99 protein-coding genes and 3 tRNA genes are annotated in these 115,343 nt (G+C 70.7%); 63 read left to right on the forward strand and 39 right to left on the reverse strand.

Features of this window, described 5'->3' with window-relative positions:
- Nucleotides 1-76: 76 nt before the first annotated feature.
- Nucleotides 77-3,292, forward strand: a complete 3,216-nt coding sequence (locus tag KSO97_RS06135) for an immune inhibitor A domain-containing protein (RefSeq protein ID WP_232677202.1) — start codon at nucleotides 77-79, stop codon at nucleotides 3,290-3,292.
- Between the two features lie 110 nt (nucleotides 3,293-3,402).
- On the opposite strand, the gene KSO97_RS06140 is transcribed toward KSO97_RS06135, so the two are convergent.
- The 3 genes from KSO97_RS06140 to KSO97_RS06150 all read right to left on the reverse strand — a co-directional run bounded on the left by KSO97_RS06140 (nucleotide 3,403) and on the right by KSO97_RS06150 (nucleotide 6,388).
- Nucleotides 3,403-3,870 (reverse strand): SRPBCC family protein, encoded by a 468-nt coding sequence (locus KSO97_RS06140; RefSeq protein WP_232677204.1) that lies wholly within the window; start codon nucleotides 3,868-3,870, stop codon nucleotides 3,403-3,405.
- Between the two features lie 119 nt (nucleotides 3,871-3,989).
- Nucleotides 3,990-4,961, reverse strand: a complete 972-nt coding sequence (locus tag KSO97_RS06145) for a 1-aminocyclopropane-1-carboxylate deaminase/D-cysteine desulfhydrase (RefSeq protein WP_232677205.1) — start codon at nucleotides 4,959-4,961, stop codon at nucleotides 3,990-3,992.
- Complete coding sequence (locus KSO97_RS06150) at nucleotides 4,958-6,388, reverse strand: CCA tRNA nucleotidyltransferase (RefSeq protein ID WP_232677374.1); 1,431 nt, start codon at nucleotides 6,386-6,388, stop codon at nucleotides 4,958-4,960. The genes KSO97_RS06145 and KSO97_RS06150 overlap by 4 nt, the downstream gene beginning before the upstream one ends.
- Nucleotides 6,389-6,539: 151 nt before the next feature.
- Between KSO97_RS06150 and KSO97_RS06155 the strand changes: the two genes are divergently transcribed.
- The 9 genes from KSO97_RS06155 to KSO97_RS06195 all read left to right on the forward strand — a co-directional run bounded on the left by KSO97_RS06155 (nucleotide 6,540) and on the right by KSO97_RS06195 (nucleotide 18,177).
- Entirely contained in the window at nucleotides 6,540-8,750 is a 2,211-nt protein-coding gene (locus KSO97_RS06155) for a DUF6049 family protein (RefSeq protein ID WP_232677206.1), read from the forward strand.
- A complete protein-coding gene (murJ, locus tag KSO97_RS06160; protein WP_232677207.1) occupies nucleotides 8,747-10,522 on the forward strand; it encodes a murein biosynthesis integral membrane protein MurJ in 1,776 nt (591 codons plus the stop codon). The genes KSO97_RS06155 and murJ overlap by 4 nt, the downstream gene beginning before the upstream one ends.
- Before the next feature lie 39 nt (nucleotides 10,523-10,561).
- The gene (locus tag KSO97_RS06165) at nucleotides 10,562-12,460 is read left to right on the forward strand and encodes a protein kinase family protein (protein WP_232677208.1); all 1,899 of its coding nucleotides are present in this window, start codon (nucleotides 10,562-10,564) and stop codon (nucleotides 12,458-12,460) included.
- The gene (sigM, locus tag KSO97_RS06170; protein WP_232677209.1) at nucleotides 12,450-13,319 is read left to right on the forward strand and encodes an RNA polymerase sigma factor SigM; all 870 of its coding nucleotides are present in this window, start codon (nucleotides 12,450-12,452) and stop codon (nucleotides 13,317-13,319) included. The genes KSO97_RS06165 and sigM overlap by 11 nt, the downstream gene beginning before the upstream one ends.
- Before the next feature lie 94 nt (nucleotides 13,320-13,413).
- The gene (locus KSO97_RS06175) at nucleotides 13,414-14,244 is read left to right on the forward strand and encodes a hypothetical protein (protein WP_232677210.1); all 831 of its coding nucleotides are present in this window, start codon (nucleotides 13,414-13,416) and stop codon (nucleotides 14,242-14,244) included.
- A gap of 248 nt (nucleotides 14,245-14,492) precedes the next feature.
- Nucleotides 14,493-15,458 (forward strand): thioredoxin-disulfide reductase, encoded by a 966-nt coding sequence (gene trxB, locus KSO97_RS06180; RefSeq protein ID WP_232677211.1) that lies wholly within the window; start codon nucleotides 14,493-14,495, stop codon nucleotides 15,456-15,458.
- A gap of 94 nt (nucleotides 15,459-15,552) precedes the next feature.
- A complete protein-coding gene (gene trxA / locus KSO97_RS06185; RefSeq protein ID WP_308188262.1) occupies nucleotides 15,553-15,879 on the forward strand; it encodes a thioredoxin in 327 nt (108 codons plus the stop codon).
- Between the two features lie 169 nt (nucleotides 15,880-16,048).
- A complete protein-coding gene (locus KSO97_RS06190) occupies nucleotides 16,049-17,263 on the forward strand; it encodes a pyridoxal phosphate-dependent aminotransferase (RefSeq protein WP_232677212.1) in 1,215 nt (404 codons plus the stop codon).
- A 140-nt stretch (nucleotides 17,264-17,403) separates the two neighbouring features.
- Complete coding sequence (locus KSO97_RS06195; RefSeq protein WP_232677213.1) at nucleotides 17,404-18,177, forward strand: 1-acyl-sn-glycerol-3-phosphate acyltransferase; 774 nt, start codon at nucleotides 17,404-17,406, stop codon at nucleotides 18,175-18,177.
- A gap of 98 nt (nucleotides 18,178-18,275) precedes the next feature.
- Here KSO97_RS06195 and KSO97_RS06200 read toward each other — a convergent pair whose 3' ends face one another.
- The 8 genes from KSO97_RS06200 to rpmH form a co-directional block, all read right to left on the reverse strand.
- Nucleotides 18,276-19,307: a ParB/RepB/Spo0J family partition protein gene (locus KSO97_RS06200; protein WP_232677214.1), complete on the reverse strand. Its 1,032-nt coding sequence runs from the start codon at nucleotides 19,305-19,307 to the stop codon at nucleotides 18,276-18,278.
- Nucleotides 19,304-20,095: a ParA family protein gene (locus tag KSO97_RS06205; RefSeq protein ID WP_232677215.1), complete on the reverse strand. Its 792-nt coding sequence runs from the start codon at nucleotides 20,093-20,095 to the stop codon at nucleotides 19,304-19,306. The genes KSO97_RS06200 and KSO97_RS06205 overlap by 4 nt, the downstream gene beginning before the upstream one ends.
- 325 nt (nucleotides 20,096-20,420) lie before the next feature.
- Nucleotides 20,421-21,206: a 16S rRNA (guanine(527)-N(7))-methyltransferase RsmG gene (gene rsmG / locus KSO97_RS06210; RefSeq protein WP_308188263.1), complete on the reverse strand. Its 786-nt coding sequence runs from the start codon at nucleotides 21,204-21,206 to the stop codon at nucleotides 20,421-20,423.
- Nucleotides 21,207-21,214: 8 nt separating this feature from the next.
- Nucleotides 21,215-21,724, reverse strand: a complete 510-nt coding sequence (locus KSO97_RS06215) for a R3H domain-containing nucleic acid-binding protein (RefSeq protein ID WP_232677217.1) — start codon at nucleotides 21,722-21,724, stop codon at nucleotides 21,215-21,217.
- A complete protein-coding gene (yidC, locus tag KSO97_RS06220) occupies nucleotides 21,721-22,725 on the reverse strand; it encodes a membrane protein insertase YidC (protein WP_232677218.1) in 1,005 nt (334 codons plus the stop codon). Before yidC ends, KSO97_RS06215 begins: the two co-directional genes overlap by 4 nt.
- A gap of 18 nt (nucleotides 22,726-22,743) precedes the next feature.
- Entirely contained in the window at nucleotides 22,744-23,070 is a 327-nt protein-coding gene (gene yidD / locus KSO97_RS06225; protein WP_269782087.1) for a membrane protein insertion efficiency factor YidD, read from the reverse strand.
- Nucleotides 23,067-23,417: a ribonuclease P protein component gene (gene rnpA, locus KSO97_RS06230; protein WP_232677219.1), complete on the reverse strand. Its 351-nt coding sequence runs from the start codon at nucleotides 23,415-23,417 to the stop codon at nucleotides 23,067-23,069. The genes yidD and rnpA overlap by 4 nt, the downstream gene beginning before the upstream one ends.
- A 32-nt stretch (nucleotides 23,418-23,449) precedes the next feature.
- The gene (gene rpmH, locus KSO97_RS06235) at nucleotides 23,450-23,587 is read right to left on the reverse strand and encodes a 50S ribosomal protein L34 (RefSeq protein WP_232677220.1); all 138 of its coding nucleotides are present in this window, start codon (nucleotides 23,585-23,587) and stop codon (nucleotides 23,450-23,452) included.
- A 569-nt stretch (nucleotides 23,588-24,156) separates the two neighbouring features.
- Here rpmH and dnaA point away from each other — a divergent pair.
- From dnaA to gnd, 3 genes are all read left to right on the forward strand, one after another.
- Entirely contained in the window at nucleotides 24,157-25,665 is a 1,509-nt protein-coding gene (gene dnaA, locus KSO97_RS06240) for a chromosomal replication initiator protein DnaA (protein ID WP_232677221.1), read from the forward strand.
- A gap of 411 nt (nucleotides 25,666-26,076) precedes the next feature.
- Nucleotides 26,077-27,216 (forward strand): DNA polymerase III subunit beta, encoded by a 1,140-nt coding sequence (gene dnaN / locus KSO97_RS06245; RefSeq protein WP_232677222.1) that lies wholly within the window; start codon nucleotides 26,077-26,079, stop codon nucleotides 27,214-27,216.
- Nucleotides 27,217-27,293: 77 nt separating this feature from the next.
- Nucleotides 27,294-28,196, forward strand: coding sequence for a phosphogluconate dehydrogenase (NAD(+)-dependent, decarboxylating) (gnd, locus tag KSO97_RS06250; RefSeq protein WP_232677224.1), 903 nt, complete (start codon nucleotides 27,294-27,296; stop codon nucleotides 28,194-28,196).
- A gap of 15 nt (nucleotides 28,197-28,211) precedes the next feature.
- On the opposite strand, the gene KSO97_RS06255 is transcribed toward gnd, so the two are convergent.
- Both KSO97_RS06255 and KSO97_RS06260 read right to left on the reverse strand, forming a co-directional pair.
- Entirely contained in the window at nucleotides 28,212-28,601 is a 390-nt protein-coding gene (locus KSO97_RS06255; protein WP_232677226.1) for a DUF2752 domain-containing protein, read from the reverse strand.
- Nucleotides 28,602-28,618: 17 nt separating this feature from the next.
- Nucleotides 28,619-29,062: an NINE protein gene (locus KSO97_RS06260; protein WP_232677227.1), complete on the reverse strand. Its 444-nt coding sequence runs from the start codon at nucleotides 29,060-29,062 to the stop codon at nucleotides 28,619-28,621.
- A gap of 122 nt (nucleotides 29,063-29,184) precedes the next feature.
- On the opposite strand from KSO97_RS06260, the gene recF reads away from it, so the two are divergent.
- The 7 genes from recF (at nucleotide 29,185) to KSO97_RS06295 (ending at nucleotide 40,857) form a co-directional block, all read left to right on the forward strand.
- Nucleotides 29,185-30,339, forward strand: coding sequence for a DNA replication/repair protein RecF (recF, locus tag KSO97_RS06265; protein ID WP_232677228.1), 1,155 nt, complete (start codon nucleotides 29,185-29,187; stop codon nucleotides 30,337-30,339).
- Entirely contained in the window at nucleotides 30,332-30,970 is a 639-nt protein-coding gene (locus KSO97_RS06270) for a DUF721 domain-containing protein (RefSeq protein WP_232677229.1), read from the forward strand. The genes recF and KSO97_RS06270 overlap by 8 nt, the downstream gene beginning before the upstream one ends.
- Before the next feature lie 283 nt (nucleotides 30,971-31,253).
- On the forward strand, nucleotides 31,254-33,401 hold the full coding sequence (gene gyrB, locus KSO97_RS06275) for a DNA topoisomerase (ATP-hydrolyzing) subunit B (protein WP_374198466.1): 2,148 nt from the start codon (nucleotides 31,254-31,256) through the stop codon (nucleotides 33,399-33,401).
- A 20-nt stretch (nucleotides 33,402-33,421) separates the two neighbouring features.
- Nucleotides 33,422-36,145 carry a DNA gyrase subunit A gene (gene gyrA / locus KSO97_RS06280; RefSeq protein WP_232677230.1) on the forward strand — a complete coding sequence of 908 codons (2,724 nt, stop codon included), beginning with the start codon at nucleotides 33,422-33,424 and terminating at the stop codon, nucleotides 36,143-36,145.
- Nucleotides 36,145-36,678 (forward strand): DUF3566 domain-containing protein, encoded by a 534-nt coding sequence (locus KSO97_RS06285; protein ID WP_232677231.1) that lies wholly within the window; start codon nucleotides 36,145-36,147, stop codon nucleotides 36,676-36,678. The genes gyrA and KSO97_RS06285 overlap by 1 nt, the downstream gene beginning before the upstream one ends.
- 299 nt (nucleotides 36,679-36,977) lie before the next feature.
- On the forward strand, nucleotides 36,978-38,177 hold the full coding sequence (locus KSO97_RS06290) for a zinc-dependent metalloprotease family protein (protein ID WP_232677232.1): 1,200 nt from the start codon (nucleotides 36,978-36,980) through the stop codon (nucleotides 38,175-38,177).
- Nucleotides 38,178-38,301: 124 nt separating this feature from the next.
- Nucleotides 38,302-40,857, forward strand: coding sequence for a thrombospondin type 3 repeat-containing protein (locus tag KSO97_RS06295; protein WP_232677233.1), 2,556 nt, complete (start codon nucleotides 38,302-38,304; stop codon nucleotides 40,855-40,857).
- A gap of 74 nt (nucleotides 40,858-40,931) precedes the next feature.
- On the opposite strand, the gene KSO97_RS06300 is transcribed toward KSO97_RS06295, so the two are convergent.
- The 4 genes from KSO97_RS06300 to KSO97_RS06315 all read right to left on the reverse strand — a co-directional run bounded on the left by KSO97_RS06300 (nucleotide 40,932) and on the right by KSO97_RS06315 (nucleotide 41,907).
- The gene (locus tag KSO97_RS06300) at nucleotides 40,932-41,465 is read right to left on the reverse strand and encodes a hypothetical protein (protein ID WP_232677234.1); all 534 of its coding nucleotides are present in this window, start codon (nucleotides 41,463-41,465) and stop codon (nucleotides 40,932-40,934) included.
- 95 nt (nucleotides 41,466-41,560) lie between these two features.
- Nucleotides 41,561-41,636, reverse strand: a tRNA-Ala gene (locus KSO97_RS06305).
- A 27-nt stretch (nucleotides 41,637-41,663) separates the two neighbouring features.
- Complete coding sequence (locus KSO97_RS06310; RefSeq protein ID WP_232677235.1) at nucleotides 41,664-41,792, reverse strand: DLW-39 family protein; 129 nt, start codon at nucleotides 41,790-41,792, stop codon at nucleotides 41,664-41,666.
- A 41-nt stretch (nucleotides 41,793-41,833) separates the two neighbouring features.
- Nucleotides 41,834-41,907, reverse strand: a tRNA-Ile gene (locus KSO97_RS06315).
- 244 nt (nucleotides 41,908-42,151) lie between these two features.
- On the opposite strand from KSO97_RS06315, the gene KSO97_RS06320 reads away from it, so the two are divergent.
- Nucleotides 42,152-43,126, forward strand: a complete 975-nt coding sequence (locus KSO97_RS06320) for an indoleamine 2,3-dioxygenase (protein WP_232677237.1) — start codon at nucleotides 42,152-42,154, stop codon at nucleotides 43,124-43,126.
- A gap of 276 nt (nucleotides 43,127-43,402) precedes the next feature.
- Here KSO97_RS06320 and KSO97_RS06325 read toward each other — a convergent pair whose 3' ends face one another.
- Nucleotides 43,403-44,179 (reverse strand): MBL fold metallo-hydrolase, encoded by a 777-nt coding sequence (locus KSO97_RS06325; protein WP_232677238.1) that lies wholly within the window; start codon nucleotides 44,177-44,179, stop codon nucleotides 43,403-43,405.
- A gap of 91 nt (nucleotides 44,180-44,270) precedes the next feature.
- On the opposite strand from KSO97_RS06325, the gene KSO97_RS06330 reads away from it, so the two are divergent.
- Together KSO97_RS06330 and KSO97_RS18235 are read left to right on the forward strand one after the other, a co-directional pair.
- Complete coding sequence (locus KSO97_RS06330; RefSeq protein ID WP_232677239.1) at nucleotides 44,271-45,026, forward strand: SURF1 family protein; 756 nt, start codon at nucleotides 44,271-44,273, stop codon at nucleotides 45,024-45,026.
- A 188-nt stretch (nucleotides 45,027-45,214) separates the two neighbouring features.
- Entirely contained in the window at nucleotides 45,215-45,574 is a 360-nt protein-coding gene (locus tag KSO97_RS18235; RefSeq protein WP_232677240.1) for a DUF3817 domain-containing protein, read from the forward strand.
- A gap of 34 nt (nucleotides 45,575-45,608) precedes the next feature.
- Here KSO97_RS18235 and KSO97_RS06340 read toward each other — a convergent pair whose 3' ends face one another.
- Complete coding sequence (locus KSO97_RS06340; protein WP_232677241.1) at nucleotides 45,609-46,226, reverse strand: hypothetical protein; 618 nt, start codon at nucleotides 46,224-46,226, stop codon at nucleotides 45,609-45,611.
- 321 nt (nucleotides 46,227-46,547) lie between these two features.
- Between KSO97_RS06340 and KSO97_RS06345 the strand changes: the two genes are divergently transcribed.
- Entirely contained in the window at nucleotides 46,548-47,060 is a 513-nt protein-coding gene (locus KSO97_RS06345) for a peptidylprolyl isomerase (RefSeq protein WP_232677242.1), read from the forward strand.
- Between the two features lie 136 nt (nucleotides 47,061-47,196).
- Entirely contained in the window at nucleotides 47,197-48,018 is an 822-nt protein-coding gene (locus tag KSO97_RS06350; protein WP_232677243.1) for a rhomboid family intramembrane serine protease, read from the forward strand.
- 170 nt (nucleotides 48,019-48,188) lie between these two features.
- On the opposite strand, the gene KSO97_RS06355 is transcribed toward KSO97_RS06350, so the two are convergent.
- A complete protein-coding gene (locus tag KSO97_RS06355) occupies nucleotides 48,189-48,686 on the reverse strand; it encodes a cell division protein CrgA (protein ID WP_232677245.1) in 498 nt (165 codons plus the stop codon).
- Nucleotides 48,687-48,711: 25 nt separating this feature from the next.
- Between KSO97_RS06355 and KSO97_RS06360 the strand changes: the two genes are divergently transcribed.
- Nucleotides 48,712-49,494, forward strand: a complete 783-nt coding sequence (locus KSO97_RS06360) for a DUF881 domain-containing protein (protein ID WP_232677246.1) — start codon at nucleotides 48,712-48,714, stop codon at nucleotides 49,492-49,494.
- A 72-nt stretch (nucleotides 49,495-49,566) separates the two neighbouring features.
- On the opposite strand, the gene pknB is transcribed toward KSO97_RS06360, so the two are convergent.
- The 7 genes from pknB to KSO97_RS06395 all read right to left on the reverse strand — a co-directional run bounded on the left by pknB (nucleotide 49,567) and on the right by KSO97_RS06395 (nucleotide 58,491).
- Nucleotides 49,567-51,402, reverse strand: coding sequence for a Stk1 family PASTA domain-containing Ser/Thr kinase (pknB, locus tag KSO97_RS06365; protein ID WP_269782089.1), 1,836 nt, complete (start codon nucleotides 51,400-51,402; stop codon nucleotides 49,567-49,569).
- Nucleotides 51,402-52,865 (reverse strand): serine/threonine-protein kinase, encoded by a 1,464-nt coding sequence (locus tag KSO97_RS06370; RefSeq protein ID WP_232677247.1) that lies wholly within the window; start codon nucleotides 52,863-52,865, stop codon nucleotides 51,402-51,404. The genes pknB and KSO97_RS06370 overlap by 1 nt, the downstream gene beginning before the upstream one ends.
- Before the next feature lie 67 nt (nucleotides 52,866-52,932).
- Entirely contained in the window at nucleotides 52,933-54,393 is a 1,461-nt protein-coding gene (locus KSO97_RS06375) for a penicillin-binding protein 2 (RefSeq protein WP_232677248.1), read from the reverse strand.
- Nucleotides 54,390-55,844 (reverse strand): FtsW/RodA/SpoVE family cell cycle protein, encoded by a 1,455-nt coding sequence (locus KSO97_RS06380; protein ID WP_232677249.1) that lies wholly within the window; start codon nucleotides 55,842-55,844, stop codon nucleotides 54,390-54,392. The genes KSO97_RS06375 and KSO97_RS06380 overlap by 4 nt, the downstream gene beginning before the upstream one ends.
- Before the next feature lies 1 nt (nucleotide 55,845).
- Nucleotides 55,846-57,291, reverse strand: a complete 1,446-nt coding sequence (locus KSO97_RS06385) for a PP2C family serine/threonine-protein phosphatase (protein ID WP_232677250.1) — start codon at nucleotides 57,289-57,291, stop codon at nucleotides 55,846-55,848.
- Entirely contained in the window at nucleotides 57,288-57,767 is a 480-nt protein-coding gene (locus KSO97_RS06390) for an FHA domain-containing protein (RefSeq protein WP_232677251.1), read from the reverse strand. Before KSO97_RS06390 ends, KSO97_RS06385 begins: the two co-directional genes overlap by 4 nt.
- Nucleotides 57,760-58,491: a DUF3662 and FHA domain-containing protein gene (locus KSO97_RS06395; protein ID WP_232677252.1), complete on the reverse strand. Its 732-nt coding sequence runs from the start codon at nucleotides 58,489-58,491 to the stop codon at nucleotides 57,760-57,762. Before KSO97_RS06395 ends, KSO97_RS06390 begins: the two co-directional genes overlap by 8 nt.
- Nucleotides 58,492-58,703: 212 nt before the next feature.
- Here KSO97_RS06395 and KSO97_RS06400 point away from each other — a divergent pair.
- The 10 genes from KSO97_RS06400 (at nucleotide 58,704) to KSO97_RS06445 (ending at nucleotide 69,244) form a co-directional block, all read left to right on the forward strand.
- Nucleotides 58,704-58,789, forward strand: a tRNA-Leu gene (locus KSO97_RS06400).
- A gap of 221 nt (nucleotides 58,790-59,010) precedes the next feature.
- The gene (locus KSO97_RS06405; protein ID WP_232677253.1) at nucleotides 59,011-60,927 is read left to right on the forward strand and encodes a DUF3556 domain-containing protein; all 1,917 of its coding nucleotides are present in this window, start codon (nucleotides 59,011-59,013) and stop codon (nucleotides 60,925-60,927) included.
- 58 nt (nucleotides 60,928-60,985) lie between these two features.
- Nucleotides 60,986-61,798 carry an SDR family NAD(P)-dependent oxidoreductase gene (locus KSO97_RS06410; protein WP_232677254.1) on the forward strand — a complete coding sequence of 271 codons (813 nt, stop codon included), beginning with the start codon at nucleotides 60,986-60,988 and terminating at the stop codon, nucleotides 61,796-61,798.
- Nucleotides 61,799-61,817: 19 nt separating this feature from the next.
- Nucleotides 61,818-62,447, forward strand: coding sequence for an NTP transferase domain-containing protein (locus KSO97_RS06415; RefSeq protein ID WP_232677256.1), 630 nt, complete (start codon nucleotides 61,818-61,820; stop codon nucleotides 62,445-62,447).
- A gap of 57 nt (nucleotides 62,448-62,504) precedes the next feature.
- On the forward strand, nucleotides 62,505-63,689 hold the full coding sequence (locus KSO97_RS06420) for an XdhC/CoxI family protein (protein WP_232677257.1): 1,185 nt from the start codon (nucleotides 62,505-62,507) through the stop codon (nucleotides 63,687-63,689).
- Nucleotides 63,686-66,046, forward strand: a complete 2,361-nt coding sequence (locus KSO97_RS06425) for a molybdopterin cofactor-binding domain-containing protein (RefSeq protein WP_232677258.1) — start codon at nucleotides 63,686-63,688, stop codon at nucleotides 66,044-66,046. Before KSO97_RS06420 ends, KSO97_RS06425 begins: the two co-directional genes overlap by 4 nt.
- A 21-nt stretch (nucleotides 66,047-66,067) precedes the next feature.
- Nucleotides 66,068-66,550: a (2Fe-2S)-binding protein gene (locus KSO97_RS06430; protein ID WP_232677259.1), complete on the forward strand. Its 483-nt coding sequence runs from the start codon at nucleotides 66,068-66,070 to the stop codon at nucleotides 66,548-66,550.
- 43 nt (nucleotides 66,551-66,593) lie between these two features.
- Nucleotides 66,594-67,256, forward strand: a complete 663-nt coding sequence (locus KSO97_RS06435) for a nitroreductase family protein (RefSeq protein ID WP_232677381.1) — start codon at nucleotides 66,594-66,596, stop codon at nucleotides 67,254-67,256.
- Between the two features lie 42 nt (nucleotides 67,257-67,298).
- The gene (locus tag KSO97_RS06440; RefSeq protein WP_232677260.1) at nucleotides 67,299-67,781 is read left to right on the forward strand and encodes a glutathione peroxidase; all 483 of its coding nucleotides are present in this window, start codon (nucleotides 67,299-67,301) and stop codon (nucleotides 67,779-67,781) included.
- 122 nt (nucleotides 67,782-67,903) lie between these two features.
- Nucleotides 67,904-69,244 carry an NAD-dependent malic enzyme gene (locus tag KSO97_RS06445; RefSeq protein ID WP_232677383.1) on the forward strand — a complete coding sequence of 447 codons (1,341 nt, stop codon included), beginning with the start codon at nucleotides 67,904-67,906 and terminating at the stop codon, nucleotides 69,242-69,244.
- 197 nt (nucleotides 69,245-69,441) lie between these two features.
- Here the strand turns inward: KSO97_RS06445 and KSO97_RS06450 are convergent, their stop codons facing one another.
- Nucleotides 69,442-70,122, reverse strand: coding sequence for a hypothetical protein (locus KSO97_RS06450; RefSeq protein WP_232677261.1), 681 nt, complete (start codon nucleotides 70,120-70,122; stop codon nucleotides 69,442-69,444).
- A 181-nt stretch (nucleotides 70,123-70,303) separates the two neighbouring features.
- On the opposite strand from KSO97_RS06450, the gene KSO97_RS06455 reads away from it, so the two are divergent.
- From KSO97_RS06455 to KSO97_RS06470, 3 genes are all read left to right on the forward strand, one after another.
- Nucleotides 70,304-71,827, forward strand: a complete 1,524-nt coding sequence (locus KSO97_RS06455) for a fatty acid desaturase (RefSeq protein WP_269782091.1) — start codon at nucleotides 70,304-70,306, stop codon at nucleotides 71,825-71,827.
- Complete coding sequence (locus KSO97_RS06465; RefSeq protein WP_232677262.1) at nucleotides 71,827-72,021, forward strand: ferredoxin; 195 nt, start codon at nucleotides 71,827-71,829, stop codon at nucleotides 72,019-72,021. The genes KSO97_RS06455 and KSO97_RS06465 overlap by 1 nt, the downstream gene beginning before the upstream one ends.
- Nucleotides 72,022-72,115: 94 nt before the next feature.
- The gene (locus KSO97_RS06470; RefSeq protein WP_232677263.1) at nucleotides 72,116-72,685 is read left to right on the forward strand and encodes a TetR/AcrR family transcriptional regulator; all 570 of its coding nucleotides are present in this window, start codon (nucleotides 72,116-72,118) and stop codon (nucleotides 72,683-72,685) included.
- Between the two features lie 43 nt (nucleotides 72,686-72,728).
- On the opposite strand, the gene KSO97_RS06475 is transcribed toward KSO97_RS06470, so the two are convergent.
- Nucleotides 72,729-73,601 (reverse strand): GTP-binding protein LepA, encoded by an 873-nt coding sequence (locus KSO97_RS06475; RefSeq protein WP_232677264.1) that lies wholly within the window; start codon nucleotides 73,599-73,601, stop codon nucleotides 72,729-72,731.
- Between the two features lie 146 nt (nucleotides 73,602-73,747).
- Here KSO97_RS06475 and KSO97_RS06480 point away from each other — a divergent pair, with 146 nt between their 5' ends.
- The 7 genes from KSO97_RS06480 (at nucleotide 73,748) to KSO97_RS06510 (ending at nucleotide 82,929) form a co-directional block, all read left to right on the forward strand.
- The gene (locus tag KSO97_RS06480) at nucleotides 73,748-74,962 is read left to right on the forward strand and encodes a M15 family metallopeptidase (protein WP_232677265.1); all 1,215 of its coding nucleotides are present in this window, start codon (nucleotides 73,748-73,750) and stop codon (nucleotides 74,960-74,962) included.
- A gap of 89 nt (nucleotides 74,963-75,051) precedes the next feature.
- On the forward strand, nucleotides 75,052-76,017 hold the full coding sequence (locus KSO97_RS06485; RefSeq protein WP_232677266.1) for an NADPH:quinone oxidoreductase family protein: 966 nt from the start codon (nucleotides 75,052-75,054) through the stop codon (nucleotides 76,015-76,017).
- Between the two features lie 343 nt (nucleotides 76,018-76,360).
- Nucleotides 76,361-77,578 carry a hypothetical protein gene (locus KSO97_RS06490; protein WP_232677267.1) on the forward strand — a complete coding sequence of 406 codons (1,218 nt, stop codon included), beginning with the start codon at nucleotides 76,361-76,363 and terminating at the stop codon, nucleotides 77,576-77,578.
- 127 nt (nucleotides 77,579-77,705) lie between these two features.
- Nucleotides 77,706-78,365, forward strand: a complete 660-nt coding sequence (locus KSO97_RS06495) for a class F sortase (RefSeq protein ID WP_232677268.1) — start codon at nucleotides 77,706-77,708, stop codon at nucleotides 78,363-78,365.
- 102 nt (nucleotides 78,366-78,467) lie between these two features.
- Complete coding sequence (locus tag KSO97_RS06500) at nucleotides 78,468-80,423, forward strand: M13-type metalloendopeptidase (protein WP_308188264.1); 1,956 nt, start codon at nucleotides 78,468-78,470, stop codon at nucleotides 80,421-80,423.
- 34 nt (nucleotides 80,424-80,457) lie between these two features.
- Nucleotides 80,458-80,745, forward strand: a complete 288-nt coding sequence (locus tag KSO97_RS06505; protein WP_232677269.1) for a DUF2470 domain-containing protein — start codon at nucleotides 80,458-80,460, stop codon at nucleotides 80,743-80,745.
- A gap of 90 nt (nucleotides 80,746-80,835) precedes the next feature.
- Complete coding sequence (locus tag KSO97_RS06510; protein WP_232677270.1) at nucleotides 80,836-82,929, forward strand: RecQ family ATP-dependent DNA helicase; 2,094 nt, start codon at nucleotides 80,836-80,838, stop codon at nucleotides 82,927-82,929.
- Between the two features lie 62 nt (nucleotides 82,930-82,991).
- Here the strand turns inward: KSO97_RS06510 and KSO97_RS06515 are convergent, their stop codons facing one another.
- The 3 genes from KSO97_RS06515 to KSO97_RS06525 all read right to left on the reverse strand — a co-directional run bounded on the left by KSO97_RS06515 (nucleotide 82,992) and on the right by KSO97_RS06525 (nucleotide 87,232).
- Nucleotides 82,992-83,741 (reverse strand): collagen-like protein, encoded by a 750-nt coding sequence (locus KSO97_RS06515; protein ID WP_232677271.1) that lies wholly within the window; start codon nucleotides 83,739-83,741, stop codon nucleotides 82,992-82,994.
- A 100-nt stretch (nucleotides 83,742-83,841) separates the two neighbouring features.
- Complete coding sequence (locus KSO97_RS17835) at nucleotides 83,842-86,406, reverse strand: LuxR C-terminal-related transcriptional regulator (protein ID WP_269782092.1); 2,565 nt, start codon at nucleotides 86,404-86,406, stop codon at nucleotides 83,842-83,844.
- A gap of 154 nt (nucleotides 86,407-86,560) precedes the next feature.
- Complete coding sequence (locus KSO97_RS06525; RefSeq protein ID WP_232677272.1) at nucleotides 86,561-87,232, reverse strand: pirin family protein; 672 nt, start codon at nucleotides 87,230-87,232, stop codon at nucleotides 86,561-86,563.
- A 16-nt stretch (nucleotides 87,233-87,248) separates the two neighbouring features.
- On the opposite strand from KSO97_RS06525, the gene KSO97_RS06530 reads away from it, so the two are divergent.
- The gene (locus tag KSO97_RS06530) at nucleotides 87,249-88,583 is read left to right on the forward strand and encodes a glycoside hydrolase family 1 protein (RefSeq protein WP_232677273.1); all 1,335 of its coding nucleotides are present in this window, start codon (nucleotides 87,249-87,251) and stop codon (nucleotides 88,581-88,583) included.
- A gap of 60 nt (nucleotides 88,584-88,643) precedes the next feature.
- Here KSO97_RS06530 and KSO97_RS06535 read toward each other — a convergent pair whose 3' ends face one another.
- Both KSO97_RS06535 and KSO97_RS06540 read right to left on the reverse strand, forming a co-directional pair.
- Nucleotides 88,644-89,408 (reverse strand): sulfotransferase, encoded by a 765-nt coding sequence (locus tag KSO97_RS06535; RefSeq protein WP_232677274.1) that lies wholly within the window; start codon nucleotides 89,406-89,408, stop codon nucleotides 88,644-88,646.
- 58 nt (nucleotides 89,409-89,466) lie between these two features.
- Nucleotides 89,467-91,383: a glycosyltransferase gene (locus KSO97_RS06540; protein WP_232677275.1), complete on the reverse strand. Its 1,917-nt coding sequence runs from the start codon at nucleotides 91,381-91,383 to the stop codon at nucleotides 89,467-89,469.
- Between the two features lie 19 nt (nucleotides 91,384-91,402).
- Between KSO97_RS06540 and KSO97_RS06545 the strand changes: the two genes are divergently transcribed.
- Genes KSO97_RS06545 through KSO97_RS06565 form a run of 5 tightly spaced genes read left to right on the forward strand, consistent with a single transcriptional unit; the run spans nucleotide 91,403 to nucleotide 98,125 of the window.
- Nucleotides 91,403-93,055, forward strand: coding sequence for a hypothetical protein (locus KSO97_RS06545; RefSeq protein ID WP_232677276.1), 1,653 nt, complete (start codon nucleotides 91,403-91,405; stop codon nucleotides 93,053-93,055).
- On the forward strand, nucleotides 93,052-94,539 hold the full coding sequence (locus tag KSO97_RS06550; protein ID WP_232677277.1) for a glycosyltransferase family 2 protein: 1,488 nt from the start codon (nucleotides 93,052-93,054) through the stop codon (nucleotides 94,537-94,539). Before KSO97_RS06545 ends, KSO97_RS06550 begins: the two co-directional genes overlap by 4 nt.
- A gap of 58 nt (nucleotides 94,540-94,597) precedes the next feature.
- Entirely contained in the window at nucleotides 94,598-95,707 is a 1,110-nt protein-coding gene (locus tag KSO97_RS06555) for a sulfotransferase family protein (protein WP_232677278.1), read from the forward strand.
- Complete coding sequence (locus KSO97_RS06560) at nucleotides 95,707-96,645, forward strand: glycosyltransferase (RefSeq protein ID WP_232677279.1); 939 nt, start codon at nucleotides 95,707-95,709, stop codon at nucleotides 96,643-96,645. Before KSO97_RS06555 ends, KSO97_RS06560 begins: the two co-directional genes overlap by 1 nt.
- Before the next feature lie 7 nt (nucleotides 96,646-96,652).
- Entirely contained in the window at nucleotides 96,653-98,125 is a 1,473-nt protein-coding gene (locus KSO97_RS06565) for a glycosyltransferase family 2 protein (RefSeq protein WP_232677281.1), read from the forward strand.
- Nucleotides 98,126-98,218: 93 nt separating this feature from the next.
- Here KSO97_RS06565 and KSO97_RS06570 read toward each other — a convergent pair whose 3' ends face one another.
- Nucleotides 98,219-99,358 (reverse strand): MalY/PatB family protein, encoded by a 1,140-nt coding sequence (locus KSO97_RS06570; protein WP_232677284.1) that lies wholly within the window; start codon nucleotides 99,356-99,358, stop codon nucleotides 98,219-98,221.
- A 23-nt stretch (nucleotides 99,359-99,381) separates the two neighbouring features.
- Between KSO97_RS06570 and KSO97_RS06575 the strand changes: the two genes are divergently transcribed.
- Nucleotides 99,382-100,233 carry a hypothetical protein gene (locus KSO97_RS06575; protein ID WP_232677285.1) on the forward strand — a complete coding sequence of 284 codons (852 nt, stop codon included), beginning with the start codon at nucleotides 99,382-99,384 and terminating at the stop codon, nucleotides 100,231-100,233.
- 46 nt (nucleotides 100,234-100,279) lie between these two features.
- On the forward strand, nucleotides 100,280-101,374 hold the full coding sequence (locus KSO97_RS06580) for an NAD(P)-dependent alcohol dehydrogenase (protein WP_232677286.1): 1,095 nt from the start codon (nucleotides 100,280-100,282) through the stop codon (nucleotides 101,372-101,374).
- Here KSO97_RS06580 and KSO97_RS06585 read toward each other — a convergent pair.
- Together KSO97_RS06585 and KSO97_RS06590 are read right to left on the reverse strand one after the other, a co-directional pair.
- The gene (locus tag KSO97_RS06585; RefSeq protein ID WP_232677287.1) at nucleotides 101,352-103,346 is read right to left on the reverse strand and encodes an NADPH-dependent 2,4-dienoyl-CoA reductase; all 1,995 of its coding nucleotides are present in this window, start codon (nucleotides 103,344-103,346) and stop codon (nucleotides 101,352-101,354) included. The genes KSO97_RS06580 and KSO97_RS06585 overlap by 23 nt on opposite strands.
- Nucleotides 103,343-103,873 carry a PadR family transcriptional regulator gene (locus tag KSO97_RS06590; RefSeq protein ID WP_232677288.1) on the reverse strand — a complete coding sequence of 177 codons (531 nt, stop codon included), beginning with the start codon at nucleotides 103,871-103,873 and terminating at the stop codon, nucleotides 103,343-103,345. Before KSO97_RS06590 ends, KSO97_RS06585 begins: the two co-directional genes overlap by 4 nt.
- Nucleotides 103,874-104,084: 211 nt before the next feature.
- Between KSO97_RS06590 and KSO97_RS06595 the strand changes: the two genes are divergently transcribed.
- The 7 genes from KSO97_RS06595 (at nucleotide 104,085) to KSO97_RS18240 (ending at nucleotide 110,368) form a co-directional block, all read left to right on the forward strand.
- Nucleotides 104,085-104,957: an ABC transporter substrate-binding protein gene (locus tag KSO97_RS06595; protein ID WP_232677289.1), complete on the forward strand. Its 873-nt coding sequence runs from the start codon at nucleotides 104,085-104,087 to the stop codon at nucleotides 104,955-104,957.
- A 13-nt stretch (nucleotides 104,958-104,970) separates the two neighbouring features.
- Entirely contained in the window at nucleotides 104,971-105,819 is an 849-nt protein-coding gene (locus KSO97_RS06600; RefSeq protein ID WP_232677290.1) for an amino acid ABC transporter permease, read from the forward strand.
- A complete protein-coding gene (locus KSO97_RS06605) occupies nucleotides 105,816-106,550 on the forward strand; it encodes an amino acid ABC transporter ATP-binding protein (protein WP_232677291.1) in 735 nt (244 codons plus the stop codon). The genes KSO97_RS06600 and KSO97_RS06605 overlap by 4 nt, the downstream gene beginning before the upstream one ends.
- A gap of 105 nt (nucleotides 106,551-106,655) precedes the next feature.
- The gene (locus KSO97_RS06610) at nucleotides 106,656-107,810 is read left to right on the forward strand and encodes a CaiB/BaiF CoA-transferase family protein (protein WP_232677292.1); all 1,155 of its coding nucleotides are present in this window, start codon (nucleotides 106,656-106,658) and stop codon (nucleotides 107,808-107,810) included.
- 139 nt (nucleotides 107,811-107,949) lie between these two features.
- On the forward strand, nucleotides 107,950-109,395 hold the full coding sequence (locus tag KSO97_RS06615) for an NAD(P)/FAD-dependent oxidoreductase (protein ID WP_232677293.1): 1,446 nt from the start codon (nucleotides 107,950-107,952) through the stop codon (nucleotides 109,393-109,395).
- 75 nt (nucleotides 109,396-109,470) lie between these two features.
- Entirely contained in the window at nucleotides 109,471-109,665 is a 195-nt protein-coding gene (locus tag KSO97_RS06620; RefSeq protein WP_232677295.1) for a CsbD family protein, read from the forward strand.
- Between the two features lie 97 nt (nucleotides 109,666-109,762).
- The gene (locus KSO97_RS18240) at nucleotides 109,763-110,368 is read left to right on the forward strand and encodes a CPBP family intramembrane glutamic endopeptidase (RefSeq protein ID WP_232677296.1); all 606 of its coding nucleotides are present in this window, start codon (nucleotides 109,763-109,765) and stop codon (nucleotides 110,366-110,368) included.
- Between the two features lie 3 nt (nucleotides 110,369-110,371).
- Here the strand turns inward: KSO97_RS18240 and KSO97_RS06630 are convergent, their stop codons facing one another.
- The gene (locus KSO97_RS06630; RefSeq protein WP_232677297.1) at nucleotides 110,372-111,247 is read right to left on the reverse strand and encodes an NAD(P)H-binding protein; all 876 of its coding nucleotides are present in this window, start codon (nucleotides 111,245-111,247) and stop codon (nucleotides 110,372-110,374) included.
- Nucleotides 111,248-111,483: 236 nt separating this feature from the next.
- On the opposite strand from KSO97_RS06630, the gene KSO97_RS06635 reads away from it, so the two are divergent.
- Nucleotides 111,484-113,076: a DEAD/DEAH box helicase gene (locus KSO97_RS06635; RefSeq protein WP_232677298.1), complete on the forward strand. Its 1,593-nt coding sequence runs from the start codon at nucleotides 111,484-111,486 to the stop codon at nucleotides 113,074-113,076.
- A 156-nt stretch (nucleotides 113,077-113,232) separates the two neighbouring features.
- Here the strand turns inward: KSO97_RS06635 and KSO97_RS06640 are convergent, their stop codons facing one another.
- Nucleotides 113,233-113,952 carry a MerR family transcriptional regulator gene (locus KSO97_RS06640; RefSeq protein WP_232677299.1) on the reverse strand — a complete coding sequence of 240 codons (720 nt, stop codon included), beginning with the start codon at nucleotides 113,950-113,952 and terminating at the stop codon, nucleotides 113,233-113,235.
- Between the two features lie 153 nt (nucleotides 113,953-114,105).
- Between KSO97_RS06640 and KSO97_RS06645 the strand changes: the two genes are divergently transcribed.
- On the forward strand, nucleotides 114,106-115,317 hold the full coding sequence (locus KSO97_RS06645) for an acetyl-CoA C-acetyltransferase (protein WP_232677300.1): 1,212 nt from the start codon (nucleotides 114,106-114,108) through the stop codon (nucleotides 115,315-115,317).
- Nucleotides 115,318-115,343: the final 26 nt, after the last annotated feature.

Genomic DNA, 115,343 nt, shown 5'->3' on the forward strand with positions numbered 1-115,343 from the left:
CCCCCCCCCCCCCCCGCGGCGCCCCCCCCGCCCCCCCGCCGGGGCGCCCCCGGCGACCCTGCTCGCCGTCGGCCTGATGCCGGCCCTGGCACCGTCGTCGTCCGCCGCCGACGATCCGGCGCCGCGGCTCGATCCGCTCCCGACGCTGTCGCTCGGCAAGCGGCTGCTCTCGGTCGAATTCGACCCCGTCACGGCCACGCCGGCTCCGGGCGCGCCCTTCACCGTGCGCGGGTCGGTGCACCGACTCACCCAGGACACCCTCGCGCTGCTCGGCGCGACCAGCGCCGCCACCTTCACCCTCGCGGTCGACGACGCCCGGGGCGCGACCCTGGCGACTCGCCGGGTCACCACAGCACCCGACGGCAGCTTCACCGTCACGATCCCGGCCTCGGCCACCGAGGCGGTCGCCACCGACGACGGCGCCGTGTCGCTCGCGCTGCGCGCCCTGGACGTGCGGTCCGGCGACGGGTTCCAGAGCACGCCGGGCGACGAGGCCGGCTCGACGTCGGTGGCGCTGCGCTCGCGGGCACGTGGGCTGCGCGTGGTGAATCGGTTCGTCTCCTCCCGCGGATGGGTCAAGCCCGGGGAGAAGTACCCCTCGAGCATCGTGGTGACCAACCCGACCAGTAAGGCCGTCAGCGGTGCTCGGGTCGAGCTCACCGCGCCCGTCGGCACCCGGTTCCTCACGGCGAGCGGCCCGGGCTCGACGTCGGTCACCGAGTCCGACCTGACGTGGCGGGTGCCCCGCGTGGCGGCAGGCCGTTCGGTGACGCTCGTCGTCGATCAACGGGCGGCCTCGCTCCGACAACTGCCCACGTTGGTGTGGCGCGACCTCTCCACGACAGCCGTGCTCACCACCGGTGGCCGCACCGCGGGCCGGTCGACGAGCCACGGGCCGAAGGTGATCCCGCCGGGCGGCGCCTACGACTCCGCGCGCTACGGCGATCGGCCGTTCCCCGTCGTCCCGGTGCAGTACACCGACCGGCGCTACGTCGACGGACACTCCGGCGCGGGCTTGGAGCGTGTGATCAATTCGCCGGCGAACCCCGGATCGACCTTCAACCTCTTCCAGGAGATGTCGTTGGGCCAGCTCTACCCCCACGGCACGGTGCCCTCGGCGGGCATCGCCTCGGCGGACTTCGACTACGCGCCCGGCTTCCCGACCTACCGCACCGATCTGACCAAGGTGAACACCTGCACCGGGGTCACCTTGAGCGACCTGGGCGCGACGGCGTTCGGCAGCCCGCTCTACTCCGAGCGGATCACCGACGGCGTCTACAACCTGCCCGGCACCACCGGCTACTACGGCGCGGACGGCAACGGTTCGGCCGTGATCGGCAGCCTGACCGGCATCGCGGCGCTGCAGAACATCGACAGCGGATGCGGTGACACCTCGAAGATCGTGCAGGACGCCGCGGCGCTCGCCGACCCCGAGATCGATTACAACGACTACGACACCGACAAGGACGGCCTGGTCGACTTCTTCATGGTCGTCTACGCCGGCTGCGGTGGCCACGGCGAGTCGCAGGGCCTGGGCGGCGACCTCGCCTGCGGCCTGCCCTACGACAACATCTGGCCGCACTCCAGCTCCCTGGAGTACTCGGTGACCGACCCGGTGACCGGCCTCGACGGATTCGCCACCGACGACCAGCTCCGCGACCTCGAGGGGCGCCCGCTCTACTGGACCGACGGCTCCTTCACCAAGCAGACCACGCGGAAGACCGCTCACAAGGTCTTCGTGCGCGTGGGGCCGTACAACCTCAACCCGGAGACCGCGATCGAACGCGCCTCGGTGATCTCCCACGAGTACGGCCACTCCCTCGGCCTGCCCGACTTCTACACGACCGGCTCGGCGACCTACTACGACGACTGGACGCTGATGTCGAGCGACAAGTCGCAGAACATCGACGCCTACGGTCGCCAGGAGCTCGGGTGGGTCGTGCCCGAGGTGCTCGGCAAGGGTTCGCGCACCGTCAGGTCCTGGCCGGACTCCAAGCAGGACACCGGCGTGATCCGCTGGCGCACGGCGTCGGGCGAGCCCTACGTGCTGCGCCGCGGACGCGACGGCATCGTGCACAACTCGCGGATGTACGTCGCGAAGCTCCCGGGGCGGGTGTTGATGAAGCCCTCCGCGTTCGACACCGGCGTCAAGGCCAGCAAGTCCCACGCCTGGTTCTCGGGGTCCGGCAACGACTTCGGCTGCAACGCGACCGGCGGCGGGCACAACCTCGACCTCTCGCTGCCGGCGCTGGCGAAGCTGCCCTCGGGCTCGAGGGTCAGCCTCAGCATGAAGTCGTACTTCTCCATCGAGTGGGACTTCGACTACGGCTTCGTGCTGACGTCGAAGAACGGCGGTGGTGACTGGCGATCGAACGCCTCGACCCGGCAGGTGCCGACGACCACGGCGTCGTCCAACCCGAACAGCAACGCCTGTCAGGGCACGTACGGCAACGGGATCACCGGCTCCAGCTCGTCCTACTCCGACCCGTTGACCGCCCAGCTCGACCGCACGCTCGGCAACCAGCCGGCACCGTCGTTCATCGCCGACACCTTCGACGTCAGCGACCTGGCCGGAGCGACGTCGCCGGTCATCCGGTTCAGCTACGCCACCGACCCCGGCCTGGCCCTGCCCGGCTGGTTCATCGACGACGTCAAGGTCACCGCCACGCTCCCCTCAGGGACGACGAAGGTGATCTACCGCTCCGACTTCGAGAAGTCCGGCGGTCCGCGCGACCCCTTCGTCTTCAACGGCGGCTGCAAGCCCGGCGTCCCAGGGGGCAAGTGCACCGACGGCTGGCAGTACGTGCGGGCCGGAGCGCGCTCGTCCGACTTCGATCACGCCTACTACCTGGAGATGCGCGACCGCTCGGGCTTCGACCTCGACGGCCGCGGCCAGATCGACCGCGACCCGATCAGCTGGCAGCCCGGCCTCTTCCTGGCCTATGCCGACGAGTCACGCGGCTACGGCAACAACGGCGTCGACAAGGCGCCGGCGCAGACGCCGCTGGACGCCGTCCCGCAGCCGGGCGAGATGAACCCGAACCTGGCCGACGCGGCCTTCACCGCCACCAAGGCCCGGTCGACGTACTCCGACTTCGGGGCCGGTCATGTCGACAACTACACCAACCCGACCGGTGCAGGTCGATGGGTGCTGCGGTTCGACTGCCTGGCGTTCCGGGTGCTCGGCCTGCGAGGGGCCGGCGTCGGACCGCGTCGCTCCGACGGCGACCTGAGCGGGACCGTGCGGATCCGCACCGGCCCGGGCTGCGCTGGCTTCGACTACGACTACTGATCACCACACGGCGTCTCGACAGGCTCGACACCGTTCGGTGGTCGAGCCTGTCGAGGCCGTGGCAGCCCGGTGAGGCCGGGCGCGCTCCTCGACCGCCGGGGTGGCCCGAATCAGGCGGAGGCCTCGGCCTCGGCCTTGATCTTGGCCAGGGTCTCCTGCATCCCGTCCTTGAGGTGCTGGGTGAAGCCGTCGACGCCCCCGAGGATCGTCTTGGTCAGCACGATCGACACGGCCGAGACGCCCTGCGGGAGCTCACGGCGCTGGGTCAGCGTCGTGCCGCCGGCGGCGTTCTCCTCCAACTGGAAGCTCCAGATGGTGCGGTTCTCCTTGATCCGCAGCGCGAAGTCGCGGTGCGGCTCGAACCGGACGACCTTGGAGCTGGTGGGCCAGAACAGCGGGCCCTTGCGGTTGAGGTTCTTGATCGTGGCGCCCTGCTTCACCACACCGCCCTTGACCGTGCTGCGCACGACCTGGGGGCTCCACCGCGCCATCGCGGGGACGTCGCTCACCAGCGCCCACACCTGGGCGGGGGTCGCGGCGATGTCGATGCTCTGCTCAAGCTCTTCGTACTCGGCCATGGCCGCAACCTACGCGCCGGTAACGATGGCGTCACGGTGGCCCGCATCGTGATCGTCACCACACCGGGCATCGATCCGCGTCCTCCGGCGCCACCCTGCGACGCGTTCGGGATGCTGGGTCAGCCGCGCGGTCCGTGGGTGGCCAGCCAGAGAACCGGTCCGGCGAGGGCTCCGGCGCGGTCCAACTCGCGGATCGCCGCCAACGCCTTGCCGGTGTAGACGGGCTCGACCTCCACCCCGGACGCTGCGGCGCGCTCCACCTCGGCCACCGACGCAGGCGTCGGGTCGCCGTAGGTGCTGCCAAGCCAGTCGGCACGCAGGTCCAGCTCGACGTCGGGCACGTGCGGCACGCCCTCGGCACCGCGGTCGAGCAGCAGTTGGCGGGTGCGACCGATCAGCCTGCCGATCGCGACGGCGTCCAGGCGCACCATGTCGTTGACGACGACGCCGAGCACCCGCGTGCCCTCGTCCCCGCGGCGGAGTCCGGCCCACCTCAGTCCCAGCTCGAGTCCGGCCACTGTGCCGCCGGATCCGACCGGCACCACCAGCACCGATGGCTCGGGGAGTTCGCCGGCTGCGACCTGGGCGGCGAGCTCGAACGCGACGTCGACGTAGGCCAGCGACCCGACGGCGTTGGAGCCGCCGGCAGGCAGATACCAGGGCCGGTAGCGGGCGAGCAGCCACGGTGCGGCCATCTTCAGGCGCGTGGGCGTCGCGTAGCGATGCAGCCGCGCACCGGACGCCGTCAGCCGTCGGAGCTGGTCGCGTACGTGGTCGTCGACGGGCTGGTCGACGAGCCCGAGCACCGTGCGCAGGCCGTGCTCGGCTCCGTACAGCGCGCACGCCAGACCCCAGTGCGTGCCGATGCCGCCGACGGTGAAGAGCGTCGAGACGCCGCGACGCTGCGCCTCGGGGATGATCCACTCGAGCTTGCGCACCTTGTTGCCGCCCCAGCGGCCCTCGCCGAAGGCGCCCTCGTCCTTGACCCAGACCTCGGCGTCGAACCCGAGATCCAGTCGGCGTACCGGCGTGGGCGTCGCACCCAGCGGCAGGTGGGTCAGGCCCGGCGCACGAAGCGCGAGCTCGCTCACGCGCGGTCGCCCCGGGCGGCCCACCAGGCGAGCAGCCGCTCGCGGGCGGCGTCCTCGCCGATCACGCCGTCGTCGAGTCGGACGTCGAGCAGGAACCGGTAGGCCTCGCCCACGTCGCGGCCAGGCCCGATACCGAGCAGCTCCATGATCTGGTTGCCGTCGAGCTCGGGCCGCATCGCGGCGAGCTCCTCCTCGGCCGAGAGCCGCTCGATGCGCGCCTCGAGGTCGTCGTAGGTCCGGCGGAGCCGCTCGGCCTTGCGGCGGTTGCGCGTGGTGCAGTCGGCGCGGGTCAGGATGTGCAGGCGATCGAGCTGGTCGCCGGCGTCGCGCACGTAGCGACGCACCGCCGAGTCGGTCCACTCACCCGTCCCGTAGCCGTGGAAGCGCAGGTGCAGCTCGACGAGCTGGGCCACCGACTCGGTCTCGTCGGTGGAGAAGCGCAGCGCCCGCATCCGCTTGGTGGTGATCTTGGCGCCCACGACGTCGTGGTGGTGGAAGGTCACCGTGCCGTCGTCGAGGAAGCGCCGCGTCTTCGGCTTGCCCACGTCGTGCATGAGGGCGGCGAAGCGGCTGACGAAGTCGGGGCCATCTCCGGGAAGACGCGACTCGAGCTCGATCGCCTGCTCGAGCACCGTCAGGGTGTGCTCGTAGACGTCCTTGTGGCGGTGGTGCTCGTCGCGCTCCAGACGCAGCGCCGGCAGCTCGGGGAGCACGTGCTCGGCCAGGCCGGTGTCGACCAGCAGAGCCAGGCCCAGCCGCGGGTAGGGCGCGCAGATCAGCTTCACCAGCTCATCGCGCACGCGCTCGGCCGAGACGATCGTGATCCGGTCGGCCATGTCGCGCATCGCGTCGACGACCTCGGGCGCGACGGTGAAGCCGAGCTGGGCGGCGAACCGCGCCGCGCGCATCATCCGCAGCGGGTCGTCGTCGAAGGAGGACTCGGGCGTACCGGGCGTGCGCAGCACCCGGTGGGCGAGATCGACGATGCCGCCGAAGGGGTCCTCGAAGACGCTGCCGGGCACCGAGACCGCCATCGCGTTCACGGTGAAGTCGCGGCGTCCGAGATCGCCGGCGAGGTTGTCTCCGTAGACGACCTCGGGCTTGCGGCTGTCGGGGTCGTAGGTCTCCGAGCGGTACGTCGTCACCTCCACGATCCATTCGCCCTTGCGGGCGCCGATCGTGCCGAAGTCGCGCCCCATGTCCCACCAGGCGTCGCCCCAGGCGCGGAGCACCTTCTCCGACACCTCCGGCCGGGCGGACGTCGTGAAGTCCAGGTCGGTGTGAGATCGGCCGAGCATCGCGTCGCGGACGGGGCCGCCGACGAGGTGCAACTGGTGGCCGGTGCGGGCGAACCGCTCGCCGAGATCGTCGAGCAGGGGCGCCAACCGCGCCAGCTCGGCACTCACCCGCTGCTGCACCTCGACCATCGAGAGCGGCTCGGCCGGAACCGCAGCGGCCGCGGACGGCGTGGCGCGGGCAGGGTGGGAGGACGGCGCGGACACGGCCCGATCCTATTTGAGTCCGACGGGGCTGGCGCGCGCGGCCGGACCGACCCGGGGCGGGGCTACCCTCATGCCCGTGGTCTCCCCGCCGTCGATCCTGCGCGACCTCAGCCTGGGTCCGCCGATCGTCGGCGTGGCGAGCGGCACCAGGCGCGGGGGTCGTGCCGATCGGATCGCGGCGATCGTGCTCCTCGCGCCACTCATCGCCACCCTGCTGCTGCTCGCACCCGCGACGCAGGCGCCGGCGAGCGCGGCCCCGGCTGCGCCGAACGACGACGCCCCGCTGCGCGTCGTCATCGACGCGATGGCCCCGGCCTACGTCCCCGAGCGCGGCAACGTCATCGTCGCCGGCACCGTGACCAATCGCAGCGAGGAGACCTGGACGACGATCAACCTCTACGCCGTCTGGGGTGGATCGCTGGGACCGCTGCGCAGTCCGGGCGAGTTGGCGGCGGCCGCGGCCTCGCCGAGCGACGCCCCGTTCGGGGATCGGATCGTCTACGAGGGCAAGCCGGGCAAGATCGATTCCCTGGAGCCCGGCGCGAGCGCGACCTTCACCGTCACCGTGCCGGCCTCGGCACTCCCCACCGACGGCGGCGGCGCCTACCTGTTCGGTATCCACGCCTCCGGTCAGAGCGACAGCACCCCGCGCGACTTGGTGACCGACGGTCGCGCCCGCACCTTCCTGCCCTACCTCCCGTCGCGGGTGACCACACCGGTCGACGTGGCGATCGTCCTCCCCCTGACGCGGGCGATCACCTACGCGGGCGACGGATCGGTCGACGGCACCGGCGAGTGGCAGCGCACGCTCAGCTCCGGCGGGCGGCTCGCCGACCTCCTCGACTTCGCCGGGTCCGCCGGCGGCCGCCCGGTGTCGTGGCTGGTCGACCCGGCGCTGATCGACGCCGTCGACCGACTCCGTCAGGGCAACCCGGGTCGCTCGCTCGCCCCGACCGTCACCGAGCCCACTCCCGGGGACGGCGAGACCGGCACGGCCGCGCCGCTCGCCGAGACCGATCCCGACGCCGAGGCCGACCCGGTCATCGCCACCGCGCAGAGCTGGATGGCCGAGGCGACCGATCGCCTGGGCTCCGCGGCCGACGTGCTCGCGCTGCCCTACGGCAATCTCGACGTTCCGGCGACCCTCGCCCACGCTCCCGCACTGCTCGCGGAGGCGCGGACGCTCGGTGCCGACGCCCTCGGCGAGGCCGGTATCGAGACCACGCCGGCCCTGGCCTCGCCCGGCGGCTACCTCGACGCCGCGTCGATCACGACCGCGGGCGACGACACCACGGTGCTCGCGACCGACCTGATGTTCCCCGGCTACGCGCCGGCGGTCGCCGCGGTCGACGGCGTCGACGTCGTCGTCACCTCCTCCGGCGCGAGCGCCGGCTCACCCGGGCCCCGGCCGACGCAGAGCGCCGTCGGCCTGCGCCAACGGATCCTCGCGGAGGCCGCCGTCCGGGCGCTGCGCTCCACGCAGCCGCCGCTGACCGTGCTGCTGCCGACCGAGTGGGGGCTGAGCTCGGCCTCGGCGTTCTGGTCGGGCCTGGACGCACCGTGGCTGAACCTGGTCGGCGTCTCCGACATCGCCGCGAACACGGCCTCCACGTCGGTCGATCCGGCGGCGCTGACCTACCCCGAGCTCCAGAGCCGTCGCGAGCTCGATCCCGAGTTCTTCGAGCGGATCGCCGCGCTGGTCACCGAAGGCGGAACCCTGCAACGCGTCCTGGTCGGCAACGAGACCCTGGCCGACGTCGTCACGCGGCAGGCGCTGACCGGCGCGGCCTACAGCGTGCGCAACTCACCCAGCGCCGGTCGGCTCGCGCTGGCCCGCATGCAGGGCTGGTTCTCCGACGTCTTCGACTCGCTGCAACTGCGCGCCACCGAGGGCGTCACGCTCTCGAGCCAGTCGGGCACGTTCCTCGTCACCGTCGCCAACGACCTCGACCAGACCGTGCGCGTCGGCATCCGCGCCGAGGCCGACGGCGGCATCACCGTGCGCGCGGCCGACCCGGTGCAGATCGGTCCGCGCAGCCGCGCCAACGTGCTGGTCACCGCGACCACCCGCACCAACAAGGTGCACAACGTGGAGCTGTTCCTCACCGACGAGGACGGCGTCCGGTTGGGCAGTGCCGACCAGGTGCCGATCCGGTCGGTCCAGGTCAGCGACGTGATCTGGGTGATCATGGGCACCGGGATCGGCGTGCTCTTCATCGCCATCGCGATCCGGCTCGCGCGCCGCATCCGGGCCGCCCGCAGGGGCGCACCGGCGGAGACGGCGTGACCTCACCCGAGGAGCCCGGAGCCGGCGTCCCTGCGGACTCGCCCGATCCCGTCGAGCCCATCGACCCCGGCGACCCGGCGGAGACCGTGGGAGCGGACAGCCCGAGCCTGCTCGGCTCGAGCGCGGTGATGGCGGCGGGCACGCTGATCTCACGGCTCAGCGGGTTCCTGCGCTCGGCCCTGCTCATGGTGGCGCTCGGCAACGTGCTGCACGCGGACCTGTTCAACATCGCCAACACCGTCCCGAACATGCTCTACATCCTGCTGGCGGGCGGCGTCTTCAACGCGGTGCTCGTGCCGCAGCTGGTGCGCGCGATGCGCGAGGACGCCGACGGCGGCGAGGCCTACACCCAGCGGGTCGTCACCGCTGCCGGGCTCTTCCTCCTCGTGGTCACCGTCGCGCTGGTGGTCTTCGCACCCCAGGTGATGTCGCTCTACCTCGACGAGCGGTTCGACGCCCCCGACCGCGCAGCACACGTCGAGTCGGTCGTCCGGTTCGCCCAGTACTGCCTCCCGCAGGTGTTCTTCTACGGGATGTTCGTGCTGGTCGGTCAGATCCTCAACGCCCGAGGACGGTTCGGACCGATGATGTGGGCCCCGATCGCGAACAACGTGATCGCGGTCGGAGTGCTGCTGGTCTACCTGATGGCGTTCGGCCCCGCCCAGGGCGCGGAGTTGCGCGGGCCGTACAGCCCCGGGCAGGAGGCGGTGCTCGGTCTGGGGTCCACGCTGGGGATCGTCGTCCAGCTCGCCATCCTGGTTCCGTATCTGCGTCGGGCGGGCTTCCGCTTCCGACCCCGCTTCGACCTGCGCGGGTCCGGTCTGGGGCGCACGGCGCGCCTTGGCGTGTGGACGATCCTCTTCGTCGTCGTCAACCAGATCGCCTACACCGTCGTGGTGCGTCTGGCCTCCAGCGGTACCGCGGACGGCGGCGACGGCACCGGCTACACGGTCTACTCCTTCGTCTTCCTGATCGTGATGGTGCCGCACTCGGTGATCACGGTCTCGCTCGCGACGGCGGCCCTGCCACGACTCTCGGCGCTCGCGGCGGGTGACGACCGCAGCGGTCTGGCGCACACGCTGGCCGACACGCTGCGCACGACCCTCGTCGTGATCGTCTGGTTCGCCGGACTGCTGCCGTTCGTGGCCGACGACGTCGCCAACGTGATCTGGAACCACGGGCCGGAGTCGGCGGGCTACACCCAGTACGTGCCGACCCTGATGCTGTTCGGCCCAGGCCTGGTGATGTTCACCGTGCACTACCTGGTGCTGCGCGGCTTCTACGCCCTCGAGCAGACCCGCACGGTGTTCTGGATCCAGTGCATCGTCGCCTCGACCAACATCGCCGCGGCGATCGTGCTGGTCTCGGTGACCTCCGACCGCTGGACGGCCCCCGCCCTCGCGCTGGCCTACGGCGTCTCCTACGCCGTCGGCTCGGCCGTCTCCTATCGCGTGCTGGCGGGCCGTCTCGGTGGGCTGGAGAGTCGGCGCACGCTCCGCTTCGCCGTGCGGCTGGCCGTGGCGGTCGCGGTGTCCTCGGCCCTGGCCGCGCTCATCGCCGGTGTCCTCGCCGAGTGGGGCAGCGCCCCGTGGTGGGTGCTGGCGGGCCTGCGCGGCGGCCTCGTCGCGCTGGTCGCGCTCGGCGGTCTGCTGCTGGCCGCGCGCACGTTGCACCTGCGCGAGGTGACCGATGTGGTCGACGTCGTGGCGCGGCGCCTCGCTCGCGGGCGAGGAGGAAACACCGGGCGCGGTGGGCGCCGCGCTCTACGATGACCTGACTGCCCGATTCGCGGTCTCGATCCAGGAGTCCAGGTGCCCACCAGCAACAGGCCCGGCGACGTGCTCGCCGACCGCTACCGCTTGGTGGACCTGCTCAGCGAAAGCGGCGGCGGCCGCTTCTGGCGTGCGCACGACCGGATGCTCGAGCGCTACGTCGCGATCCACGTCATCGCCGAGGACGACGCGCGCGCCCCGCAGTTCATGGATGCTGCGCGCCGCTCGGCCACCGTGCTCGACCGGCGCATCCTGCGGGTGCTCGACGCCGACCACGCCGACGGCATGTGCTTCGTCGTCAACGAGTGGGGGTGGGGCACCAGCCTCGACGTCGTGGCGAACAACTCCGGTCCGCTCGGACCGCGGCGGGCCGCCTGGGTGGTGAGCGAGGTCGCCGACTCGCTGACCACCGCCCACGCGGCCGGAGTCGGCCACGGTCGCCTCAATCCGGAGAACGTCCTGATCGACGCAGGCGGCGGTCTGCACATCATCGGCTTCTGCATCGACGCCGCCCTGCACGGTGTGGACGCCGACGGCGCGCTCGAGCGCGACATCCACGACGTCGCTGGCCTCCTCTACTGCGCGCTCACCGCCAAGTGGCCCGGCAGGTCGGGCTCCCTGGTCGCCCAAGCGCCGTCGGTGCACGGCCAGGTGCTGCGACCACGGCAGGTCCGCGCGGGCGTGCCCCGCCAGCTCGACGCGCTGTGCGAGGCCGTGCTCACCGCGCAGCCGCACGAGCGGATCCCGTCGATGCGCGCGATCCGCGACGAGCTGCGCGACTTCGTCGGCGACGCCACCGGCGTCGCCCAGGCCCTGGCGGCCAGCGTCCCGCGGATGCAGGCCGACGAGGGCGAGCAGATCGTGCTCCCCCCGGTGCCAGAGGTGCTGCCCCACGACTCACCCGAGGCCGCCGGCATGCGCGACGTCCTCGACACCGACCAGCCCCCCCTCGACCGCGGCACCGCCTCGTTCACCGACACCGGCACCGGGGCACTCTCCGTGTCGGACGCCGCGCCGGCCTCGGCCGAGGTCGACGTCCCGACCGAGGCGGGCCTGCCGATCTTCGGTGACGAGGACGACGTCAGCTGGCTGGAGCGGCGCACCTCCCCGGTGCCCCCGCCGCCGCCGTTCGAGGAGCCGCCCGAGCGTCCCCTCTTCGCCCCCACCCCGACCGACGGCGGTCCCGCGCGCAAGCCGCGCGAGGGTGCGACGCCCCCCACCGGCATCCGTCCCGACGACGAGCACTGGCCCTTCGGGCCCGAGGCCCAGCGAGGGCGTCCGGCCACCCGACCACGCCCGCCCGCGCCGGTTGCCCTGCCCGGCGGCGTCCCCGGGCGCTCCTGGCAACGTCTCGCCGGCGTCCTGCTCGTCGTCCTCCTGCTGGCTGTGGCACTGGTCGTCGCGCTCACCCTGCGCGGCGGCGAGTCGCCCGAGGAACCTTCCGCCACGCCGTCGGGCAGCTCGTCGCAGGCGCCGGCTCCGGTGCTGGAGGGCCTCAGCGTCACTGTCCTGGATCCGCTCGGCACCGACGGGGGTGTCGAGAACGACGACCAGGCACCCAACGCCGTCGACGGCGACCCCGCCACCACGTGGTCGACGCAGGGCTACAACGACCAGCTCGGGCCGCCGCCCGGGCTGAAGACCGGCGTCGGTCTCGTCGTCGACCTCGGCGGCAGCCACGACGTCACCTCAGTCGAGCTCGCGTTCGCGACGTCACCGACGTCGGCCACCGTGTTCGCCGCCGACGTGCCGCCCGCCCAGGTCGACGACATCACCGCCATCGGCAGCGGCACCGCCGAGAACGGATCGCTCACCGTCACCCCCGGCGAGGGCGTCTCGGCGTCCTACCTCGTCATCTGGCTGACGGCGCTTCCGCTGGACCCGAGCGACAACCGCTACCGCGGTCAGCTCGCCGAGGTGGTCGTCCGTGGTCGCTGAGACGCCCGGTGTGGAGGGTGAGGTGGCCGAGGAGGGCACCGGTGCCGGCGACGCCCACGCGCCCCCGACGTCGTCGGGCGCGCGCCCCGGGGGTGCGGGCGCCGGCCCGACCAGCGAGACTTCGCCGGTGCCCGTGTCCGCCGAGTCTCCGAGGGCCTCGGATGGGTCCCGGGTCGCTACCGAGCCCGGACAGCGCAGCGACGCCGAGCTGATCGCCTGTCACGTCGCGGGCGACGCCGACGCGTTCGGTGAGCTCTTCGCTCGGCATCGTGACCGATTGTGGGCCGTCGCTCTGCGCACGATGGGGCACCCGGAGGACGCCGCCGACGGACTCCAGGACGCGATGGTGGCCGCCTACCGCCGCGCCGGCTCCTTCCGCGGCGACGCCGCGGTCACCACCTGGCTGCACCGCATCGTCGTGAACTCCTGCCTCGACCGGCTCCGAGCAGCACGCGTCCGTCGAGCCGAGCCGCTGCCGGACGACCTCGAGGAGTACGGCGAGCGCGGTGGGCTCGTCACCGGTGCCGCCGAGAGTCGCGGAGGCGACCCCGTTCGCGCCGCGGAGAGCTCCGAGCAGCGCACCCGTGTACTCACCGCGCTGAGCACACTGCCCGCCGACCAGCGTGCGGCGATCGTGCTCGTCGACATGGAGGGCTACTCCGTCGCCGAGGTCGCCGAGATCCTCGAGTGCGCGGTCGGTACCGTGAAGTCGCGATGCTCTCGCGGTCGGGCGCGGCTGGCGTCGCTCCTGGCCGACCTCGTCGGCCCGGAGCGGGTGGACGGCGATCCGGAGCGGAACCAACCAGCCCGGCGAGACGTCCCATCCGCACAGGCTCCGCGCGGGCCACCCGTGGTCTGAGAGCGGCGTCACGCCGCGGTGATCCGGGTCGCCTCGCGCTACCCCGCCGTCCTACCCGAAGCACGTCACCCCACCCCGTCTGGAGAGCAGCCCCGTGTCCGAGAGCCCGTCCCGCGAGCAGCGCGAAGAGCGCCTGCGCCGGTTGCTGGCTCAGGCACGCCATGACGACCCGATGCCCGACGACGTCGCCTCGCGGCTCGACCGCGTCCTGGAACGCCTGGCCGCCGAGGAGCCGCCCCGCGACGAGCACGACGTCGTCGAGCTCGCCGCACGACGTCGTCAGCGGGTGACGGCGCTGCTCGTGGCCGCGGCCGCCGTGGTGGTCGTCGGGGTCGGCGTCGGCAGCGCCGTCCGCCCGGACTCGGACTCCGCCGACGTCGCCTCGGCGACCGGTGGGGCGCCTGAGGAGGAGGTCGCGAACGCGGAGAGCTTCGCGAGCGACTCCACCGCCCGGTCCGATCTCGGCGACACGACGCCGAAGACCGACGAGGACGGAGCAGGCGACAGCGGTGGCGGGTCTTCGTCCTACAGCGCGGAGGACCCCAGTGCGCTGTCGGCGCCGCAGACTGCGCCGGACGGCTCGTCGTCGCTCCAGGGTGGTCCGACTGCCGGGACCACCTCCAGCGGGAGCTCGGGCCGGGTGGTGCGCCTGACCCGTGCCACGTTCACCCTCAAGGTGCGCCGGCTCGCGGGCCGCGTGCCGAGCGACGTCGCGCGGAGCCGGGGCACGACTCCGTCCTCGCCCGATTTCGTGTGCGCCGGTGCCCCGTGGGGCCCGGGTGTGCTCGTCGCCGCCCTCTACGGCGACATCCCGACTGTCCTGGCGCTGCGCCCCACGACGGGCCGGACCAGGACGGTCGAGCTGCTCCAGTGCGGGAGCGGAGCGGTCCTCCGCTCACTCGTGGTGCCCGTCGACGGTGGTTGAGGCGGAAGTCTCGACAAGCTCGACCACCGGGTCGGTCATCGAGCCTGTCGAGATCGGGTGAGGGTCCCGACGAGCTCGACCACCGGGTCGGTCATCGAGCCTGTCGAGATCGGGTGAGGGTTTCGACGAGCTCGACCGCCGGTGGTGGGGAATCGCGCTCGCCTACGATCGGTTGAACCGGACGCGACGACGCCTCCCGTCGCGCGTCACGATCCCACCGAATCATCGTCCACGTCTGGAAGGGCTCCATGTCCGAGATCCGCAACGTCATCATCGTCGGCTCCGGCCCGTCTGGTTACACCGCAGCGGTGTACGCCGCGCGTGCCAGCCTGGCCCCCCTGGTGTTCGAAGGGTCGGTCACCGCCGGCGGTGCGCTGATGAACACCACCGAGGTGGAGAACTTCCCGGGCTTCCGCGACGGCATCATGGGTCCGGCGCTGATGGACGAGATGCGCGCGCAGGCCGAGCGATTCGGTGCCGAGCTGGTCTCCGACGACATCGTCGAGATGGACCTCACCGGCGCTGTGAAGATCGTCAAGACGGCCACGGACACCTTCAGCGCCCACACCGTGATCCTCGCGACCGGCTCGGGCTACCGGAAGCTGGGTCTGCCCGACGAGGAGCGGCTCTCCGGTCGCGGTGTCTCCTGGTGTGCCACCTGCGACGGCTTCTTCTTCCGCGAGCAGCACATCGCCGTCGTGGGCGGTGGCGACTCGGCCGTCGAGGAGGCCACCTTCCTGACCCGGTTCGGGTCGAAGGTCTCCATGATTGTGCGGCGTGACGAGCTGCGTGCCTCCAAGATCATGCAGGAGCGCGCGTTCGCCGACCCCAAGCTCGACATCATCTGGAACTCCGAGGTCGCCACGATCAACGGTGCCGACAACCTCGAGTCGGTGACTCTGCGTGACACCGTCACCGGGGAGACCCGCGATCTCGACGCGACCGGTCTGTTCATCGCGATCGGCCATGACCCGCGCTCGGAGCTGCTCACCGGTCAGGTCGATCTCGACGAGAACGGCTACGTGCTCGTGCAGCACCCGAGCACGGCGACCAACATCGCCGGCGTGTTCGCCTGCGGTGACCTGGTCGACCACCACTATCGCCAGGCGATCACCGCCGCCGGTACCGGCTGTGCGGCGGCGCTGGACGCCGAGCGGTTCCTCGCCGACCTCGAGCACGCGGCGCACGCCGTCTCGGGTTCGGCTACCGCCTGACCGATCGGGAACACCGGCCGCCGGCGTGGTGTTCACTTCATACAGACCTCCGCGTTCCGCATCGGCGGCACGCACGACCGAAGGGAATGGTCCCGTGGGCAACATCGCAGCCGTCACCGATGCCGAGTTCGACGCACAGGTGCTGAAGTCCGACAAGCCGGTCCTGGTGGACTTCTGGGCCGAGTGGTGCGGGCCGTGCCGCCAGGTCGCACCGATCCTCGACGAGATCGCCGGCGAGCACGGCGAGAAGATCACGTTCTTCAAGATGAACGTCGACGAGAACCCGGTGACGCCGTCCTCCTACCGCGTGACCGGCATCCCGACGATCAACGTCTACTCCGGTGGCGAGGTCGTCCGCACGATCGTCGGTGCCCGCCCGAAGGCAGCCCTGCTCAAGGAGCTCGAGGAGTTCACCGCCTGAGTCGACCTCGCGTCGCGCAGGGTCGCTGCCTCGCAGCGCATCGAGAGGGCCGGGGGTCACCCCCGGCCCTCTCTGCGTTCATCTACCTGTAGATAAAGCGTTCAATCGCTTTATCGACATGAGGTCCGCGCCGACAAACCGTTCGACCTGACCTGCGAGGATGGCTCTCGTGCGTCAGATCCGCCAGAGCCGCAAGCTGCTCGACGTCCGCTACGACGTGCGAGGCCCCATTCTCGTCGAGGCCCAGAAGCTCGAGGCGGAGGGCCACCGCATCCTGAAGCTCAACATCGGCAACCCACAGCCCTTCGGCTTCGAGGCACCGGAGGCGATCCTCGCCGACGTGACCCGGCACCTCCCCGAGTCGCAGGGCTACAGCGACTCCCGTGGGATCTTCTCCGCTCGTACTGCCGTCGCCCAGTACTACCAGTCGCGCGGTCTGCGCGACACGCACGTCGACGACGTCTTCATCGGCAACGGCGTCTCCGAGTTGATCTCGTTGGTGCTGCAGGCGTTCCTCGATGACGGCAACGAGATCCTCGTGCCCGCCCCGGACTATCCGCTCTGGACCGGGGCGGTGACACTGTGCGGCGGTGTGCCGGTGCACTACCTCTGCGACGAGGCGAACGACTGGAACCCCGACCTCGCCGACATCGAGTCGAAGATCACCGAGAACACCCAGGCGATCGTCATCATCAACCCGAACAACCCCACCGGCGCGGTCTACAGCAAGGAGATCGTCGCGGGCCTGGTCGACATCGCCCGGCGCCACGAGCTCGTCGTCCTGGCCGATGAGATCTACGAGAAGATCATCTTCGAGGACGCCGTCCATCACCACGCAGCGACGGCCGCCGGCAGCGACGTGCTGTGCCTGACCTTCTCCGGCCTGTCCAAGGCGTACCGGGTCTGCGGCTACCGCGCCGGCTGGGTGATGATCTCGGGCCCCAAGGAGGTCGCCGAGGACTTCCTCGAGGGCCTCACCCTGCTCGCGAACATGCGGATGTGCGCGAACGTGCCGGCCCAGCACGCGATCCAGACGGCGCTCGGCGGCTACCAGTCGATCGAGGAGTTCATCGGACCAGGTGGTCGCTTCTACGAGCAGAGCATGCTGGCCCACCGGCTCCTCAACGAGATCCCGGGCGTCTCCTCGGTCAAGCCGATGGGTGCTCTGTACTGCTTCCCGCGGCTCGACCCGGACGTCTACGCCATCGACGACGACGAGGCGTTCGTGATCGACCTGCTGCGCGCGAAGAAGATCCTGATCACTCATGGCACGGGCTTCAACTGGCCGCGTCCCGACCACTTCCGGCTGGTGACGCTCCCCGACGTCACCATGCTCGAGGAGGCCATCGGGCGCATCGCGGACTTCCTCGCCACACGACGCTGACGCGACGCCGACGGCCGGTCCTCCGCCGTACGCTGGCCCGGGCGGCGACGAGTTGCGACGTCGTGTCATCGTCGTCTTCACGTGGACACCGGGTCTCACGTGCGTTGTCGGATCCGCCGCTGCTCTGAGGAGTCCCCCTGATGCTCGACATCACCTACCCGCCGGTCATCGTGGCGGCCAAGGCTGCGTTCCGAGTGCTCGGGCAGCGCTTCGATCTCACGGGGACCGAGCACGTCCCGAAGTCGGGCGGGGTACTGCTGGCGGTCAACCACATCGGGTACGTCGACTTCATCTACGGCGGGCTCGCCGCCAACCCGTCTGGTCGCAAGGTGCGCTTCATGGCGAAGCGCGAGATCTTCGACCACCCCCTGGGCGGTCCGTTCATGCGGTCCCTGCACCACATCGAGGTCGACCGCGGAGCCGGGACGGCGTCCTTCACCCAAGCCGTGGACTTCCTCCGCCGCGGTGAGGCCGTAGGGATCTTCCCCGAAGCCACGATCTCCCGCTCGTTCGAGCTGAAGGAGTTCAAGTCCGGCGCGATCCGCATCGCGGCGGAGGCCGGCGTGCCCGTCGTGCCGGTGATCCTGTGGGGCACGCATCGGATGCTGACCAAGGACCACCCCAAGGACTTCTCACGCGGCAAGACCATCGCGATCCGCTGTGGCGAGCAGATGCGCTTCACCGGTGAGGACCCCGTCGCGGAGACGGCGGCGCTCCGCTCCGTGATGGCGGATCTCCTGGACGCGACGATCCGGTCCTACCCGGCGGCGGAGCAGCCGCCCGGCTCGTGGTGGCTCCCCGCCTCCTACGGTGGATCGGCACCGACTCCGGACGAGGCCGAGCAGCTCGACGTCGAGGAGCGCAAGGCCCGCGCCGCCCGTCGGGCCGCCAAGCGGGCGCAGGCCTCCGACTAGGGCCGGCCGATCGCTATATCTTTTTGTCGATATAGCGATCTATCAATTCCGGTTGCCTGGGTCGTGAGCAGCGCTCGCTTCTCGAGCACGGTCCGAGGTCAGACCGGCCGATCGCTGCGGTTGCGCGGGTCCATGATGTCGACGATGCGACGTAGATCGTCCAGTGAGGCGAACTCGACCGTGATCTTGCCCTTGCGCTGACCCAGATCGACCTTGACCCGGGTCTCCAGGCGATCGGAGAGGCGTTCGGCGAGGTCGGCGAGGCCCGGCGCCACCGGACGACGGCGGACGCTGCGAGCGGCGCCTCCACGTCCGTGCTCGCCCACAGCGACGATCTCCTCGAGGGCGCGGACACTGATCCCCTCGGCGACCACACGCTGGGCGAGTCGATCCTGGATCTCGGCGTCGTCGATCGAGAGGAGCGCTCGGGCGTGACCAGCCGACAGCACGCTCGCTGCCACCCGTCGCTGGACGGCCGGGCTGAGCTTCAGCAGACGGAGCGTGTTCGAGATCTGCGGGCGCGACCGGCCGATACGCCCCGCGAGCTCCTCATGGGTGCACCCGAAGTCCTCCAGGAGCTGCTGGTAGGCGGCGGCCTCCTCGAGCGGATTCAACTGACTGCGGTGCAGGTTCTCCAGGAGCGCATCGCGCAGCATGTCGACGTCGTCGGTCTGGCGCACGATCGCCGGGATCGTCGTCAGACCGGCCTCCTGGGAGGCGCGCCAGCGGCGCTCGCCCATGATCAGTTCGAACGGCGAGTCTCCGTCGGACGTCGCGCGCACGACGATCGGCTGCAGCAGCCCGATCTCCTGCACCGAATGCACCAACTCGGCCATCGCGTCCTCGTCGAAGACCTGGCGCGGCTGGACAGCATTCGGACGGATGTCGCCGATCGGGAGCTCAACGAAGTAGGCGCCGGCGACGGGGGCGAGGCCGTTCTCGTCCGACTGACTCGTCGTCGCGCCGCCGTCCGTGGTGGCGCCCGCGCCCGGGGCTCCCTGCGCCGGCCCGCGGTCTGTCGTGGCTACGCCGGGGCTTCCTTCGCCCGACTCGGCCGGCGTCGGCCCCGTCGGGATGAGCGAGCCGAGTCCTCGTCCCAGACCTCGTCGTTGCTGACCGCCACCGCTCACGGACGTGCTCCCTTCATCGCGATCTCACGTGCTGCCTCGAAGTAGCTCAACGCTCCCGGCGACCCGGGGTCGTAGGTCATCACCGTCTGCGCGTAGGACGGCGCCTCGGAGACCCTCACCGACCGTGGGATCGCGGTCTTGAGCACCTGATCGCCGAAGTGCTGGCGAACCTCGTCCGCGACGCCGGCGGACAGACGCGTCCTCGCGTCCACCATCGTCAACAAGATGGTGGACACCGACAGGTCGGGGTTGAGATGGGCCCGCACCATGTCGACGGTCTCCAGGAGCTGGCTGAGGCCCTCCAGGGCGTAGTACTCGGTCTGGATCGGAATCATCATCTCCTCGCCGGCGACGAGGGCGTTCAACGTGAGCAGCCCGAGCGAGGGTGGACAGTCGATGAAGACGTAGTCGAACCGATCCTCGCCGAGGGCGTCGGCCGACCCGACCTGCGGATGGCCATGGATCGCACGGCGCAGGCGGCCCTCGCGGGCCACCACCGAGACCAGCTCGATCTCGGCGCCGGCGAGGTCGATCGTGGCCGGCACGACCGACAGGTTGGGGAGATCGGGGCACACCGTCACGACCTCAGCCAGCGGCTGACCGTCGACGAGGGCGTCATAGGTGGAGGGAACGCCTCGTCGGTGCTCCACGCCCAATGCCGTCGACGCGTTCCCCTGTGGATCCAGGTCGACCACCAGGACGCGCTGGCCGAGTTGGGCCAGTGCCGCAGCCAGATTCACCGTGGACGTCGTCTTGCCGACGCCACCCTTCTGGTTGGCAACCACCATGATGCGTGTCCCCGACGGCCGCGGGACCCTCGAGCCCTGAGGAGACTCCTGGCGAGCAAGCACACTGTGCTGGGCAGCCCGGGCCAGTGGCGTCTCATCAGGGTCGTAGCCCCCGTCGTACGAGGCCAGGTCTCCGGCCGTTCTGATCGGCACGTCGCTCTCCGTTTCACGTGAAACATCGGTGGCAGTGTCCTCGGCGGCGACCGTGATCGCCCCACACACCGCGCTGCTCGCTGTAGACCCAGGCGACTGAACCTGGGGAAAACTCACTGGCATCTGTGGACGACCACGCTCAGCGGGACGGTCAGCGTCGGTGGAGAACTCATCATCCACCTTGCTCACCTCGGTCCCTCGGACTTGCCTTGCTCCCCGCAGTCCGTCGCCCACGCGCAACACCGGCGCGCGTCGAGCGCCCACCGCGACGATCCGATCCGCCGGGTCGAGAACTCGACAACGGTACCGGTCGTCCCGGCTCCCACGAGACTCGGACAAGATGCACCGGATCGAGACCTGCAGGACCGAGCACGATGAGTTCCGGGTCGGACCCGCCGACGGCCCTCACCGCGGCTCGAGAATCGACGATCTCCGCGGGTGCCGTCGACCCCTTCATCGCCAGGACACACCCCGACGGACGCACAAGCGGCAACGACCACCCCACCAGACGGTCGAGCCCCGCCACAGCGCGCGAGGTCACGACATCGAAGTCCCGCACGCCCACAAGTGAGTCCGCGCGGCCGCGATGCACCTCGACGTTCCTGAGGCCCAGCTCGGTGACGACCTCGGTGAGAAACGTCGTACGCCGCAACAGCGGCTCGATCAGCGTCACTGACAGGTCGGGCCGGTCGATCGCTAGGACCAGGCCGGGCAGCCCCGCCCCCGACCCGACGTCGGCCACGGACGAACCAGCTCCGATCGCCTCGCCGACGACCGCGCAGTTCGCCAGATGCCGTTCCCACAGACGGGGCACCTCACGCGGCCCCAGGAGGCCGCGCTCGATACCCCAGGTCGCAAGGAGATCGGCGTACCGGACCATGGCCGGCCAAGTCTCAGAACGGAACACCCCCCGCACCACGTCGGGCGCGGGGGGTGCCGCTGTTTCACGTGAAACCATGGATCAGATCACTCGGGGAGTACCACCACGAAGCGCCGAGGCTCGACGCCCTCGGACTCCGACGTGAGACCCGCCGCCGCGACCGCGTCATGGACGACCTTCCGCTCGAACGGCGACATCGCCTCCAGCGACACCGGCGAGCCGGTCTCGCGAGCCTGAGCCACCGCCGCACGAGCCTCCTCCTCCAGCGTGACACGGCGAGCGGCACGGTGACCCGCGATATCGAGCATAAGCCGCGACCGCTCACCCGTCTCGCGGTAGATCGCGAGGCGCGTCAGCTCTTGGAGTGCCTCGAGCACCTCACCGTCGCGACCCACCAACTGACCGAGCTGCCCACCGACGATCGAGACCGAGGCGCGATCACCATCGACATCAAGATCGAGGTCACCATCCAGATCGGCGATGTCGAGGAGCTCCTCGAGATAGTCCGCGGCGATGTCGCCTTCCTGCTCGAGACGAGCGACCCGACTGGTCTGCGCCGTCTCGGAGACCTCAGACTCCGTCGACTCGATGCTCATGACTCTTCTCCCTGCTTCTTCAACTGCTGATCACGTCTCGCGGACTGCTGCCGCTGGGCCTTCGTCTGACGCTTCGGCTGCTGGCGCTGCGCTGGTCGGAGCTCCTCCACCGCGACATCGCCCGCACCGCCGTCGATCGTCTCAGTACCGCTGCGCCGCGCCTTCAGACGATCACGCTCGGCCTTCGCTGCGAACGCCGGGGTTCCCGGTGCCGGGTTGTTCCTGATCACGTAGAACTGCTGACACATCGTCCACAGGTTCGACGTCGTCCAGTACAGAAGGACGCCGATCGGGAACGCGACACCACCGAGACCGAACACCACCGGGAGGACGTAGAGCAGCATCTTCTGCTGCTGCGCGTACGGACCGGTCAGAGCATCGGCCGGCATGTTCTTACTCATGAGCTGCCGCTGCGTCATGAACGTCGTGGCCGTCATGGCGAGAACGAGGAACAACGCCACGACCATGACCAGCGCGTGCGGGTCGTCACCCCAGGTCCGGGCGCCCCAGAACGATTCGGCGAGCGGGATCCTGCCACCGATCTCGGACTGACCGAACTGCTCCGCCAGCTTCTCGTTCAGGAAGCCATGAGGCGTTCCCTTCTTCGCCGCCTGATCGAGGAGACGGAACAGGGCGAAGAAGATCGGCATCTGCAACAGCAGCGGCAGGCACGAAGCGAACGGATTCGTACCGGCGTCCTTGTAGAGCTTCATCGTCTCTTCGCCGAGCTTCTGACGATCGTGCCCGTACTTCTTCTGAAGCTCGCGGACCTTCGGCTGCAGCAGCTGCATGTTCCGCTGCGACTTGATCTGCTTCACGAACAGCGGGATCAATGCCATCCGGATCACCAGCGTGAGACCCACGATCGACAACGCCCAGGACCAACCACCGCTCGGTGAGAGGAACAGGCTGAAGAACTTGTGGAAGCCGATCATGATCGCGGAGATCACGTAGTACAGCGGCGTCATGATGGCGCCACCGATGGTGGAGAAGAAGTCCACGGAAACAGGCTCCTCGTATCAGGGAGTCGACCGCGAGACCGCGGTCGGACCGGGAAGGGGGACGTTCACAGGGGAGACCGGCTCGCCATGACGCGGGGGCACCTTGTCCACGCCACCGGCTGCCCACGGATGGCATCGAGCCAGGCGGCGCGCGGCGAGCCACGAACCCCGAACACTCCCATGCACCGTGACGGCCTCGAGCGCGTACGCCGAGCAACTCGGGTAGTACCGACATACCTGGCCGTAGAGCGGGCTGATCATGACGCGGTACAGGCGGAGCAGAACGATCAACACAGCACGGACCGGATCGAACCGCACCCAGTCGAACCGGGCTCGCCCACTCATGAGGATCCCGCCCGCGCCACGGCATCGGCGAGTTCGCCCGCAAGCACGTCGTAGGACGCAGACGACGACGCAGGCAAGGCACGCACCACGACGTCCGACGAGGACATCACGGCCCCGCTGCGGATGAGCTCTGCCGCCGCGTGACGCAGACGCCGCTTGACCCGATTACGGACCACCGAGTTGCCGACAGCCCGGCTCACGACGAAACCGAATCGAGCATCATCGGGGCAGGAACCTAGGCGCTCACAGAGATGCACCACCAGGGTCGAGCGGGCAGCACGCTTGCCCCGACGCGTCGTTGCCCGGTAGGACGAGGCGTCGGTGAGACGATGATGCGCGGCCAGCACAGCTGAACGCAGGGACGGCCGGAGCCCGACCGTCAGACCGCGAGGTCCTTGCGACCCTTGCGACGACGCGACGACAGAATCGCCCGGCCCGCGCGGGTCCGCATGCGCAGACGGAAACCGTGCGTCTTGTGGCGGCGGCGGTTGTTCGGCTGGTAGGTGCGCTTGCTCACGACATTTCCTTCACAGGGGTGTTGATAGGACTCGTCCACCGTCGGGCCGCGGCGCAGCCACGGAGCTCCAGGAACAGCAGGAGCTCGCCCGGTCCGACACGACATGTCGGACCGCCCTTCGACTGGCACCGCCCCTCCACGGCGATCGGATCCCGTGGACGTGCGGCACCGGTCGACCCGGCTGTGGACCTTGCAACGGTACGCGGAGCGTCGAGACAGGGTCAAACCCTCGCCGAACGACAGCCCGCCCACACGGTCTAGCCTGTGGATGAATCATTGCCCCGGGATCACGCTCGGCGTTACGTTCACCGTCACGAGCCAACACCGGACGACCCCTGTTCGCTGGTCGACCATGACACTTGAGAGCGTCACCCCTGACGACCATCGCCCACCTGACCTGCACAGATACCGGATAGCGAACCAGAGGAGGTCGCGATGAACACCTCAGCCATCCGCACTCCCGGGCTCATGCACATCCTGTGGACAAACCTGTGGACTCATTCCAAACGACGTGACCGTTCCGCGAGGAACGCATCCGCCGCGACCCCCGCACAGCACTGACGGAGACCATGTCCCAGACGCCAGCAGAACACCCAGATCTCACGACGACCTGGGCTCAGGTACTCGATGATCTGCAACCGCACCAGCGGGCATGGCTCCGCACCAGCGTCCCGGTGACCCGACACGAGAACACCGCGATCATCGCCGTCCCGAACGACTTCACGCGTGCTCAGCTCGAGGGCAGACTGCGCAGCGAGCTCGAGGACGCCCTCACCGTCAGGTTCGGTCATCAGATCCGTATCGCGGTCACCGTGGACCCCGCTCTCGATGACCAGCTCGACACCGCAACCGGGGAGCCCCGCGATGTCGCGACTCACACCGGACATCCCGTCGCGCCCGGGCTCAGCTCTGTCGGCGAGGTCACCGGAGAACCCGACCATCCGTCGGCGCCCGCCTCCGACCGGACCGGGCCCGATCTGCAGCACGGAGCGGCGGCACCGTCAGCACCGACGGGACTACCGAAGCATGCCGGCCTCGAGACACGACTCAATCCCAAGTACACCTTCGAGACCTTCGTCATCGGCTCCTCCAACCGCTTCCCGCACGCGGCCGCGGTCGCGGTCGCCGAGGCGCCCGGCAAGGCCTACAACCCGCTCCTGGTCTACGGAGACTCCGGGCTCGGCAAGACCCATCTCCTGCACGCGATCGGCCATTACGTACGCAGCCTCTACACCGGCGTCAAGGTCCGGTACGTGTCCAGCGAAGAGTTCACCAACGAGTTCATCAACGCGATTCGCGACGATCGTCAGGACCGGTTCAAGAGCAAGTACCGCGACATCGACGTCCTGCTCATCGACGACATCCAGTTCTTGGAGGGGAAGACCCAGACGCAGGAGGAGTTCTTCCACACGTTCAACACCCTCCACAACGCCAACAAGCAGATCGTGCTGACATCCGACCGCGCTCCCAAGCGTCTCGAAGCGCTCGAGGACCGTCTGCGCAACCGCTTCGAGTGGGGCCTGATCACCGACGTCCAGCCTCCGGACCTCGAGACGCGGATCGCGATCCTGCGCAAGAAGGCGGCCATGGACCGGCTCACCGCACCACCCGACGTGCTGGAGTTCATCGCCTCCAAGATCCACACCAACATCCGTGAGCTCGAGGGCGCGCTCATCCGGGTCACGGCCTTCGCCAACCTCAATCGCCAGGAGGTCGACATGACCCTGGCTGAGATCGTCTTGAAGGACCTGATCCCCGAGGGTGGGGAACCCGAGATCACGGCGTCGCTGATCATCGCTCAGACCGCGGCGTACTTCGGTCTCAGCATCGAGGAGCTGACCGGACCCAGCCGCGGACGACACCTCGTCATGGCCCGCCAGATCGCGATGTACCTGTGTCGGGAGCTGACCGACCTCTCCCTCCCCAAGATCGGCGCACAGTTCGGCAACCGCGACCACACCACGGTCATGTACGCCGACCGGAAGATCAACCAACTGCTCGCGGAGCGCCGCGCTGTGTTCAACCAGGTCAGCGAGCTCACCAACCGCGTCAAGATGCACGCCCGGCAGACGTCCTGAGCGCCCCGTCCCCTCCTGTGGAGGACATGCGTCCCGACGTACGAATTACACGGGGAGGATCTGCGGAGACAGCGGGAGGACACTCACCAGGTCCGACCTGCCTCCACAGCGCACATCCCTCGACCACGTCGTCATCCACAACGACTGTGAGTCGACGACACCCCACCTGACCTGCGAGGACGACGCGAATCCGCGACTATCCACAGATTCCACACCACCTATGACTAACCCTGATCTACCAAGACATCCCTCGACCGCCGAACTCCACCTGGTCACCCCCCTGTGGATGACCCACCCGGCGTGGCAGGATTCGACTCCCACAGCACCCTCCTCGTCCTCGCCGACGCAGCCACATCGGCACCGTCCGGACGCCGAGCAGATCGACCACGTGCACTCCTGAAGGAGCGAGAAGTGAAGTTCCGAGTCGAACGCGACGTCTTCGCGGACGCCGTCGCCTGGGCAGCCCGCACGCTCCCGGTTCGCCCGAGCACCCCCGTTCTCGCCGGCCTGTTGATCGAGGCGGGTCCTGACGGACTGGTCCTCTCCACCTTCGACTACGAGACCTCAGCGCGTGCGACCCTCGATGCCGAGGTCCACGAGCCCGGATCCGTGCTGGTCAGTGGTCGACTCCTGGCCGACATCTGTCGAAGCCTTCCGGCGAAGCCCCTCGACCTGACCCTCGACGGCCCCCGCGCTTCGCTGACCTGCGGGTCGGCCCGGTTCAGCCTGCAGACGATGCCGGTCGACGAGTACCCGACCATCCCGCAGATGCCCGCAGCCACCGGAACGGTCCCCTCGGAGGTGTTCGCGCACGCCGTCGGCCAGGCGGTCACCGCCGCAGGACGCGACGACATGCTCCCCGTGCTGACCGGGGTGCGTCTGGAGATCGACGGCACCACGCTCTCGCTGCTGGCCACCGACCGCTTCCGGCTCTCGCTGCGTGAGCTCGACTGGAGCCCGTCCACGCCCGACGTCAGCGTCGCGGCCCTCGTACCCGCGAAGGTCCTCGGCGACACGGCGCGTTCACTGAGTGCTGGCGGCGAGGTCACGATCGCCCTGTCCCAGACCGGGGTCGGCGAGGGTCTGATCGGTTTCGAGAGCAAGACCGCCGGCGGCGTTCGACGCACGACCACGCGGTTGCTCGACGGCGAGTTCCCCAAGGTCCGCAGCCTCTTCCCGAACGAGCGCCTGACCTTCGCTCGTGTCGACAAAGCGACTTTGATCGACTCTCTCAAGCGCGTCTCCCTGGTCGCGGAACGCAACACCGCGGTCCAGTTGACCTTCGCCGACGGCGTCCTGACGCTCGATGCCGGTTCGGGAGACGAGGCCCAGGCCTCGGAGGCCGTCGAGTCGACGATCGAGGGCGAGGACCTCACGACGGGCTTCAACCCGCAGTTCCTCCTAGACGGCCTCGGCGCGATCGACGAGCCGGTGGTCGAACTCGCCTTCACCCAGGCCTCCAAGCCTGTGGTGATGCGCGGCGTCAGCGACGATTCCGATCACGAAGCAGTGTTCCGCTACCTGCTCATGCCGCGCCGCCTGCTCTCCTGACGGCGCCCGGCCTCCGGCCGACGTTGTCCGGACGTGCTACTCCTGGCTACATCACCGAACAGTGAACGGAGCGCACCATGCACCTCGGACTCGTCGGCCTCGGCAAGATGGGCGGCAACATGCGCACGCGGATGCGCGATGCGGGCCTGACCGTCGTCGGCTTCGATCACAACCGCGACCTCGCCGACGTCGGCTCGCTGAGCGAGCTCGTCGACGCGCTGCCCGAGAGTCCTCGTGTGGTGTGGGTGATGGTCCCCGCGGGAGATGCCACGCGCAGCACCATCCGTGAGTTGGCCGAACTCCTCGGCGACGGCGACCTCGTCGTCGACGGGGGGAACTCCAAGTGGACCGACGACGCGCTCAACGCCGAGATGCTCGCCGAGCGTGGAATCGGATTCGTCGACTGCGGTGTCTCGGGTGGTGTGTGGGGCCTGAAGAACGGCTACGCGCTGATGGTGGGCGGCAGCACCGACGACGTCGCGAAGGTCCAGCCGGCCCTCGATGCTCTGCGCCCCGAAGACGGGGGATTCGTGCACGCGGGTACCAAGCCCGGCGCCGGTCACTTTGCCAAGATGGTCCACAACGGCATCGAGTACGCCGTCATGCAGGCCTACGCAGAGGGGTGGGAGCTTCTCGAGGCCGCCGACCTCGTCGACGACGTGCCGGCCGTCTTCGACTCCTGGCGTACCGGCACGGTGATCCGCTCATGGCTGCTGGACCTCCTCGTAGCCGCCCTCGACGACGACCCGCACCTCTCCGAGCTCCGTGGGTACGCCGACGACTCCGGCGAAGGACGTTGGACCGTCCAGGCGGCGATCGACCACGCCGTCCCGATGAACGTCATCGCCGCGTCGCTCTTCGCGCGGTTCACGTCGCGCCAGGACGACAGCCCCGCGATGAAGGCCATCGCGGCCATGCGCAACCAGTTCGGCGGGCACGCCGTCCACACCCCGCCGCCTCCCGGCGGCGACGCGGACTGACGATCGCCTGTGACACTAGAACGCCGAGACGAGCCGCACCGCGGCGAAGCCCAGCCAGGCGACCACGATCGCCACGATCACCGGGCGGCGCACCACCACGTCGAGGTCCGGTGCAGCACGTCGACGCACCAGCGCGAACACGACGGCAAGCACGAGGGCAGCCGCCAGCACCATCGAGACCACGCCGAACGGGTTCGCCGTCAGCGAGTCGGACCATCTGCCGTGCATCGCATAGACCCAGGCGCGGGTGAGACCGCAGCCGGGGCACGGCAGACCCGTCAGCATCCGGAACGGACAGATGATCGGACCGTCCTCGATGCCGTCGGGGGAGAGCAGCGCCGCCGTCGCGAGAGCACCGACGGCGCCGACCGCCACCACGTGGGTGACGACGATGCCGCCAGGCATCCGATCGGTCGAGACGTTCAGCGCAGCGGCCTGCCGTCCGCGTCCGGCACCTTGCGCAGGATGATCAGGATCAGGTCGATGAGGGCCCAGATCCCCAACCCACCACAGGTGAAGAGCTTCAGCAGCCCCAGACCCGTGTACCCCAAGTAGAAGCGGTCGACCCCGAAGACCCCGACGAGCCAGGAGATGATCGCGGTGACGACCATGTCCTTGTCGGAGAAGACCCCGGGAACCTCCTTGGCGGGGAACCAGTTGGCGGCGGTCGCGGACCGGATCATCGCGTCCGGCTTGAGCGAGCCGTCGCGCGCCATGTGCGCGATCTGATTGATGTCGTAGGGCCCGTGCTCCTGGCCCATCGCCGAGATGAAGTACGGGCCGCTCGGAGCGGGAGCGCCATAGGGCGGCGGAGGCGGCGGAGGCGGCGGAGGCGGCGGAGGCGCGCCGTACGGAGGTTGCGTCATGGTCCCCAGAGTAGGAGATCGAGCACCGGCCGAGGCACCATGAAGTCGGGCCGCGACTAGGATCACCCAGGGTCTGGACGACGCGCACGGCGTTGCGCCGCCGTCGGGGCGAGGGGAGCGACATGCACGTCTCGCACCTGGCGCTGCACGATTTCCGCTCCTACGACGTCGTCGACCTGGAGATCGACCCGGGCGTCACGGCGTTCGTCGGCCGCAACGGCCAGGGCAAGACCAATCTCGTCGAGGCGATCGACTACCTCTCCCGGCTGGCCTCGCACCGCGTCGCCAGCGACACACCCCTGGTGCGTGCCGGCGCCGAGCGGGCGATCGTGCGAGCGGCCGTCGTCAAGGACGGCCGGACCGCGGTGCTCGAAGTCGAGATCCACCCCGGAAAGTCGAATAAGGGACGAATAAATAAGTCGACATTATCGCGGGTCCGGGAGCTCATCGGACTGGTCCGCACGGTCGTCTTCTCACCCGATGACCTCGTGCTGGTCAAGGGCGACCCGTCGTCGAGGCGACGGTTCCTCGACGACCTGATCGTCTTGGAGACGCCTCGGATGGCCGGGGTCCTGGCCGACTACGACCGGGTGCTGAAGCAGCGTGCGACGCTGCTCAAGACGGCGGGCCACGCGCGTCGCGGAGGGTCCACCCAGACGGCGGCGCTCGCGACACTCGATGTCTGGGACGCGCATCTGGCACGCACCGGCGCCGAGCTGCTGGCCCACCGGCTCGAGATCGCCAGCCGACTCCGGCCGCTGGTCGGCAGCGCGTACGCCATGGTCGCTCGCGGCGCCTCGCGGGACGACGCCACGATCACCTATCGGCCCAGCTTCGACGTCGACGTCGAGGAGCGCGACCACGGCAATCTCATCGAGACGCTGCTCGCTGAGCTCGCCCGACGCCGCGACGACGAGCTCGATCGGGGCGTCTGCCTCGTCGGTCCTCACCGCGACGACCTGCTCCTCGAGCTCGGCACCGGGTCGGCGTCCGAGCGGTTGCCGGTCAAGGGATACGCCTCGCACGGAGAGAGCTGGTCGGTTGCACTCGCCTTGCGACTGGCCTCCTACGAACTCCTGCGCGTCGACGGCGACGATCCGATCCTCGTGCTCGACGACGTCTTCGCCGAGCTCGACACCGGACGACGCGACCAGCTCGCCGAGCACGTGGCCGACGCCGAGCAGGTGCTCGTCACAGCGGCCGTCCCCGACGACGTGCCGGAGGTCCTGCGCGGGGTGCGGTTCGACGTCGCGGGCGGGACGGTGACCCGTGCCTGAGCAGGAACACCCCTCAGAGTCCGGAGGCGACCGAGCCGACGACCAGCACCCGAACGCCCCTGACTCCGCCGAGGCTGATTCGGCCGTCGACCACGACGACACCGGCCTCGACCTCGCACGGGCGGCGGCGCGAGCTGCGGCCGGAGCCGGCGTGCCGGCGAAGCGACGTCGTCGAGGCTCGGGTCGCGCAGGTGACGGGAAGGAATCAGGCGGTCGAGGACGCGGCACCGGGCGCGACCGACTCGGCGGGTACAGCGGAGCGCACCCTGACGAGCGCGACCCCCAGCTGCTCGACGGCGAGCTGGGCCGCCTCGTGGGCGAGCGGGGCTGGGCACTGCCGCTGAGGGTGCGGGGCGTGTTCGCCCGGTGGGCCGAGATCGTCGGCGCGGAGATCGCCGAGCATGCTCAGCCGGAGTCGTTCGACGACGGACGGCTCGTCGTCCGCACCGCCTCCACGGCCTGGGCCACCCAACTGAAGCTGCTCGCGCCGACGCTCGTGCGCCGTCTCAACGACGAGCTCGGCGACGGCACCGTGACCGTCGTCGAGGTGCGCGGACCCAACGCCCCGAGCTGGAAGAAGGGCCTGCGATCGGTCCGCGACGGCCGCGGACCGCGCGACACCTACGGCTGATCCAGGCTGAGCCACGATCGCTGGACCGGAGGTATCGGGGGCGGACCCACCCCCTCTGAAGCCGTCCTGGACACCTGAGAACGCCTCTGAGGGCCGATTCCGTCCAAACTTCGGGCCCTCTCCCGAAGCAGAACGCTGGTATCAGGCCGTGTGCAGGCTAAACTAGCCAGTGGGCCGCCCGTCCTTCTCGTGCGGCCTTCGTCGTGTCCGGCAGCCTCGCCCGGCACGTGGCCCGGCTCGTAGGAACCGGCGCCGGATCCGCCCACACGTGAAGAGGTCCTGCGTGACTGAGGAGTCCACCCCCCAGGTCAGTCAGACCCCTGACGACGGTCAGCCTGACGTCGCGATCGAGCCCGGCAACGAGACGAGCGGACTGCGCAGCTCCACCGTCGACGCCGAGTACGACGCCTCGGCGATCCAGGTCCTCGAGGGCCTTGAGGCGGTGCGCAAGCGCCCCGGCATGTACATCGGCTCGACCGGTGAGCGTGGCCTGCACCACCTGATCTGGGAGATCGTCAACAACTCAGTCGACGAGGCACTGGCCGGTCACTGCGACCGGATCGTGATGACACTCTGCGCCGACGGGGCGGTGCGCGTCGAGGACAACGGTCGCGGCATCCCCACCGACACCGCGCCAGGCCAGGAGCTCCCCGCGGCGACGCTGGCGCTGACCGTCCTCCACGCAGGCGGCAAGTTCGGCGGCGGCGGGTACAAGGTGTCGGGCGGTCTGCACGGCGTCGGCGTCTCGGTCGTGAACGCGCTGTCCAGCCGTCTCGTTCTCGAGATCCGCAACCGCGGCCATCTGTGGCAGCAGACGTTCCAGCTGGGAGAGCCTGACGGGCCGCTCGAGCAGGTGCGCCCGCTCGAGGACGGCGAGGGCACCGGGACGACGGTCACGTGGTACGCCAGCCCCGAGATCTTCGAGACGACGAACTACTCGCTGGAGACCATCAGCACCCGCATCCGTGAGATGGCGTTCCTCAACAAGGGCCTGGAGATCGTCGTCCGCGACGAGCGCCCCCAGGCCGAGGAGCTGATCGAGGCCGTCGAGGACGACACGGTCGACAACGCTGTCGACTCCGCCGGGCACGACGCACTTCGTCGCGCCGAGGAGGGGGGCATCGAGCAGGTCTTCCGCTACGACCGCGGTCTGGTCGACTTCGTGGAGCATCTCAACCGCCGCAAGGACAAGGCGAACCTCACCGTCATCAGCTTCGAGGCGGAGACGCCGGACGCGGTGGAGAACCACATGAGTCTCGAGGTGGCGATGCAGTGGAACACCTCCTTCACCGAGTCGGTCCACACCTTCGCCAACACCATCAACACCCATGAGGGCGGCACCCACGAAGAGGGCTTCCGCGCCGCACTCACCTCGCTGGTCAACCACTGGGGCGAGGAGTGGGGCCTGATCAAGAAGCGCGAGGACCGCGTCAGCGGCGACGACATCCGCGAGGGCCTGACCGCGATCGTCTCGGTCAAGCTCGGCGAGCCGCAGTTCGAGGGCCAGACCAAGACCAAGCTCGGCAACACCGAGGCCAAGGGCTTCACCCAGCGGATCGTCAACGACCAGCTCGGCGCCTGGCTGGAGCAGAACCCGGCCGAGGGCAAGGACATCATCCGCAAGGCCCAGGCCGCGGCATCCGCCCGGATCGCCGCGCGCAAGGCCCGTGACCTCGCGCGCAACCGCAAGGGACTGCTCGGCGGCGGAGGCCTTCCGGGCAAGCTGCGCGACTGCAGCTCGCGCAACCCCGAGGAGTGCGAGGTCTTCATCGTCGAGGGCGACTCCGCCGGCGGCTCGGCGGTGATGGGGCGTGAGAACCGGATCCAGGCGATCCTGCCGATCCGGGGAAAGATCCTCAACGTCGAGAAGGCACGCATCGACAAGGTGCTGGCCAACACCGAGGTGCAGGCCATCATCTCCGCCCTCGGCACCGGTATCCACGAAGAGTTCAGCCTCGAGAAGCTGCGGTACCACAAGATCGTGCTGATGGCCGACGCCGACGTCGACGGCCACCACATCAACACCCTGCTGCTGACGCTGCTGTTCCGCTTCATGCGCCCCCTGATCGAGGCCGGGCACGTGTACCTCGCGCAGCCGCCGCTGTACCGGATCAAGTGGAACAAGCCGCACGAGCACGAGTACGTCTTCTCCGACGCCGAGCGCGACGCCGTGATCCGCGACGGGCAGGAGCACGGAAAGAAGCTGCCCAAGGAGGCCCCGATCCAGCGGTACAAGGGTCTGGGTGAGATGAACGCCGACGAGCTGTGGGAGACCACGCTCGACCCCGACCAGCGTGTGCTGCTGCAGGTGACGCTGGAGGACGCCGCGCAGGCCGACGAGATCTTCTCGATCCTGATGGGCGAGGACGTCGAGCAGCGTCGCTCCTTCATCCAACGCAACGCCAAAGACGTCCGCTTCCTCGACATCTGACCAGCTGAGAGAACTGACTGATGACTGAGACGCCCACCGACGACGCCCCCGTGGGCGGACGCGTCGAGCCCATCGACCTGCAGGAGTCGATGAAGCGGTCCTACATCGACTACGCGATGGCCGTCATCGTCGGCCGCGCGCTGCCCGACGTGCGGGATGGACTCAAGCCGGTCCACCGCCGCGTTCTCTACGCGATGTACGACGGTGGCTACCGCCCCGACCGTGGCTTCAACAAGTGCGCGCGCGTCGTCGGCGACGTCATGGGTAACTACCACCCCCACGGCGACTCGGCGATCTACGACACTCTCGTGCGTCTCGCCCAGCCGTGGGTGATGCGCAACCCGCTGGTCAACGGCCAGGGAAACTTCGGGTCGCCGGGCAACGACCCCGCGGCCGCGATGCGGTACACCGAGTGCCGGATGGCGCCGCTGGCCATGGAGATGGTCCGGGACATCGACGAAGAGACCGTCGACATGACCCCGAACTACGACGGCAAGACCAACGAGCCGACGATCCTGCCGGCCCGCTTCCCTAACCTCCTGGTCAACGGCTCGGCCGGCATCGCGGTCGGCATGGCCACCAACATCCCGCCGCACAACCTGCGCGAGGTCGCCGAAGGCGCGACCTGGTGCCTGCAGAACCCGGACGCGACGCGCGCGGAGCTCCAGGACGCGCTGATCGAGCGGATCAAGGGGCCCGACTTCCCCAACGGCGCTCTGATCACCGGGCGCCAGGGCATCGAGCAGGCCTACCGCACCGGTCGCGGCTCGATCACCCAGCGCGCGATCATCGAGGTCGACGAGGACAAGACCGGGCGCACCGTGCTGGTCATCACCGACCTGCCCTACATGGTCAACCCCGACAACCTGCTCGTGAAGATCGCCGAGCTCGCCGACGCCGGCAAGGTGCAGGGCATCTCCGACGTCCGCAACGAGACCTCCTCCCGCGTCGGTCAGCGCATCGTCGTCGTCCTCAAACGCGACGCCGTAGCGCGCGTCGTCCTGAACAACCTGCTCAAGCACACCGAGCTGCAGACCAACTTCAGCGCCAACATGCTGGCTCTGGTCGACGGCGTGCCACGCACCCTGACCATCGACCAGTTCATCAGCAACTGGGTCGACCACCAGATCGAGGTCATCCGGCGCCGCACCGAGTTCCGGCTCAAGAAGGCCGAGGCCGACGCCCACATCCTGCGTGGGCTCGTCAAGGCGCTCGACATGCTGGACGAGGTCATCGCGCTGATCCGTCGCTCGCCCGACGTCGCCGACGCCCGGACCGGCCTGATGGAGTTGCTCGACGTCGACGAGCTCCAGGCCAACGCGATCCTCGACATGCAGCTGCGCAAGCTCGCGGCCCTGCAGCGCCAGAAGATCATCGACGACCTGGCCGCCATCGAGCTGGTCATCGCCGACCTCAAGGACATCCTCGCCAACGTCCCGCGTCAGCGCTCGATCGTCGTCGACGAGCTGGCCGAGATCGTGGAGAAGTACGGCGACGACCGCCGCAGCCAGATCATCGCCGCCGACGGCGACCTCTCCATGGAGGACCTCATCCCCGATGAGGAGCTGGTCGTCTCGATCACGCGCGGCGGCTACGCCAAGCGGACCCAGCGCGCGCAGTACCGGCTGCAGAAGCGGGGCGGCAAGGGCGTGCGAGGCGCGACGCTGCGCGGCGACGACGTCGTCGAGCACTTCATCGCGACCACGAACCACCACTGGCTGCTGTTCTTCACCACGGCCGGACGCGTCTACCGCACCAAGGCCTACAACCTCCCGGAGGCCTCGCGCGACGCCAAGGGCGGGCACGTCGCCGGGTTGCTGAGCTTCCAGCCCGACGAGCAGATCGCCCAGGTGCTGGCGATCCGCGACTACGACCAGATGCCCTACCTGGTGCTCGCCACGAAGAAGGGCCTGGTCAAGAAGACCCGCCTGGGCGACTACAACTCCCCGCGCCAGGCCGGCGTGATCGCGATCAACTTCCGCGACGACGACGACGAGCTGATCGGCGCCGAGCTGGTGGGCGGCGACGACGACATCCTGCTCGTCTCGCGGCAGGGGTCCGCGATCCGCTTCAAGGCCGACGACGGTCAGCTGCGGCCGATGGGCCGGGCGACGTCGGGCGTGACGGGCATGAAGTTCCGTTCCGACGACGACACCGTGCTGTCGATGTCGGTGATCCGCGCCGCGCAGATCGCCGTCGAGGAGTCCGCCGAGGACGCCGAGGCGGCCGGCCAGCAGGTGCAGTACGTCTTCACGATCACCGACGGCGGCTTCGCCAAGCGCAGCCCGATCGCGGAGTACCGCGTCACCAACCGCGGCGGCCTGGGCATCCGGGCGATGAACCTGGGCAACACCGAGCGCGGCGTCCTGGTGGGCGGCTTCATCGTCGAGGACGGCGACGAGGTCATGTCGATCACCCAGTCCGGCCAGGTCGTGCGCTCGCCGATCAACGCCGACTTCCGCCCGACGGGGCGCTCGACCATGGGCGTGAAGTTCGTGTCCCCGAAGAAGGGCGACGCCGTCGCGGTCGTCGCGCGGTCGGTGGAGGCGAAGGAGTCCGGCGAGGACGGCGAGGACGTCGAGGCCGGTGCCGCGGAGGGCGAGACCGGCGCTCCGGTGGTCGAGTCGGGTTCCCCGGTGGTCGAGCCGGTCGAGACCGCCGACGTGGCCCCGGATGCCACAATCGTGGCTGAGGGCGCCGAGACCGACGTCCCGCCCGCGACCGACTCAGGAGACGAAGGCTGATGAGCGACCGCCCCGGCTCGCCGTCCGCACCCTCGCGCCCGACCGACCAGTCCGGCACGGCCGTCCGCCCCGGACTCGCGGAGCGACTCCAGGCCAAGCTCGGCGCTGCCGCCGACCAGGCCCGCGCCGCGAAGGCCGCGCCGACCGCATCGCCGGCTCGTGGTCCGCGACGGGCCCGGCTCCGGCTGACCCGGATCGACCCGTGGTCGGTCATGAAGAGCGCGTTCCTGCTCTCGATCGCCTTCGCCGTCGTCACCGTCGTCGCGGTCGCGGTGGTGTGGGAGGTGCTCAGTGCCGCTGGCGTCTGGACCTCGATCAACGACACTGTGCGCGATCTGCTGCAGGATCCGTCCAGCTCGGACTTCGACATCGAGGACTACCTCGGCACCTCGCGGGTGCTCGGGTTCACGATGCTCGTCGCCGCCGTCGACGTCGTGCTGATCACGGCGATGGCCACGCTCGGGGCCTTCCTCTACAACATGTCGGCCGCCCTGCTCGGCGGCATCGACGTCACGCTCTCCGAGGAGAACTGAGCTTCCCGAGCGACGCCTGAACCGAGGGATCGAGCCACTCGGAGTTCTGGCCGAGCCGGCGCTGCCGGCTCAGGTCCGTGGACTGGCGACCGATTGCAGGGTGACCATCCCCTGCAGGCCGTCGTCCAGGAATCGCCATGTCGCCGCACCGACCCCCCGTGCGGTGTCGGTGGCGGCGGGTCGTGACCGCGAGCGCTGCTGTGCTCGCCGTCGTCGGCGCGCCCTCCCCGACGCCAGCGCCGCATCCGGTCCCGATCCGGACCACAGCGCCCTCGGAGAGCCGGGCAGCGTCGCGGATCGTGGCGGACGCGGTACCGAGCGCCGCTGTGCTGCGGGCCCTGCCAGACGCAGCACGCCGTCCGGGCCACCTCCCGCGGTTGGTGCCGACCGCGCGCACCTTCGAGCTCGCCTCGCGTCCCGGAGCACCGTTGACGGTCTACCTCGACGTCACCGGACACACCGTGCGCGACGGGCTCTGGGTCGACAGCTACGGCGGCGGTGCCGCGGTGGAGGCGCCGGCCTACGAGGAGCCGGGCGGGCGGTCACCCGGGGTGGTCAGCGCCCGCGAGGCGGCCTGGATCCAGCAGGTGTGGGCCGGCGTCGCCGACGACTTCGCGGCGTGGGACGTGAACGTGACGACCATCGAGCCACCCGAGTCCGACCTCGTGCGCGCCGATGACCACGATCCCCGATACGGAGTGCGGGTCGTCGTCACGCGTGCGGAGCCGTGGACGCCGCGCTGCGACTGCTCGGGCCTGGCTTGGCGGGGTCTGTTCGACGACGTCGGGGAGGTGAACCGGCGCAACGGCATCGTCTGGGTGTTCACCGGCGTGCTCCGCTCCGTGCCGTCCTGGGTTGCAGCGACCGCGAGCCACGAGATCGGGCACGCCTTCGGGCTGCGCCACCACGGGGTCCGGACGCCGGGCGGCGCCGCACAGGAGTACTACACCGGCCGCGCGCCGTGGGCGCCGATCATGGGTGCGCCCCATCTCAATCCCGTCGTCCAGTGGTCGCGTGGCGACTACGCGGGCGCCGACAACGACCAGGACGACCTCGCCGTGATCGGCGCCCATGCCTCACCCGTCCGCGACGACTATCCCGACGACCCCGGACTGCTCGGCATCGTCCCCCTGCGCGGGTTCGGCTCGACGGTGCGCGGCGTCATCGGTCCGGGCGACGTCGATGTGTTCAGCGTGCTGGTGGTGCGACCGGGGCGGTACCGGATCGCCGTGCGGCCCGCCGTCCGCCCCTCGGCGCTCGACGTCGCGGTGGACGTGCAGTCGGCCCTGGGACGTCGCCTGGCGTGGGTCGCGCCGTGGACACGGCGGCAGGACAGCGTGACCAGCCTCGGCACCGACGCCAAGCGCACGCTGCGCCTGGGCGTGGGACGCCACTTCATCGGCATCACCGGCGCCGGGCAGGGCGACCCTCAGGCCGGCGGATACTCCTCCTACGGTGCGATCGGAGCATGGGAGGCCACGGTGACCCGGGTGCGCTGAGGTCGGGGTCTCGTGACGCTCGCTGCGCTCGCTCCTCGACCGCCGGGGCTGGTGGTGGTCAAGGGGTCGCTCCGCGACCGTCACGCGACCCGTAACCCACCGCCACGTGTGACGTTGTGCACATATGGCACCCCCACGCGCCCACGTCCTGCCCGCCCGCCGAGCCGCCGCCGTCGCGACGCTCCTGGTGGGGAGCTCCCTGGCGATCGCAGGATCGGCGACCGCCGCGACGACGCTGACCGTGTGCGACACCGGATGCAGCTACACCACGATCGCCGCTGCTGTGGCCGCTGCGCAGCCCGGCGACACGGTGCAGCTCTCCGCGCAGACCTACACCGGGGTCAACCAGGTGGTCGTCGACAAGCCGATTCGGATCCTCGGCGCCGGCCCGGGCCAGACGATCGTGGACGGCGCCACGACGGCCACGGGCACCTCGATGTTCCGGGTCCTCCCGCCGGCGGTCGGCAACGGGGCGAACAACGGAGTCATCGAGATCTCCGGCATGACGCTGCGTCATCCGGGCCCGAGGGTCGCCTACCAGATCTACATCGGCGTCAAGCAGTTCACCACCGGCATCACCGCCGTGACGATCAGCGACGTCGACTTCGCCGCCACCGCCGATCCCGCAGGCGCGGCAGCGACTCCCGCCACCTCGGTCACCTCGAACTACGCCCTCTACGCCGACGGCGGCTACACCAACAACACCGAGCGCGTCGCGCCGTCGCTGACGCTGCGCGACAACACGACGTCGGGGCAGCGCTTCAACGCCTTCGGCGTGGACGCCTGGCGCGGCCCGGTCGCGATCCGCGACAACGTCGTCACCGAGGGGAGCAGCGGCAACTCCTCGCTGCTGGTGTTCAACGAGTACTCACCGAGCCGCATCACCACCCCGGTCGTGGTCGACGGCAACACCAGCACGGGCCGGCTCCTCGCGGTGCGCAACATCGACCAGAACGCGACCCTCGAGAGCCGCAGCGGGTTCGACGACGTCACGATCTCCAACAACGTGGTGACGGGACTGACCGCCGGCGACTACGCGGCGATGGTCAGCACGAACGCGCCGGCGGGCGACTACGTCCTCGGAGGGGCGACGATCCCGAGCGCGGCGATGGACTTCGGTCGCGTGCGGATCCACGGCAACGTGGTGCGCGGTGACGGCACCGACACGACGTCCGGCTTCTATGTCGGCGGCGGGGTCGAGAGCACCGTGATCGAGGACAACGACATCGCCGGGGTCGGCGCGGGAGTCCGTGCCTACCCGGTGAAGGGCCGTCAGCCCACGGCGATCACGGTCCGCCACAACCGTCTGATGGCGACGCGGTACGGCGTCCTCAACGAGAGCACGGCACCGATCGGAGCTGCCCAGAACTGGTGGGGCTGTGTCCGCACCGACCCCCGCACGGTCGACACCACGGTGGCGGTTCCGGTGTGCGCCGGGGCCCATGCCACGGCGGGGTCCGGCACGATCACGACCGCTCCCTGGATCGCGGCGACCCTGAGCGTGGCTCCCCCGACGCTGTTCGTCGGCGACACCGCGACCGCGACCGCGACGTTCGGCTCGACCTTCGACGGTACGACGGTGGGCGTGGTCACCGGGACGCCGCTGCCGTCCTTCTTCACCGGCCTGGCGACGACGTTCGCGGCGACGGTCGGCTCGATCGCGCCCAGCTCGGGCGCCCTCGACGCCCAGCTGCGCAGCAGTGCGACCTACACCGCGACGGCGCTCGGCCCGGACACGGTGACCGCCACCGTCGACCGGGTCGACGTCGTCACGGCGGCCCAGGGCGGCGGTACCGCGACGACGACCCGTCGCGGCGAGCCGATCACGGCGTCGGTCCAGACCTTCCCGCCGTTCGTCCCGCCGACGACTCCCCCGACCACACCGCCGACGACCCCTCCCACGACACCGCCGACCACGCCGGTCGACACCGACGGTGACGGACTCACCGACGAGCAGGAGGCGGCGTTGGGCACCGACCCGACCAAGGCCGACACCGACGGCGACGGCGTCAGCGATGCCGACGAGGTGGCTGCTGGGACCGATCCCCTGGTTCCGAACAACGTCGACCCGGGTCCGACCCCGGGTGTCGACACCGACGGCGACGGCCTCAGCGACGAGGACGAGCAGGCGTTGGGCACCGATCCGACCAAGGCCGACACCGACGGCGACGGCATCAGCGACGGCGTCGAGGTCGCCGGAGTCCGGCGCTGCCCGAGCGGCACCAACCCGCTCGAGCCCGACACCGACGGCGACGGTCTGACCGACGGCGCGGAGATCAAGGGCATCGTGATGAAGACCAAGGTCACGACGCGCAACCGGGAGTACCGGATCGGCCGCATTCGCACGAACCCCTGCAGTCGCGACACCGACGGCGACGGCCTCTCCGACCGCCGCGAGATCGCCGGCATCAAGATCGGTCAGCGCGTGGCGACGTCCCGGACCGACGGCTACCGGATCGGCCGCCGCAGCACCGATCCGACCAAGGCCGACACCGACCGCGACGGGCTCACCGACAAGGACGAGGTGACCGGCCGGAAGAACACCGCCCACAACAAGCGCAAGTCCGACCCGACCAACTTCGACACCGACGGCGGCGGCGTCTCCGACGGCCACGAGGTGCGCGGCGGCGCTGACCCGAGCGCTCAGCCCTCGGGCCTGCGCAACCCTCGCGGGCGGTAGCAGCTGTCGACCGGCGCCTACCCAGATCCTCGGGTGGGCGCCGGTCGATGTCGGTGAGGCTCGACCCGATCGTCTCAGTAGGCGAAAACGTGCGCGCTGAGGACGTCGATCTCGCGCCGGGGATCTCCGAAGAACGCACCCAGGCGACGGGACACGAGGTGGAACGGACGCTCCCTCGGGGATCCGTCCGCCTTCCAGTTGTTGGTCGGGACGATCAGGAACAGATGGTGTGCGTCGGGTGCGATGTGCGCCTTCCAGAGATCCTTCAGATCGTGGTTGTTGGTCGTCGTCCCGCCACGTTCGACCTCCGCGATCACGCCGCGTCCCTCTCCCGTGGCGAAGAAGAAGTCGGGTCGAGCCCGGGTCACGAAGCCCGTCTGCGGGGTGAGCACGACTTCCTCGCTGAATCCCAGCTCATGGGTCAGGAGTGCCGCGAAGTGGCCCTGGATGGCCTGACTCTGAGCACCGTGCACATGTAGAAGCGCGATCTCGTCACGGGTCGATGAGATGTGCGTTCGCAGACGCTGCGCGAGTTCGTCGACGAGGGCCAGTTCCGCAGTCAGAGCGGGCGGAATCTCCGTCCTCACGTGGCGTGCGTAGGTCTCCATGCGGCGGAGCTTCTCAGCTCGAGTCGGCTGAAGCTAGCGACTGGTCGCCGCCCCTGGCTCACGCGGCGAAAGCGATCTTCATCGGCGGACGGGGGTGGTGGAGCCTAGGGGACTCGAACCCCTAACCCCCTGCTTGCAAAGCAGGTGCGCTACCAATTGCGCCAAGGCCCCGGTGCCCGAAGACTCGGGCGGGATGGATCAGTTGCCGCGGGTGACCGCGTCGGTGGCTTCGGCCCACAGGGCCTGCTCGGAGCGGCTCTCGGCGATCTTCTTGCGAGCGACGACGGCGCCCGCAGCAGCCAGGGCGAGAATGACCAGCTTCTTCATCGTTGCCTCCGAGTTCCCCGTCGTCACCGACCGGTCGAGAGTGGGCCTAACAGGACTTGAACCTGTGACCTCTTCCTTATCAGGGAAGCGCTCTAACCGTCTGAGCTATAGGCCCGCAAACCTGGGAGACAGTACCCCACCGCTCGGCGCACGCTCAAAACGGGCCGACGTCCGTGGCCGCCTCGGGCAGCGGTGAGGTCTGTGCCGCAGACCGGCGCCCGGATCGTGGTTGGGCGCAGGACTGCCATGGGGCACCGAGCGCGCCGGGCGCGAGGACGACGTGCGTTCCGCAGACCCGTCTCCCCGTCGGTCTCGGGCACACGGCCCCGCGGGCCGGGCGCGGGTGGCAGGATGCCGGAGTGAGGACGCGGAGGGGGCGCACGGCGGCGGTCGCGGCGACGATGACGGCGGTGGTGGCGTTGACCGTCACGGCCTGCTCCGAGGACGGCGACGAGCCCACCCCCGAGGTCGCGCCCACGCCGACGGCGACACCGATCCCGCCCTTCGACGCCGACCAGCCGGCAGCACGCGCCGTCCTGCCGCTGGTGCCCGTCGATGCCACCGAACTGCGCGTCACGGACTGGGAGCAGGTCCGGCTCCGCGTCGGTCGCGAGGACATCACGTCCGCCGCGCCGCGTCGCCAACGCGACCAGTTCTGGCGCAAGGTCGATCGCAACGTTCCCCTGCTCGACACCGGGCTGCTCCGCCCCGACGCCGAGCGCCTGCTCGCCGACTACTCCTTCACCCAGGACGACGTCGCGTGGGAGGCCCACTTCGAGACGCCGCGTGGGTCGGGCTGGGTGCTGCTGATGGACGCCCCGGTGCTGATGGCCGACGTCGAGCGCGCCGTCGACGACGGCGTGGGCGCGCTGCGGGGTGCCGAGGTCGACGTCGCGCGCCGTCTGGTGATGCGCGGCGTCAGCGCCGAGCCCGAGGAGAGCTGGGCGATGGCTCCCGAGCTCGGCGAGCTCGTCGACGACACCGGCGAGTCGACCTACGTCCGCGCCGGGTGCCTGGACGCCGACGCCGTGCTGGGCACGGTGCCCGACGGCTCGCTCGCCCGCCTCCAACCGCTCGGCGGCTTCGTCGTCGTCCTCGCCGGACGCCTGGCGACGGTGTACCTCGGTACCGACCGCGCCGACGCATTCGCGCGGGCGCGCCTGGATCGCACGAGCTTCTCCACCGCCCCGCAGGTCTCGCAGTTCCAGCGAGCCTGGGGCCAGGCTGTCGCCGACCCCTCAAGTGGCCGGCTGGGGTACCGCATGCGTGATGACCGCGCGGCCACCGAGCTCATGCTCGATGGAGATCTGCCGTTCGCCGTCTGCGACGTGTGAGCGCGCCGGTCGCGCCCGGTGGGCGGTGAGTCGCTGAGGCTCTTCGACCGACCGGGTGGCCGGGCGGTGAGCTGCTGAGCGATTGCTCGACTGGTTTCCTCACCAACTCACCGCCGCGCGGAGTTCGCCGCGCGTAAGCCTCTGTAGATCACCGCCCAGCCGGGCGCCACCGGCTGCAGACCGGACGGGTCACCGGGTTTCGAGACGGCCTCGTTCCTCGGCCTCCTCAACCACTGGTGGGTGGGCCGGCGCGGCCTCCTGAACGACCGGTGACGGTCAGCTGTTGAGCGCCTCGAACTCGGAGGCGTCGTGCGCGGAGAAGACCCGGACGTCGGGGTGGTCGGCGACCAGCGTGCGCAACCGCTCCTGGTTCGCCAGCCGGACGGCGTTGTCCTGCGCGAGGAGGCGCTGGAAGACCTGGAGGATGCGCGGACACGACGGCGGCGTCTGCACCTCGCCCGCGTTGAAGTAGGCATCGCCGGCGTGCAGCACCCAACCGCCGTCAGAGGAGGTGGTGTCTCGGACGGCGGCGCCTGCGTGCCCGCGGCTGTGGCCGGGCAGCGGCACCAGCAGCACGTCGTCGGCGAGCACGGTGACGGCCTCGAGGCCGCGCCACTCCTCGCCCGCAGCGGCATGGGTGGCGAAACGAGCGTCCTCCCACTGCTCGCGCAGATAGCGCCCGTGCTCCATGCCCTTGGGGTTGCGAGCGGCTTCGAGCTCGGCGTCGTAGACGTGCACGGTGGCGTTCGGGAAGTCGCTGACGCCGCCCGCGTGGTCGAGGTCGAGGTGGGTCAGCGCGATGTCGCGGACGTCGGACGCGTGGAACCCCAGGGCCTCGACCTGCGCGAGCGCGGTCTCGGCAGGGTCGAGGTTCGGACGCATCGCCGAGGTGAAGGCGCGACCCAGACGACGTCCCCGGTCGTCGAGATCGGCGGTGCCGAAACCAGAGTCGACCAGCAGCAGTCCGTCCGCGCGCTCCACGAGGAGACAGTGCGCGACGAACCGGCCGGCCAGGAGCGGGTGGAGCGTCCCGCAGTTGAGGTGGTGGATCACGGCGTGATCGTGCCACGGCGGGCCGCTGTCGTCAGCCGTCTCGCCCAGCCGCGCCCGTCGTCGTCCGAGCGCCGCTCCGTAGGCTGGGGGGGTGCACGTGTGGCTGACCCGTCGGATGCTGGCCGCGCATGCGCTGGCTCTCGTGGGCCTGCTGATCGCCGGCGGGCTCGGCTTGTGGCAGCTCGATGCGTGGAGCGCACACCGGGCGAACGAGGCCCGCGACCTCTCCGAGCAGGAGCCGTTGGCCCTGCAGGACGTGCTCGGCCCGGACGACGTCTACCCCGGTGACCGCGTCGGTCAGCCGGTGCGCGCGAGCGGGGTGTGGGTCCCGTCCGGCACGGTCTTCGTCGCCGACCGCGACCACGACGGCGCCCGCGGCTACTGGGTCGTCACGCCCGTGTCTGTCGAGACGCCGGGTGACCCGGCGATCGCCGTCGTTCGCGGGTGGGTCGCCACCCTGGACGACGTGCCCGCAGCGCCGTCCGGTGCCGCCGAGATCGACGGGTGGCTGCAGCCCTCCGAAGGCACCGGCGTCATCGACGACGACCCGACCGACGACGTCCTGCCGCAACTGCGGATGGCCGACCTGGCCCAACGGGTCGACGTCGACCTCTACGGCGGGTACGTCGTCGCCCGGACGCCGGGCGCCGGGCTCGAGGCGGCCGACCTGGAGGCGCTGCCGCCGGTGAGCCGCACCACCGGACTGCGCAACCTGCTCTACGGCGTGGAATGGTGGTTCTTCGCCGCCTTCGTGCTGTTCGTGTGGTGGCGGTTCACGCGCGAGGAGCGCCGTCCCTCGCGGCGACCTGCCGAGCAACCCGGCGAGCCCGACCCTGCCGACGTCTGACGCGCCGACCCCACTCCTACTGGTCGACCACCGTGCCGAAACTCCCGCCGATCGGCGGTTCGCGTCGGCATATCCGCGAGTTTCGCCCGACCGATGCGGAGATTCACCGGCTACCCGGTGAATCTCCTCGCGGCCACACCCGCCTCCCGCCCCAAAACCCCCACCCACGCGCTCAGTACCCTCGGCACGTGACTCTCTTCAACGTCTACAGGGTGCTCGCGATCGTCGTGGGCGTCCTGCTCGCGATCTGCTCCCTGGTGGCGCTGCCGCTGAAGTACCTGGCCACCGAGGGCACCGGGCTCCAGACGTTCGGTGAGGACATCTCGATCCTGTGGCTCGTCCACGGGTGGATCTTCATGGTCTACGTCGTGGTGGCGTTCGTGCTCTCGCGGCGAGCGGAGTGGACGACGACCTTCACCCTCGTCGTGCTGGTCGCCGGCCTCGTGCCGCTGATGATCTTCTGGGTCGAGCGGATCGTCGTCGCCAAGGTGCGTACGGAGGCACCCGACCTGACCTCGGACGCGCAGCGACCCGCCAGCCTGGGCTGACGGGTCGGCGCGACACACGGGCTGGCGACCGGCGCTACTTCTTCTCGTCGATCTCCACGACCTCGGCCGGCTCGTCGGGCGTGGTGACGGCGTGCGGCTCCTCCACCGCGTCCGCCAGCGCTTCGCCCGGCGTCGCCCCGGCTCCGTCGTCGGCGGCTCCGGACTGGGGAGCAGCCGGGGTGGGTGCAGGAGCGACGGGAGCTGCCGACGGAGCCTGTGCAGGAGCAGGGGTCGGGGTGTAGGTGGACTGCCAGTTGTCCTGAGAACCGCCCTGCAGCTTCTTGGCGGCAAAGACCGCCCCACCCGCCGCGATGCCGACGACTAGCAGTCGCTTGAGCTTGCTCTTCTTCTTCGGCGCCGGCTCGTGGGAGAGCTGGGCCACGGCTCCTTCGGCGGCCACCTTCGCGGCGGCGGCACGCTCGGCGGCGATGGCCGCGCCCTGCGCCACGAGCGGGGCGGCCTTCTCACGCGCCTCGGCGAGCCCGACGGCCGCCTTGACCCTCGCGTCGGCCAGCATCGGCTCGGCCTTCTCGCGGGCGTCGGCGATGGCGGGAAGGGCGGTGTCGTTGACGAACTCGCGCGCCTGGCCGAGCGCCGTCTCCACGTACTCCCCCGCCTGGTCGACGATCGACTTCTTCTTGCGCAGTCCCATCTCCGCCTCAACTTTCACGTCTGCATGGATGTGGCTCGACGGCTCCGTCGCCTCGGTGCGCTCGCGGCGCCGCCCGTGCCTTTCCTCTACCCAAGCACGAGGCGTGTCACGCCCCAACCCCCCGAATGTGAACGTCGCGGTTGTGCTCGCGCTCCGGCGCCCGAGATTCGCGGCACCCACCGGGTTCGGGCACCTCAACCACCGGGACGCCGACGTGGCGGCGTCTGGGAGGATCGGGAGGTACTGCCGCGCCGGGCCTCCCGGTATGCGGCGCCACACGAATCACCTCGGAACCACTACCGGGGCACGCGAAAGGCAGACATGGCTGACCAGCAGGTCGTCCTGAAGACCAACCAGGGCGACATCACCGTGAACCTCTTCCCGAACCACGCTCCCGAGACGGTGGCGAACTTCGTCGGTCTGGCGACCGGCGAGAAGGCCTACTCGACCCCGAACGACCGCAGCGGCAAGTTCTACGACGGTCTCACCTTCCACCGCGTGATCAGCGGCTTCATGATCCAGGGCGGTTGCCCGCTCGGCACCGGTACCGGCGGTCCGGGCTTCCAGTTCAAGGACGAGATCCACCCCGAGCTCGTCTTCGACAAGCCCTATCTGTTCGCCATGGCCAACGCGGGCCCGGGAACCAACGGCTCGCAGTTCTTCATCACCGTCGGCGCGACGCCGTGGCTCAACCGCAAGCACACCATCTTCGGCGAGGTCGCCGACCAGGCCGGCCGCGACGTCGTCGACGCCATCGCCGCCTCGCCCACCGGCGCGATGGACCGTCCGGTCGACCCGATCGTGATCGAGTCGGTCGAGGTCGTCGGCTCCTGAGTCAGGCCCACCACCCGTGACGACGCCGTCCCACGGCGCGCACCCGGCGGACGGGGTGCCGGTCTGCTACCGGCACCCCGGCCGCGGGTCCCACATCCGCTGTCAGCGGTGCGAGCGCCCGATATGTCCCGACTGCATGCGTGATGCGGCGGGGGGCTTCCAGTGCCCCGACTGCGTCCACACCGGGCATCGCGAGACCCGCACCGGCCGCACCACCTATGGCGGTACCCGCTCGCGAGACCCCCGCCAGACCACGATCGCGCTGATCGTCGTCAACGCCGGGGTCTGGCTCGCGGTGATGCTCACCGGCGGCGCGTCGTCGCGCCTGGTCGACCTGCTCGCCCTGCGCCCCGACGGCGCCTGCGACGTCGGCGGCGGCTACCTCGGCCTCGGCGTCGGCCGCAGCGAGTGCACGGCGGCCGGCTACACCTTCCTGCCCGGCGTCGCGGACGGCGCGGTCTGGCAACTGATCTCCAGCGCCTTCATGCACGTGCAGCTGTGGCACGTCGCGGGCAACATGCTGATGCTCTTCGTGCTCGGGCCGCAGCTCGAGCAGGTCCTGGGCCGACTGCGGTTCCTGGCGCTCTACCTCGTCTCCGCGCTCGCCGGCGGCGCCGCGGTGATGCTCCTCTCCAGCGAGTACGGCCTCACGCTCGGCGCCTCGGGTGCCGTCTACGGCATGCTCGGCGCGTTCGTGATACTCGCGCGCAAGACCGGCGGCGATCTCCGCTCGGTGCTCGGCCTGGTCCTCCTGAACGTGCTGCTGACCTTCGTGGTGCCCAACGTCTCCTGGCAGGGGCACCTCGGCGGATTCCTCGGCGGTGTCGCCGTCACCGCAGCGCTGGTCTACGCGCCGCGCGGATCGCGACGCGCCTTCGTGCAGGCCGCCGGCATCGCCGCCGTGACGGCGCTCGCGCTCGCGGCGATCGTCGTCCGTGTGCTGGTGCTCCAGGGCTGACGGCGCGTCGGGGGCGTCCCCCCGTTTCCACAGCTGTGGATTGTTCGGGGGATAACTACAGCGGTGTCATTCGCTCCACAGCTGTGGATAAAGCGGTGGAAAACGACGTCGACCCGTCTTCAGACAAAGACGGGTCGACGCGAGGGGTGCGGCAAGTGGAGCCGGTCGGCTCACTCCCAGCGCGTGGCGTAGGCGAAGCCCACCGCCATGAACGCGATGCCCACGATCAGGTTCTTCTGACCGAGGTCGTCGAAGATCGGCAGGCGCGAGGTGTCGTCGGCGATCGCGTAGAAGACGCAGATCCACGCGAGACCGATGAGGAAGCAGGAGAGCATCGTGGCGACGACCCCCCGGCCGCGACCCAGCGGCGTCGAGGGGTGCGCGCCCACGAGCAGGCCGAGGAAGACCGATCCGAAGCCGATCAGGTAGTTCCAGTCCTCCAGGTCGCGCATGAAGCCCGGACCCGACGGGTCGAGCGGCTCCCCTGAGGAGGAGAACTCACCGGGCAGGGTGACGCCGGCGGCGTAGTAGACGATCCACGCGACGCCGACGACGAGCAGGACGACGGTGAGCACGAATCGGATCGTCAACAACGGACCACGGTCCGGGTTGAACGAGGTGTCCTGCTTCGCCTTGAGCTTGGCCACGGCTGCTTCCTTCTTCTTCACGACGGTCCTCCGTACCCTAGACGGCGTGACCACCCCGCCGCCCGACGACCCCGCTCGTGAGCATCCGCGTCGTCGCGGCTGGGCCTTCGGCACCCCCGTGGTGGTGGCGCTCTGCGGTTCGCTGTTCGTGGTCAGCGCTCTCGACAGCGACGGCACCGACCTCCGTCCTGGCCGATACACCGATCTCGCCTCGCTGGTGCAGACCGAGTCCGACGCCTACCAGCGTCTGCAGCGCGAGGCAGCCGCACTGCGCGACGAGGTCGACGACCTGACCCGCAACGTCGACGACCGCGGCGTGCAGCGCAAGCGCCGTCAGGCCGAACGGCTCGAGAGCCCCGCGGGGCTCACCGAGGTCAGCGGGCCCGGTGTGACGATCGTGCTCTCCGACGCGCCCATCGAACGACTCGACGCCGCCTTTAACGCCGGCGACGTCGACCTCAACCTGCTCGTCGTCCACCAGCAGGACATCCAGGCCGTGATGAATGCGTTGTGGGCCGGTGGAGCCGACGCGATGACCATCCAGGGCCAGCGTGTCGTCAGCACGACCGGCATCAAGTGCACGAGCAGTGCGGTGACCCTGCACGGCGTGCCGTACCCGCAGCCCTACGTCATCCAGGCCATCGGCGACCCGACCGACCTGATCCGGGCCGTCGACGCCGACATCGACATCAGCGGGTTCCGTGAGGACGCGGCGGACCCGGACCTCGGGATCGGGTGGGATCTCGACGTCGAGGAGAAGATCGACGCCCCCGCCTACGAGGGCCTGCTCGACGTCATCTACGCCAAGCCACTGCCGACCACGGCCTGATCGCCCGGCCCCCACCACCGGCGGAGTTCCGGTGGTCGAGGAGGTCGCTCTGCGACCGTCGCGAGACCAGGATCAGCCTGAGCGACGCCGGTCGAAGATCAGCCCGTCGCTCGGGTCGTCGGTGGGCTGCGAGGGGTCCGGCGGACCGTCGGTCTGGTCCGACGTCGGGTCGGGCGGCGGCGGCTCGACGTAGGTGGAGACGAGGATGACGACCGTGCTGCCCTCGTCGGCCTCGGTCTGCGGGTCGGGGAACTGACGCGTCACGATGCCGGCGGGTCGCGTCGAGGACGGGTCGTCCTCGACCTTCGGCTGGAAGCCGCGCGCACGGATGCGCTGCTCGGCCACCGACTGCTGCAGGTTCACCACGTTCGGCACCGTCTCGCGACCGTCGGAGAACTCGATGACGATCTCGGTGTCGACGTCGGCCGACTGCCCCACACCGGGCGTGACGCCGACGACCTCGCCCTGGTCCTCGTCGCTCTCGACCTCTCGCGTCTTGATCTTCTCGCGGTCGAACCCGGCCCGGACCAGCTCGGCGATCGCCTGGTCGGTCGTCATCCCGATCACCTGCGGCACCTGCACCTGGGCCTTGCCGAGCGAGATGACCAGGTCGACGGTGGTGTCGGGGTCGACGTAGCGATCGGCGGTCGGATTCTGGCTGATGATCCGGTTGGCCGGCACCGAGTCACTGTTCTCGGCGTTGACGTCGCCGACGATCAGGCCCGCGTCGCCGATGGCCTGGCGCGCCGCCTTCTCGGTCATCCCCGCGACGTCGGGCACGCGGGTGCGTTCGGGCGAGGGCGGGAAGAGGCTGTCCTTGAAGAGGAACCACCCGGCCACCAGCAGCGAGATCAGCAGCAGGCCGAGCACGATCCACAGCCCCGTGCGGGGCGGAGCCGGCTCGTCGGCCGGAGGCAGCACCACGGGCTCGGGACGGCGCGGCGGCGCGGCGGTCGGGCGGACGACGGAGGTCACCGCCGTCGCGGGCTCGGGAGCCACCGCGGCCGGCGCTGCCTCCACCGGACGACCGTCGAGGTAGCGCTCGATGTCGCTGCGCATCGCCGCCGCGGACTGGTACCGGTCCTCGACGCGCTTGGCGAGAGCCTTCATGACGATCGCGTCGACGGCGGCCGGCAGGTCGGTGTCGAGGTCGGACGGCGGCGAGGCCTGCTCGCGGACGTGCTGGTAGGCCACCGCGACCGGGCTGTCGCCCACGAACGGCGGGCGGCCGGTGAGGAGTTCGTAGACCAGGCAGCCCGCCGAGTAGACGTCGGAGCGCGAGTCGACCTGCTCGCCGCGGGCCTGCTCGGGCGAGAGGTACTGCGCCGTGCCGACCACGGCGGCGGTCTGGGTCATCGACCCGGCCGCGTCGCTGATCGCCCGGGCGATCCCGAAGTCCATCACCTTGACGTCACCGCTCGGCGTCAGCATCACGTTGCCGGGCTTGATGTCGCGGTGGATGATCCCCGCGCGGTGGCTGTAGTCGAGCGCCGAGAGGACGCCGCTGGAGATCTCCAGGGCGCGTTCGGGCAGGATCTTGCGGCCCTCCCGCAGGATGTCGCGCAGGGTTCGCCCGGCGACGTACTCCATCACGATGTAGGGCTGGGCGACGCCGGACCCGTCGGTGGCCGGTTCCTCGCCGGTGTCGTAGACCGCCACGATCGCGGGGTGGTTGAGCGAGGCCGCGGACTGGGCCTCGCGGCGGAAGCGGGCCTGGAACGTCGCGTCGCTGGCCAGGTCGGTGCGCAGGCGCTTGATCGCCACGACCCGGCCGAGCCGGGTGTCGGTGCCCTTGCGCACCTCCGCCATGCCACCCCTGCCGAGCAGCTCCCCGAGCTCGTAGCGCCCGCCGACGAGGATCGGGCCGTCGCCTGACGTGCCGGATCCTGATGCCGAGTGGTCGTTCATCAGCTCTGGTCTCCCTCGGTGGTGGGCGGCGCGGACGGCGTGGGAGCCGGTGGTACCGACTCCGTGGGCGTCGGGGTCGGAGTGGGCGTCGGCGTCGGTGTCGGTGCGACGTCCCAGTAGGTCACGATGATCTCGGTGTTGGGTGCGATGCCGGAGCCGCTCGGGGTCAGGTCGCTGACCAGACCGTCGCGCGCCGGGTCGTCGTTGGGCTGCGGGTCCTCCACGTAGCGCAGGCCCAGTGCGCGCAGCGCTGAGATCACCTCGTCGTAGGGCTCGTTGACGTACTCGTCCAGGTCGACGGTGACGCTCGCGGGCGCGCTGGTCGTCGGCTGAGCGGGTTCGGACGTCGCCGGAGGTGAGGACGTCGACGTGCTCGGCGTGGGCGGTTCGGAGGCGGTGCCGTCCGCACCGTCGTCGTCACCACCGGTGAGCAGCAAGGTCAGCACGACGGCCAGAGCGATGAGCAGGACGACGATCGCGGCCACGACGGCAGCCGTACGACGCGACTCGCGCTCCTCCTCATCGGCCGGCGCCGGGACGGGCGTCGGCACCGGCGTCGCGAGCACCTGCGTCATCGGCTCGGCCGGTGTGGCGGGCGCCGGCGCCGGGATCGGTGCGGCGGGTCGTGCCGCACGGCGCGGGTCGCGCAGCGCGGCTGCGAACGCCGTGCCGTCGGCGAAGCGCTCGGCGGGATCCTTGGCCAGCGCGCGCATCACGACGTCGCTCAGGTCGCGGGGCAGGTCGGCAGGCAGCGGCGGCACGGCGTCGCGCACGTGGGCGAGAGCGGTCGCCACCGCCGACTCCTTGTCGAAGGGGCGCCGTCCGGCCAGGCACTCATAGGCCACGACGCCGAGCGCATACACGTCGGACGCCGCGGACGCCGGACGGCCCTCGGCCTGCTCCGGTGCCAGGTACTGCGGGGTGCCCATCACGGCGCCGGTGCGGGTGATGCCGACCCCGTCGGCAGCACGCGCGATACCGAAGTCGGTGACCTTGACCCGCTGGTCCGGGGTGACGATCAGGTTGGCCGGCTTCACGTCGCGGTGCACGATGCCCGCGGCATGGGCGGCGCCGAGAGCGTCGCCCACCTGGGCCATCAGGTCGCGCACGGCCTCGGGGTCCAGCGACCGGCCGGCGACCAGGAGAGCCGAGAGCGGCTTGCCCTCGACCAGCTCCATGACCAGGAAGGGCTGCGGCTGCCCCGAGCCGTCGTGGCGTGCGCGCTCCCCGACGTCGTACACCGCGGCGATGCCGGGGTGGTGCAGCGCCGCGGCGTTGCGCGCCTCGGTCTCGAAACGCATCCGGAAGGTGGGGTCGTCGGAGAACTCCGACTTGAGCAGCTTCACGGCCACCGCGCGGCCGAGCAGGGTGTCGGTGGCGCGCCAGACCTCGCCCATGCCTCCGGTCGCGATGCGTCCGTCGAGGCGGAACCTGCCGGCGTCGTCGGCGAACTGATCGGTCATGCGCGGCTCCTTCCGGGGAGGGTGGGTGTGGGTCGACGTGGCGTCGGGCTCAGGTGACATGCGCGGCTCACTGCAGGACCGCCTCCATCACGGCCTTGGCGATCGGGCCGCCGAGGGCGCCGCCGGCGATGGAGCGGCCCGGTGCCTCCTCGATCATGACCGCCACGGCAACCTCGGCGTTGTCCGCCGGAGCGAAGGAGATGAACCACCCGTAGGGCGGCTGGCCCTCGACCCCACGCTGGGCGGTGCCGGTCTTGCCGGCGACACGGACACCGGGGATCGCCGACGGTGCGGCGGTCCCGTTGTCGACGGTGGAGACCAGCACCTCGGTGAGGGTGCGCGCGACGTCGTCGCTGACGGCCTGCGAGATCTCCTCGGGCCGCGTGGTCTCGGCGTCGTACTCCGCGGACTGCACCTGGTTGACCAGATAGGGGCGCATCAGCACTCCCCGGTTGGCGATCGCCGCCATCACCATCGCCATCTGCAGCGGCGTCGCCTGCACGTCGAACTGGCCGAAGCCGGCCTGGCCGACCTCCGGCTCGCTCAGGTCCGCGGGGAAGACCGATCGGGCCTGGCCCTTGATGTCCTCGAGGTAGTCGGCGTTGAACCCGAAGCGCTCGGCCTGACGGAACATCTCCTCGGCGCCGACGTCGATCGCGAGCTTGGCGAAGGAGGTGTTGCAGGACTGCTCCATCGCCTGGCGCAGGGTGATCTCACCGGAGCCGCAGTTGCGGCCCTCGTTGTCGATCAGGCCGGATTCCCCGCTGGTCTGCGGCAGCTGGAAGGTCGCGCCGCCCGGCACCAGCGCGTCGGGTCCCTCGTACTTGCCCGAGCTCAGCGCCGCCGCCGCCGTCACGACCTTGAAGGTCGAGCCCGGGAAGAGTCGCGTGGCCAGCGCCCGGTTGATGAGCGGGTCGCGGTCGTCCTCGAGGAGGCGCTGGTAGTCGTTCTCGACCGCGTCGAAGTCGTGCGAGGCGAGCTTGTTCGGGTCGTAGGACGGCAGCGACACCATCGCCAGGATCTTCCCGGTGTCCGGCTCGATCGCCACGACGGCGCCCTCGACGCCGTCGCCGAGTGCGCGGAGACCGTCGAAGGCCGCCTTCTGCGCGGCCGGGTCGAGGGTGAGCTGCACGTTGCCGCCCTGGGCCGGCTCGTTGGACAGCATGTCGACCAGGCGACGCACGAAGAAGCGCGGGTCGTCACCGGAGAGCACGGCGTTCTGGGATGCCTCGACGCCGGTGCTGTTGCCGAAGGTGAAGTAGCCGGTGGCCGGTGCGTAGAGGAACGGCTGGGGGTAGAGCCGCTGGAACTCGTACCGGTCGTCGACGGGCGTGCTCTCCGCGATGGGCGTGCGGCCGACGAGGATGGCGCCGCGCTCGCTGGAGTAGGAGGCCTGGAGCACCCGCTGGTTGCGCGGGTCCTCGTCGAGTCGGTCCGACTTCCAGAACTGGAGGTAGGTCACGTTGACCATCAGGGCCAGGAACAGCGCCAGACAGAACACCGCGATCGTGCGGATCGGCTTGTTCACAGCTTGATCACCTGGGTCGTCTCACCGTCGGCGTCCTCGGTGTCGGTCGACAGCGCCGGCAGCGGTCGACGGGCCTGGTCGGAGATGCGCAGCAGAATCGCGATGATCACCCAGTTCGCCACCAGCGACGAGCCGCCGTAGGAGAGGAACGGGGTGGTGAGACCGGTCAGCGGGATCAGGCGCGTGACGCCCCCGATCACGACGAAGACCTGGAGGGCGAACACGCTGGCGAGCCCGACGGCGACCAGCTTGCCGAAGTTGTCGCGGCTGATCAGCGCCACGCGCAGGGCCCGCTCCACGATCAGGCCGTAGCAGAGCAGCACGGCGAGCACCGCCGTCAGGCCGAGCTCCTCGCCGATGGCCGCCATGATGAAGTCGCTCTCGGCGTAGGTGACACGCGTGGGGTCGCCCTCGCCGAAGCCTCTGCCGAGCAGGCCGCCCCAGCCCATGCCGAACTGCGCCTCGACGATCTGGTCGGAGAAGGGCGGCACGTCGTTGCGGTAGTAGCGCATCGGGTGCAGCCAGATGTCCACGCGCGACTGCACGTGACCCAGCGTCTGCCACGCTGCGATCGCGCCGGCGAAGAACAGGGTGGCGCCGACCACGATCCAGCCGGGCCGTTCGGTGGCGACGTAGAGCATGACCAGGAACAGGCCGAAGAAGAGCAGGCTCGAACCCAGGTCGCGCTGGAAGACGAGGACGACCAGGCTCATCAGCCACATCGCCAGGATCGGGCCGAGGTCGCGGCCCCGAGGCAGGTCGACGACGAGCACCCGGCGCCCGGCCAGGGCGAGGGCGTCGCGGTGCAGCACGAGGTAGCCGGCGAAAGCGAGCACCAGCAGCACCTTGGCCACCTCGCCCGGCTGGAAGCTCAGCGAGCCGATGTTGATCCAGATCCGGGCGCCGTTCCGGTTGACGCCGATGAGCGGCATCATCGGGAGCAGCAGCAGGGTGATCGCGCTCAGGCCGAGCGTGTAGGTGAACCGGGCCAGCACCCGGTGGTCACGCACGATCACCAGCGTCGCCACGAAGAGCAGCACGCCGAGCGTCATCCACACCAGCTGGGTGGGCGCGAAGTCGGTGTCGCGACCGCGGGCCGCGTAGGCGAGGTCGAGCCGGTGGATCACCGCCAGACCCAGACCGTTGAGCGTGGCCACGAGCGGCAGCAGCACCGGGTCGGCGTAGGGGGCGACCAGCCGGATGACGATGTGCGCGGCCACGATCAGTGCCGTCAACCAGCCGCCGTACCCGATGATGTCGGCCGGCACGGTGCCGTCGACGCCGAGTCCGACGGCGGCGTAGCCACCGACCCCGATCACCAGGGAGAGGACGAGCAGGAAGAGCTCGGCACCGCGCCGCCTCCGGTGTACGAAGCCGAGCAGGGGCGACCCGGAGGCCGGCGTGTTCGCTCGGCCCCCGGTCGCGAGGCCGGTCGTCCTGCCCGCGGCCATCTCAGTCGGTGTCCTCGGTCGTCGTCGGCTGACGGTTCGCCGCCAACGCCTCGACCTTGTCCCGGGCGTCGGCGAGATCGTCCACCGCGATGGCGTTCGACACCGCGCTGCGGTCGACGTCGGAGAGTTCCTCCAGGGTCACGTCGGTGACCACGACGGGCTCGGAGAGGTCGACACCCGGCAGCGAGGCATCCACGCCGCGGAAGATCGCGACCCGGCCGTCGTAGCTGCCGACGTAGTACTGCTGCTGGATCCACGACCAGGCGCCGGCCGCGGCGAGCCAGACGACGCCGACGACCACGACCAGCACCAGGAGACGGCGTGCCCAGGCGTAGCGCTGCGGGGCGCGCGGTGCGTACCGCGCGGCCTCGGGGTCGAGGTCGATGATCGGGTCACTGGGGATGGCGAACCCGATGTCATCGGGAATCTCGGCGTCGATCGGCTCCATCTCGCCGGTGTCGCCCGAGCGATGACCCCGGAAGAGCGCGCGCGGCAGGCGGCGGCGCAGCTCGGCGGCCGCGCCGACCAGCTGGGGCTCCAGTTCGGCGACGTCGAGCGCCGCCGCGGACTCGACGTCGAGCACGTCGGCGACCAGGCACGTGACGTTGTCGGAACTGCCCGCCTCCAGGCTGGCGCGCACCAGTTCGACGGCGGCGAAGTCCGGTGTCCCCATCGAGAGGATGTCGGCGAGGCGGCCGTCGTCGAGCACGCCGCTGGCGCCGTCGCTGCACAGGAAGAGCCGGTCACCGGGCACCAGTTCGATGACGTAGACGTCGGGCTCGGCCTCGTGGATGCCGTCGAGCGCCTTGAGGATCAGGTTGCGGTGCGGGTGCACCCGGGCCTCGGCCTCGGTGATGCGGCCCTCGTCGATCAGGCTCTGCACCAGCGTGTGGTCGGTGGTGAGCTGGCTCAGCTCGCCCTCGCGGAAGAGGTAGGCACGGCTGTCGCCGACGTGGCCGATCGCGGCCCGGCGTCCGTCGAAGAGGGCGACCGTCGCGGTCGTGCTGGTGCCGTTGAGGGCGGGATCCTGGTCGACCAGGTGCCCGATCGACTCGTGGGCGCTGTGCAGCGCGTCGGTCACACGGCGCAGCAGGTCGCTGCCGTCCGGGGTCGTCGGCGCGTCGTCGAGGGCTCGCAGGCTCGCGATCGCCGTGCTGGAGGCGACGTCGCCGCGGGCCGCGCCGCCCACGCCGTCGCACACCGTGAGCAGCCATGGTCCCGCGTAGCCGGAGTCCTGGTTGTCCTTGCGCACCCGACCGACGTCGGAGATCGCGGCGTAGTGGAGCAGGAGCGGGGCGGACGCCGCCGGTCCGGAGGCGTCGCGTGCGAGGGGGCTCTCCGCGGTCTCCGTGACGGGCGCGGAGTCGGCCGCGGGAGGTTCGGAGGTCGCCGGCTCCGCGGGAGCGACGGGTGCGCCCTCCGGCTGGTCGTCTGCGGGGATGGTCACTTGCGCAGCTCCAGGATCGTCTTGCCGATCCGCACCTGGGTGCCGAGGGAGATGGTGGTCGGCTGGGTGATCCGGACGCTGCCGATGTAGGTGCCGTTGGTGGAGCCGAGGTCCTCCACGAACCACTGGTCACCGGAGGCGGCGATGCGCGCGTGCCGCGTCGAGACGTAGTCGTCGTCGAGGCGGATCGCGGCGTCGTTGCCGCGCCCGATCAGGATCGGCGCGCGCTCCAACGGAACCGTGATGCCTGCGTTGCTCCCCTGGGTGACGGCGACGTGGGTGGGCGAGCCGCGACGTGGCTTCGGCGCAGCGCCCTGACGCCCGGCCCTGCCGGGCTTGGCGGCGCGCGGACGCGCCCCCTCGGGCACGCGGGCGCCGAACATGTCCGAGCGGATCACCGAGATCGCCGAGAGCACGAAGATCCAGAGCACCGCCAGGTAGGCGACACGGATCAGGAAGAAGGTCAGCTCAGACACCCCACGGGCCTCCTGAGTTCTCATCGACGACGCGCACGGTCAGCGTGGTGGTGCCGATGCGCACCTGCGCGCCGTCGTACAGGGTCGCGCGCGGGACCTTGGCGCCGTCCACGGTGATGCCGTTGGTCGAACCGAGGTCGTGCACCTCGATGCGCGGGTCGCCGCCGTCGCGATCCTCGAAGACCAGGAACTCCGCGTGACGGCGACTGATGCCCGGGTCGTTGATCCGGATGTCGGCGTCGGTGCCGCGACCGATCACCAGGCCCGGCGGCTGCAGCGGGTGCTGGGTGCCGTTGACCTCGACCAGCGCCCGGGCCCGCCGGACCTGGGTGTGGGTGGCGTTGTGGGTGACCTTGGCCAGCGCCTCGCTGCGGATGCGGAAGCGCCCCGTGGTGAGGTCCTCCGCCGGCTCGAAGCCGATCTGCACGGGGCCGGGGAAGACGTAGCCCTGGCCCACGGCGTGCTTCTGCAGCTGGTCGATGAGCTCGCCGGCGAGGGCGGAGTCGTAGGGGGCCAGCCGGTCGAGGTCGGTCCTGGCCAGTTCCACGTGGAACGCGTTCGGCACCAGGCGCCGGTCGCGAGAGAGGATCTGGGCGTTGTTGTCCACCTCGCGCTCGAGCGCGGCTGCGATCTCCACGGGCTGGACGGCGCTGCGGAACGTGCGCGCGAAGGCACCGGAGATCATCGACTCGAGGCGCTGCTCGAAACGGTGGAGTCCGCCCACGGGCCGCACCTCCTCACTCCGGCTCACCTGCTCCGGCTTGGTTGTCGGTCGGCGTGTGCCCCGGGGGGAGCGAAGGCATGCCGACCGCCGGTCGGACGACCGGGAGTCGGCGTCGATCGTAGCGAGCGACGGCATCACCCTCGGCGCGCCGCCACGCCGCAGGCCCGGTTTGGCCACTCCGAAACGCCTGGGATAGCCTTGCCCGGCTACTTGCGCGAGTGGCGGAACGGCAGACGCGCTGGCTTCAGGTGCCAGTGTCCGAAAGGGCGTGGGGGTTCAAATCCCCCCTCGCGCACCAGTCGGAAGGGCCCCGGGTCGGTGATCCGGGGCCCTTCTGCATGCCACGCTCCCAGTGGTGTCGAGACCGACCCGCGGAACGGGTCCAGCACCTTCTCGCGAGGGTCGGCACGCGCACGCACGTCCGGGAGGGCGCGCCGGACCCTCGCGCTTCGTGCCCGCGTGCTCCACAATCCGGGTCCGGGCCGACGCCGGCCCGTACGCGAGCTCAGGAGACTGACCATGGGTTTCATCACGCCGTCGCCGCCGCCGGTCGCGCCCGAGGAGTTCCTGCCGCTGCCGCTGCGAGAGCGCCTGCGGATCCTGACGACGAACTGGGTCGAGGACGGCTTCGGCACGCCGCGGGTGCTGCATGTCGTCTACGTGTTGAAGATGCTGGGGCTCTACTTCGCCGTCGGCCTGGCGATCACCTCGGCCACCACCGAGTTCGTGCAGTTCACCGATCCGAGCACCTGGTTCGACAACATCGTGGTCTACCAGAAGCTGGCGATCTGGCTGATGCTCCTGGAGGTCATCGGTCTCGGTGGTGCGTTCGGGCCGCTGTGCGGCCACTTCGTGCCGATGCTCGGCAACATCCGCTACTGGCTGCGCCCGGGGACCATCCGCATGGCGCCCTGGGGCCGCCACGTTCCACTCACCGGCGGCGACACCCGCACCGTCGCCGACGTCGTGCTGTACCTGGCGGTGCTCGCCGCGCTGGCCTACCCGCTGCTGCTGGACGCCGAGCCGGTCTCGGCGCTGCCGGTCGGCACCGGGCCGCAGGAGCTGGTGCCGCCCGTGGCCTTCGTGCCGATCCTGGTGCTCATGCCGCTGATGGGCCTGCGGGACAAGGTGGTCTTCCTCGCCGCCCGCTCCGAGCAGTACCTGCCGATCATGCTCTTCTCGGCCACCCTCGGCGCTCTGGCGATGCGCGAGGAGGCACAGGCGACCGACTTCGTGAACCTGGTGATCGCGTTCAAGATCGTCATCTGTCTCGTGTGGATCGGGGCCGGTGTGTCCAAGTTCGGCCATCACTTCGAGAACGTCGTGCCGCCGATGGTCTCCAACAGCCCGGGGCAGCTGAACGTCGTCAAGCGTCTGCACTACCGCGACGCCCCCGAGGACCTCCGTCCCTCGCGGTTCGCCTGGTTCATGGGGCATGTCGGCGGGACGACCGTCGAGGTGCTCATCCCGATCGTGCTGCTGGTGACGACGAACGACACCGTCGCGCTGCTCGGAGCCGTGGCGATGCTGATCTTCCACATCTTCATCACCTCGACCTTCCCGCTCGCGGTACCCCTGGAGTGGAACGTCTACTTCGGCTACATCGCCCTGGTGCTCTGGGCGGGCACCGACGCCGGCGCGGGCTTCGATGCCTCGACGTACAACATCTGGGACTTCTCCGAGCCGCTGCTGCTGGTGCCGATCTTCGCCTTGCTCTGCTTCGGTCCGGTGCTGGGGAACCTCCGTCCCGACCTGGTCTCGTTCCTGCCCTCCATGCGTCAGTACGCCGGCAACTGGGCCTCGGCGGTCTGGGCGATGCGTCCGGGCATCGAGGAGCGGCTGGGCGAGCTGCCGCTGGTGGAGAACCAGATCGACCAGCTCCAGCGGATGAACCCGATGCCCTACACCCGCGACGACGCCGAGGTGACGTTGCAGAAGGCCCTGGCCTGGCGCGCGATGCACAGCCAGGGTCGCGGACTCTTCTCCGTGCTCTACGAGCACCTCGACGACCTCGAGGGCCGGGTCGTGCGCGAGGGTGAGTTCGTCGCCAACACCATCGTGGGCTGGAACTTCGGTGACGGACATCTCCACGACGAGCGGCTGGTCGCGGCCGTCCAACGCCGTCTGGGCCTGCAACCCGGCGATCTCGTCGTCGCCTACTGCGAGTCGCAGGCGACACCGTGGGCGAACCCGCCGCAGCACTACCGCGTCATCGACGCCGCGCTGGGCGTCGTCGAGCGCGGCACATGGGACGTGCGCGACTGCGTCGCCGAGCAGCCGTGGCTGCCGAACGGCCCGATCCCGTTGACGACGACGTGGACGGCGCCGGGCTTCCGACGTCGGCACACCCTGACCACCGGCGGTGGAGCGATCCCGGCGGCGACACCACCGGATGCGAGGAACGAGGGCACCACGACGGGCGGCGTCGCGACCTGAGGTGCGACGACGGGCGCGGAGCGGCGCACGTCTCCCCTGGTGTGGAAGGCTCGGTCGCGTGAGCACCGAGCACCCGACCACGCCCCCGACCTCTGCGGGTCTCCCGGCCGGGTCGATCACCGACCTGTTCCGTCTCGACGGCAAGGTGGCGGTCGTGACCGGCGCCTCGAGCGGTCTCGGCGTCGCCTTCGCCCAGGCCCTCGCCGAGGCGGGCGCGGACGTCGCTCTCGGTGCGCGCCGCGTCGACCGGCTCACTGACACCGCCGGCCTCGTCCAGGCGGCAGGCCGGCGGGCACTCAGCGTCGCTACCGATGTGGCCGATCCCGCCTCGTGCAGCAACCTGGTCGCGCTGGCCATGGAGGAGTTCGGTCGCGTCGACGTACTGGTCAACAACGCCGGCATCGGCACCGCCGTCCCGGCCACGCGCGAGACCACCGAGCAGTTCGAGCAGGTCATCGACGTGAACCTCAACGGCTGCTACTGGATGGCCCAGGCATGCGGCCGCGTGATGCAGCCCGGCTCCTCGATCATCAACATCTCCAGCGTCCTGGGCATCACCACCGCCGGGCTGCCGCAGGCCGCGTACGCCGCCTCCAAGGCCGGGCTGATCGGACTGACCCGCGATCTCGCCCAGCAGTGGACGGGTCGCAAGGGCATCCGCGTCAACGCGATCGCGCCCGGCTTCTTCACCTCCGAGATGACCGAGCAGTACCCGCCCGGCTACCTGGAGTCGCAGCAGGCGCGCATCCCGGCGGGCCGCAAGGGCGATCCGCGCGAGCTGGCCGCGACCGTCGTCTTCCTCGCCTCCGACGCCGCCGGCTACATCACCGGCCAGACGCTGCCCGTCGACGGCGGCATGACGATCACCTGAGGCCCGACCCCACCAGGCCATGACCGTCGTCGGACTGCTGCTCGCCGCGGGCGCCGGACGGCGCATGGGCCGGCCCAAGGCGCTCGTCGTCGACGACGACGGCGCGTGGCTCCCGCGCGCGACTCGGGTGCTGCTCGACGGCGGGTGCAGCCGCGTGGTCGTCGTCCTCGGTGCCGGCGCCGTGGAGGCGCGGGCGCTGCTGGCCTCCGCGGACGAGGCGATCGGCGACGCCGAGCCGGTCGAGGTCGTCGTCGCGCCCGACTGGGAGCAGGGCCAGTCGGCGTCGCTGCGCGCCGGGTTGGCAGCGCTGCTCGCCGGCTCTTCGGCCTCCGCGACCCCCGACGCCGGTGCCCGCACCGATACCCCGAGCGCGGCGCTGGTGCACCTCGTCGATCTGCCCGACGTCGGCCCGGACGTCGTGCGCCGTCTCGTAGCCGAGGCGCGCCCCGACCTGCTGCGTCGCGCCGTCTACGCCGGAGTTCCGGGTCATCCGGTGCTGCTCGGCCGCGCGCACTGGAGGTCGATCGCGGCCGCTGTCGAGGGTGACCGAGGCGCTCGCGACTACCTCGACGAGCACGCGGGGGAACTCGAGCGGGTCGAGTGCGGCGATCTGGCGGGGGGTGGTGACGTCGATCACATGAGGCCCTAGTGTCGAATGCACCCCCACGCCATCGTCACCCCCACACCCCTGACGAGGAGCGCCTGAGTGCACGACGTCTGGCCCGCGCTGACCTGCGCGTGGGAGCGCGGGGACGCGGTCGCGGTCGCGACCGTCGTCGAGACGGTCGGCTCGGCGCCGCGAGCGGTGGGCGACTCGATGCTGGTGCGAGGTGACGGCTCCGTCGTGGGCTCGGTGTCGGGTGGATGCGTCGAGGGCGCCGTCCACGAGATCGCCCTGGATGTGCTCGACGGGGGGCCGGCGCGGCTCGCGCGCTACGGCGTCTCCGACGAGGCCGGTCTGCAGGTGGGGCTGACGTGCGGCGGCACCGTGGAGGTCTTCGTCTCCCGGATCGACCCCATCACCTTCGCCCGGCTCGACCTCGTCACCGCCGCCCGCGTCGAGGCCCGCTCGGTCGCCGTCGCCACGGTCGTGGAGCACCCCGATGCTGACGTCGTGGGGCACCGGATGGTGCTGACCGCGACCGCAGCGGACGGCGAGCTGGCCACGCCCCGCATCGACGCCGCCGTCATCGACGACGCGCGGGGCCTGCTCGCCGCTGGGCGCTCTGCCACGCTGACCTACGGACCGGACGGCGAGCGGCGTGGCACGGGGCTGCGTGTGCACGTGACGACGTTCGCGCCCGCGCCCCGGCTGATCGTCTTCGGCGCCGTCGACCACGCCGCCGCCCTGGCCGAGGTCGGTGCCTTCCTCGGCTACGAGGTCACCGTGTGCGATGCCCGTGCCACGTTCGCGACGGCCGAGCGCTTCCCCGGGGCGCACGTCGTCACCGATTGGCCGCACCGCTACCTCGCTGCGGAACGGGACGCCGGGCGTCTCGATCCACGCACCGCGATCGCCGTCCTGACCCACGAACCGCGCTTCGACGTGCCGGTGCTGCAGCTCGCCCTGCGCCTGCCTGTCGCCTTCGTAGGCGCGATGGGATCGCGACGGACCCACGAGGACCGACTGCGCCGGCTGCGCGAGGCCGGGTCGAGCGACGTCGAGCTGGGGCGGCTGGCCAGCCCGATCGGACTGGACCTGGGTGGACGGACGCCGCAGGAGACCGCCGTCAGCATCGCCGCCGAGATCGTCGCGCGCCGGTGGGGCGGCACCGGTCGTCCGCTGACCCAGCTCGACAGCCCCGTGCATGCCCCCCGCACCACCGCCGACGCCCCGACCGACCCGCCAGTGCGACCGCTCGCCGTCCACACGCTCCAGGAGGCACGATGACGATCCAGCATGACCGCAGCATCGGAAGCGACCCGACCGCACCGGACGGCGGCAGTGGTGGCGGAGGCGCAGGTGTGGGACGCCGCGGCTTCCTCGGCTACGTCCTGGCCGGGAGCACCCTCGTCGTCGGCGCCGACCTGAGCCTGGGTGCACCGCGAGCAGCCGCTGCGATCCCGTCCGCGCCGCAGATCGCCGACCTCTACGACCTCGAGGACCTGCAGACCGACTCCGCCTTGGCGACCTCCCAGCTGATCACCGTCACGATCAACCCCGACAGCACGGCGAATTTCCAGCTCCCCCGCATGGAGGTCGGTCAGGGCATCGTCACCTCGACGGCGATGATCATCGCCGAGGAGCTCGGGCTCCCGGTCTCGAAGGTGAAGGTCACCCTGGCACCGGCGCGCCCGGAGCTGGTCTTCAATCAGCTCACCGGTGGCTCGAACTCCACCTTCTCCACCTACACCCCGATCCGTGTCGCCGCCGCGCTCGCACGCCAGCAGCTCATGGACGCCGCGGCGATCCTGTTCGGCACGAACGCGGACCGGCTGATCGCCACCGGCGGCGTCGTCCGCGACACGCTCGGCAACCAGGCCACGTTCGGCGACCTCGCCGTCAAGGCCGCCAGCAGCGTGGTGCGCGCCGTCGAGGTGCAGTTGCGGCCCGAGTCGGAGTTCACCGTGATCGGCAAGCCGCACAACCGCACCGATGCACGGGATGCCGTGACCGGCGAGAAGAAGTTCGCGATGGACCTCGACATCCCGAACGCGCTGCCGACGATGGTCTGCCGCGCACCGCAGCACCGCGGGACCCCGCGAGGCCTGCGCAACCGGGCGGAGATCCTGCGGATGCCCGGCGTCACGCATGTCGCGCAGGTCGAGACGGGCATCGCCGTGCGCGCGCAGACGTTCGGCCAGTGCATCGACGCGATCCGCGCGATGAAGGTCGACTGGAACCCCGGCCCGGCCGACGGCGAGTCCGACGCGACGATCCTGGCCGAGTTGCGCCGTGCCGAGCTGCCGCTCGTCGTCCCGAAGATCCCGGTCGGTGCCAAGACGGTCGAGACCGATGTCGTCTTCGCCTTCCGCAGCAGCGCTGCCCTCGAGCCCTACTGCGCCGTGGCCGACGTCCGGCCCGACAGCGCGACGGTGTGGGCCGGGTTGAAGGTGCCGATCCTGGCGCAGCAGAACATCGCGCTGGCCCTCGGCATGTCGCAGGACAAGGTGAAGGTCAACGTCGTGATGGGCGGTGGCTCCTTCGGTCACAAGCTCTTCGGCGACCACGCGATCGAGGCGGCTCAGGTCTCCCGGGCGATGGGCGTGCCGGTCAAGCTGATGTGGCACCGCGCCGACGAGCCGCGACAAGGCCGCCTCCACCCGATGTGCACCTCGCGCGTGCGTGCGACCGTGGCCGGCGGACAGGTGCTCACCTTCGAGCAGCGCCACACCAGCGTCGTCACCGACTTCAGCCACGGCCTCGGCGAGATCCTCACTCAGACCGCGGACGAGCTGCCCACGGGCCTGGGAGGGCTCGGCTTCTCCCAATCGATCTTCCTGCTCACCCAGCAGCTGCCCTACAACTTCGGGCTCGTCACGCAGCTGCTCAACGAGGTCGACGACCGGTTCAGCACCGGCAGCATGCGCAACATCTACTCCCCCGACGTCGCGGTGGCCGCGGAGCTGACCGTCGACAAGCTGGCCGCCGCGGTCGGCAGCGACCCGGTGCAGTTCCGGCTCGACTTCCTCAAGGACGAGCGCGTCAGGGCCGCACTCCGCACCGTCGCCAAGCACGGCAAGTGGGGGCGCCGACTGCCGAAGGGTGTGGCGCAGGGGGTGGCGATCCACAAGGAGTACAAGGGCTGCACCGCCGTGCTCGTCGAGCTCGACTGCCGCCCTCAGACGGTGAAGCGCGACCTCGGCCCCGAGACGGTCACCGGCCCCCGGGTCACCAAGGCCGTGATCGCCGTCGACGTCGGGCTGGTGATCAACCCCCGCGGGCTCGAGGCTCAGATGCAGGGCGGATTCATGGACGGGCTGGCGCTCACCCTGACCAGCAGCTGCCACCTGCGCGACGGTCGGTTCCTCGAGGCCAGCTGGGACAACTACTTCTACACACGGCAGTGGAACGTCCCGCCCGAGGTCCAGGTGCACATCATGGAGTCGGACTCGCGGACCCCGGGTGGCGCCGGCGAGGCCGCCGTCGGAACCTCGGCCGCCGCCGTCGCGTGCGCCTACGCTCGCGCGACCGGCACGACGCCGTCCTACCTGCCGATCAACCACGGCGAGATCTCCTTCCGCCCCAAGCCGTTCATCCCGCCCGTCCCGCAGTCGCCGTCCAACGGCCTGCAGCGCACGAACTGATCGCCCGAGGAGGAGACGACGATGCCGAAGCAGACCTTCGTCTTGAACGGCCGCACCGTCACGGTCGACGTCGCTGACGACGTCCGCCTGCTGTGGGTGCTGCGCGACCTGCTGGGGGTCACCGGGCCCAAGTACGGCTGTGGGATCAACGTGTGCAAGGCCTGCACCTCCCACATCAACGGCAAGGCGTTCAACCCGTGCGCGGTGCCGGTGGGCAAGCTGAAGGCGGACGACGAGGTGACCACCATCGAGGGCCTGCCCGGTACCTCGTCGGGCTCGGGGCTCCACCCGATGCAGCGCGCCTGGCTCGAGAACGACGTCTCCCAGTGCGGCTACTGCCAGCCAGGGCAGATCATGGCCGCCGTCGCCCTGGTCAAGCGGCTCAGGCGCGAGGGCCGCGCGCTGCGCGAGTCCGACCTCGACGGCATCCGCAACATCTGCCGCTGCGGTACCTACGTGCGGATCCGCGAAGCCATCGAGCAGGGTGCGCGCGAGATGCGCTGACGAGACGACCCCGCCAGCCACCTGCCAGGATCGGCGCGTGACCATGCCCGAGCCCGCCCCCATGCCCGGTGCCGAGGTGCTGAGCGAGCCCCTGCGCTCACGCTGGAGCCCGTCGGTGTTCGACCCCGAGCACCAGGTCGGCGACGAGCACCTCGACGCACTGCTCCGCGCGGCGCAGTGGGCGCCGAGCTTCGGCAACAGCCAGCCCTGGTCGTTCGTGGCGCTGCGGCGCGGGAGTGAGGGTCACGCGCTGTTCACGCCGCACCTGAGCCGGGGCAACGGGTGGGTCAGGCGGGCCTCCGTCGTGTTCGTGACGACGACGAAGATCGCGCCCGCACCGGGTGAGGAGAAGTCGACGCCGGCGGAGTACGCCTACTACGACCTGGGGCAGGCGGCGGCGCACATCACGCTGCAGGCCCGCGCGCTGGGCCTGCACGCCCATCAGTTCGCCGGCTTCGACCGCGACGCGGTGAGGGTGGCGCTCGGCGTGCCCGAGCACCATGCCGTGATGACGGGCATCGCGATCGGTGCGCGTCTGCCCGATGCCCTGCGCAGCGCCGACGGGGACGAGGCGCTGACGCGCGACCTCGAGCGCGAGGAGCGGCCGCGCACGCGCCGACCGCTCGAGGACGTCGTCCACCACGACCGCTGGTCCGACGAGGAGATAGCCGCTATCGGCGCGACCTCGCATCGACGTCTCACCTGAGAGAGCCTGTCCGCGTGTCACGTCGCGTGTCAGACTCGCTCCATGAGCACGCTCCACGACTTCAACGCCACCTCGCTCGACGGAGCGGAGGTCGACCTCGGTACCTACTCCGGTCAGGTGGTCCTGGTGGTCAACACCGCCTCCAAGTGCGGCTTCACCCCGCAGTACGAGGGTCTGCAGGCGCTCTACGACCAGTACGGCTCGCAGGGCTTCACCATCGTCGGCTTCCCCTGCGACCAGTTCGGTCACCAGGAGCCCGGCTCGGAGGCCGAGATCGGCGCGTTCTGCCAGAAGAACTACGGCGTCACCTTCCCGATGATGAGCAAGGTCGAGGTCAACGGCGACGGCGCCCATCCCGTCTACCAGTGGCTCCGCAGCGAGAAGAGCGGTCTGCTCGGCGGCAAGATCAAGTGGAACTTCACCAAGTTCCTGGTCGGCAAGGACGGTCAGGTCATCGACCGCTACGCCCCGACGACCAAGCCCGAGAAGCTCGCGGGTGACATCGAGAAGGCGCTCAGCGCCTGACGGTCACCTGGTGACGTCGGTCGCAACGACCGAAAGCGCGGAGTGACTTGGTAGTAACCCCGGCTGCCGTCGAGAGTGGTCGGGTGCCGAAGACCGCCACCACCTCGTCGTACGCCATCACGATGCGACTGCACACCTCGCCCGACCACGGTGTGGTGGGCGCAGTCGCGACGGCCATCTCCGACGCGGGGGGCATCGTCACCGCCCTGGACGTCGTCGAGTCCAGCCACACCCGGCTGCGGATCGACGTCACCTGCTCGGCGGTGGACGCCGACCACGCCGCGGTGCTCGAGAGCGCCGTGGGTGTGCTCGACGGGGTCGACGTCCACAAGGTCAGCGACCGCACGTTCCTGCTGCACATCGGCGGCAAGATCGAGGTCTCCTCGAAAGTGCCGCTCAAGACACGCGACGACCTCTCGATGGCCTACACCCCGGGCGTGGGTCGGGTCAGCCAGGCGCTGGCCGACAACCCCGAGGACGTGCCTAAGCTGACGATCAAGGGCAACTCGGTCGCGGTGGTCACCGACGGGTCCGCCGTGCTCGGCCTGGGCAACATCGGCCCCGAGGCCGCACTGCCGGTGATGGAGGGCAAGGCCGCACTCTTCAAGCGATTCGCCGACATCGACGCGTGGCCGATCTGCCTGGCCAGCCAGGACGTCGACGAGATCGTCCGCGCCGTGGAGATGATCGCGCCCGGCTTCGGGGGCATCAACCTGGAGGACATCGCCGCTCCGCGCTGCTTCGAGATCGAACAGCGCCTGCGTGCCAGCCTCGACATCCCGGTCTTCCACGACGACCAGCACGGGACGGCGATCGTGGTGCTCGCCGCGCTCACGAACGCGCTGCGGGTGGTGGAGAAGTCGCTGCCGGATGTGCGGATCGTCGTCAGTGGAGCGGGCGCGGCGGGCACGGCCATCGTCACGCTGATGCTGGCGGCCGGCGCGCGCGACGTCGTCGTCTACGACCGCGAGGGCTGCCTCGTGCCCGACCTGCCCGGTCTCGGGGAGGCGAAGCGACAGCTCGCGCAGGCGACCAACCCGCGGCGCGTGACCGGCGACCTGCGCGATGCGCTGCAGGGCGCCGACGTGTTCGTGGGCGTGAGCGCTCCGGGCATCCTGACGGCGTCCTGGATCGGCGAGATGGCCGAGAGCCCGGTCGTCTTCGCACTGGCCAACCCCGATCCCGAGGTCGATCCCGCCGAAGCGGGCCGGTACGCGGCCGTCGTGGCGAGCGGTCGGTCGGACTACCCGAACCAGATCAACAATGTGCTCGCCTTCCCCGGCGTCTTCCGTGGCCTGCTCGACTCCGGCGCGCACGAGGTGAGCGTCGACATGCTGCTGCGGGCCGCAGACGCGGTGGCGCGCGTGGTGGGCGACGAGGAGCTGAACCCCAGCTACATCATCCCGACCGTCTTCCACCCCGACGTTCCCAAGGCCGTCGCCGCAGCCATCGCCGGCCACTGAGAAGGCGGAGTGGCCGGGAGTGGCCGCTCCCTCTGCCCGCCCGCCGGCGGGGCAGTGAGTAGCGGAGGATCTCAGCGGCGTTGCAGCGGGGCGGGGGTGACCTGCGCCGGCTCTCCGACGCTCAGAACCTCCGTAGATCACCGCCCGCCCGGCACGCCCGACGAAGTGCGAGCAGGTCCCCGCCCGCTCGGCCCGCGCTACCGCCGCGAACGTGGTCGGGGCGCCGGGTCGGGCCGCACCGAGATCTCCTCGACGGGTCGCGACTGCACGATCGCGGCCAGGGCGAGATCGCGGTGCTCCACGGTGTCGGCGCGCACGGTGACGCTGAACGGATACCGCATGTAGAGCTCGGTGAGCTCGTAGTGCCCGCCGCGCTTGCCGGTGGGCCGGTAGGTGAGGCGCTCGCCGTCCGCCGAGGTCTCCGCCTCCACGCCCGCGTAGACCTTGGCGAGGTAGGAGAGCGAGCGCTGAGCGGTGGTGCGGCGGCTGTAGGTGATCTGGACACGGTCGCCCTGCAGCCAGGTGAAGCATTGGTACTCGGTCGGGCGCAGAACGCTGTCGTCGGCGTACCGGACCAGGGAGCACCGCGGGCTGTGCGGTCGGAGCGAGGGATAGACCCAGCGCAGTCCGTTCGCGCCGGTGGGCATCCCGCACTCCACACGGGGGCGGGCCTCGCCGTCCCAGCAGGTCACCTGTGGAGCGGGTTGCTCGCGAGACGGCTCGGCCAGGAGCAGCCGTGCGCCGACGCCGGCTCCCGCGCCGATCAATCCGAACAGGAGCGCGACGAGCACGAGGCGATGCCACCGCGGCCCACGCCGCGGTGTGGTCTCGGGAGCGTCCGGAGCCTGCGCGTCCGGGCTGTGGAAGAGGATCGACATCGCGGGCGACATTGTGACCCGCGCCGAGGGCTTCGCACGACTTCGGTCACGAACCGGGCTGGGCACCGATGTGATCGCGCTCACTTTACATTTCACGAGCTCTTGTCAAGACGCTTGACAAGACCTAGCCTCCTGTCAAGCAGTGCGCCGCCGGCGCGTTCCCAGATGAGGAGGTAGGTCGATGGCGACCGAAGCCCCAGACCCCACGGCAGCCCCCGCAGCCGGCGGCACCGTGAACAGCACCGTCCCCGAAGGGTCCACCGAGGCCTGGAAGGACAAGAAGCGCTACCTGTGGCTGATCGGCCTGGTCGTGCCGTCCCTCGCCTTCATCGCCTACGGCGCGTGGCTGGCCACCGGGTGGGGCTTCTGGTTCTGGATCGGACCCGTCGTCATCCTCGGCGTGGTCCCGGCCTTCGACCTCGTCGTCGGGCTGGATCGCGCCAACCCCCCGGACGACGTGATCGAGGCACTGGAGAACGACAAGTACTACCGCTGGATCACCTATCTCTTCCTGCCGATCCAGTACGCGGCGTTCGTCGGCGCCTTCTACGTGATCGTGCACGGCGACCCGTTCGGCATCCAGGACGAGCTCGGACTGATCAGCAAGATCGGTCTGGCGGTCTCGATCGGCTGCATCGGTGGGATCGGCATCAACACCGCCCACGAGCTGGGCCACAAGCGCGAGGCGAACGAGCGCTGGCTCTCCAAGATCGCCCTGGCCCAGGTGGCCTACGGGCACTTCTACATCGAGCACAACCGGGGTCACCACGTGCGCGTCGCGACGCCGGAGGATCCGGCGAGCAGCCGGTTCGGCGAGAACTTCTACCAGTTCTGGCCGCGCACGGTGGGCGGCTCCCTCAAGAGCGCCTGGCACCTGGAGAAGAAGCGCTACGCCCGCAAGGACACCCATCCGTTCCACCTCGGCAACGACGTGCTCAACGCGTGGCTGATGACGGCTGCGCTGTGGGGCGCCATCGTCGCCTGGCTCGGCGTCCAGACCATTCCGTTCCTGGTGCTGCAGGCGATCGTCGGCTTCTCGCTGCTCGAGGTCGTCAACTACATGGAGCACTACGGGATGCTGCGACAGAAGGTGGGCACGGGCGAGCGTCAGCGCTACGAGCGCGTCGACCCGTCGCACTCGTGGAACTCCAACAACATCGCCACCAACGTCCTGCTGTACCACCTGCAGCGACACAGCGACCACCACGCCAACCCCACGCGTCGCTACCAGACCCTGCGCGACTTCGAGGAGAGCCCGGTGCTGCCGACCGGCTACGCCGGCATGATCGTGCTGGCCCTCTTCCCGCCGATCTGGCGTCGCGTCATGGACCCACGCGTCGTCGCCCACTACGGCGGCGACATGACCAGGGCCAACATCCACCCGCGCAAGCGGGAGCGGGTCCTCGCGCGCTACGGCGCCGCGGCCACCCTCACCACGGGTGCCGCTGCCACTGCGACGGCGCCCGGCGTCGACGTCACCCCCGGCGCCGTGGAGGAGGTGCTCGCCGCGCGCTGTCCCGGCTGCAACTACACCTACGAGGTCGAGGTCGGCAACGAGCTCGAGGGCTTCGCCGCCGGCACCGCGTGGCGGGACATCCCCGACGACTGGTGCTGCCCCGACTGCGGTGTGCGGGAGAAGGTCGACTTCGTGCCGATCGACGTCAGCGACCTCGACCGGACGGCGTCCGCGGGCGGTGGTCTGTGATGCCGCGCATCCACGTCGATCGGGACAAGTGCGAGGGCCTCGGCATGTGCGAGGCGATGGCGAACGACTACTTCGAGCTCGACGACGACGAGGAGATGCACGTCGTCCGCTCCGAGGTGCCGGAGGCCGATCGCGCGCACGTGCACGCCGCGACGCAGGCCTGCCCGGTGCTCGCGCTGACCCTCGTCGGTTGAGGGAGCCGAGCCGCGCATGAGTGCGGAGGTCGCGCAGGGGCCGACGGTCGACCGGCATTTCGCCGTCCCTGCGCGATCTCCTAGCCTCCTGAGCGTGATCAAGCCGGCGTCGACGACCCGCGAGCGGATGGTGGACGCCGCGGTGCGGCTCACCGTCGACCGTGGGTGGTCCTACGTGACGATGGCGAAGCTCGCCGACGAGGTCGGCGTCAGTCGGCAGACCGTCCACAACGAGATGGGCACCAAGGCCGGCCTCGCCGAGGCGATGATCCTGCGCGAGCTCGACCGGTTCATGGGCGTGGTGAGCCTGGCCTTCGACGCCCACCCCACGGACCTGGTCGCCGCCATCGCCTCGGCGGCCGAGGCCGTGCTCGAGCACGCGCAGGACAACCCGCTGCTGCACGCCGTGGTCTCCGCCCCGCACGGTGCCGACACCGAGCTGCTGCCGCTGCTGACGGCGCACTCGGCCTCGTTGCTCACCGTCGCCAAGGCGGTGATCGGCGATCGGGTCGGGCCCTACGGCATCGCGATCGCCCAGCCCGAGCTCGACGCCGCGATCGACATGGTCGTGCGCCTGGTGCTCAGTCACATCATGCAGCCCAGCGGGACGCCCGCGGAGACGGCCGCCGACATCGCCTGGATCGCCCGCCGCGTGCTGGCCTGAGCCGAGATCCGCCGACAATCGGTGGATCTCGGCTGAGCCCGGATCAGGCCGCCCGAGCCCGGGCCAGCTCGACGGCGTCGGAGAAGGCCCTCACCACGTAGCCGGGCACGCCGAGCCCGGCGCGGTGCGCCCACAGCAGCTCAGACTCCACGCGCGTGACCTGACGGACGAAGTCGTCGGCCCGCTCGGAGATCGCGAGCGCGTTCATGACGTCGCCGAAGTCGGCGAGCTGGTCACGATCGTTGACGCCCACCGGGCCGAATGATCGCTCCCGCAACCGCCGCACCAACCAGCGCTGCCAGGGCGCGAGCGTGCTCCACAGGCCACGGGCGGAGAGCTGGTAGAAGGCGTAGTGCCCCGGCTCCTGTCGCTTGATCGGCGCGATCGCCGTCTCGGCGACGGCCCGCTCGCCGAGCTCGAGGAGTCCGTCGTGCAGGAGGTTGTAGGCGAGCACCGCGGATCGCTCGGTCGACATGCCGGTGAGGTAGTACAGCATCCGGACGACGTCCTGGAACGCGTCGAGGTGGGCCAGCGCGCCGAGCACCCGCAGCTTCGCGCCGACCGACGTCGTGTCGGTCACCGCCGGCGGCCGGCCGAGCTCGACCTGGAGGCGGTCCAGGATGCGACCGTGCTGCACCTCCTGCGGCTGCCACACATCGGCGTAGAAGTGCCGGTCGACCTCGGGCGGGTCGGGGAGCATCGCCGTCAGCTCGAGCACGTTGCGGTCGACCTCGAGCTCGACGCGGGCCATGTAGTCGAGCACGTGACCGAACCGGTCGTCGAGGACGCGGGCGTCGCGCACGGTGAAGTCGACGTCGTCCACGCGCAGTGGCGGGTGCTCGGCACCGAGGCGCTCGACGTGCTCGCGCAGGCGCTGGTCGTGCGACCGTCGGTCGAGGGGGCGTCGTTCGCTCATCACCGGAGATTCGATGCCGAACCGAACTCGGATGGGCCACGCCGAACGCCTGTCGTCGAGGGCCGCTCAACTTCGGTCTTCCCGCGCCGACCTATCCTGCAGGTGTCGCGCCGACGGGGGACGCGGACGACGTCGACGGAGGGCCGATGAAGCGTGTCGTGGCGGGGGTGGCGATGTGCTGCGCCCTGGTCGCGTGCGCACCGTCGCCTCCGCCCGGCTACGTCGACGCGAACCGGGATCCGGCGGGCACGACCGGCTCCGGGTCCGATCTCGGCATCCCCCAGACTTCGGGCGACGCCCCCGAGCAGCTGACCGTCGACTATCCCGGACCGCGTCGCAGCCAGGACGCGATCGTCCCCGCCGACATCCTGGTGTCCGCTCAGCAGACGCTCTCCGACGAGGTCGTCGGCGCGATCGGCGCGCTGGACGGCGTCAGTGCCTCGTCGGTGCTGTCCGTGGGACAGGTGGCCATCGAGAGCACCGTCTACACCGTGGCCGCCGTCGACATCGCCAGCTATCGGCGGTTCACCGGTTCCTCCAGTGCCGATCTCGACGAGCAGTGGAGGCGTGTGGCGGGCGGCGAGATCGCGGCGAGCGCGGACCTGCGCCGCCGGCTGCCCGTCGACGACGAGGGGTACCTGCGTCTGGGCGCCGACTCCAGGGCGATGCGTCTGCACGTGGGTGCCTGGGCTCCGCAGGCCGAGCAGATCGACCTGGTGGTCAACACGGCCGTCGGCGAGCAGCTCGGCATCGTCGAGCGCAACGCCCTCGTCCTCTCGACCGGCCTCACCGCCCCGGACACCCTCCGTCAACCGCTGACGCGACTGCTGGGACCGCGTGCCTCGGTTCAGAACCTGGACGCGGTCGCCCGGTTCGGGCTGGACCCCGACGCCTACCAGACCGCCGTGCTCGTCGGATCCTTCGCCGACGCGGTCGGCGTCTTCACCTACACCCCGATCGGGGGTGGCCGGATCGCGCCCGACCCCGACTGGGTGCGCGAGCACATCACGACCGAGACAGTGCCCATCCTCGGCTCGGTGACCTGCAACAAGGCGATCTTCCCGCAGCTGCGGGCCGCGCTGACCGAGATCGTGCAGCAGGGTCTGGCCGACGAGATCCACCCCGAGCAGTACGCCGGCTGCTACTACCCGCGCTTCATCGCGGGCAGCAGCACGTTGTCCAACCACAGCTTCGGGCTGGCTCTCGACCTGAACGTGCCGGGCAACCAGCGCGGCACGGTCGGCGAGATCGACCGCGGTGTCGTCGCGATCTTCAAGCGATGGGGCTTCGGATGGGGCGGCGACTGGCGGTGGACCGACCCGATGCACTTCGAGCTGGCCCAGATCGTCCGACCGGGCTGACCAGGTCCGACTCCCACCACCGCCTCCCGGGGCGCCGGACGGCGCGTCACCCGTCCGCGCTCCTGGTTGGCCCCGGTAGTTTCGTCGGCGTGCGCGCAGCCCAAGTCGTCGACCTGACCGGCCCCCACGACGTCGTCGTCCGCGACGTCGAACAGCCCGTCGCCGGACCTGACGAGGTGCTCGTCCGCGTACGCCGGGTCGGCGTCTCCTTCCCCGACCTCCTGATGAGCCGCGGCGAGTACCAGGTGCGACCGGAGCTTCCGTTCACTCTCGGCGTCGACGTCGCCGGCGAGGTCGTGAGCGGCCCGGGCTTCGAGGTGGGCCAGCGGGTGGCCGGCGTGGTCGGCAACGGAGGTGCCGGAGAGTTCGTCGCGGTGCCGCAGTCGTGGACCTTCGCGCTGCCCGACGAGGTGAGCCTCGACCAGGGTGCCGCGCTCCCGATGAACTACCTCACCGCCGAGTTCGCCCTCTACGAACGCGCCGGACTCCGCGCGGGTGAGACGGTGCTCGTGCACGGCGCCGCCGGAGGGCTGGGCACGGCGACGATCCAGGTCGCGCGCGGCATGGGCGCGACCGTGATCGCCGTGACGAGCACCGAGGCCAAGGCGGACGTCGCTCGCCGCGCTGGGGCCGACCACGCCGTCCTCATCGACGGGTTCAAGGACGCGGCGTTGGAGCTGACCGACGGACGGGGCGTCGACGTGGTGGCCGACATCGTGGGCGGCGACGTCTTCACCGACTCACTGCGCAGCCTGGCGACGGGTGGTCGACTGATCGTGCTCGGCTTCGCCGCCGGCCAGGGGATCCCCCAGGTCAAGGTCAACCGGCTGCTGCTCAACAACATCGACGTCCGCGGGGCGGGATGGGGTGCCTACGCGATGGTGCGCCCCGGCTACATGCACGAGCAGTGGGAGCGTCTCGTCCCCATGATGCGCGCGGGCGACGTCGCGCCGCCCGTCAGCACCGGGTACGGCCTGGCCGACTTCGGTCGCGCGCTGGTGGACCTCGACGAGCGGCGAGCTCTCGGCAAGATCGTCGTCGACGTCGACAGTTGAACGGCGTGTCGCGCCGCCGGTGCAGCGCCGTGTGCGCGATACTCCTGGACACATCTGAGATGGGTGTGACAGGTGTGACAGGTCTAGACCAATGAGACCGCGGTAATTGGCCGGTCGGATAGTTTCACGCCACAGCACGGCCCATACCGCCGTGACCTCATCGTGACCTGGGTCTCAGGTTGATCCCTGGTTTGGCGTAACGCCCGTGATCTGCCGTAACCTACGGCCGAACTCTGCCGCGACTTTCATCGCAGATGACCTTGGGAGGTCCCCCCTTATGTCCAGATCCCTCCGCTGGGCTGCCGTAGCTGCGGCAGGCGCTTTGGCGCTCACGCCCACGACCATGGCCAGCGCTGCCGACAAGACCGTCGCGCAGTCGAGCGCCAAGGCGCTCGAGCTCGCCATCGCCGGTACCGGTGCCGACACCGGCACCATCACCGCCACCCGCGTGAACAACGGGAGCGACGAGGGCAAGGAGACCATCACCGGTGCCTCCAACCCGCCCATCGCGGTCCTCGGCAACCAGAACCTGCTGAACGTCGGCGTGCTCGCGCAGAGCGCCGCCACGACGGTCGACAAGAACGGCACCAAGCGCGACGGCATCTCCGCCGCGTGCTCGGGCATCGCCGGCGACGGCGGCACCGCCGGCGCCGTCGCCCAGGTCGGCGAGTCCGCCCGCATCACGCCGGGCAAGCCCGTCGGCGTCTCGATCGCCAACCTCGACCTCACCGGCTCGATCCTGATCGACCCGAAGTCGGCTCTCGGTCCGCTGTCGGCTCTCCAGCCGATCATGGACCTTCTGGTCGGCCCGCTGACCCAGGCCATCTCCAACGGCCTCGCGCCGCTGGGCGAGACCGGCATCCAGGGCACCCTGGGCGCGGTCCAGGCCAAGTGCACCGCGCGCCCCGGTAGCGCCGAGGGCACCGCGAACATCGTCGACTCGGCGTTGACGCTGAGCCTCGCCGGTACGTCGGTCGAACTGGTGAAGCTGCCGGCCAACCCGCCGCCGAACACGCACGTGATCACCGACCTCGACGTCGTGCTGAACACGGTCCTCGACGCGGTCGAGGTCAACCTGAACGAGACCCTGATGGGCGCCCTGGCTCCCCTGAGCGCGATCATCCAGCCCATCCAGGACACGATCGTCAAGATGCTGATCGCGCCGCTCGCCGACGCGCTCGCTCCGCTCGAGGACAACATCCTCGACATCACCCTGAACAAGCAGGTCAAGAGCCAGAACGGCGCGGCCATCGAGGTCACCGCCCTGGACCTGCAGGTGCTGCCGGCCGCCCAGGCCTTCATCGGCGCCTCGTTCCTCTCCGGTGAGATCGGTCAGGTCACCTGTGGCCCGAACGCGAGCTTCCGCGTGGGCGAGCCCGAGAACCCGGACCCGGGCCCGGGCCCCGGCCCGAACCCGGACCCGACTGAGCCCCCGGCTGTGGTCGACTCCGGTGTCGACGGCGGCATGGGCAACCCGCTCCTGTGGGGTATCGCCGGTGTCACCCTGGCCTCCGCCGCTGCCGGTTTCGGCGGCCGTCGGATGCTGGCTCTGAAGAAGTGATCCACACGCTGGGGCCGGCTGCCGTGAGGCAGCCGGCCCCAGCGGCATTTCCCGGCTGTGTGGCGCAGGTACCGTCGACTGCACGCACCCGCGCCCTGCGATCCCCGATGACGAAGTGATGGAGACCATGACCAGCCACCAGAGCGAGTCCACGCCCCAGCGACCCGGCCGCGCGGCGATCCTCGTCGCCGTCCTGGCCCTGGTGGTGGCGGTCGTGGCGCTGGGCGTGGCTGTCACCCGTCCTCACCAGACGCCGGTCCCGCCGACCGTCGGCGGGAAGCTGCAGCTCGACGATCCGCAGCAGCCGGTGCAGGGCGGCCCGTTCGCTTCCGACGGGGACAACCAGCTGGTGATTCCGAGCATCGGCGTCGAGGCGCCGATGCTCAACATCGCGGTCGACGCGGACGGCGTGCTGACCCCGCCGTCGGACGTCAACGACGTCGGCTGGTGGATCGGCAGCGCCAAGCCCGGCAAGTCCAAGACCGGCCAGACGCTGATCACCGGCCACACCGTCCACGCGGGCGAGGGCGTGCTCAACGATCTCCCGGCAGTGAAGAAGGGCGCCTGGGTCGGCGTCCGCTTCGACGACAAGGTCCAGCCCTACCGCGTCACCGACATCCAGACCCTCACGCGCGAGGAGGTCGCCGATCAGCGCTACGAACTCTTCGGGCAGGAGCGCGAGGACGGCCGCCTGGTCCTGGTGAGCTGCACCGACTGGGTCGACGGTCAGTACCTCAGCAACACCATCGTGTTCGCCGAGCGCATCAAGGGCGCCGTCTCCGCCTGATCCGCGCCGGTGGTCGAGGGGGCCGAGGAACGAGGCCGTCTTGAGACCCGATGAGCCCGACTCCCCGGCGCTCACCGGCGCCCCGGCGTCTACGCTGGCGCGGTGAGCATCCTTGACGACGCCCGTCCGGGCATGGACCTCGAGATCCGGCCTCAGGACGACCTCTTCGGACACGTCAACGGTCGCTGGCTGGAGGAGGAGGAGATCCCCTCCGACCGCTCGAGCTGGGGTCCTTTCGTCCAGCTCGCGGAGGTCGCCGAGGGCCAGGTCCGCGACATCATCGAGGCGCTGGCCGTCGACGGGTCTGATGGCCTCGACGCCGCGCGCCGCGACGAGGCCCGCAAGATCGGCGACCTCTACGCCACCTTCATGGACACCGCGACCATCGAGGCGCTCGGGGTCACGCCCGTGCAGCCGCTGCTCGACGCGGTGTCCGGTCTGCGGGACGTCCGTGATCTCGCAGCCTTCCTCGGCGAGTTCGAGCGCATCGGCGGCCACGGGATCTTCGGCAGCTACGTCGACACCGACAGCAAGGACTCCGACCGGTACCTGTTCAACCTCTACCAGGGCGGGCTCGGACTCCCTGACGAGTCGTACTACCGCGACGACAAGTTCGCCGAGATCCGCTCCGCCTACCTGGCCTATCTCACGACCCTGCTCGGTCTCGGCGGTCACACCGACCCCTCCGCGGGTGCCGAGACGGTGCTGGCGATCGACACGCGCATCGCGGCGGGGCACTGGGAGCGCGCAGAGACGCGTGACGTCCAGAAGACCTACAACCTGACGACGTTCGACGAGCTGAACCGCCTCTGCCCGAGCTTCGACTGGCACGCGTACGTGATCAACCTCGGCGGCAGCGAGGCGATGCTCGCCGAGACCTGCGTACGTCAGCCGTCGTTCTTCAGCCACCTCGACGGCGTCCTGGGTGAGGTCGCGATCGAGGAGTGGCGGGTGTGGCTGCTCAGCCATGTGCTGCGTTCGGCCGCGCCGTACCTCAGCGACGACTTCGTGCGGACCAACTTCGAGTTCTACGGCAAGACCCTCAGCGGCACCCCGGAGTTGCGAGCGCGGTGGAAGCGTGGCGTCTCCCTCGTCGAGGGCGCGATGGGCGAGGCGGTGGGGCGCGAGTACGTGGCACGCCACTTCCCCCCGACGTCCAAGGCCCTGATGGACGACCTGGTGAAGAACCTCCTCGAGGCCTACCGCCAGTCGATCAGCGAGCTGGACTGGATGACGGAGGAGACCAAGCAGCGGGCCTACGACAAGCTCGCCACCTTCCGACCCAAGATCGGCTACCCGGACGAGTTCCGCGACTACAGCGGACTGACCGTGGTCCGAGGCGACCTGGTGGCGAACGTGCACGCGGCCGCGGCGTTCGAGACCGACCGTCAGCTGGCGAAGCTCGGCTCGCCCGTCGACCGCGACGAGTGGTTCATGCTGCCGCAGACCGTGAACGCCTACTACAACCCGGGCACCAACGAGATCTGTTTCCCCGCAGGCATCCTGCAGCGGCCGTTCTTCGCTCCCGACGCCCGACCGGAGGAGAACTACGGCGGCATCGGTGCGGTGATCGGACACGAGGTCGGCCACGGCTTCGACGACCAGGGCGCGCAGTACGACGGCGCGGGCAACCTCAACGACTGGTGGACCGCCAGCGACAAGACCGCGTTCGAGGCCAAGTCGAAGGCGCTGGCCGAGCAGTACGACGCCTTCACGCCGCGCGACCTCCCCGGGGAGAACGTGAACGGGTCGCTCACCGTCGGGGAGAACATCGGCGATCTCGGCGGCCTGACCATCGGCCATCGCGCCTTCGTGATCAGCAAGGGCGGTGCGCCGTCGCTGGAGGAGCGTCGCCGCCTCTTCATGAACTGGGCCTACGTCTGGCGCACCAAGCGCCGCGAGGAGCTCTCCCGCCAGTACCTCACCACCGACCCCCACTCCCCGCCGGAGTTCCGCGCGAACATCGTGCGGAACCTCGACGAGTTCCACGAGGTCTTCTCCACCGCTCCCGGCGACGGGCTCTGGCTCGATCCCGCCGACCGGGTCCGGATCTGGTAGCTGACCTCGGTCGTGGCCCCGCTACGGTGCGGCCATGCCCGACTTCGACGACGCCGCGGTGACCGCCGTGCTGGCGCACATGAACGACGACCACACCGACGACAGCCTGCTCATCGCCCGGGCGTTCGGCGTTCCGGGGGCGACGTCGTCGACGATGACGGGCTTCGACGGCGAGGGCGGAGTGTGGGACGTCGACGGTCAGACCGTCCGCATCGGGTGGCCGGCCGGGCCGATCACCGAGCGCGCCGAGGTGCGCCGCGAGATCGTGGCGCTCTACGACGCCGCGTGCGAACGCCTCGGCCTCGAGCCCCGGCCGCACTGACCGCCGTCTCGGACGGCGCGGCGGCTGGTCGTCCACAACGACCGCCCAGGCCCGCGCGGGGATGTCGGGTGACGCTGGTAGACAGCAGTCATGAGCAGCGCCGACCTCGACGTCACGACCGTCCGCGACCAGGCCGAGCATCACCTGCGGGCCCTGGTCGGACGCGACGACGTCACGCTGCACGAGGACCAGTGGACGGCGATCGCCGCGCTCGTCGTCGACCGTCGTCGCGCGTTGGTGGTGCAGCGGACGGGCTGGGGGAAGTCGGCGGTCTACTTCGTCGCCACCCTGCTGCTCCGGGCGACCGGCGCAGGCCCCACGGTGATCGTCTCTCCCCTGCTCGCTCTCATGCGCAACCAGATCGCCGCAGCCGAGCGCGCGGGCATCCGCGCAGCCACGATCAACTCCACCAACCTGGAGGAGTGGGATCAGGCGCACGCGGCCATCGCCGCGGGGGAGATCGATGTCCTGCTCGTCAGTCCGGAGCGACTGAACAACCCCGGCTTCCGCGACGAGGTGCTGCCCCGTCTCGCCGCCACGTGCGGCTTGCTCGTCGTCGACGAGGCTCACTGCATCAGCGACTGGGGCCACGACTTCCGGCCCGACTACCGCCGCATCCGCACCCTGCTCGGCGACCTGCCGAGCGGCATCCCGGTGCTGGCGACGACCGCCACGGCGAACGCGCGGGTGACCGCGGACGTCGCCGAGCAGCTCGGCGCCGACACCGTCGTGCTGCGGGGCTCCCTCGACCGTGACTCGCTGCGCCTGGGCGTCGTGCGACTCCCGACGATCGAGCAGCGACTGGCCTGGCTCGCCGACCACCTCGACCGTCAGTCCGGATCCGGGATCGTCTACTGCCTGACCGTCGCGGCCACCCAGGAGGTCGCCGACTACCTCCGCTCGCGCGGACACGACGTCGCCGCCTACTCCGGGCAGACCGAGCCGACCGAGCGGATGGCGCTGGAGGAGGGCCTGGTCAGCGGGCGCCTCAAGGCGTTGATCGCGACGAGCGCACTCGGTATGGGTTTCGACGCCACCCTGGGCTTCGTGGTCAACCTCGGTGCTCCGCAGTCGCCGGTCGCCTACTACCAGCAGGTCGGTCGCGCCGGTCGCGGCACCGCCGAGGCGACCGTGGTGCTCCTGCCCGGCACCGAGGACCGCGACATCTGGGCCTACTTCGCCTCGTTGAGCTTCCCGCCCGAGCGGCTGGTCCGCGAGACACTCGCCGTCCTCGAGGAAGAGGGCCGCCCGCTCGGCCCTGGCGCGTTGGAGACACGGGTCGAGCTCTCTCGCTCGCGGTTGGAGCAGATGCTCAAGGTGCTCGACGTCGACGGCGCCGTGCGACGCGTCCGGTCGGGCTGGGAGGCCACCGGGGAGCCGTGGCACTACGACGAGCAGCGGTACCAGCGCGTCCGGGAGGCGCGCGAGCGCGAGCAGCAGGCGATGCTCGACTACCAACGCACGACCGGGTGCCGGATGCGCTTCCTGCGCGATCAGCTCGACGACGACGGCGCGACCGACTGCGGACGTTGCGACAACTGCGGCGGACTGTCCCTCGACGCGGCGGTCTCCCAGGACGCCGTCGACCAGGCGCAGCGGCGACTGGCGCGACCCGGCGTCCCGGTGGCGCCGCGCAAGATGTGGCCGACCGGTCTGGCAGCCATGGGCATCGCGGCGAAGGGCAAGATCACCGGGGCGGAGGAGGGTCGAGCCGTCGCGCGGTTGACCGATCTCGGGTACGGCGGAGCGTTGCGGGAACTGTTCGCCGAGACTGCACCCGACGGGCCGGTGCCCCTCCCGCTCGTGCGCGCCGTCGTCGAGGTGCTGCAGGACTGGCAGCCCGAGGTCGACGCGATCGTGGTCGTGGAGTCCGCCCGTCGCCCTCACCTGACCGCGGATCTGGCCGACGGCCTCTCGCGCTACCTGCAGGTCCCGATGGTCGGGCGCTATGCGATCGTCGATCCCGACGTCGCGCCGAGTCAGGGCGCGACGAACTCCGCGCACCGCGTGGCCGCCGTCGGGCGACGCTTCGACCTGGATCTCGGCGCCGACGTCGCGGGGCGGTCGGTGCTGGTGGTCGACGACCAGGTCGGCACCGGGTGGACCCTCACCAGCGCCGCCGTGGCGCTGCGCGCACGGGGTGCGACCCGGGTCCTCCCGCTGGTGCTCGCCGCCGGCGCCTGAGGACGCCCTCGCGGGCGGATCGCCGGCACCGTGTGGCCGGTGGCCACACGGTGCCGGGGCAATCACGGAGCGGCGTTCACGCAGACGATCCTGATATTCAGGCTCAGGTCGAAGGCGGAGGAGTTGTATCCCGCCACACGGCCCTGGGTCGAGGTGTTGACCACAGCGGATACCGGAATGGCGTCGTTGTTGCCGCTCCACCAGCCGGAGACGCTCATGAGAACTTTGCCGGCCGCACAGCTCATTGTCGTCGAGTTGCCTTGCCCGGCCAGAACCGGGATCGAGGATGTGGAAGTGGTGTATCCGGTGATCCCCGAGGCACCCGCAGGACCTTGTGCACCCGCGGGCCCCTGGGCACCCGCGGGTCCGGCCGGCCCCGGGACACCTGCCGGTCCAGCAGGGCCCTGGAGTCCGGCTGGGCCACGTTCGCCGACCGCCCCCGTATCGCCCGCGGGGCCTGCCGGGCCACGCTCACCAACGGCACCCCGCGGACCCGCCGGCCCCAATGATCCGTCGGCGCCGGCGGGGCCCGGTGCACCGGTCGGCCCCGTCTTGCCGCGGAGCGCCTTCTTGGTCGATGGCGCGAGGTCGATGAGCTTGATGGTGCCGTTCTTGATGTCCGCACTCGTGATCGCCCGCGCGGCGACGGCGCCGCCTGCGAACGATCCCAGGAGGGCCAGCGAAGCGATGCCCACGACGGCGGCGTGCGAGGCGCGGACGCGGAGTCGGCCCGGCAGGATCTCCTCCGAGCTGGCCTGCCCGGTGGAGTCGGGAGTCTGTGATGAGCGTGCGTGACGGCGAATGGTCGACATGCCTCGCACGCTAAGGATGTCCAGGGTACCGACGCCTGAGTGAGCACCACTCAATTCGACGCGCGCGCCGGCACGGAGCCTGGCTCGCGCCGGCCTGCGATCAGGGCGAGGGCGGTCGAAGCGCTTGAGTCAGCTCGTGGCGGGACCGCACGCCGAGCTTGTCGTAGGCGCGGGAGAGGTGGTTCTCCACGGTGCGGACCGACAGGGTGAGCCGGTCGGCGATGGCGATGTTGCTGGCGCCGCCGGCAGCCATCAGGGCGATCTCGCGTTCGCGCGGCGTCAGGCCGGGATCGCGCAGGTGCCAGAGCAGCGGGGTGCGTGGTCCACCGACCTGGGTCGCCCAGGTCTGCGCACGCTCGCGCCACGACGCCGACTCGGCGACGTCGACATGCAGACGCGCTGCCACGGCGCCGGCCTCAGCGGCGGAGAGCCAGGCGCCCAACTCGGCGAACCCGATGGCCGCCGTCTCGGCTGCTCGGACGTCGCGATCCTCCAGGCCACGGGCCAGGGAGCGCCGAGCCGTCAGCAGGGGGGCCGAGCCAGGGCACCGCGCCAGCGTCGCGACGGTGTCGGTCGGATCGTCCATCCGGAGCCGCTCGTGCACGATCCAGGCCACCGTCGACAGGGCGCCCGCCTGCTCTGCGGCGTCCTGTGCGTCACGCAGGAGACGCACGGCCCGGCCCGGCGCTCCCGAGGCGTGCACGAGCCAGGCATGGGCGATCGGCGTCTGATGCAGCAGGAACCCGACGCCGCCGCTCGCGTCGCGCAGCTGCCGCTGCAGGTCCTCGTCGGCCCGCCCTTGCGAGCCCGCACAGATGGCGAGGTTCTCCAGCGCGATCCGCCGGCAGTCGACCATTTTGGCCTCATCGGCCGCCGAGAGGGCCCGTCGGGCCCAGGTCTCCGAGCGCTCCAGGTCGCCGCTGTGCAGCCATCCGTTGCCGACGTTGAGCGCCGCCCAGGCGCGCGCCCGCAGCACACCGGCCTCGATCGCCTCGGCGTGTGCGCGGCGCGCGTAGTCCAGCGACGAGGAGAGGTGGCCGTGATGACACAGAGCATGACTGGCGATGATTAGCGAGACCAGTCGTGCACCCGGGATCGTCGACTCGGCTCCCCGCAACGCGTCCTCGTGCCCGGTGGTCGCGATCTGGATGGCGGTCCCCGTGTCACCGAGGACGGTGGTGGCGTGAGCGCGGCTGGTGGCGATCAACGCGGTGAACGCCGCGGGACGCTCCGGATCGGGTGGCAGGGAGTCGAGGCGCTGCACCGCCTCGGCCGCACGGCCCGCGTAGGTCAGACCGTTGGCCTCGGCGATGCGCAACGCCTCGCGCCCCCAGGTCGCCTCGGCGGGCAGCCTGGCTGCCTGGGTGGTCAGTGCCATCGTGCCGGCATCGACGTCGAACCGGGTCCAGAGCTCGATGTCGTGGAGCTGGAGCGCGAGCTGCACCGCCGGCAGCCCGGCCGGCGCGACTTCGAGAGCGTCCTTGAGTACCGAGACCGCAGCGTCGGCGTCACCGAGCTCGAGCAGGGCCGCTGCCTTGACCGAGGCAGCGGTCAGCGCGTCCGCGCCGCGGACGACCGCGGCGTCGGCCAGATCCAATGCCTGGCGCACGTCGCCGGCCGCGTCGGCCGCGCGCGCCGCCGTCAGCAGCTCGTCGCCGCCGACGTCACGACCGGCATCGATCGCGAGATGGGCGCGATGCGCGGGGTCGAGGCGGTCGTGCGCCGCGTCGAGGTAGTCACCCAGTCGGGCGCGCCGCTCGGTGTCCTCCACCCGCTGCCAGAGCACCTCGCCGAATAGCGGGTGCCGGAACCGCAGCGACGGCTGGCCGGCGACCTCGGTCGACTCGATGATGCCGACGCGTGCGAGGTCGGTGGCGGCCGCGGCGAACCCGAGCGCGTCGGCGAGCGCGGCATCCATCCGGCCGACCCCTGCCAGCAGGATCGCCAGCTCGCGTGACGTCGGCGCCAGCGCCTCGACCTGCTCGGCGACGATCGCCTCCAGCCGGGGCGGCACCCCGAGAGACCGCCGGGTCAGCCATCCCGAGGGGCCGACCTCGAGGTTGCCGGTCAGGCGAGCCTGCTGCACCAACTGCTCGATGAAGAGCGCGTTGCCGCGCGCACGCTGCCAGAGCTCGTCGACGAGCGTGGGGCTGACCTCGCCGCCGAGCAGCTCTGTGGCGAAGTCGTGGGTCTCCTCGACACTGAACGGATGCACGACCACCACCCGGGTCGAGGCCGACATCGCGAGCTCACGCACGGCCTCGGGAAGGACGCCGTCGGTCGTGCGTACGGTCGCCACCACCCGGACACCGCGCAGTCTCGCTTGCGCCACGACCGCCGCGGTGACGTCGTCGAGGTGGTCGATGTCATCCACCAGCACGGTGGTGACCTGTCTGAGTGCCGCGTGCGCGAGCGCCACCCGGGTGGCGGGGTCGGTGGCCTCGGCTCGCGGATCGATGACCGGCCCGAGTGCGGCGAGCGGAACTCCGCGCAGAGCCTCCATGGCCCACACCCGCAGATCGCCGGCGTGCGCCGTCGCACCCAGCAGCCAGGATTTCCCGACGCCGGGCCCGCCCGCGAGGAGGACGGTCGCGACCGCCGGGTCCGCGCGAGCCTCGGAGATCGCGGCGACCAGACGGAGACGAGGGACGGCTGTGGCACTCATGCTCGCCCCTTCGCGCTGCCCGGTGGTGGTCGTCCCGAGGCGGGCCAGGGTGCCAGGCGGCCGAGTCGATGTCGAACCGGCCCACTGCGGCTCAGGATGCTGATCCCCATGCGGTCGCGAGCGATCGCCGTCTTGCCGGCTTCGATCCGCGCGGTCAGCCCGCCAGCCCGAACTCCCAGACCAGCAGCTCGCTCGGCACCGCCGCCGTCACGTCGTGCGCCGGCTCGTCGGCGAACCGGAACGCGTCGCCGTCGGCGAGCGGCTCGGCGAGCGAGGATCGCAGCAGCGCACCGCGCGCCACGTAGACGTGCAGCAGCGGCGCTGTCGGGAGCGTGAGCGTCTCTCCGGCATCGAGGCGGGCCACGCTGAGCCGGGCGCCGGGCTGTGGCTGCAGCACCTCGACGAGCTCGCCCGTGACGAGCGCCGGCGTCGACGATGAGTACGACGGCGTTCCGTCGGCGTCGTCGGCCGCCGCGAGCCAGACCTGGACGAACCGGGTCTGCGGCGCTGCGGCCACCTCGCTGTGATCCACACCGGCGCCGGCACGCAGATGCGCGAGCTGCCCGGCCTCGACGACCACCTCGGTGTCGCCGTCACGGTGCCGTAGAGCGCCCGAGACGACCCAGGTGACGATGTCGAGATCGCTGTGCCGATGGCTGTCGAACCCTCGGCCGGACGCGAGCAGATGATCGTCGTGGCACACCATCGGCCCGAAGCGGAGATTCGCCGGATCATAGGCGGCGCCGAAGGAGAAGGAGTGCCGCGTGACCCGCCCCTCGGCTCGTTCGACGAACCTGGCAGAACCCCGGCGGATCTCGACCGTCACGGGCATCATTGTGCCGGTGACGCTCGCCCCCACAGCGTCGGGCATCCCACCGCTTCCGCCCGACTTCGTCATCGGTGCGGCCTCGTCGGCCCTGCAGAGCGAGGGCGCGGTCGGCGAACGCGGCACCACGATCTGGGACACGTTCCTCGGGACGGATCCGACCTTCGCGGCCGGCCCGCACGCGATGCGCGGTGCCGACGCACTGGCGCACATCACCGAGGACGTCGACCTGTTGCGGGGCCTCGGCGCGCGCGGCTACCGCTTCTCGGTCTCCTGGTCGCGTGTGCAGCCCGGTGGTCGTGGCCCGATCGACGCGCGCCGGATCGACGTCTACGACCGCCTCGTCGACGAGCTGTTGGCCGCCGGCATCGATCCGTCGGCGACCCTCTACCACTGGGATCTTCCCCAGGCCCTCGAGGACGACGGCGGGTGGTTGAACCGCGAGACGGTCGAGCGGTTCGCCGACTACTCCGCGGCCGTGGGTGCGCGCCTGGGTGACCGCGTGGCGCACTGGGTCCCGGTGAACTCACCGAACCTGGCCGCCCTGCTCGGCTACGTCGACGGGCGCCACGCCCCCGGCCGCGAGCTGGGCTTCCTGGGCGTGCTCGCGGCCCATCACCTGCTGCTCGCCCACGGTCGCGGTGTCGCAGCGCTCCGATCGGCGGGCTGCCCGAGCATCGGATGCAGCAATCACCACTCGCCGATGTGGCCGGCGAGCGAGGCCGCCGCGGACCTGGGTGCCACGAAGCTCTTCGACGCCCTCTTCAACGGCTTCTTCCTCGAACCGATGCTGCTCGGCCGCTACCCCGCCGACGTCGAGCCGCTGGTGGAGGAGTTCGTCCGCCCCGGTGACCTCGCCTCGATCCGGCAACCTCTCGACTGGTACGGCGTGAGCTACTACCGGCCCATCCGGGTCGCCGCGACGCCCGAGACCGAGGAGATGCCCTTCGAGCTTCTCGACGTGCTCGGCCACCCGCGCACCGACGCCGGCTGGGCGGTCGTGCCGGATGCGCTGCGGGAGTGGTTGATCACCACGCGTGCCCGATTCCGGGCCGCGCTGCCACCGCTGGTGATCACCGAGTGCGGTGCTGCCTACGACGGCGTGGACGACCAGGGTCGGATCGAATTCCTGGCGGGGCATCTTCGCGCCGTCGCCAGCGCCGTCCAGCGCGGCGTCGACGTCCGGGGCTTCTACGTGTGGTCGCTGACCGACAACCTGGCCTGGACCGAGGGCTGGGACCACCGCTACGGCCTGGTGCACGTCGATCCGGACACCCTGGTGCGTACTCCCAAGGCCTCCTACCGCTGGTTGAGCGAGCTCATCGCCCGCCTCCCGCAGCACGCGGGCTAGCCACCGGCCGGGGTCGAGGAGTTCGCGCTGCGATCGTGACGAGACCCCGCGGTCGCAGGGTCAGATCGAGTGCCTCACCTCGAGCACCGCGCGCACGGCGTCGAGGTCGAAGGGCTCGCCGAGCCATGCGAAGAGGCCGGCGAGCGCTCCGGGGTCGGCGACGTAGTCGTCGTAGTGGATCCGGTAGGCGGCGGCGCCGAGGTCGTCGGCGAGGGTCGTGAGCGCGGTCTCGTTCGCCTGAAGGTGACGGCGGTTGGCCGCGACCTGGTCGGCGTCGCCCTCTCCCCACCAGCTGCTGCGCCCGACGTCGTCGAGGTTGCGGGTGTTCACCAGGAAGCGCGCGCCGGGGAACACCTCGCGCAGCCAGGCGACGTACTCACCCAGGTCGTCGCGCTCCTCGTTGAACCAGGTGATCTCCTTGAAGCCGACAACGCGGGTGTCGGCCTTGGGCCGCAGCACCGTGTCCAGCACGAGACGGCGGATGCCGGCGAGCGAGCGGTCCTCGGGGAAGTCGCCGGCACCGAAGAACGGATGCGTGCGCTGGCGGAAGTTCGCCTTCGGGCCGCGCGCATTGACCTGCAGCTGGCGGTGGAAGTCGAAGAGGTGCCGTAGCGCGTCGCGGTTCTCGCCGCGGATCAGGTATCCCGGGATGGCATTGAGCAGGCCGCTGACCAGCGTCGACCCGGAACGTCCGTAGGTGACGACGAACAGGTAGTCGAGGTCGGACTCGCCGTTGCGTGCCCGCAGCCGCTGTACGCGCTCTCGGAGTCGCGCGTTCTCCGCGTGCAGCGCGTCGAGTTCGCCTCCCGCGCCTGGGCCTGTCACGGGCGCCACCCTAGCCTCGCGGTCGTCTGACGTTGACCCGTCTTTATCTGAAGACGGGTCAACCTCGATCAGCAGCGGCGCGGAGGGTGATCGCCGCCTCGAGGAGCGCATCGGCGCGCGCGTCGAAGGAGTGCTGAGCCGTGACCCGCTCCGCCAGGGCGCGACGGGCGGCGACGTCGGGCCAGTGCTGCTCGGGAGCCCGCGCGAGCCGGGCCAGGTCGGACGGCGTGCGCCAGATCGGGACGGTCGCCTCCTCCAGGCCGGGGATCTCGTGCAGCCCGGCGACGTCGTCGGTCAGCAGCCGGCCGCCGACGGCGAGCACGTCGAAGACCCGGTTGCTGACGAAGCCGCGCAGCCGCATCTGCTCGTGGTGGTCGTTGAGCACCACGGCCGCGCCCGCGTAGTGCGCCGGCAGGTCCTGGTTGGGCAGCGCGGTGCCGACGACGCGGGGGCCGCTGCGGGCGTGCTCGGCGTCCGGCAGCCAGGCCTCCCAGCCGGCTCCGACCACGTCGAGGTCGAGGCCGGTCGCGATCGCCGCCTCGACCGCGGGCCGCATGCCGCCGCGGGCGTTCGCGACGAACAGCGGCCCGGCGGAGCCGTCGTCCGGGATCGGCGCGACGTCGGGGTGGAAGCGCGTCGTGTCGGTGCACTGCAGCAGCGGTGAGATCGGGACTCCCCACTCCGCGGTGCGCTCGTGCGCCCACGTCGTGGAGGCGGCGAAGACGGCGTCGTAGGCGGCGGCCTCGCCGGCGTCGACCTCGTCGGGGTCGTAGATGACCCAGAGCAGACTCACCGAGCCCGGAGTGGGTGCCACCCGGTGCAGGCCCCGCAGCGTGAGCGCGACGTCGTCGAGCTCGCGCGTGGCTCGCTCGCGGGTCTCGGGGTGGTCGATCGCCACCCACTGGCCGCGCCGTTCGAGGGCGTCGGCGAGCGAGCGAGCGAAGTGCCAGTCGCCCCAACGGCGCCCGATCGGCGCCGCGCCGGCGGGGATGTCGATCGACCAACGCAGGGCCGGCCGACCTTCGCGCACGGTCAGGGGGCGACCGGCACCCTCGAACCCGGCAGGCGCCCACAGATGCGCCCAGCGATCGGCGTCCTGGGGTGCGATCGCGTGGTCGTCGCCGAAGAGGCGGGCGTCGGTGGCGAGCAGGGTCGCCCCGTCCGGGCTCCCTCCGCGCCGGACGGCGGTCACGCCCGGGTAGGGCTGGGGGAGGGCCAGTCCATCGAGCCGCTCGGCGTCCTGGACGGGATGGCCGGGGAGCAGGGGCGCGGCGACGGTGAAGTCGTCGCGCAGCAGCAGCGGTTGTGCCGCCCGCACTCCCGGCCCGAGCGCCGCGACGAGGGCGTCGAGCCACGGCCACCCGGGTGCCGGCGTCTCCGGGTCGACGGTGACGACGACGGCGGGCGCGCCGGCCGCATCGCCGTCGTCGAGCGACGTGGCACCCACGCGCACCTGCGGTCGGTCGGCGGCCAGCGCATGCAGGATGCGGTCGACGTCGGGCGCCGTGGGCTCGAGCAGCACCGTCGCATCGGGGTGGCGGTGCCCGAGATGCCGGATCCACCGGATCGCCAGGTGCAGGTCGTCGGCCGGCACGCGCACCGCGACGTCGGTGAACGGCGCCCGCGGTTCGGCGTCCGGGAGCACCTCCGCGGGGTCGTGATCGACCAGCCACTCCAGCAGCGGGCCGAGCTCGGCCTGGGGGTAGCGCGGATGCGGGCTCCGGCCACGCCCTCCGGGCCGGTGGAGGTAGAACGACAGCGGATCGGGTGCGTCGCGCTGCCAGCGCCCGCCCGGGTAGAGCCAGGCCGGCTCGAAGAGCGGGTGCGGCGAGGCGTGCGGTGGGCGCTCCCGCACCCAGTGCCGGGCAGCCTCGCCGCGGTCGGCGAACCGGACGCCGACCTGGGTGCCGTAGTGCTCGACGTCGAGAAGTCGGCTGTCGCGCACCAGCGCGATCGCGGTCTCCTCGTCCAGCACGGTGAATAGGCTATGCCGCATGCTGAGCGGCGCGCGGTTCCCCGCGTTGGTGGTGACCGACCGCCGCGTGGACGACGTGCGCGCCGAGAATGCCGACCGGCCGGCCGCCGATGTCGTCGTGGTGCCGCTCGGCGACGCGCGCCCCGACGTCCAGGTGCGCACGGTGGTGCTCGACGTCGCCGACGTCGCGGTGCTGCGCAGTGCTGCGGCGGGGCGGGCGATGGGCAGTGCCCGGCACCTGCGCTGCGTGGTGCGCTCGGCCTCGCAGGCGCTCACGCCGCGACTGCACCCGATGTGGGGCGCCGCCGTCTCGCTCGAGTGCTCGCTGGACGACGGTGCCGCGACGACGACGCTGGAGCTCGGGGAGCGCCGTCCGGTGCTCGAGGTGTGGCGCGCCCTGGCGGCCCCCCTCGGCGCGATCGGCCCGGAGGGACTGCGCGTGCTGCCCGCCGGCGTCCCCTACGACGCCGACGCGAAGGTGCCGCCGGACCTGATCGGCCCTCCCGTACCCGGCTCGGTCGGGAGCGACGGGGAGGCCGCGCCTGCGGAGAGCCACGTGCTCGCCCGACGCCCGGTGGTGCTCGACGTCGGCGCGATCGAGCCCTTCGCCCCGATCGACGAGGCCGTCTTCAACCCGGTGGGGTTCCCGCGCGCAGCCTCGGAGCCGGAGATCGACCTGCCCGCCGAGGCCGTGCTCACGCCGGAGTGGGCCGCGCGACTGCGTCGCCACGTCGCCGTCCGGGTGCCGGCGTCGATGGCAGACACGCGCCTGGCTGCGGGTCTCGCCATGTCCGGAGTTCCCCTGGTGGCCCCCGACGACGCCGCCCAGATGCTCGCGGACCCGTTGCGCCGCGAAGAGCACTCGGTGCTCCTGCGTCGGGGCGCGCTGATGGAGCACTCGACTTTCGCCGCGCGTCGCCGCGTCGCCGCGCGTGCCGGGGTTCGTGACACGGGCTGGCCGAGCGTCAGCCTGCTGCTGGCCACCCGACGTCCCGAGCAGCTCGCCTTCGCACTGCCCCAGCTCGCCCGGCAGCGCACCCCCGACGGCGGGCGGTGCGAGATCGTCGTGGCCGCCCACGGCTTCGCCCCGGACGCCGCGGAGGTCGCGACGCTCACCGACGGGGCGCCTGTCGTGGTCGTGACGGTGGCGCCCGAGGCCGTGCTCGGCGAGGTGCTGCAGGCGGCCGCGGAGGCGTCGTCCGGCGACGTCGTCATGAAGGTGGACGACGACGACTGGTACGGCCCGGACGTCGTCACGGACCTGGTGCTCGCGCGGCGCTACGCTCACGCCGACCTGGTCGGCATGCCGGCCGAGTTCGTCTACCTCGAGGGCCGGGACCTCACGCTGCGACGCATCGGGCCCTCGGAGAACCACGGCCGTCAGGCCGCCGGCGGCACGCTGATGCTCTCCCGCACGCTGCTGCGCGAACTCGGCGGCTTCCGACCCCTCGGCATCGGCGAGGACGCCCGCCTGCTCGACGCCGTGGTGCGCACCGGCGGCGTCGTCTACCGCACCCAGGGCCTGGGGTACGTGCTGCGTCGCCGCGCCTCGGGCCACACCTGGGACCCGGGCGACGACTACTTCCTGCGCCCCGAGACCCTCACGGCGCAGTGGCCGGGCTTCGCGCCGAGCGCTCTCGTCACGGGTCCGATCGAGGGGACGGACCGATGAGGATCTTCCGCAACGACTGGTCGCCGCTGGCGCCGCACCCCCTCGGCAGCTGGACGCCGTCGCTGAGTGTGTCGGTGGTGATCCCGGCGTGGAACGCGGGGCGGCTGCTGCCGACGGTGCTCGCGGGGCTCGCTGCACAGAGCTACCCGGCGCACCTGCTCGAGGTGGTGGTCGCCAACGACGGCCCGGTGCCGCTGGACCTGCCCGAGCTGCGTCCTGAGAACACCCGGGTCGTCGCCGTCGAGGGCGGCTGGGGTCGTGCCGCGGCCTGTCATGCCGGCGCGCTCGCCGCCGAGGGCGACGTCCTGCACTGGTACGACGCCGACATGCTCGCCGAGCGCACCCAGATCGAGGCACAGCTGCGTTGGCACCACCTGCTCGACCACGTCGTCGTGCTCGGCGACAAGCGGTTCGTGGACCCCGCGCCCGTGCTGGAGGCCGGGCCGTCCGCTGTGCGGGACGCCGTCGTCGCCGATCGGGTGGGCGCGTTCTTCGACGGTCTCGACCGGGTCGGCCACACCTGGGTCGACGAGATCTACGCCCGCACCGACGACCTGCGCGCCGCCGGCTGGTTCGCGCTGCGCACCCACACCGGCGCGACGGCGTCGGTGCGCCGCGCGCTGTATCTGGAGTCCGGGGGGATGGACACCACCCTGCGTCTGGGTGAGGACATCGCCCTCGGTGCGCGCCTGGCCGAGGCCGGCGCGGTCTTCGTGCCCGACCACGAGGCGGTCTCGTGGCACCTGGGGCCGACGCACGTGATGGACCGCCGCGAGCAGGTCAACGCCTACAACGACCCCTTCCACGCCGACCGCACCCCCGTGCTCCGCGCCAAGCGCCGGGTCGGCCGCACTTACACCGCTGCCTACCTGGACGTCGTCCTGGAGGTCGCGGCCGGCTCGGCTCCCACCTGCCTCCCGCACGCCGACGTCGTCGACTGCGTGGACGCCGTGCTGGCGAGCACGCTGCACGACCTGGTGGTGACCCTCGTCGGGCCCTGGTCGCTGCTGGACGACGAGCGCCTCGCTGTCCTGGACGACCCGCTGCTCGACCTGCGCCTGGTGCGGGCGGCCTACGCGGGGGAGGCGCGGGTGCGGTTCGCGGAGGAGGTGCCGGTCGAGCGCGACGCACCCTTCCGCCTCGCGCTCCCGGGGGCGTCCTTCGCGCCGCGGCGACCGACGCTGGAGCGGCTGCTGCTGCACCTGGAGCACACCCACGACGGCCTGCGCGTGATCCGCCTCAAGGACGGTTCGGTGGCGCGGATCGAGCGCACTGCCGCGGTCGCTCGTGCGCTGCGCGTCGTCGAGCCCGGCGAGGCGCTCGACGACGTCCTGGCACAGGTGGCGGGAGTCGGCGAGGTGGCCGGGCCTGCGGTCGGGTTCGGTCCGATCGAGAAGGTGCGGGTGCGCAACGCGCCGCGAACCGGCGGCCCCGCGCTCCCGGCCGACGAGGCCTGGGCCAAGGTCGACCGCCAGCTGCCCTGACTCCGCCGCCCCGGCGGTGCTCGGGCACGCGACTCGAGGCTGCCGATACCGTGGCCCCGTGCAGAGCGCCCCGACGTCCCCGAGCTCGATGTCCCCGAGCCCGACGCCGGCCAAGCGCCGCGCCGTGTTCGTCGTCGGCTCCGGCCGCAGCGGCACCAGCACGGTCGCGGGGGCTCTGCGCACGCTCGGCATGCACGTCCCGCAGCCGGAGGTCGCGGCCGACGACACCAACCCCAAGGGCTTCGGCGAGCCGCAGTGGGTGGTCGACCTCCACACCGAGCTGCTCCAACGCTGCAACGTGCAGGTCTCCGACGCCCGCCCCCAGGCCTGGTTCGACGCCGGCAAGCTCGCCCAGTTCGACCCGCTGCGCACCCGCCTGACGACGTGGCTCGAGGGCCAGTTCGCCGAGGCGTCCGAACTCGTCGTCAAGGATCCGCGCCTGGCCTGGTTCGTCGGCCTCTGGCGTGCCGCCGCGCTGCGCTGCGATGCCGCACCGGCCTACATCACGATGCTGCGCCCGGTGACCGAGGTCGTGGGCAGCAAGCAGAAGTACTACGGCGGTGGCGACCGCACGGCGGGCGACGTCCAGCGCACTGCGGCGTGGGTCAACATGATGCTGCACACCGAGCGGGCCACCCGCGGGTCGCAGCGTCGGTTCGTGCGCTACGCCGACCTGCTCGAGGACTGGACCGTGCCGATCTTCGGCGCCGGCCAGGAGTTCGACCTGGTGGCGGTGCAGACCGCGCAGGCCAACGACATCCGCGCCGTGCACGGCTTCATCGATCCCTCGCTGCGCCGCGTCCAGCTCACCTGGGACGACGTGGACGTGCCGCGGCGGCTGCGCGAGATCGCCGAGGAGTCCTGGCAGCACCTCGACCGTCTCGCCGACGAGTCCGCCGGCGGCGGCGACCAGCCTGCGGTGCACGACGTCCTGGACCAGTTGCGCGCGGCCTACGGCGAGTACTACGGCGAGGCCGAGGCTCTCGCCCAGTCCACGGCGTTGGCCTCGTTCCGATCCGGTCAGGCCAAGGCGCGTGAGGAACTGCCCGCGCTCTCCGGCGGCGCGTCCGGTGGGTTCTCGCACCGGCTGCGTTCGCTCGTCCCCGCACGTGCTCGACGCTGGGCGCGGCGGATGCTGGCCAGGGGTTCGGGCCAGGAGCGCGCCTGATGGTGCGCGGTGCCGACATCCCCTGCCGCGAGGGCGACGGCGGCTACGACGTCCGGTGGCCGTGGAACGCCCCCGGCCTCGGCCGACGCGACGATGGCCTGACGCCGGGCCTGACGTGCGTCTTCCGGGTCAAGAACGAGGCTCGCAACCTGCCCTGGGTGCTTCCGCCGATGTTCGCCGCGGTCGACCACGTCGTGCTCGTCGACAACGAGTCCGACGACGGCACCCTCGAGGTCGCCTCGAAAGTCGCGGCCGACGCCGACGCCGGCGCTCGCTTCACCGGTACGACCTATCCCTGGCGGGTCTCCCGCGCCGGCGCGGAGCACCTGGCGACCCCGCCGGACTCCGTGCACTCGCTCACCCACTTCTACAACTGGTCGTTCGCGCATGTACGCACCACCTACTCGATGAAGTGGGACGGCGACATGGTGCTCACGCCCGAGGGCGTCGGGGTGCTGCGCGACCTGGCCTGGCAGCTGCAGGGCAGTGGCTCGGTGGTCGCCATCCCGCGCCACCCGTTGTCGATCGTCAGCGAGCGCGAGGCCTGGATCGACCTGGGCTTCCGCTTCCTCGAGCCGTGGATCTACCCGATGGGTCCGGACTTCACCTACGTCAAGGCGTTCGAGTGGGAGGTGCGGGAGTTCCCGACCAGCTCCGAGCGGATCATCGCGCCCGAGGGTCTGGTCGTGGAACTGAAGTGGATCGAGGAGGACGAGTTCGCGCACTGGACCTCCGTCGAGGACTTCGCCAACTCCCGCGTCCCGCGCAAGCGTCGCGAGTGGGAGGTCTACACCGCGATCATGGAGGGCACGGCGCATGAGGTGCCGGGCCTCCATCACGTCGTCGCGCCCGAGGGCGTGCACGTGGTGGACCACGTGGTGAACACCTGGCTGCGCACCGCCGAGCGGCCGCTCGTGCGCCGTGTGCGCGAATCGTGAGTCGGGCGTGAGCGACCGCGTCGACGTCCGGCTGCGCGACGTCGCCGAGCTCCGGGCCGCCGCGACCACCGGGCTGCCCGACGTCGACGACGGCGCACGGGCGCTCGCCGTCCGTCTGCGTCTGGACGACGACCCCGGCGCGCTCAGCCTGGTGCCCCGGCCGGAGTGGCCGCCGCTGAAGGCGTTCCGCTCCGTGCCCAAGGACGGCGGGCGGTTGACCGTGGTGCGCTTCGGCCGCCCGGTCTCCGTCGTCGAGGTGCTGCGGGAGCTGGGGCTCCAGGCGGTGTGGCCGGCGACGGCGGGGGAGGCCGGTCTGCTGATCACCGACCGCGTCCCGGAGCCGGAGGCGCTCGTGCCCGACGCCGTCGCGGTGCCCGGCGGGCTCGTCGTCGACGAGCGCGTCTTCAATCCGATCGGCTTCCTGGTCGAGGCACCCGAGCCGGAGGTCGACGTCGCCTCGCTCGGAGAGGTCGGCCCCGCCGACATCGCGCGTCTGCGCTCCCATGCCGGCGTGCGGGTGACGCGCTGGGACGAGCCGGCCTGCCGCGCGGTCGTGCGGCTGGCGTGTGCGGGCGTGCCGGTGGTGGCGGACTCCGCCTCGCGTGCTCCGGATCTGCCCGCCTCGGTCGCGATGGCGATCACCGCCCCGGTCGATCTCGCCGACCCGCTCGCCCGCGAGGAGCACAGCGTGGTGCTGCGCCGCGCGGCCCTCGAGGCGTGCTCGTCGTCCTCGTGGAGGGCGGACGTCGTGCGAGGCGCGGGTCAGCCCGTCGCCGGCCAGCCGAGCGTCAGCATCGTGCTGGCGACCAAACGCGCCGAGATGCTCGACTTCGCCCTCGCCCAGATCGCTCGCCAGCGCGGCGTCGACCAGGTGCAGCTCGTGCTCGCCCCCCACGGCTTCGAGGTGGACGCGGCCCAGGTGCGCGCCGCCGTCCCCGGGATCGATGTGGTGCTCGCCCCGGCGGCCGACCAGATGCTCTTCGGCGATGTGCTGCAGACGGCCGCGGAGGCGTCGTCGGGCGACCTGGTGCTGAAGATGGACGACGACGACTGGTACGCCCCCGATGCGATCGCCGACCTGGTGCGAGCCCGGCGCTACTCCGGCGCGGAGCTGGTCGGCATGCCGCCGGAGTTCCACTACCTCGCCGAGCGGGACCTGACGGTCAAGCGCGGGCACCCGGTCGAGTGCTACGCCTCGTTCGTGGCGGGCGGCACGATGTTGATCGAGCGCGACCTGCTGCGCGAGGTCGGGGGCTTCCGCTCGACGCGCCGGTTCGTCGACGCGCAGCTGTTGGACGCCGTCCTGGCCGCTGGTGGCGCGATCTACCGCACCCACGGCCTGGGCTACCTGCTGCGCCGCAACGCCACCGGCCACACCTGGCAGGCCGACCTCGACTTCCTGCTCGACCCGTCCCGTGTCGCGGCCAGTTGGCCGGGTCTGCGCCCGTCGCGGCTGATGGAGTTGGAACCGAACTGCTGAAGGAAGTGACACTCGGCGGGGAGCGCCAGGCGTGCGTCGAGCCGGTTGCGTGGACTTGCTTCAGCACTTCGGCGGGGACGCCGACGGCGTCGCTCAGGCCTCCAGGGCAGCGGCCAGACGCCGCACGATCTCGGTGAGCCGCTCGGGGCTGGTGGCGATGTTGATCCGGGCGTGCCCGACCAGCCCCGGGTGGTAGTCGTGGCCGGCGGCGATCTGCACCCGCCCGCGCTCGAGCGCAACGGCGGCGGGGTCGTCGTAGCCGTAACCACGGAGGTCGACCCACGCCAGGTAGGTCGCCTCGAGCGGTCGCATCCGCGCCAGCGGCAGGTGGTCGGCCAGCAGGTGCCCGAGCAGGTCGCGCTGGGCACGCAGTCGGTCGAGCAGCGCGGCGAGCCAGGTGTCGCCGTCGGTGTAGGCCGCGATGGAGGCCTCGACGCCCAGCACCGACCACGAGTCGTTGCGTGCCATCGGCGCCGTGGCCAGGGCATCGTGCAAGAGACGCGATGCCGTCACCAGCTGGGCGCACTTGAGACCGGCGATGTTGAACGCCTTCGACGCTGCGACGACGGCGACGGTGTGGTCGGCGGTGCCGTCGATCGCCAGGTAGGGCACGTGCTCGCCGTCGAGCACCAGTGGCGCGTGGATCTCATCGCTCACCACGAACGCATCGTGACGCCGGACGACATCGCGCACACCCTCCAGCTCCGCGCGAGTGAAGACCCGCCCCCACGGGTTGTGCGGCTGGGTCAGCAGCAGCACGCGCGCGCCGTCACGGAAGTGCCGGTCGAGCGCGGCGAGGTCCAGCTCGGCTCGCGGCGCCTCGGCGTCGACGACGAGGGCATGGTGACGTCGCCCGGTGATCGCGGCCATCTCCAGTTGCGGCGCATAGCCCGGGACGGGCATCACCAGACCGCCCGCGGGTGCGGCGACGTCGAGCGCCAGGCGCACGCCTGCGGTGACGTCGACGGTCGCGACGACGCGTTCCGGGTCGACGTCGTGCGCGAAGTGGCGGGCGGCGAAACCGGCGTAGGCAGCGCCCAGCGCACCTCCCGCGCCGAAGCGCGGGTAGCCGGTGCGACTGGCGTCGATCGCCGCGTGGAGTGCCTCGGCGATCGGCGGCGCGATCGCGTAGTCCATCTCGGCGACCCAGGCCGGCAGCACGTCGTCCGGCACCTCGCCCCACTTGCACACCAGTGCTCGGCGGGCCTCGTCGTCGCTCAGATCGCGGATCACCCGATCGACACTAGGCTGAATCCGTGTCGAAGCTCTCCCGGATTACCGCCCGCCTCCGCTCCACCAGCGGACAGGCGCCCGCGCAGGAGTCGGCCGTCGAGGAGCCGACGACGCAGGCCCAAGCCGATCGCGAGCGTCGTCGCGGGATGAACCTCACCGAGCTCGCGCTCGACTTCGGCACCGACAAGGCCGGCGACCACCATTACACCCAGCACTACCAGCGCCACCTGGAGCACCTCCGCGGCGAGGCGTTCACGCTGCTGGAGATCGGTATCGGCGGCTACAAGAACCGTAAGAACGGTGGCCAGTCGCTACGGATGTGGAAGTGGTTCTTCCCGAAGGCGCAGATCGTCGGACTCGACATCGAGGACAAGTCCTGGGTCGAGGCGGGCCGGATCAAGGTCTACCAGGGCAGCCAGGACGACGAGGCGGTGCTGGAGCGGATCGTGGCCGAGCAGGGCCCGATCAAGGTCGTCATCGACGACGGCAGTCACCGCCCCGAGCACATCCGCGAGACCTTCCGCATCCTCTTCCCGCTGCTGGCCGACGACGGCATCTACTGCATCGAGGACACCCAGACCTCCTACTGGCCCGAGTTCGGCGGCTCGGCCGACCGGCAGGACCCGACGACGACGATGGCGCTGGTCAAGGACCTCATCGACGGCCTGCACTTCGAGGAGTTCGTCGACGAGGACTACACGCCGAAGTACACCGATCAGCACATCACCGGCATCAGCTGCTACCACAACCTGGTCGTCATCCAGAAGGGCGACAATGTCGAGGGCACCAACAAGCACTGGGTCCTCAAGGAGCGCTACGGCGGCGCTCCGACGGTCGGCCCGCACGCCCCCGGAGGGGCGCAAGCCGACCTGTAGCGGCGACGGCGGGAACCGGTCGGCGCCCGTGGACGTCGATCCCGGTGTGAGCACGCCCGAGCACGTCACCGCCATTCCGGCCACCATGCACGCCGTCACCCAGGACGGCTACGGCGATTCGGGCGTTCTGCGGTGGCGCGAGACCGCCACCCCGACGCCGCGTGCCGATGAGGTGCTGATCGCCGTCGAGGCCGCCGCGGTGGATCGCGGCACCTGGCACGTGATGACCGGCCTGCCACTGTTCGCCCGACTCGGACTCGGGCTGCGGCGTCCGAAGGCCCCGATCGCCGGTCTCGACACTGCGGGCACCGTCGTCGCGGTGGGATCGAAGGTCACCCGCTTCGCCGTCGGTGACGAGGTGTGCGGCATCGCGCGCGGTTCGTTCGCGCCGTGGGCCGCGGCCCGCGAAGCCAAGCTGGTCGCGGCGCCGACCTCGGTCGACGCCGTGCAGGCGGCCGCACTCGGTGTCTCCGGGATCACGGCCGTGCAAGCGGTCCGGGCCGCGCGCGTGCCCGACGGCGGGCGAGTGCTGGTGACCGGCGCGTCCGGCGGCGTCGGCTCCTACGTCGTGCAGGTCGCAGCGGCTCGCGGGCTCCGCGTGGTCGCGGTGTGCAGCGCCCCGAAGGTGGAGGCAGTGCGTTCGTGGGGAGCCGAGCGCGTCGTCGCCCGCGACGTCCACCGCGACACCCGAGCTCTGCTGGCGACCGCTGCCGGTGGCGAGTCGTTCGACGCCGTCATCGACATCGCCGGCCACATGCCGGTGCGGGAACTGCGTCGCGTCGTCACGCCCCGTGGCTCGATCGTGTTCGTCGGAGGTGAGACCGAGGGACGGTTGATGGGAGGGTTCCATCGACCGATGCTCCGCTCGATCCGGATGGTCGTGGCGCGGCAGCGCTACGTGATGCTCGTCTCGAGCGAGCGTGCGGAGGATCTGCAGACGTTGGTCGATCTCGTCGACGCGGGTGCGGTGCGACCGCACGTGCACGCCGTCCGGCCGGTCGAGGCCGCCGGCGCCGCTGTCGACGAGCTCGCCGCGGGTCAGGTGGTGGGCAAGCTGGTGCTGCAGGTCGCTTCCACGGGTCCGAGCGCCGCCGGTCCCGCCGGTATCCACGCTGCGGTCACAGACCCGCCGCGACCCTGACGCCCTGCTCGATGGCGCGCTTGGCGTCCAGCTCGGCCGCGACATCGGCACCACCGATGACGTGTCGGCCCTCGGCCGCCAGGTCGCGCACCGACTCCTGGCCCGCGCACACCACGACGTGGTCGCACGGGACGACGCGAGGCTCGCCGTCGACCAGCAGGTGCAGGCCCTCGTCGTCGATGCGCACGTAGGCCGCGCCGCTGATCTGCTCGACGCCCGCCTGACGCAGCACCGCGCGGTGGGCCCACCCCGACGTCTTGCCGAGGCCGACGCCGATGGGCGTGGTCTTGCGCTGCACCAGGGTCACCTCGCGGATGGGTGCGCGCGGCTTGGGTTCAGTGAGACCCCCCGGGTGCAGGGCCGGGTCGCCGACACCCCAGTGCGCTCTCCAATCGTCCTCGGTGTCGGCCGGGTCGTGGGTCAGCCAGTGGCTGACGTCGACGCCGATGCCGCCGGCACCGATCACGGCCACGCGCGTGCCGGGCACGACACGGCCGGAGAGCACGTCGGCATAGGACACGACGCTGGGGTGGTCGATCCCCGGTAGATCCGGCATCCGCGGCGTGACGCCACTCGCGACGACGACGTCGTCGTAGCCGGCCAGCTCGGCCTCGTCGGCCCGGGTCGAGAGGCGGACGTCGACACCGAGAACCTCGAGGCGCCGGGTGTAGTACCGCAGCGTCTCGGCGAACTCCTCCTTGCCGGGCACGGCCATGGCGAGCCGGAACTGCCCGCCGATCTGGGCCGACTGCTCGAAGAGCGTCACGTGATGGCCGCGCGACGCGGCAGCCTCCGCAGCCGAGAGTCCGGCGGGTCCGGCCCCGACGACCGCGACCCGGCGCGCCGTCCTGACGGGTCCGAGCACGAGAGTCGTCTCCCGGCAGGCGCGCGGATTCACCAGACAGCTCGCGCGCCGGTTCTTGAAGACGTGGTCCAGGCACGCCTGGTTGCAGGCGATGCAGGTGTTGATCTCGTCCGCACGTCCATTCATCGTTTTATCGACAAAAGCCGGATCAGCGAGGAGTGGACGCGCCATCGACACCAGGTCGGCCTGCCCGGTGGCCAGGATCTCCTCGGCCAGCTCGGGGGTGTTGATCCGATTCGACGCGCACACCGGGACCGCGACCTCGGCCTTGAGCCGTGCCGTCGCAGAACGCCAGGCACCCCGCGGCACCTGGGTGATGATCGTGGGCACCCGCGCCTCGTGCCATCCGATGCCGGTGTTGAACGCCGTCACGCCGGCCTCGGTGAGCAGGTGTGCGAGCTCCACGATCTCGTCCCAGGACTGCCCGCCCTCCACCAGATCGAGCAGCGAGATCCGGTACACGATGGGGAAGCCGTCGCCGACGAGCTCGCGGGTGCGACGCACGATCTCGACCGGGAAGCGCATCCGGCGCGCCGCCGTCCCACCCCAGGAGTCGGTGCGGTCGTTGGTGCGTGCGGCCAGGAACTGGTTGATCAGATAGCCCTCGGATCCCATCACCTCGACGGCGTCGTAGCCCGCCTTCTGGGCGAGGGCTGCCGACCGCGCGAAGTCCGACGCCGTCCTGTCGACACCGCGGGTGGAGAGTGCTCGCGGTCGGAACGGTGTGATCGGGCTCTTGCGTCGCGAGGCCGACACCGAGAGCGGGTGGTACCCGTAGCGGCCGGCGTGCAGCACCTGGAGGGCGATCGCGCCGCCGGCGTCGTGCACGGCACCGGTGACGTCGCGGTGCCGCATCGCCTGCAGGCGCGTCGTCATCTCCGAGGCGAACGGTTTGAGCCACCCGCGCCGGTTCGGCGCGTAGCCGCCCGTGATGATCAGGCCGACGCCCCCGCGCGCACGCTCGGCGTAGTAGGCGCCGAGCTCGTCGAGGTGACGGACGCTGTCCTCCAGGCCGGTGTGCATCGACCCCATCACCACGCGGTTGCGCAGGGTGAGGTCGCCCAGCGTGATGGGCGAGAGCAGGTGATCGAAGCTCGCGGTGCTCATGTGTGTGCCTCCAGGTACTCGGTCAGCCAGGTGATCCAGGTCTGCTCCATCAGGACGCCTCCGCGGAGCACGAGGTAGTGGTCGAGGTCGAGACCGCTCAGCGCGGCCGGGTCGGGGTAGTCGCGCTTCATCAGCTGCTCGTAGTGGTCCAGGCGCAGGTGATGGTCGGCCAGGTTGCTGCGCACGACGTCGAGCACCGCGTCGCGGTCGCCGAACGACGCACCGCGCAGCTTCAGCGCGAGCTCGCTGCGCAGCCCGGCCGTGGCGACCGGTGCGGCGAGCCACGTGGCCAGCGCCTGCTCGCCGTTAGGCGTGACGGCATAGACCTTCTTCGTCGGTCGCCCGGCCTGCGGCACCTCGCTCGCCGTCACCCAGCCGTCGCCGTCCATGCGGCCGAGCACGCGGTAGATCTGCTGGTGTGTCGCCGTCCAGAAGAACCCGATCGACCGCTCGAACCGGCGCGCCAGCTCCAGCCCGGACGACGGGCGCTCGCGCAGGGCGATCAACAGGGCGTGCTCCAGGGCCACCCCCTGATCATGGGGTGCGTATGCAACGAGTTGCAAGAGGGGCCGCGCAGCCGTGAGGAGAATCACCGGCTACCCGGTGATTCTCCGCTTGGGCCGGGCGAATCTCCCTTGAATCGTGCGAACTCAGTCCCGGTTCCGTGAGTTTCGCACTGCTAGTTCGGCCCTCGCGGTGATGACGGCGGGCGGTGACGTCTCGCACTACGATTCGGCCATGACGACGCCCCGCCGCCTCCGCGCGCTGCTCCTCGCCACACCTCTCGCCGTCGCCGCCATCACCGCGTGCGCTCCCGCCGAGGAGAAGGAGCCGGTGGTGACCGATGCCGCCACCGCGACCGACTGCGTCGCCGACGTCGATCTCACCGCCCCCGGCGTCCTCACCGTCGCCACCGACTCCCCGGCGTACGACCCCTGGTTCACCCAGAACGACCCGACCAACGGCGAGGGCTACGAGTCCGCCGTGGCCTACGCCGTCGCCGACAAGCTGGGCTTCTCCGCCGATCAGGTCGCGTGGAAGACCGTGCGGTTCAACGCCTCCTTCGCCCCGGGCGAGAAGGACTTCGACTTCGACATCAACCAGATCTCGATCACCGAGGATCGCCGCAAGGCCGTCGACTTCTCCACCGGCTACTACTCCGCGGCGCAGGCCGTCATCGCGCTCGCCGACTCCCCGGTCGCCTCGGCCACCACCGTCGCCGAGCTCGCCGACTACAACCTCGGTGCCCAGACCGGGACGACGTCGCTCACCGCGATCCGCGACATCATCAAGCCGGCTAACGACCCCTCGGTGTTCCAGGACACCAACGCGGCCAAGCAGGCGCTGATGAATGGCCAGGTCGACGCGATCCTGGCCGACCTCCCGACGGCGTTCTACATCACCGCGGTGGAGATCCCGAAGGGCCAGATCATCGGCCAGTTCCAGCCCGAGACCGGCGAGCAGGAGGAATTCGGCCTGCTGCTGGAGAAGGGCAGCGCCCTCACGCCGTGCGTCGACCTCGCGCTGGACGAGCTCCGCGCCGACGGCACCCTCGCCGAACTCGAGAAGACCTGGCTCAGCGACACCGTCAACGTGCCCGAACTCCAGTAGAAGCGGTCCTTCCGTGTCTGACTGGACGCCGAGTGCGCGCGAGCTCGAGCGCCGACGGGTGCGCGCGGCCCAGCGCCGTCGGTCGTTGGGCGTATCGAGCGCTGCAGTGGTGGTGTTCTTCGGCATCGCGATCGCGGCGCTGGTCAGCTCTCCGGGCTTCGCGGCCGTCCGGGAGTCGTTCTTCGACCTCGACTTCGCGGGCGACTCCGTCGGCGGGATCGCCAGCCACTTCTGGGTCAACGTCAAGCTGTTCTTGATCTGCGAGGTGCTGATCCTCGTGGTCGGCCTGACCGTCGCCCTCACCCGTGCCTCGCGAGCGCCGGTGCTCGCGCCGTTGCGGATCCTCGCGGTCGTCTACGTCGACGTCCTGCGCGGGATCCCCACCGTGCTGCTCGTCCTTCTCCTCGGATTCGGGGTGCCGGCGCTCCAGCTGCAGGGCCTGACGTCGGACCGCACGGTCTGGGCCGGCGTCGCGCTCGTGCTCTCCTACGGCGCCTACGTCGCGGAGGTCTTCCGCGCCGGCATCGACTCCGTGCACCCCTCGCAGATCGCCAGCGCCCAGGCGCTGGGGCTCTCCCAGGGCGAGACGATGAGGTTCGTCGTGGTGCCACAGGCCGTCCGCCGCGTCATCCCACCGCTGCTGAACGACTTCATCTCGCTGCAGAAGGACACCGCGCTGGTCTCGGTGCTCGGCATCTTCGACGCCGTCTTCTACGCCCAGGACTACGCGAACTACCACTTCAACTACACCCCGTACGTCGTCGTGGCCGCGTTCTTCATCGCCCTCACCATCCCCACCGCCCGTTTCACCGACTGGCTGCAGGCGCGGATGCGGGCCCGCGAGCAGGCGGCCGCCCGATGAACGCGCCGCTGCTCCAGGTGCGGGGGCTCCGCAAGAGCTACGGCGAGCGGGTCGTGCTCGCCGACGTCGACCTTTCCGTGTATGCCGGCGACGTCGTGTGCCTGATCGGGTCGTCGGGCTCGGGCAAGTCCACCTTGCTGCGCTGCCTGAACCTGCTCGAGCCGATCGACGACGGCACGATCCATCTCGACGGTCGTGAGATCTCCGACCCACTCATCGACCCGCGCGAGGTGCGGCGTCAGGTCGGGGTCGTCTTCCAGGCCTACAACCTGTTCCCGCACCTGAGCGTGCTGGACAACTGCACGCTCGCGCCGCGCCGTGTGCACGGCCTCTCGCGCGCGGACGCCGAGTCGGCGGCGCGCGAGCTGTTGATGAGGTTCGGGCTCGGCGACCACGTCGACCACCACCCCGATCGGCTCTCCGGCGGGCAGCAGCAGCGCGCCGCTTTGGTCCGCGCGCTGTGCCTGCGGCCCTCGGTCTTGCTGCTCGACGAGATCACCGCGGCGCTCGACCCCGAGCTCGTCGGGGAGGTGCTGGCGCTGGTCCGCGAGCTCGCTGCCGACGACGTCACCATGGTGCTCGCGACCCACGAGATGGCCTTCGCGCGCGACGTCGCCACCACGGTGTGCTTCCTGCACGAGGGTCGGATCCTGGAGTCCGGACCGCCCTCGCAGTTGTTCGGTGCGCCACGGGAAGAGCGGACGCGGGCGTTCCTGAGCCGGGTGCTGTAGGTCGGCGGCGTCGAGCGGTGGCGAGATTCACCGGGTAGCCGGTGAATCTCCTCCCCGCCAAACCACCACACCAACCCTGACAGTGGTTCTGTCATGATCGGGCGCATGAGCGTGACACTGGGTCAGGGAACCGGCCCCCTGCGGGGCGTCAAGGTCGTGGAGATCGCGGGCATCGGCCCGGGTCCGCACGCGTGCATGCTGTTGGCGGACCTCGGGGCGGATGTCATCCGCGTCGAGCGCCCTGGTGGCCAGATGCTCGCCGGTGGTACCACCATGCTGCTCAACCGCGGCCGTCCGAGCGTCGCGCTGGATCTGAAGAGCCCCGAGGCGACCCAGGTCGTGCTCGACCTGGTGAAGGACGCCGACATCCTCATCGAGGGCATGCGCCCCGGTGTCACCGAGCGCCTGGGCATCGGCCCCGAGGACTGTCACGCGGTGAACCCGCGCCTGGTCTACGGCCGGATGACGGGCTGGGGTCAGACCGGTCCTCTCGCGCAGTCCGCGGGCCACGACATGAACTACATCGCCATCACCGGCACTCTCTTCGGACTGGGGCAGGACCCCGCCCGCCCGCACTTCCCGAGCAACCTCGTGGGCGACTTCGGCGGCGGCTCCACCTACCTGGTCATCGGCGTCCTCGCCGCCCTGCTGGAGGCGAAGATCTCCGGGCAGGGCCAGGTCGTCGATGCCGCGATCGTCGACGGCACCGCCAGCCTGAACGCGATGACCAACGCCTGGCTCGCGGGCGGTGGCTACCAGGAGGTGCGCGGCGCGAACATGCTCGACGGCGGCGTGCCCTTCTACGACATCTACGAGACCAGCGACGCCAAGCACATGTCGGTCGGCGCTCTCGAGCCGCAGTTCTTCGACCAGCTCGTCACCATCCTGGGCGTCAAGGAGACCTGCCCCGGGCAGGCCGACCTCGGGCAGTACGACGAGATGCGCCGCATCTTCACCGAGACGTTCGCCACCAAGACCCAGGCCGAGTGGGTGGAGATCTTCGAGGGCACCGACGCGTGCGTGGCCGGCATCGTGCCCATGAGCGAGGCCGCCGGCCATCCTCACCTGGTCGCCCGCGGGACCTTCGTGGAGAAGGACGGCATGGTGCAGCCGGCGCCCGCGCCGCGCTTCTCCCGCACCGACGCCACACTCTCGACACCGCCGCCCGCTACCGGTGAGCACACCCGAGACGCCCTGACGGCGTGGGGCATCGCCGACGTCGACGACCTGATCGCGCGCGGGGTCGCCGTCCAGGCCTGACTCGGGGACAGCGCGTCCGTTTCCGCACGCGACACGCCCCGGAGCGTGGGTCGGGGGCGTTCGAGAGTGGACGCGCCTTCCGGAAGCCGAGCGGGACCGAGGTATTGAACATCCGTCAATAAGCGCCTACCGTGCTGCCATGGTGAACACCCCTGAGCACGTCGACGTGCTGATCGTCGGTGCCGGCCTGAGCGGCATCGGCGCCGCGTGCCAGATCAAGGCGGGACACCCGCACCGCAGCGTGGCGATCCTGGAGAGCCGCGACGTCAGCGGCGGCACCTGGGACCTGTTCCGCTACCCCGGCATCCGGTCGGACTCCGACATGTTCACCTTCGGCTACCGGTGGCGCCCGTGGCCCAGCGACACCGCGCTGGCCGACGGCGAGCTGATCCTCGACTATCTGCGCACCGTCGCTGAGGAGAACGGCGTCGACAAGCTGATCCGGTACCGCTACAAGGTGATCGCCGCCGACTGGAGCAGTGCCGACGCGCGCTGGACCGTCCGCGTCGACCACGACGGCGCCGAGCTCACCCTGACGTGCTACTTCCTCTGGGGTGCCACCGGCTACTACGACTACGAGGAGGGCCACCGGCCGGAGTTCCCGGGCGAGGAGACCTTCGCCGGACAGATCGTCCACCCGCAGTTCTGGCCCGAGGATCTCGACTACGCCGGCAAGAACGTCGTCGTGATCGGATCCGGTGCGACGGCGGTGACCCTGGTGCCCTCCATGTCACCGACCGCGGGCCACGTGACGATGCTCCAGCGCACGCCTACCTACATCCTCCCGCAGCCCGCACGCGATCCGCTCGCCGTCGCCCTGCGCCGGCTGCCGACGGCCGTCAGCTACCCCGTCGTCCGCGGTTCCAACATCCTCAAGCTCGTCGCCAACTACCAGCTCGCGCAGCGGTTCCCCACGCGCGCCAAGGGCTTCGTGCGCAAGTTCACCGAGCGGCAGCTGCCCGACGGCGTCTCCTACGACAAGCACTTCCAGCCGCCCTACAACCCGTGGGACCAGCGGCTGTGCGTCGTGCCCAACAGCGACCTGTTCCGGGCTCTGCGCAGTGGAAAGGCCTCGGTCGTCACCGACACCATCGAGACCTTCACCCCGACCGGCATCCGCACCACCGACGGCACCGAGCTGGACGCCGACATCATCATCACGGCGACGGGTCTGAAGCTGAAGATCTTCGGCGGCATCGAGCTGTCGGTCGACGGCGAGCGTCAGACGCCGAACGACCACATGGCCTACAAGGGCATCATGCTCAGCGGGATCCCGAACTTCGCCTACACGATCGGCTACACCAACGCCTCGTGGACGCTGAAGGCCGACCTCGTCGGCGACTACGTCGTGCGGTTGTTGGCCCACATGGACCGCATCGGCAAGCGTGCCGTCGTGCCCGTGCGCGACCCCGAGGTGGAGGAGCGCCCGTTCATGGACCTGGCCTCCGGCTACGTCCAGCGCGCGCTCGACGTCATGCCCAAGCAGGGCGACCGCGCGCCGTGGCGGTTGAAGCAGAACTACTACGCCGACGTGCGCGCGGTCCGACACGGCGCGATCGACGACGGCGTGCTCGCCTTCAGCTGAGGCCGCGGCGGGGCCTGCGGCGAGGCACCCCAGAGGGTGTACGGATCGCCGGGGTCGCCGGGTTCACTCGAAGGCATGGGTATCGGAGACAAGATCAGCAACAAGACAGAGGACTTCGGCGGCAAGGCCAAGGAGGCCGCAGGTTCCGCGACGGGCAACCAGGAGCTGGAGAACGAGGGCAAGGCCGATCAGGCCAAGGCTTCGCTGAAGGACGGCGTCGAGAAGGTCAAGGATGCCGCGAAGGACATCAAGGACGGGTTGACCAAGTAGTCCCGACCGTCGGTCGCCCTCCGAAGGAGTCGTCATCGCAGGAGTTCGGACGTCGCATCAGACGACGTCGCCCGGACTGAGCACGAGAAGCAGGCAGGTGGCCACGGCCGCCTGCCTGCTTCTTGGTGCGGTAGTGCTCGCGCTCTCCTTCACGATCGAGCCGGGCTCGATCTGGTTCTACCCCTCGGCCGTCGCGCTCGCGCTGGTCTGGGTCGCCGGCGGGCTGGCGTCCTGGCCTCTCCGGGCGGGCCACGCCCCGGGCCTCTCGACGTCCGCGACGGCAGCGGTGGGCCTGGGCCTGGGTCTTCTGCTCGCCGGCGTGTTCGTGCTCGGGGCTCTCGTCGTCCGGGCGATCGACCCGCTGGCAGACCAGGTCGCCTCGGTGCTGGGCTACGCGACCGAGGGATCGCTCCTCGCATTGGTGGCGATCACCACGGTGAACGGCATCGGCGAGGAGCTGTTCTTCCGCGGCACCGCGTTCGATGCCCTGTCGCGCCGCCCTGTGCTCTGGTCGACGCTCATCTACGTCGCCGTCACGGCGGCCACGGGCAACATCATGCTGACCTTCGCCGCCGTGCTCCTCGGCGTCCTGGTCGGACACGAGCGCCGCATCACCGGCGGCGTTCTCGCCCCGGTGCTCACGCACCTCGCGTGGTCGCTGACCATGCTCCTCGCGCTGCCGCCGATCTTCGGCCTGCGGTGAATCTCACCGCTTGACGGCCGCCCGGACCGCCGCGGCGTAGGTCAACGGCTCGCCCGGCACCAGGTCGCGGATCGCGTGATCGGTCACGACCACCGCCACCCCCATCGAGTCGATCAGGTGGCGCCCGGTCGTCGCATCGACGTCGGTCACCAGGCCGATCCAGTGCGACGAGAGTCCCGGGGTCAGCACCGGCACGGTTCGGATCGGGATGCGGCGGCCGAGGATCACCTCGGCGGCCTGCTGCAGCATCTCGACGTAGGTCAACTGGTCGGGACCGCCGATCTCGAAGACCCGCCCCAGGGCGTCGGGCTCGTCGACGACTCCGGCCAGGTAGCGGACGACGTCGGCGAGCGCGATCGGCTGCGTCGGCGTCTCGGCCCACCGGGGCACGACCATGGCGGGCAGGTTCTTCACCAGCTGACGGGTGATCTCCCACGAGATGCCGCCTGTGCCGACGACCACGGCGGCCCGGAGCACCGTGACCGGCACGCCGCCCTCGGCCAGGGCTCCCTCGCACTCCCGGCGCGATCGCAGGTGGGCCGAGAGGTCGTCGGAGGCGCCCAGCCCGCCGAGATAGACGATCTGGCGGACGCCCGCCTCGGCCGCGGCCTGTCCGAAGGCGCGCGCGGCCGCGGCGTCCTTCCGCTCGAAGTCGTCGTCGTCGAGCGAGTGCACCAGGTACACGGCGACGTCCACGTCCTGCAGGGCCGGCGCCAGCGAGCCCGGGTCGTGGACGTCGCCGTGAACCGGCTCGGCGGGGCCCACGTAGTCCTCCGGCGCGCGCGTCATCGCGCGCACCTCGTGGCCGGCGTCGATGAGCGCCGGGATGAGTGCCGAACCCACGAAACCGGTGGCACCGGTGACCAGTACGTGCGCCATGTCACGAACCTAGGAGCAGGCGCCGATGCGGTGGCTCACCCCGATCGCGGCTACCGTGGTCACATCAGCCCGTCCGGTCTTGCCTCGGGCTCCGCGTGATCACAGCGACAACACCCGGTTCGTCCCCGACCTGCCGATCGTCGCGTGGCCACGCCCCTCCTCGTGAGGCTCATGCATCCATGCGCCGCCACCCGGCCGCGCAGCTTGGCGAGACACCCGAACGTGAGTGATTCGCCATGACTGCTTCCTTCCTCGACCTCGGCCTGCCCGCAGACCTGACGCGCGTGCTCGCCGAGCACCAGATCCAGACCCCCACGCCGATCCAGGCCGCGACCCTTCCCGACTCGCTGGCCGGGCGCGACGTCCTCGGCCGTGGCCGTACCGGCTCGGGCAAGACCTACGCCTTCCTGCTGCCTGTCGTCGCCCGCCTGGCCGCGGGACGGCGTGCGCGGTCCGGGCGCCCGCGTGCGCTGATCCTCGCGCCGACCCGCGAGCTGGTCGGCCAGATCGGCGACTCCCTGGCGCCGCTGGCTCAGGCCGCCGGCCTCACCACCCAGACCGTCTTCGGCGGCGTCGGCCAGAACCCCCAGGTCGTGGGCCTGCAGCGCGGCGCCGACATCGTGCTGGCCTGCCCCGGCCGGCTCGAGGACCTGATCTCCCAGGGCCACTGCTCCCTCGACGACATCGAGGTCACCGTTCTCGACGAGGCCGACCACATGGCCGACCTCGGCTTCCTCCCGGGGGTGCGTCGCCTCCTGCAGAAGACGCCCCAGAACAGCCAGCGGCTGCTCTTCTCGGCCACGCTCGACAACGCGATCGACACGCTGGTCAAGCAGTTCCTGACCAAGCCGGTCGTGCACGAGGCCGACTCCGCGCAGTCGCCGGTCGCCGCGATGGACCACCACGTGCTCCACCTGTCCACGCGCGACCAGCGACTGCCCGTGCTCGTGGACCTGACCCGCGCGCCCGGTCGTACGGTCGTCTTCACGCGCACCAAGCACGGCGCCAAGGCGCTCGCCCGGCAGCTCAACCGCAACGGCGTGCCGTCGGTCGACCTGCACGGCAACCTCAGCCAGAACGCCCGCACGCGCAACCTCGAGGCCTTCCACGAGGGTCGCGCGACGACGCTCGTGGCGACCGACATCGCCGCGCGCGGCATCCACGTCGACGACGTCACGCTCGTCGTCCACGCCGACCCGCCGGTCGAGCACAAGGCCTACCTGCACCGCTCGGGCCGTACGGCGCGAGCCGGCGCCGCGGGCACCGTCGTCACGCTGATGACCGACGACCAGGCGCGCGACGTCCGTGCGCTCACCAAGGCAGCCGGGATCCGGCCGACCACGACCAAGGTGTCCGATGCCGGCCACCCGATGCTGCGCACGCTCGCCCCCGGCGAGCGGGTCAGCGTGCCGGGCGGCTACGTGCCCGAGGATGCCCCCGTCACGTCATCCAACGGCGGCTCCGGACGGTCCTCGGCCGGTGGCGCCGGCGGTGGCCAGTCGCGCAACCGCCGTCGCGGCGGTGCGGGCCGTGGAGCCGGTGGCTCCGGTGCCGGCGCCGGTGCGCGTGGCGAGAGCGGCGCCGGTGGCCGCAAGGGAGGCCAGTCGCGTCCCCAGTCCAAGGGCGGTGCGGCGTCGACGTCGAGCTCGGGCGGCCGCTCGTCGCAATCCGCCCAGGGTGCGAAGTCCGCAGGCGGCCAGGGCGGCCAGCGTCGTCGGACCCAGGGCGGTCAGGGAGGTCAGGGCGGTCAGGGTGGACGCCGTCAGGGCACCGGGTCTACCTCCGGCGGTCGCTCGCACTCCGCGGCATCCTTCTCCGCCAAGCGCTGATCCCGGCGTCCGCCTGTGGGGGCGGTGAGTTGTTGAGGAAACGACCGGCGCGAAACCCCGGTACGTCACCGCCGGACCGAGAGCGCCGACGCGAAACCTCTGTCAATCACCGCTCTCGACGGCCTATGGCCGCATGAGGGTCGTTTGTGCGTCGCCTCAGCGAGTGGGACGGCTCGAGTACGCCGAGCGCGCGGCGCGGTTGATCGCCTGTTCGTAGGCCGTCACGAGCCCGCCGACGGCGAGAGGCTTGAGCCGCTCCATCACCTCGCCGAAACGCGCGGAATCGGCCGTGCCGTAGAGCGGGGCCAGGCGCGCGAAGATGACGTCGTGCAACTCGTCGGCCATCTGCTGGCCGTGGTCGAGGTAGATCGCCCGGGCGGCCTCGGCGACGCTGCGAGGGAAGCCGAGCTCGAGCAGCTGGACGCCGATGCCGAGCTGGGTGCCGGCGACCAGGTAGCGATCCTCCCGACGTCGGACGATGCCGAGTGCGACCAACGTGGCGATGTCCTCGTCGCTGAGCTCGCGGCCGGCCCGCTGCTGCAGCTCGGCGCGGGTCATGTCCACCGGAAGGTCGGACTGCCACGGCGCGAGCATGGTGCGGGCGAGGGCGATGTCCTCCGGATCGGCGTCCTCGGGCAGGCCCGAGACGTAGCGCTCGATGGCGGCGAGGGTGAACCCGTGCGCCTGGAGCTCCTGCACGAGCTCGAGGCGGGCGACGTGGCTGGCGGTGTAGTAGCCCGAGCGTCCGCGCCGGATCGGCGGCGGTACGAGGCCGCGGGAGGTGTAGAAGCGTATGTTGCGCACGCTCAGACCGACCCGCTCGGTGAGCTGCTCCAGCGTCAGCGGCACCTCGCCCGGCTTCTCGACGTCCCTCATCTCGACCTCCTCTCCGCTGCGTGCGACGACGTCACACCGTGATCGTCTTGACGATTGTGACAGTATTGGTGTCACAATCGAACCGCAACCGCCGCGCCCGCGTGGCGCATCGCGGTTCCTCCACCTGTTCATCCCAGTGATTCAAGGACGGTCATGGCAGAAGCATTCGTGTACGACCACCTTCGTACGCCGCGCGGCAAGGGCAAGGCGGCCGGCTCCCTCCACGAGGTGAAGCCCGTCGATCTCGTCGTGGGCCTCCTCGACGAGATCAAGGTGCGCAACCCCGGCCTCGACCCCGAGCGCGTCGACGACGTGGTGCTCGGTGTCGTCTCGCCCGTCGGCGAGCAGGGCGGCGACATCGCCAAGACCGCCGCTCTGGCCGCGGGCTACCCCGACACGGTCGCCGGCGTGCAGCTCAATCGCTTCTGCGCCTCGGGCCTCGAGGCCGTCAACCAGGCCGCCGCGCGCATCCGCGGTGGCATGGAGGACCTGATCTTCGCCGGTGGCGTCGAGTCGATGTCGAACGTCGCGATGGGCTCCGACGGCGGCGCCTGGGCGTCCGACCCGGCCACCGCGTTCAAGGCGGGCTTCGTGCCGCAGGGCATCGGCGCCGACCTGATCGCCACCCTGGAGGGCTGGAGCCGCGAGGACGTCGACGCGTTCGCCGCCGAGTCCAACCACCGCGCCGCCAAAGCGTGGGCCAACGGCTACTTCGCCGACTCGGTCATCCCGGTCAAGGACATCAACGGTCTGACCGTGCTCGACCACGACGAGCTCATCCGCCCCGACACGAGCGTCGAGGGCTTGGCCGGTCTCAAGCCGAGTTTCGCCGGCATCGGCCGCGACGCCGGCTTCGACGACGTCGCGCTCGAGAAGTACCACTGGGTGGAGAAGATCAACCACGTCCACCACGCCGGCAACTCCTCCGGCATCGTCGACGGCGCGTCCCTGATGGCGATCGGCACCGAGGAGATCGGCACCGAGCTCGGTCTGACGCCGCGCGCGCGCATCGTCTCCATGGCGGTCTCGGGCGCCGACCCGACCATCATGCTCACCGGCCCGGCTCCGGCGGCCCGCAAGGCGCTCGCCAAGGCCGGCCTGGAGACCAAGGACATCGACCTCTTCGAGATCAACGAGGCGTTCGCCGCCGTCGCGATGCGGTTCATGCGCGACATGGGCATCAGCGACGAGATCACCAACGTCAACGGCGGTGCGATCGCGATGGGTCACCCGCTCGGTGCGACCGGCGCGATCATCCTCGGCACCCTGATCGACGAACTCCAGCGCCGTGACCTCAAGCGCGGCCTGGCCACGCTCTGCGTCGGCGGCGGGATGGGTATCGCGACGATCGTCGAGGTCGTCTGAGCGGCTCCGCCGCTCGGACGACTCGA

Origin of the sequence: Nocardioides sp. R-C-SC26, assembly GCF_021246465.1 — a bacterium.
GTDB lineage: Bacteria > Actinomycetota > Actinomycetes > Propionibacteriales > Nocardioidaceae > Nocardioides.

Excerpts from the sequence above, each read along its gene's own strand:
- KSO97_RS06490 (WP_232677267.1), top strand. The coding sequence starts at position 76,361 with ATGGCCAGCGCTGCCGACAAGACCGTCGCGCAGTCGAGCGCCAAGGCG.
- yidD (WP_269782087.1), bottom strand. The coding sequence starts at position 23,070 with ATGAGTGGGCGAGCCCGGTTCGACTGGGTGCGGTTCGATCCGGTCCGT.
- KSO97_RS06465 (WP_232677262.1), top strand. The coding sequence starts at position 71,827 with ATGCCGCGCATCCACGTCGATCGGGACAAGTGCGAGGGCCTCGGCATG.
- KSO97_RS06300 (WP_232677234.1), bottom strand. The coding sequence starts at position 41,465 with ATGGAGACCTACGCACGCCACGTGAGGACGGAGATTCCGCCCGCTCTG.
- KSO97_RS06430 (WP_232677259.1), top strand. The coding sequence starts at position 66,068 with ATGCCGAAGCAGACCTTCGTCTTGAACGGCCGCACCGTCACGGTCGAC.
- KSO97_RS06495 (WP_232677268.1), top strand. The coding sequence starts at position 77,706 with ATGACCAGCCACCAGAGCGAGTCCACGCCCCAGCGACCCGGCCGCGCG.
- KSO97_RS06405 (WP_232677253.1), top strand. The coding sequence starts at position 59,011 with ATGGGTTTCATCACGCCGTCGCCGCCGCCGGTCGCGCCCGAGGAGTTC.
- KSO97_RS06255 (WP_232677226.1), bottom strand. The coding sequence starts at position 28,601 with ATGCCTGGCGGCATCGTCGTCACCCACGTGGTGGCGGTCGGCGCCGTC.
- KSO97_RS06450 (WP_232677261.1), bottom strand. The coding sequence starts at position 70,122 with ATGTCGATCCTCTTCCACAGCCCGGACGCGCAGGCTCCGGACGCTCCC.
- recF (WP_232677228.1), top strand. The coding sequence starts at position 29,185 with ATGCACGTCTCGCACCTGGCGCTGCACGATTTCCGCTCCTACGACGTC.
- KSO97_RS06370 (WP_232677247.1), bottom strand. The coding sequence starts at position 52,865 with ATGACCGATCAGTTCGCCGACGACGCCGGCAGGTTCCGCCTCGACGGA.
- KSO97_RS06640 (WP_232677299.1), bottom strand. The coding sequence starts at position 113,952 with ATGAGGGACGTCGAGAAGCCGGGCGAGGTGCCGCTGACGCTGGAGCAG.
- KSO97_RS06455 (WP_269782091.1), top strand. The coding sequence starts at position 70,304 with ATGGCGACCGAAGCCCCAGACCCCACGGCAGCCCCCGCAGCCGGCGGC.
- trxB (WP_232677211.1), top strand. The coding sequence starts at position 14,493 with ATGTCCGAGATCCGCAACGTCATCATCGTCGGCTCCGGCCCGTCTGGT.
- KSO97_RS06605 (WP_232677291.1), top strand. The coding sequence starts at position 105,816 with ATGAACGCGCCGCTGCTCCAGGTGCGGGGGCTCCGCAAGAGCTACGGC.
- KSO97_RS06510 (WP_232677270.1), top strand. The coding sequence starts at position 80,836 with ATGAGCAGCGCCGACCTCGACGTCACGACCGTCCGCGACCAGGCCGAG.
- KSO97_RS06205 (WP_232677215.1), bottom strand. The coding sequence starts at position 20,095 with ATGGTGGTTGCCAACCAGAAGGGTGGCGTCGGCAAGACGACGTCCACG.
- KSO97_RS06440 (WP_232677260.1), top strand. The coding sequence starts at position 67,299 with ATGAGCACGCTCCACGACTTCAACGCCACCTCGCTCGACGGAGCGGAG.
- KSO97_RS06310 (WP_232677235.1), bottom strand. The coding sequence starts at position 41,792 with ATGAAGAAGCTGGTCATTCTCGCCCTGGCTGCTGCGGGCGCCGTCGTC.
- KSO97_RS06260 (WP_232677227.1), bottom strand. The coding sequence starts at position 29,062 with ATGACGCAACCTCCGTACGGCGCGCCTCCGCCGCCTCCGCCGCCTCCG.
- KSO97_RS06635 (WP_232677298.1), top strand. The coding sequence starts at position 111,484 with ATGACTGCTTCCTTCCTCGACCTCGGCCTGCCCGCAGACCTGACGCGC.
- KSO97_RS06295 (WP_232677233.1), top strand. The coding sequence starts at position 38,302 with ATGGCACCCCCACGCGCCCACGTCCTGCCCGCCCGCCGAGCCGCCGCC.
- KSO97_RS06150 (WP_232677374.1), bottom strand. The coding sequence starts at position 6,388 with ATGGTCGAGGTGCAGCAGCGGGTGAGTGCCGAGCTGGCGCGGTTGGCG.
- KSO97_RS06140 (WP_232677204.1), bottom strand. The coding sequence starts at position 3,870 with ATGGCCGAGTACGAAGAGCTTGAGCAGAGCATCGACATCGCCGCGACC.
- KSO97_RS06135 (WP_232677202.1), top strand. The coding sequence starts at position 77 with ATGCCGGCCCTGGCACCGTCGTCGTCCGCCGCCGACGATCCGGCGCCG.
- KSO97_RS06595 (WP_232677289.1), top strand. The coding sequence starts at position 104,085 with ATGACGACGCCCCGCCGCCTCCGCGCGCTGCTCCTCGCCACACCTCTC.
- KSO97_RS06425 (WP_232677258.1), top strand. The coding sequence starts at position 63,686 with ATGACGATCCAGCATGACCGCAGCATCGGAAGCGACCCGACCGCACCG.
- KSO97_RS06215 (WP_232677217.1), bottom strand. The coding sequence starts at position 21,724 with ATGAGCATCGAGTCGACGGAGTCTGAGGTCTCCGAGACGGCGCAGACC.
- KSO97_RS17835 (WP_269782092.1), bottom strand. The coding sequence starts at position 86,406 with ATGAGTGCCACAGCCGTCCCTCGTCTCCGTCTGGTCGCCGCGATCTCC.
- KSO97_RS06345 (WP_232677242.1), top strand. The coding sequence starts at position 46,548 with ATGGCTGACCAGCAGGTCGTCCTGAAGACCAACCAGGGCGACATCACC.
- KSO97_RS06550 (WP_232677277.1), top strand. The coding sequence starts at position 93,052 with ATGAGGATCTTCCGCAACGACTGGTCGCCGCTGGCGCCGCACCCCCTC.
- KSO97_RS06615 (WP_232677293.1), top strand. The coding sequence starts at position 107,950 with ATGGTGAACACCCCTGAGCACGTCGACGTGCTGATCGTCGGTGCCGGC.
- KSO97_RS06610 (WP_232677292.1), top strand. The coding sequence starts at position 106,656 with ATGAGCGTGACACTGGGTCAGGGAACCGGCCCCCTGCGGGGCGTCAAG.
- KSO97_RS06445 (WP_232677383.1), top strand. The coding sequence starts at position 67,904 with ATGCGACTGCACACCTCGCCCGACCACGGTGTGGTGGGCGCAGTCGCG.
- KSO97_RS06505 (WP_232677269.1), top strand. The coding sequence starts at position 80,458 with ATGCCCGACTTCGACGACGCCGCGGTGACCGCCGTGCTGGCGCACATG.
- KSO97_RS06560 (WP_232677279.1), top strand. The coding sequence starts at position 95,707 with ATGGTGCGCGGTGCCGACATCCCCTGCCGCGAGGGCGACGGCGGCTAC.
- KSO97_RS06630 (WP_232677297.1), bottom strand. The coding sequence starts at position 111,247 with ATGGCGCACGTACTGGTCACCGGTGCCACCGGTTTCGTGGGTTCGGCA.
- KSO97_RS06435 (WP_232677381.1), top strand. The coding sequence starts at position 66,594 with ATGCCCGAGCCCGCCCCCATGCCCGGTGCCGAGGTGCTGAGCGAGCCC.
- KSO97_RS06350 (WP_232677243.1), top strand. The coding sequence starts at position 47,197 with ATGCGTGATGCGGCGGGGGGCTTCCAGTGCCCCGACTGCGTCCACACC.
- KSO97_RS06585 (WP_232677287.1), bottom strand. The coding sequence starts at position 103,346 with ATGAGCACCGCGAGCTTCGATCACCTGCTCTCGCCCATCACGCTGGGC.
- KSO97_RS06480 (WP_232677265.1), top strand. The coding sequence starts at position 73,748 with ATGAAGCGTGTCGTGGCGGGGGTGGCGATGTGCTGCGCCCTGGTCGCG.
- rsmG (WP_308188263.1), bottom strand. The coding sequence starts at position 21,206 with ATGGTTTCACGTGAAACAGCGGCACCCCCCGCGCCCGACGTGGTGCGG.
- KSO97_RS06415 (WP_232677256.1), top strand. The coding sequence starts at position 61,818 with ATGACCGTCGTCGGACTGCTGCTCGCCGCGGGCGCCGGACGGCGCATG.
- KSO97_RS06515 (WP_232677271.1), bottom strand. The coding sequence starts at position 83,741 with ATGTCGACCATTCGCCGTCACGCACGCTCATCACAGACTCCCGACTCC.
- KSO97_RS06645 (WP_232677300.1), top strand. The coding sequence starts at position 114,106 with ATGGCAGAAGCATTCGTGTACGACCACCTTCGTACGCCGCGCGGCAAG.
- dnaA (WP_232677221.1), top strand. The coding sequence starts at position 24,157 with ATGTCCCAGACGCCAGCAGAACACCCAGATCTCACGACGACCTGGGCT.
- pknB (WP_269782089.1), bottom strand. The coding sequence starts at position 51,402 with ATGAACGACCACTCGGCATCAGGATCCGGCACGTCAGGCGACGGCCCG.
- KSO97_RS06285 (WP_232677231.1), top strand. The coding sequence starts at position 36,145 with ATGAGCGACCGCCCCGGCTCGCCGTCCGCACCCTCGCGCCCGACCGAC.
- gnd (WP_232677224.1), top strand. The coding sequence starts at position 27,294 with ATGCACCTCGGACTCGTCGGCCTCGGCAAGATGGGCGGCAACATGCGC.
- KSO97_RS06475 (WP_232677264.1), bottom strand. The coding sequence starts at position 73,601 with ATGAGCGAACGACGCCCCCTCGACCGACGGTCGCACGACCAGCGCCTG.
- KSO97_RS06620 (WP_232677295.1), top strand. The coding sequence starts at position 109,471 with ATGGGTATCGGAGACAAGATCAGCAACAAGACAGAGGACTTCGGCGGC.
- KSO97_RS06340 (WP_232677241.1), bottom strand. The coding sequence starts at position 46,226 with ATGGGACTGCGCAAGAAGAAGTCGATCGTCGACCAGGCGGGGGAGTAC.
- gyrA (WP_232677230.1), top strand. The coding sequence starts at position 33,422 with ATGACTGAGACGCCCACCGACGACGCCCCCGTGGGCGGACGCGTCGAG.
- KSO97_RS06545 (WP_232677276.1), top strand. The coding sequence starts at position 91,403 with ATGCTGAGCGGCGCGCGGTTCCCCGCGTTGGTGGTGACCGACCGCCGC.
- KSO97_RS06380 (WP_232677249.1), bottom strand. The coding sequence starts at position 55,844 with ATGGCCGCGGGCAGGACGACCGGCCTCGCGACCGGGGGCCGAGCGAAC.
- KSO97_RS06195 (WP_232677213.1), top strand. The coding sequence starts at position 17,404 with ATGCTCGACATCACCTACCCGCCGGTCATCGTGGCGGCCAAGGCTGCG.